Below are 112,410 nucleotides of genomic sequence, written 5' to 3'. Positions count from 1 at the left end.
CGGATGCGCGGCGAGCTTGGTCCAGGTTCCGTCCGGCGCGTGCACCTCCTCCCCCTCGACGGCGAGGTGGCGTGCGACGACGAACCCGGAGTCCTCGGCGTAACGGGCCACTTCCCGTGCGAACTTGCCCGCCCCTATGACGACGACGTCGGTCACGGCCGGCTCCTCTTCTTCTTGAACCGGGCCGATACGGGTATCTCGTCGATCACGGTCACCTTGGCGGGCATCTTGAACGGTTCGACCTTGCCGTCCAGGAACTCGCGGACGTGGCGGCGGACTTCGGCCCTGCTCATCGCGCCGTCGGGTTTGACGTCGACGTGCACGGCCTGGCCCGTGATGGAGTTGGGCTTTCCGTAGACGGCGCAGTAGGCGATGCGGGGGCTGCCCATGAGGATCGATTCGAGTTCGAGCGGGAGGACCTTCTCGCCGCCGACGTTGATGATCTCCTTGGCGCGGCCCTTGACCTTGATGTAGCCGTCCGCGTTCTCCTCCACGAGGTCTCCGGTGCGGAACCAGCCGTCGGCGGTGACGGCCTCGTCGGAGTAGTTGAGGTAGCCCATGAACTGGGTCCTGGTGCGCAGTTGGAGTTCTCCGTCCACCACCCGGTACTCGACTCCCTCGTCCGAGATCCGGAAGTACGTGCTGGAGGACGACTCGCTCTGCGTGGTGGAGATGCCGGTCTCGCTGGTCCCGAACGTCTGCAGCAGCCTGGCCCGCGGAAAGGCGGCGTGGACGCGCCTCAGCAGTTCCTCCGGCATGGGCTCGGTCCCGTAGGTGATCAGCCGCAGGCTGGAGAGGTCGAACTTCTCGTGGAAGTCGCCGATGAGGATGAGGTTGAGAAAGGTCGGGCTGGTCGGCAGGAGGCGGATGCCGTACCGCTCGACCAGCCGGCAGATCTCCTCGGGTGTGCGCTTGGCCGGCACCACGGCGGTCGCCGCGCCGCGTACGACGCCGAGCAGCGAGTTGATCCCCCCGATGTGGTCGGCCAGCAGGAACAGCAGGATGTGCGGGGGCTTCCTGCCCACGCGCTCGCCCGTGCCGATCTTCTCCGCGACCAGGGCGTCGAAGTCGTGCAGGACCGCCTTGGGCGCCCCCGTCGATCCGCTGGAGAGGAGGACGAGCCCGGCCGAGCCGGACGCGATCAGGGCTCCGTAGAGTTCCGATGCCTCGCCCGGGGGCGAGTCGAACGGTGCGACGGTGACGTCTTCCGCCGCGTCCACGACGTACCGGGGGCGGCAGGCGTCGCGGACGGCCTCCAGGGTCGTCTCGGTGAACGTCACGACAGGCACCACCACGGCCTTGCGGCGGTAGAGCGCGAAGAGCGCGGCGATCTGGGAGAAGGAGAAGTCCCCTTTCAGGACGACGGCGTCGTGCGGCTTCACTCCCGCCTCGTCCAGCAGTGTCTCGATCCGCCGGATCTCGCCGGCCAGTTCGGCGTAGGTGTGGCTCGACGGGTGGCGGACGACGGCGGTGCGGTCGCCCCACCGCTCCAGCCTGTCGGTCAGGGTGTCCCTCATTGGACTCCTCCCAGATACAGCGTCTCTCCGGTGACGAAGGCGGAGTGGCCCGTGGTCAGGAAGTCGACGGGGCCGACGATGTCGTCCATCTCGCACAGCCGCCCGATCGTCTGCCGCTCCACGACGGCGTCGAGGGTCTCCGGGGCGAGGGTGCGGGTGAGGACGGTGCGCACCGGCGGCAGACCGATGCCGTTGACCCGTATGCCGAACACGGCGAGTTCCTTGCTCATGACGCGGGTCAGCTGCTCCACGGCGCTCTTGCTCGCCGAGTAGACGAGCTGGCCGTCCAGCGCCCACGGCACGGCGACCGTCGAGACGTTGAGGATCGCCGCCGACCCCTCGGGGCTCTTCTGCAGGAGTTTGGCAGCCTCCCGGCAGCAGTTGAGCACCGCGAAGAAGTTGAGGTCGAAGACGGCACGGGCCGTCTTCTCCGGCGTCATCATGAAGTGGTTCATGACCGAGGTGCCGGCGTTGTTGACCAGCACGTCCAGGTGGCCGAACTCGCGGCGCACGGCGCGGAACATGGACCGTGTCTGTGCGGCGTCGGTCAGGTCGATCTCGTGATGGCGGTAGGCGGGGTGCCGGATGCCCGACGGCCTGCGGCTGCAGCCGATCACCGTGTCCCCGCGGTCGAGGAAGTGCTCGGCCAGGGCCTTTCCCACGCCGGTCCTGGTTCCGGTGACTAGGGCGATCATCAGGCGGCCCGTGCCGGTCACACCGGCTGGGAGACGGCGACACCGGCCTCGGCCAGCTCGGCCTCGACGAACTCGACGAGCCGGCTGACCCTGCCGAACGGGCTCACCCGCTGCGAGACGGCCTTCTCGGAGGTCAGCGAGATCTCCTCGCCGTACGCGTCCTCGACGGCCTCCTCCACCTGCGTCAGGAAGTTGACCAGCTGCATGGAGTCGAAGACTCCGTTGTCCCCGTAGAGGGCGAGGGAGGACAGTTCCGTGACGGGGATCTTCTCGTCCCTGCGTTCGTTGACCTCCTCGATGACGTCCTGGATGAGAGTGAGAATCCGGTCGTTCATGGTCGCCATACCTTCCGAAGTGGGGTGGGCGCGTTTTCCGGGGCGGCGCATTTCCGATGGTGATGGACGCCGCACTCAAAGAGGCAATCAACTCTCGGAGTTGTGCCCCGCGTCTTTTTCTCGGGCCACGCGATTCCGCGTTCCGTGACGCATCGGCATCCGGTCTCGAATGTGCCGGACCGCATTCCGATGTGTCAAACAGGCCCGGGAGGCGCCGGTTCAGGACAGTGTGCTCCACTCCCTTTGCTCGGCCTCCCGGATTTCCTCCTCGGCCGTTCGCTCGACGCGCGACATCGCCATGCGCAGGATCGGCGGGGCCAAGAGAGATGTCACCACGGCGACGAGCACCACGATGGTGTACGCCGCCACGCTGAGAATGCCGAGCCGCAGCCCCACCATTCCCACCACGATCTCGATGACGCCCCGCGCGTTGAGCCCGGCCCCCAGGGCCAGCGCCTCCCACCGGCCGAGGCCGCTCAGGCCCGCGCCGGCCCAGACACCGAGGAACTTGCCGAGGACGGCGACCGCGAGCACGCCGAGGCCGGCCAGGGCGACGCCGGGATCGGCCAGCGCGCCGAGGTCCATGCGCAGTCCCGCGGTGGCGAAGAAGACGGGCGCCAGCACGGACAGGGCGATGGTGCGCAGCGGCGCCAGCCGGGCCGGCTCGACCTTGCCTTCCCGTCCGATGAGGACACCGCCGAGGAACGCGCCGAGTACCGGTTCCAGGTGCAGCGCGTGGGTGGCGGCCGCCGCCAGGAGGATCACCCCGGCCGCCGTGGCGGCCGGCACTCCCGGTTCCCGGCTCGCGCCCGCCAGGCGGAAGGCGTGCCGGACCGCCCACCGCCCGGCGGTCAGTGCCACGACGGCCACGAGCGCCACCGAGGCGAGCGCCGTCACGACCGGTGCGCCGCTGATGCCGGTGACGGCGATCGACGAGACGACGGACAGCGTGAACCAGCCGAAGACATCGTCGATCACTCCCGCGGTCAGGGTGAGCTGGCCGACGGTGCGGTGGAGCAGCCGCATCTCCATCAGCGTCTTGGCGATGACCGGGATCGCGCTCACGCACATCGCAACGCCGAGGAACAGCGCGAAGACGCCCCGTTCGGTGCCGTCCGGGACCAGTGCGGCGGGCACCAGGAACGCCGTACCGACACCGAGGGCGAGCGGTACGACCAGGCCGCCGGCGCTGACCAGTACGGCCGTCCTGCCGCGCCGGCGGACCAGCCCCAGATCCAGGTGCATGCCCGTGACTCCGACGAGCAGCAGCACGCCGAGCTGGGCCACGGCGTCCAGCAGGTGGGCCTGTTCCCGGCCGCCGGGGAAGAGCCAGCCCGACAGGCCGGGCGCCAGGCGCTGGAGCACGGAGGGGCCGAGGACGACGCCCACGAGGAGTTCACCGACGACCGCGGGCAGGCCGGCGCGGGCGGCGATCCTGCCGAGGAACAGCGCCGACAACAACAGCAATGCCACTTGGAGCAGAAAGACCAGCAATTCGTGAGCCGCGAGTGGCGTGGCCGTCGTCGGCGCGAACGAGAAAAGCACATGTCCTCCAAGGAAAAGGGCCCGCCGGCGTCTGAACGCGTCCGGGACACCAGTTTTCAGACCCCACCCGCGGAAAACCAGCGGAGCCCCTCGCTCGCCGGGGTTGAACAACCCGGCGACGAGGGGCTCCGCTTCGCGCTGCCGCGTTGAGCCGACGCCCTGTTCAAGTGTGGATTGTCATCGGTTGAACACCGTGGTGCCCGCTAGTCCGCACGTCCCGCGCGGTCTTCGAGTTCCTCGGCGAGGCTGCGCCACATCTCCGCGCACTGGATGGCCAGTTCGGCGACCGTTGCCGCCAGGTGCGGCGGAATGTTTTCGACGACGTGCGGATATTTCGCCTTGGCCTGGTACTGCAGGAAGAGCCACCGCAGCAGCTCTCTGCCCGATTCCGAGAACCTGAGCGAGGGGTCCCGCCGCAACGACTGCAGCCGGGCCCTCATGTTCCGCGACTTCCGCTCCTGTTCCCCGGCGGTGACTGCGGGGTCCCCGGGCACCGCCTCCGGCTCCTGGTGACCGCCGGGCCGGCGGGGTTTTCCGCGGTCCCTGGGCGCGACGGGGTCCTCGCCGCGCCGCATCCGTTCCCTGACGTCGTGTGCGGTGCCCACGGAGACCCCCGCCGCCTTCGCGATCTGCCGCAGCGGGGCGTGCGGGCGGGCCGTCAGCGCCTCGGCCGCCCGCCGTCTTCCCTCGGCGGCGCTGAGCGGCCGGCGACGGCCGTCCCTGCCCAGCCGCACCTCCTGGCGCGAGGAGTCGCCGTTCAGCCGTCGGCGGATGCCGCCGACCGTCTTGGTGGACAGTCCCGTGCATTCGGCGATCGCCCGGTCGGACATGTCCTGCCGGGTGGTGACGATGCGTTCGGCCGCCGACCGCCGGTCGTCCAGGGACAGGGGGAGGCCGTGCCGGATGTTGGCCCGTACGGCTTCGACGAAGGCCGCCTCGGCGGTGCCGTCGAAGAACTCCGCCCTGATGGAGTGCCACCCTTTCTCCTTGGCCGCGCGGAGTCTGTGCATTCCGTCGATCACATGCATGGTGGTCCGGTGGACCAGGATCGGCGGCCATTCGGTCTCGCTCTCGGCCAGCCTCCGCGCATGCTGCTCGTCCTCTCCCGCGAGGCGGGGGGAATCGGCCGGCTGAAGCTGGTCTACGGGGACTAGATGAGGCACTGGGCCGCCGAGCACCAGGCCTCCCGATCGATCGCTGTGGTCGAGCTGAGCTTCCATATCGGCCCCCAGCCGGTATGTCCGCATCACGGTGCACGCGGATGGTCTCCGACACGCCGTCCGCCTGCTGCGTCCGGACAACTTCTCGTCGTAGCGGTGTCAGCGTGGCATTCCTGGAGGGGGCGCGGGCCCGCCACCGATCGGAACCGGCCGTGCCGCGGACGCCCCCGGTACGCCTGCCTCCGCAGGGGGGCGGCGAGGCGTCACAGGGGTGGAACCGGCAGGGGCGCGTGTGGCGATTCGAAGGTTTTGTGAAGCAGGTGTCCTTCCCCGGCGTGGTGTCGGCGGATAGGGGTACACAGCGGCCCGCCAAGATCAACTCATCTGACACAGGGGCCAGTTGGCCGGAAATGTGCGGCCGGGTGCGGCAACGGCCGTTCGACGGCCCATGGTTGATACCCGGCGCCCCTGTTGGTCTAATGGGCTGACCAGGCGGACGCCGCAATTCCGCGGTGCGCCGGCGACAGGGGTGAGTGGTCCGGCCAGGATCACGCGTGGCCGTATTTCCCTCCTGCGGGCCGCCGAGTTCACGGCCCGCGCCGTACTGTCGGCCCTGCCCGTCCCACCCGGCGCGCATTCGGCCGAGCGTCCGAGGACAGTCGCCCGCGCCGTCGAGCGAGGCCGCTTCGCCCACCCATGACTCAAGGGGGCATGACCCGTCGTGATCGTCCGTTCATTCAGCGACATCGAGGGAACCGACCGGCACGTCAAGTCCAGGTCCGGCACCTGGGAGAGCAAGAGGATCGTCCTCGCCCGGGAGCGGGCCGGCTTCTCCCTGCACGAGACCACCGTCTACGCCGGCACCGAGACGTTCATGTGGTACGCCCACCACATCGAAGCGGTGCTGTGCGTCGAAGGGGAGTCGGAGCTGACCAACGAGGAGACCGGGGAGAAGCACTGGCTCACCCCCGGGACGATGTACCTCCTCGACGGCCACGAACGGCACACCCTGCGCCCCAGGACCGACTCCCGCTACATCTGCGTCTTCAACCCGCCCATGACCGGCCGGGAGGACCACGACGAGAACGGCACGTACCCGCTGCTCACCGAAGCGGAGGGCGCGGATACGGCTTGAGACGGCAGCCCGGCCGCCCAACCGGGCACCCGCACCGCACGAACGGCTCCGAAGGAGAGCGCTGTATGAACACCACTGTGCGTCCCGACCTGTACCCGACCCGGGTCACCGGCGAGGCCGTGCCCCAGCCGCGGGTCGATCCCGTGGTGTGGGGTGACGCGCCGGGCCCGCTCGGCGAGGAGCAGCTGGCCCGTTACGCATCCAGCGGCTACCTGGTCCTCGACAACCTGCTGTCGCCGCGGGAAGTGGAGGCGTTCCGCGCCGAGTTGCGGCGGCTCGGCTCCGACCCGGCGCTGCGCGCGAGTGAACGCGTGATCCTGGAGCCGGGGTCCGACCGGGTGCGCTCGGTGTTCGAGGTCGAGAAGGTCAGCGACCTGTTCGCCGATCTGCTGCACTCGCCCCGGCTCACGGACATCGCCCGGCAGGTCCTCGGCTCGGACGTGTACATCCACCAGAGCCGGGTCAACTACAAGCCGGGGTTCGGCGGCGCTCCGTTCGACTGGCACTCCGACTTCGAGACCTGGCACTCGGAGGACGGCATGCCCCGGCCGCGGGCGTTCAGCGTGTCCATCGCGCTGAGCGAGAACCTGCCGTGCAACGGCCCGCTCATGGTCATGCCGGGCACCCACAGGACGTTCGTTCCCACGGTCGGGGAGACACCGCCCGACTACCACAAGGAGTCGCTGCGCGTGGAGCGCCTGCCCGTCGGCTCCCCCGCTCAGGAGCACCTGTCCCGGATGGCCGAGCAGCACGGGATCGAGCAGGTCACGGGCCCCGCCGGGACCGCGGTGATGTTCGACTCGAACCTGCTGCACGCTTCCAGCGGCAACATCACGCCGTTCCCGCGCTCGAACATCTTCATCGTCTACAACAGCGTGGAGAACACACTGGAGGCCCCGTTCGCGGCGGCCAGGCCGCGTCCGCAGCACCTCGGCAACCGGGAGTTCCCCGGCTGATCCCCGCCCACGGGACGGCCCCCGCCGGTCCGGTCCCACCGGCCCTGCCGACTCGGTTGGTCCCACCGGCCCTGCCGACTCGGTTGGTCCCGCAGGCCGGGCCGGGACCGTGGCGGGGCGCCTCCCGCCGTCCGCACCCGATGTCCGACACGCTGCCGCGCAGGACGAAGGCGACATGACCTCCTCTCCCCGTACCACTCGTTCCGCAGCGATCTGGACCCTCGCCGGCCTGGTCCTGCTGACCCTCAACCTGCGGGCGGCCATCACCGGCGTCCCCCCGCTCCTGGGCGAACTCCAGGACACGTTCGGGCTCACCGGTGTCGAGGTCAGCGTGCTCACCACGCTGCCGGAGCTGTGCCTCGGCCTCTTCTCCGCCCTCGCCCCCCTGCTCGCCCGCCGGATCGGCACCGAGGCGGCGATCACCGCGGCGCTCCTGGTGATCACGGCGGGGCTCCTGCTGCGCGTGGTGCCCGCCCAGACCGCGCTGTTCTCCGGCACGGTGCTGGCCGCGGCCGGGATGGCGACGGGCAACGTGCTGGTGCCGGCGGTCATCAAGCGCGGGTTCCCCGACCGCGTGGGACCGCTCACCGGCCTGTCGATGATGCTGCTGTCGGTCGGCGGCGCCGCCGGGGCGGGCCTGGCCGTCCCCCTGGACCACCTGGGCGGCTGGCGGCCCGCGCTGGCCGCGTGGGCGGTGCCGGCGCTGGTCGCGGCACTGGTGTGGGGCCCGCTGGCGCTCCGCGCGCGCACGCACCGGCCCGAGCGGGCGGCCGCCGAGGCCGCCCCGTCCGCCGGCGCCGGCGCCGGCCCGTCCGCCGCGGCCGGCCGGCCGCGGACCCCGGCGGGCACATCCCCGGACGCGGCGAGCGGGGCCGCCGCGGAACAGGGCTCGCTGCTGCGCTCGCCGCTGGCGTGGGCCGTGATGGTGTTCATGGGCATGACGTCGCTGATGTTCTACACGCTGACGGCGTGGCTGCCCGAGATCATGCACGACCACGGGTTCACGGCCGCCACCGCTGGGATGATGAACTCGGTCATCATCGTCATCGGCATCCCTCTCGGTTTCGTCGTACCGGTGGTCGCGGCCCGCATGCGCGACCAGCGGCCGCTGGTCCTCGGGGCCGTCGCCCTGATGGCGGTCGGGCTCGTCGGCCTCCTCCTTGCTCCGCGGGCCGGCTGGGTCTGGACCGCCGTCTTCGGAGTCGCCACGGGCAGCGCGTTCCCGATCGCCCTCACACTGCTCAGCCTCCGGTCCCCCAACGGCGCTGTCACGGCGCGGCTTTCGGGGATGGCCCAGTCCGGCGGGTATCTCCTCGCCGCCTCCGGTCCGCTCACCTTCGGTGTGCTGCGCAGCGTCACCGGCGGCTGGGAGGCGTCGATCTGGCTGCTGCTCCTGCTGGTGGTGCCCGAACTCGTCTGCGGTCTGCTGGCCGCACGGCCCGGCTTCGTCCGGCCGGGCCCGCCACCGCCGGACGGCCCCGAGGAGAGTCGTCCCGAGCCCGCCCCGGTCTCCGCGCGGTCCACCGACTCGGACCGCGCGCGCTGAGAGACCGGGCGCCCCCTGTCCGCGCCTCGCCCGAGCCGGGCGCAGCGTACCCCCGTACCCCCGCACCCCCGCACCTTCCGCGTCGACCACAGCCGTTTGACGACCCCCGGGAGCACGCATGACCATCATGCCGCCCGACCTGAGCATCTTCGAGAGCCTGGAGTCCGAGGTACGCAGCTACTGCCGAGGCTGGCCGGCGGTCTTCGACCGCGCGCACGGCACCCACCTCGTGGACGAGGACGGCCACCGGTACCTGGACTTCTTCGCCGGTGCCGGTTCCCTCAACTACGGCCACAACAACCCGGTGCTGAAACGGGCGCTGCTCGACTATCTGGAGCGGGACGGCGTCACCCACGGGCTCGACATGGCCACCACCGCCAAGCGCGCGTTCCTGGAGACCTTCCAGCGCCTGGTGCTGCGCCCGCGGGACCTGCCGTACAAGGTGATGTTCCCGGGGCCGACGGGCACCAACGCGGTGGAGTCCGCGCTGAAGCTGGCACGGAAGGTGAAGGGACGCGAGGCGGTCGTGTCGTTCACCAACGCCTTCCACGGCATGTCGCTGGGCTCGCTCGCCGTCACCGGCAACGCCTTCAAGCGGGCCGGCGCCGGCGTTCCGCTGGTGCACGGCACGCCGATGCCGTTCGACAACTACTTCGACGGCACGGTCCCGGACTTCCTGTGGTTCGAGCGGCTGCTCGAGGACCAGGGCTCGGGGCTGGACAAGCCCGCCGCCGTGATCGTGGAGACCGTGCAGGGCGAGGGCGGCATCAACGTCGCCCGGCCCGAGTGGCTGCGCGCGCTGAAGGAACTGTGCGAGCGGCAGGACATGCTGCTCATCGTCGACGACATCCAGATGGGCTGCGGCCGTACCGGCGCCTTCTTCTCCTTCGAGGAGGCCGGCATCACCCCGGACATCGTCACCGTGTCCAAGTCGATCAGCGGCTACGGCCTGCCCATGGCGCTCACCCTGTTCCGGCCCGAGCTGGACGTGTGGGAGCCGGGCGAGCACAACGGCACCTTCCGCGGCAACAACCCCGCCTTCGTCACCGCCACCGCCGCCCTCCACATGTACTGGTCCGACGACCAGTTGGAGAAGCACACGCGTGCCCGCGGCGAGCAGGTCGAGCAGGCCCTGCTGGCCCTCTGTGACGAGGACGGTGCCGGCGGAGCGCGCTGCCGCGGCCGGGGCCTGGTCTGGGGCCTGGAGTTCTCCCGGGCGGAGCGGGCGGCCGAGGTCTGCCGACGGGCCTTCGGCCTGGGCCTCCTGCTGGAGACGTCGGGAACCCGGAGCGAAGTCGTCAAGCTGCTGCCGCCCCTGACCGTCTCCGCCGACGAGACGGACGAGGGACTGCGCACACTCGCCCGCGCCGTCCGCGACACCGGCTGAGGCACAGTCGGGCCGACGGTGCCAGACCGCTGCCCGGTGCCGGGCAGCGGCCACCGTGTGCGTCGTGGACGGGGACCCGACCGGCTGCCGGAGTTCGCCGCCCGGCCGCTGGAACTCCCTTTCCAGCCACCGGAGTTCGCCGCCCGGCCGGTCGCAGCCGTGAATCCCGGCCTGGCAGCGATCCCCGGGCGCGCGGCGATCCGGCGCACGGTGATCCCCCGCAACGGCTGCCGGGCGCCCGCGAGTTGCCGATACTGGCTCGGTGGGAATGCGGATAGCGCTGCTCGGGCCGGTCCAGGCCCTCGACGGGGACGGCAGGCCGGTCGGCGTCGGGGGACCGAGACCACGCATGCTACTGGGCCGGCTCGCGTTGGCGGCGGGTGGGACCTGACGCCCGGCGCCTGCCCTCGGCCACCAGCCGCAGCACCGTGGCCGCCGTAGAGCCGCATCCGAGGGCGTACACGGGTCTGTTCCTGCGGGACGGTGCCGACCCCGCGGACGTGACCAAGGAGAACTGGCAGTCGATGCTGGAGGAGCCGGGCCTTCCTCCTCTCGGGTCTCCACCGAGGGCGGCCACTGGATGCCCCGTTCCGCTTACGGTCTGGGCGTGTTCGAACTGGACCCGGCGGTGACCGGCGGACCGCGGCTGCGCGGCATGGCCGGCAGTATGTACGGGTCCCACCTGGTCGTCGTCGGCACTCCCGACGGTGAGCAGACGATAGCCGTGCACACGAACACCGAGGCCAAGGGCTGGGAGTTGGTGTTCCGGGCCGTCGAGGCGCAGTTCGGCGTCCCGCCCGTCGAGGGGCTGTAGCGGGCTCCCCCGGCCGCGTCGCCGCCGCCATCGCCTGGGCGCCGGTCCGTTTGGAAGCGGTACGGAGAACGCGGCGACGCTGCCGGGATCCGCCGCGTCAACTGCGCGTGGCGTCCTGGCGGGTCTCCTCGTGCCGGGAGAACGCGGCGATCAGGTCGTGGGGTGTGGGGCCGTCGGAGTCGCTCCCGTGGCCGCCGCCTTCCAGGGTGGCGGCCTCGGCGCTGCGGGGGAACATGGCCCGCTCGTACGCGCTCAGCGCGGCCTCGGTGTCGCCGGGGTGCGCGGCGAGGGCTTCACCGAGTTCGGCACCGTCCAGCATGGCCAGGTTGGCGCCTTCGCCGTTCGGGGCGGCCAGGTGGGCGGCGTCGCCGATCAGGGTCACCCCCGGCACCCGGTCCCAGCGGTGCCCGGCCGGCAGGGCGTAGAGGCGGCGCAGGACGGGTGCGGTGTCGCTGTCGGTGATCAGTGCGGTGAGTTCCGGTGCCCAGCCGTCGAATTCCCGGGCGATCCGTGCGGTGGCCGCGGCGGCGTCGGTGAAGTCGATGGCGGCGAACCAGTCCTCCGGCTCGGTCAGCCCCATGTAGGCGTGCAGGGTGTCGTCCTTCTCCCGGTGGGCGAAGATGTCCCGGTCGGGAGTGTGCGCGATCATCGCCCCGCCGCCGACGGCTCGCGCGGCGGCCGGGTGGCGGGCGCCGGCGTCGAAGAGGTAGGTCTCGACGACCGACTTGCCGGTGTACCGGGGTGTGGCGGCGGACAGCAGCGGCCGCACCCGTGACCACGCGCCGTCCGCGCCGACCAGCAGGCTCGTGACGACGGTGCCGCCGTCGGCGAACACCACCTCGTGCCGGCCGCCGCCGAGGGAGCGGACGCGGACGGCCTTGTGCCCCCACCGGACGGTTCCGGGCGGGAGCGAGTCGAGCAGCATCTGCCGCAGTTCGCCGCGCAGTACCTCGGGACGTCCTCCCGTACCGTCGTCGGCCTTGTCGAACAGGACCGTCCCGCCCGGGGCCAGGAACCGCATCGCCTGACGGCCCTCCAGGACGAGTCCGCCGAACTCGTCCATCAGTCCGGCCGACTTCAGGGCGAGTTGCCCGTTGTAGTCGTGGATGTCGAGCATCCCTCCCTGCGAGCGCGCGGCCGGGGAGGGCTCCGCCTCGTAGACCGTGGCCGGTATCCCGTGCACACGCAGGACACGCGCGAGCATGAGACCGCCGAGCCCGGCACCGATGATCGTGACATCGACAGCCATGGGGGTTTCCTTCCGAGTCCGGTACCACCGGGCGGACACCCGGCGGTCACTCCGCGAGCACCGCCGCGGACAGTCCGGAGCGATGCGATACCGGCGGCCGGCCCCCGCCGGGAGCCCTCCGCCGGCCACCAACCTCCCCCCGCCGACCGACAAACCACCGACAAACCGCTCATGGCCACCGACAGACCGCCTCCAGGCCGCCGACGGCACGGACCGGAACAGGAGTCCGCGGACCTCCCCCTGGGTTCGGAAGTGGGTGCGACCGCCCTTTCCCGGTGGTCGTTTTCACCCATGCCGGTTGAGTACCCGTGCTCAGGCCCGCTGCCGTGGTCCGCTCGTAGCGTCCCGTTCATGCACATAGACCACGCTGCTCACGGCCCGGCGCGCCGGGCGGGCATCACCGCGGTGGCTTCCTGCCTGCCGGAGCGGGAAGTGACGTCCCGGCAGCTGCGGGAGCGGATCGCCGCGGCCTCCGGGCTGTCCCTGCCGGCCCGGTTGTTCGAACGGGCCACCGGCATCGTCTCCCGCCGGGCGGTCGCGGAGGGCGAGTACGCCTCGACGCTCGCGGTGCGGGCGGCCCGCGTCGCGCTGAACCGGGCCGGGCTCGCCCCGTACGACGTGGACCTGCTGGTCTTCGCCTCCGCCTCGCGGGACGTGGTCGAACCGGCGACCGCGCACATCGTCCAGGCCGAACTCGGTTCCCGCGCCCACGCGCTGGACGTGACCAACGCGTGCAACAGCTTCGTCAACGGCATCGACACGGCACGCGCGATGATCCTCGCCGGCCGGGCCCGCCGCGCCCTGGTCGTCACCGGGGAGACCCCCAGCCGCGCGGTGCGGCACGCCCCGTCCGGGCTCGGCGAGCTCCGGGACGGATTCGCGGGCTACACCTTCGGCGACGCTGGGGCCGCGGTCGTCCTGGAGGCGGTGGAGCGGGGCGGCATCCTCGACGTGGACACCGAGACGCACTCCGGGCACTGGTCGGTCGGGGGCATCTTCGGCGGCGGTTCGCGCCATCCCCGTGGGGACGAGCACACGTACTTCCACGGTGACGGCGGCGAGTTGCGCGAGGTGTTCGAGAAGGTCGGAACGTCGGTGCTCGACCGGATGCGGCACCGCACCCGGCTGGCGTGGAGCGACTTCCGGCACATCCTGGTGCACCAGGTCACCGTGCCGTACCTGGAGCGGTTCGTGGAGCTCACCGGTGTGCCCCGGGACCGGCTCGTCGTCACGGTCCCCGAGCTGGGGAACATGGCGAGCGCCACCCTGGGTGTGCAACTCGACCGTGTGCACGAGGGGTTGCGGCCCGGCGACCGGGTGCTGTTCGTGGGCCTGGGCGGCGGCGTGAGCATCATGACGATGGTGTGGGAGAAGGCATGAGCGCCCTGTGGGTGGTGGTGCCCGCGCACCAGGAGGCCGCGCGCATCGGCGGCACGCTGGACGCGCTCGCGGCCCAGCGTGACCGTGACTTCACCCTCGTCGTCGTGGACAACGCCTCCACCGACGGCACCGCCGCGATCGCGTACGACTTCGCCCGCTGGGCGCCGTTCCCGGTCCACGTCCTCAGCGAACCGGAGAAAGGGGTGGGCTGCGCGGTGGACACCGGCTTCCGGTACGCGATCGAGCACGGTGCGACGCTGCTGGCCCGCACCGACGCCGACTGCCTGCCGCGCCCCGGCTGGACGGCCGGCGCCCGCGACGCCCTGCGGCACGGCGCGGGCCTGGTGTGCGGACGCGTCGACGCGCGCCGCGACGAACACGGTCCGCTCGGACGGGCCGCCTTCCGCGCCCTGGTCCGCGCGGCCGCGTTCTTCGGGCGGATCCGGCCCGCCCACCACCGCCGCCACGGCTACCTCGTCCCGTACCGGATGCACGCCGGCAACAACATGGCCGTCACCGCCGCGCTCTACGAAGCCGTCGGCGGGATGCCCCGCCGCCCCTCCCCCACCGACCGTCTCTTCCTGAACCGGGTGCGCCGCCACACCACCGCCATCGTCCACGCCCGCGACATGGTCGTGGAGAACTCCACCCGCCGGCTGCGCGCCTACGGCCTCGCCGGCACCGCCCGCTGGTACCTCGACAAGGGCCCGGGCCGCCACGGGGAGGACCCGCGCTGATGCTCGACATCCTCGCCCACACCCTGCGGCGCCACCCGGACCGGCCCGCCGTCCTCGGCACCGCCCGCACGGGGGCCGTACGCGTCAAGGCCACCTACGGCGACCTGGCCGGCCTCGCCGACCGGTACACCGCCGCCCTGCACGCGCGGGGCATCGCACCCGGTGCCACCGTCGGCGTCGCCGTGCGGCCGGGGCCCCGGGCGCTGGCCGTGCTGCTCGCCGTGTACCGGCTCGGCGCGCGGGCGGCGGTGCTCGACCCGGGCGCCGGTCCGGACGTGCTGCGCGCCCGGCTGGCCCTGGCCCGTCCCGACGTCGTCCTCGCCGACGCCACCGCCCAGGCGGTCGCCGGATGGGCCCGCCCGCTCGCCCGCCGGGCCCGGCTGGCCCTGCCGGACCTCTCCGAGCTGGGACCGGTGGCCACGGTGGGGCCCCGGCTGCCCGGTTGCGCCCCGGTCCTGGACGTGGACGTGCGGGCCGTGGCAGTGCCGCCCGCGGTGGACGGCGACGGTGACGCGGTCATCGTGTTCACCTCGGGCACCACCGCCCGGCCCCGCGCGGTGGTGCACACCCGCTCCTCGCTCGCCGCCGGCATGGCCACGGTGGCCGAGCTGGTGCGGCCCGAGGCCGGGCGGCCCGTCCTCGGCGGCACCTTCTTCGTCCTCGTGCCGTCCCTCGCGAGCGGGGCACCGGTCGCGCTGCCCGCCCGCTCCGCGCGCGTGCTGTCCCGTCAGCTGCGCCGGCTGGCTCCCCAGGCCACCTATCTGACACCCCCTCAGCTGAGGCGGCTGCTGGCGGAGGGCGGCCGGTTCGGCGGGCGGGTGTGGACCGGGTCGGCTCCCGCGAGCGCCGAGCTGCTCACCCGCGTCAAGCGGGCGGGCGCCCAGGAGGCGTGGGGCGTCTACGCGCTGACCGAGCTGTTCCCGGCCGCGGCGGTGGAGCAGGCCGACAAGGCCGCTTTCACCGGCGAGGGGGACCTGGTCGGCGTCCCCCTGCCCGGCGTGGCGGCCAGGACCGCCGCCTCCGGGGAACTGCTGCTGTCCGGGCCCGCCGCCCGCGACCGCTACCTGGGCGAGGACCCGGACCCCTGGGTCGCCACCGGGGACCGGGCGCGCCTGGACGGCGGCCGGATCGTGCTGGAGGGCCGCCGCAAGGACATGGTCCTGCGGCGCGCGGAGAACATCTACCCGGGGCTGTACGAGCCGGCGCTGCACGTACCGGGCGTCGAACTGGCCCTGCTCGTGGGCGTACCGGCCGGAGACGGTGACGAACGCCTGGTCGCCGTCGTCCAGCCCGGCCCGGGGGCGGACCGCGCCGCGCTGCGGTCGGCGCTGGCCGGACCGCTGGAGCGCATGGGGGCCGCCCGGCCGGACGCGGTGCTGCTCGCCGGCATCCCGCTGTCCGGCCGCTCCCTGAAGCCCGACCGCGCCGCGACCGCGCGCCTCGCCGCCCGCCACCTCGCCGCCGACCACTCCGGCTCCGGCCACCTCACCGCACAGGGCCCCCTGCTGTGGTGCCGGGACCGCCGCGACCGGCCCGCCGACCCCGAGCAGGTGCACGTCCGTTGACCGACCGACCGTCCCCGTCCCTGGCCCGCGCCCGCCGCCGCGACCGGCGCGTGTACACCCGCTCCCACCCCGTGCTGTTCGCCCTCCTCGCCGCCGCCCGCCGCCACGAGGTCACCCGTGTCGGCACGGCGGTGCTGGTGCACGGCACCGGGCCCTACCGGCAGGCCCTCACCCGTGTCCCGCTGGACCGCACCGCCGCCGGCACCACCGGCGGCGCCGCCCGTGACCTGGCCACGGGCGGCACGCTGTTCGACCAGGAGGGCTCCGGACACCGCGCCACCCGGCGCACGGTCGCCGGCGACCTCGGCGCGGCCGGGGTGGAGCGGCTGCGCCCGGTGTGGCAGGGCGTCCTGCACCGCCGCCTCGCCCCGCTCGGCGCGGGCCGCGACGTCGATCTCGTACCGCTGGCCCGGGAACTGGCCGGCGCCACCGTCCGCGCGCTGCTGGGCGCCACCGGCGACCCGGAGGACATCGCCTCGGCGGCCGCCGAGGCAGCGGCCGCCGCCGTACGCGACCACCTGCCCGGCCCCCGTCCGCCGGGCACCACGCGCGCGGCCAGGGCGGCGACGGCGCGGCTGGAGGCGCTGCTCGCCCCGGCCTCCGGCACGACGGCGGAACCGGCCCTGCGGGCCGTGCTCGCGGTCGCCGCCGTCAACACCACGGTCGCGGCCCTCCCGCGCGCCGCCGCCTGGTGCGCCGACGCGGGGCTGTGGGAGCAGGCGGCCGACGACCGGCTGCGCCCGGCCCTGGTGGGCGAGTTGCTGCGGGTGACCGCCCCGTCCCCGCTGCTGCCCCGCGTGGCGGCGGCCGACGCCGACCTGGGCGGCTGCCCGGTACGGGCCGGGGACCGCCTGATCCTGGTGGCACGGCACGCCGTACGGGCCCACGACCAGCCACCGGACGCCCTGCGCCCGGCTCCGCCCGCCGTGGCGCGGCTCGTCTTCGGGGCCGGCGCCCACGCCTGTCCCGGTGCCCGCCTGGCCCGCGCGCAGCTCGACGACGCCCTCGCCGCGCTCGCCCCGTACCGGCCCACCGTCCGGCGGGCCCGCGTGGACCGGGGCGCGGCCCTGCCGGGCTGGCGTTCCCTCACCGTCCGGGCGTCCGGCGCCCGTCACTCCCTGGAGAACCGGTATTCCCTGGAGAACCGATGACCACGATCGCCGTCACCGGGGCGAGCGGCTTCTGCGGCTCGTACGTCGCCACGACGGCCGCCGCGCGCGGCGCCGACGTCCTGTGTCTCGGGCGGCGCCCCGGCCCGGTCGGCCGGCACATCCCCTGGGACGCCGCGCGTGAGGTCCCGGATCTGTCCGGTGCCGACCTCGTCGTGCACTGCGCGGCGGCCGTCGGCGACCCGGTGCCCGGCTCCCCGGCCGAGGCCGCCATGCACGCCGTGAACGTCGACGGCACGGCGCGGCTGCTCCAGGCCGCCGGAGGCCGGCCGGTGGTGTGGGTGAGCAGCGCCAGCGTCTACGCGCCCGGCCCCGGGCGTTCCCGCGTCGCCGAGGACCATCCGGTGGGCGGCCACCTGAACGCCTACGGGCGCACCAAGGCCGCCGGGGAGGCGCTGGCGCTCGCCGCGGGCGCCGTGGTGCTGCGGCCCCGCGCCGTCTACGGCCCGGGGGACCCGCACCTGGTGCCCCGGCTGCTGTCCCGTGTCCGCCGCGGGCTGCTCCTGCTGCCGGGGCCCAGTGTCCGCCTCAGCCTGACCGCGGTCGAGAACCTCGCCGACGCCTGCCTGACGGCCGCCGGCTGGCCGCCGGGGGCGTACAACATCGCCGACCCGGCGCCGTACGACCGGGACGAGGCGATCCGGACGGTCTTGCGCGCCCACGGCGTACGGGCGCGCATCGGCCACATCCCCCTGGCGGCGGCCCGGACCGCGGCGGGCGCCGTCCAGGCTCTGGCCCGGCTACGGCCGCACGCGGAGCCACCGCTCACCCGGTACGCCGTCGACCAACTCGCGCACTCCGTCGTCCTGGACGTCTCCAAGGCAGAGTCCCAAGGGTGGACAGCCGGTCGCTCGCTCAAGGACTATCCGTCTGCCTTCCGGCGAGCGGTTCCCGGGGTTCCGCCTTCTTCCACGGTCTGACTCCGAGCTTTCCGGTGGTTCCGAGGTCGAGGTGCGGGGTCACCATCACCGGCTCGGCGCCCGCCTGCGCCCGGACCCGCACATGGGGCACGTCCACCGGCGTGCCGAACTCGGTGGTGTTGCGCCAGACCAGGCCGGCGGTCGCCGACTCGCCGGGTTCCAGCCGGACGGGCCGGGGCCGTTCGTCGGGCCCGGCGCCGGTGGTGATCTCACCGCTGCCGTGGAGGATCCGGACGCCGTCGACGGGCCGGAACGCGTCGTCCAGGAGTTCCAGCAGCGGGTAACCCTCCACGGTGTAGGCGCGCTTGCCGCAGTTGTCGAGGTGCAGGCCCACGACGCGCAGCCCCATGGCCGCATCGCCCTGGTCGGCGCTGATCCGGATCCCGGAAGCGGGACACGTGCCCGGTGCGGCCGGCGCCTCGCCCGCGGGGACCTTGGTCACTCGGGACACCTTGGCGCCCGTCACCCGCGGCATGGACGGCGGCAGGTGTCCGGCCCGGACCGTACCGCGTACGGTCTGTCCCGGGCCGACGTCGCGGACGGTCTCGGTCTGGTTGGCCATGGCTCCGCCGTCGGCGCTGACGAAGGTGAAGTCGACCGAGTAGGTCCAGGCCTCGGTGCCGTCGTTGGTGACCTCGTACGTCGCGGAGATCCCCGAGTCCGAGTCCGTGGGGAGCTTGTCGGCGGAGACGAGGTAGCCGCTGCGGGTGGGCGTGGGGGAGGCCGACGACAGGGTCAGCGAGGTGATCCGTACACCGTCCTTGCCCGGATCATCAATCCGCGTGACCTCCCGGGACGCCGACGCGCCGGCGTCGGTGCTCCCGGGCCCCGCGCGCTCCGTCCCGCACGCCGTGAGCAGCACGGCGGTCGCGGCCAGGGCCGACAGCAGGGGAAGGGGCGCGGCGGAAGGGCGGCGGAGGTCAGCGGGTCTGCGCATCCGGCCATCCCATCAGGGTGCGCACCCCGCGTGTGTCGCAGAGGTCACAGTCGCGGTCACAAGGCTGTCACAAGTGCGGCGGGGAGGGGCCAAGAGGCCGTGCGGTACGTGTCGTTGACCGGTCCCGCCGGGGTTCGGCCGATGCCCGTCGGGAGTGAGCGGGTGCTGTGCGCGAAACCGGGTCGCCGTGACTCGGTGCGGTGGCCGATCATACGTTCATGCCCCTGAGTGAGACCCTTGCCCGAGTCGACGCGGACCTGGCCGCCGGCCGGGTTCCCCTCGCGCGCCAGCGTCTGCGCGGTCTCGTGTCGTCCTTCCCGTACGACCTGACGCTCCGCCGGCGTCTGGCCGAGGTGTACCGGCTCTACGGCGACGCGGCCGAGGCCGGACGCTGGATGTACCTGGAGGAGGACCGGGATGCCGAGGAGACCGCCGCCTTCGAGGCGCGGTACGGGTCTCCGGCGTGGCGGATGAAGGCCCTCGCCTGGCGCGGCCCCGAGGCGCTGGCCTCCAGCGTCTTCGCGGAGCGTCAGCTGGTGGCGGTGCGGACCGCGTGCGCCGAGGAGTTGGGGCGTACCGTCGACTGGGACGACCCGGATTCCTACCGGGACGGTCTGGAGGAGGAGTCCGCGGAGCCCCACCAGCCGTGGTCGGTGGGCGATGTGCTGCTGGGCGCCGGCTGCCTGGTGGTGGTCCTCGCGTTCCTCGCGATCTGGGTGATCGGAGTCGTCTCCCTCTTCGACTGACACACGGCCACGGGGCCGGCGCCGACCGGCCTTGCCCGATGGCGGTTCCCGGATGAGCGGCGCCTCAGCAGCAGTGCTGCGTATCGGAGGCCGTCACGGCCTGCCCGCCCGAGCGGGCGTCGGCTCCGGCCGCGCCCACGGTGACGCCACCCATCGCGAGGCCCGCTACGAACACGACTGTGGTGACGATCAGAAGCAGCTTCTCCCTCATGGGCCCTCCCCCGAGTACAACGCCTGCACGGATCCCGGGTACGCCGGAAAGGCGCACGACCGCCGCATGGCCTGATTCCCCCCGAGGAAACCCGCCCCGTCCCGACAAGGCAAGCGCCTGTTCGGACAAGTGGCCGACGGCTTCGGGCAACAGCCGTCCACCGGACGTGTCCGCGCGGGGGCGATCCGGCGGTAGCGTGAGCGTCATGACGGCTGAGGGCGAGGCGCTGGTCGGCGGGATGATGAACGCGGGGGCGGTCTTCCGCCGCGGTGCGCTGGTCGAGCGCCCGGCACCGCGCAACGCGCGCGCCCTGCATGCCCATCTTCTGGCGCTGAAGGAGCACGGCTTCGACGCGGCGCCGAGTCCCGTCGGTCTCACCGCGGACGGCCGCGAGCAGCTGACGTTCGTCCCGGGGGACGTGCCTCTGCCGCCGTTCCCCGGCTGGGCGATGACGGGTTCCGCCCTCGCTTCGGTGGGGAGCCTGCTGCGGCGCCTGCATGACGCCGGCGCGGCCGTCGCGGTCGACACCCGTGCCGAGTGGCCCCGGGACCTGGCCGACCCGGAGGGGGGAACGACGCTGTGCCACAACGATGTGTGCCCGGACAACGTCGTCTTCCGTGACGGCCGTGCCGCCGCCCTGATCGATTTCGACTTCGCTGCCCCCGGCCGTCCCCTGTGGGACATCGCCATGACCGCCCGCTATTGGGTGCCCATGCTCGACCCAGGATCCGCGGCCGCCGCCCTCTACCCCGCCGGGCTGGAGGCGCCCGCACGGCTGCGGATCCTCGCCGACGGCTACGGGCTCCCGGCCGGGGACCGCGCCGAGTTGCCCGGGGTCGTCGAGCAGGCCACGGAGGTCTGCCGGGCCTTCGTCGCCCGCCGTGTGGCCGACGGTGACCCCCTCTATCTCCAGGCGCTGGCCGAGCGTGGCGGATGGGAACGCTGGGACCGCGTGCAGGCATGGCTGGTGGACCACCGCGAGACGTTCACGGCCGCCCTGCTGAACTGACCGGCCAGGTGCCGAAGAAGTTGACACTGCGCCCCGTCCGCGAAGACTGACAGCCTCGCGGACCGGGCCGGGAGCGGACGGGCTCGCCCGCCGGCGGGTTCGAGCGGGTCCCGCGGGAGGCCGGCGCCCTCACGCCGGAACGATCAGTGGATCCCGGTCAGGACCCGCGCCGTCCGGAGGAGAAGGCGAGGGCTCGTGAGAGCGCGCGGGTGCTTGCGCATGTTCACCACGGCCATGAACTCCTCGTTGACGGCTCGGTCGATCACGGATGCCTCCACGACCTTGTCCCCGACCCATCGGAGCAGCCGGTAGCCCGGCGGGTACGGGCCCGTCACGTGCGGCTGGGCGAGGTCGGCGACCGCGGAGACCTTCCATGCGGCGTCCACGACGACGCCGAGCCGCCGGAAATAGTCCCAGGCCGGTGCCTGCGGAGAGGCCCCCGAGCGCAGGTGCGCCGACAGTGACGAGGCGGCGAGCGTGGCGAGGGTGAGCCCTTGGCCGTAGACGGGGTTGACGGAGGCGACGGCGTCGCCGACGGCTACGAGGCCCCCGGGGAAACGCCCGAGGCGGGTGAAGTCGCGCCGTCGGCTCTCGGGGAAGTGGAACGTCTCGATGTCTCCGTCCCACCGGCAGCGGTCGGCCACTTCGCGCAGCGGGGCGACACACCGGCGCATGCGTCGCAGGAATGTCTCCGGGTCCCGTCCGGGCCGGTAGTCGCCGTATCCGACCAGCACCACGGACCACCGGTTTCCCTCGACCGCCACGAGGGCGCCGGGTTCGCTGAGGCGCTGCTCGTAGCCGTTGGCGGGACCCGGCGTCGCGTGGGCGACCACGGTGCCGGGAAGTTCGTCCCCGCGGTCGAACGTGGCGGTGGCGTAGCCGAGATCCACCTTCATCCGCTCCATGGGCGGGCTGTCCCACCCGTGCCCGGCCAGCCAGGTACCCAGTCGGCTGGAGCGGCCCATGGCGTCGACGACCAGGTCACCGCTCAGGTCGGCGAGGTCGCCGGGCCGCGCGCTGTCCCGGTGCAGCACACGGACGCCGCGGACACGTGCGCCGTCGAAGATCAGGTCTCGGACCTGCGCGGTCACCACGGTGACCTGGGGCAGGGCCAGAACGCGCCGGCGCACCTGCTCCTCGAGGAACGGCCTGGTGGCGCCCAGCAGCGTGTTGTCCGGCAGGCAGGCCTTCAGTGCTCCGTCGACGTAGTACTGCACTTGCGGGCCTCTTCCCACCTGGGCGCCGCCGGCCACGAGTTCCTCGGTGATGCCGGGCAGCCAGCGGTCGAGCTGCGCGTGGCCCATCGACAACAGCGCGTGCAACTGCCTTCTGTGCGGCGCCCCTTGCCCGGAGCCGTCCGCGCCGTCGGGGTCGACCACGACCACTTCCTCCGCGTGGTCGGCCAGCACGCGAGCCGCGAGCAGCCCGGCGAAACTCCCGCCCATCACGATGGCTCGTCGCACCTCGACCCCCTGAAGCAGGCTGCGCGGATCCGGCCGCGTCAGCGCGTCAGGCCCCGGCCGGTGTCCCGATCGACAACGCCTCCGGGGAACCCGTCGGCGCGTTCACCCTAGGGGCTCCACGCCGCACGTGTACGCCCGTCCCCTCGCCAAGTCCGAAATCCTCCTCCCCTTCATCCGGGTGAGTGACCGCCGCCCCGTCGGCAAGCCGTCTACTGGCCGTGCCGCTCCAGGTAGATGGAGGTGAACACGGCGACCTTGGCGCGCAGGGCCCACGGGTCGAAGGGCTTGCTGATGTAGTCGACGGCGCCGGCCGCGTATCCACGGGCGGAGTGCTCGGACCCCGTGCCCATCGCCGTCAGGAAGATGATGGGCACGTCTCGTGTCCTCGGGCGGCGTTTGATGTGGGCGCAGGTCTCGTAGCCGTCCATCTCCGGCATCTGCACGTCCATGATGATGACGGCGAAGTCGTCGTGGTCCAGCAGGGCCTTGAGGGCCTCCCGGCCGGAGGAGACGGTGACGAGTTCCTGTTCGAGCGTCGCCAGTACGGCGGTCATCGCCAGCAGGTTGTCCGGCTGATCGTCCACGACGAGGATCTTGGGCATGCCTTGCCGCCCCGTCGGCAGTACGGCCGTCGTGGTCTGCTCCACGGCGTCCAGCTGGCGTTCGAGGAGATCGCAGCGGTCCTCCGCCGCGGCGCGCTGCGCCTGTGCCTCCTTCAGGGCCGCGCCGAGCCGCTCGACTTCCTGCTGGAGCGCGTCGCGTTCCTGGATGAGGCCGTAGACGTCCGGGTGCGCCTTGGCGAACTCGTCCGCTCGTCTCTGCTCGGCGATGCGGTCGACCTCGAGCTGGTTGAGGCGGGTCTCCAGGTCGGCGATGCGCTGTGTCCGGTCCAGCAGCGCGTCGCCGAGGACGTCCCCGCGGACGCTGGACCGCCGGGACACATGGTCGGCGTCGGCCAGTTGCTGTTCCAGGATCTCCACCGCGTGCTTGGGTGACGAGGCGGCGTCCACGGCCGATCCGTACAGCCCCCGCACCAACTCGATGGCCTCGGTGGTGACCGCGGTGCCGCGGTGCTCGGCGACGTCGGTGAAGAGGTCGTTGATCACCTGCCACGGCGGTAACCGGGTGCCGTTGAGGTAGCGCGACACCGTGCCCGGATCGAGCCGGCGCCGGGCCGCGTACCGGCGGACGGACACATCGAGGCTCTCGAACAGCTCGCGCAGCGCCTCGGCCAAGGCCCGGGAGGCCTCGTGCAAGTCCTGCCCGAGGGGTCGCAGTTCACCCATTTCCGTCCCTCTCGGCCGGGCCGGCGCCGGCGGAGGCCGGGGGCTGGGGGGTGCCGTCCTCGGCGGCGATGAGGCGGTTGAAGAACGGCACGGCCAGTCCCGCGGCGGCGAGGCCCGCCAGCAGGCCGCGGGCCGCCCCTTCCCCGGCGACGGCCGTCAACCCGCTCACGGTCGCTCCGGCGAGCAGGGCGAGCAGGGCGAGCAGAAGTACCAGGGCTGATCTCGGTGACAGCAGCGGACGGTCCACCGCGCGCTCCATTCGTGCAACCCGCCGCCGTACGACGGGATATGCCCTCCCCCGTCCGGCCTGTCGCGGACGGTGGGACCAGGATGGACGAAGCCGGGGGTGTTGCGGTCCACGTCCCGGAATCGGGGCGGCGCCAATCGCCTGTTGCACGGACGTTGCCGCCACTCGTGCCGCCGTCCTGGCCGGTCAGGAGCTCGGCGCGTGATCCGTTGCCGAAGTGTTGCTCCGCAACGGTGCGCGACGGGCGGGTGGGACGGAAGTGCCCGCCGGCCGCGGGACCTGCGAGCGCTGCCGCGAGGAACCGGCCGTCCGGGGCACCACCGCCGTCGTGGCGGTCACGTTCCCCTCGTCACCTGGTGAAGACGAGACTGACGTTGTGGCCGCCGAACCCGAACGCGTTGGCGAGCGCGGCGGACCACCGACCGGTACGCGGCTCACCGCGCACCACGTCCAGTTCCACGCGCGGGTCGAGCACGTCGAGGTTGCGGGTGGCCGGCAGCGTGCCGTCCTCGAGCGCGAGCAGAGCGGCCATGGCGCCGATGGTGCCGGACGTGCCCAGCATGTGACCGGTCATCGACTTGGTCGCCGTGACCGCGGCATGGCTGCCGATCACCCGGCCGATCGCCTCGGCCTCCGCCAGGTCACCGGACTCCGTGGAGGTGGCGTGGGCGTGTACGACCCCGATGTCCGCCGGGGTCAGGCCGGCGTCGCGCAGCGCCAGTTCCATGGCGAGGGCCTGGCCTCGCGGGTCGGATGCCGTGATGTGGTCGGCGCTCGAACTCACGGCGCTGCCGGCCAGGGTGCCGTAGGCGCGTGCTCCACGGGCCCGGGCGAAGCCGGCGCATTCGAGCACCATCATGCCCGCGCCCTCGCCCATGACGAACCCGGACCGCCCGGCATCGAACGGGCGGGACACGGCCTCCGGGTCCGCCGACCGCGTCGACAGGTCCTTCATCTGGGCGAACGCCGCGAGCGTGAAGGGGTGCAGGCATGCCTCCACGTCGGCCCGGCCGCCACGGATCAGATCCTGTCCCAGGGCGAGGGCCTCCGCCCCGGACGCGCAGGCGCTCACGGGAGTCCTGGATCCCGGCGCGTTCGAAGACATCGTCCTGTCCGAGGGTGGTGAGGACACCGCCGGTCCCCGTGCCGATGACGACGGCGACCCGTTCCGGCTCTGTCTGCGGGGCACCGGCGTCCTGCCAGGCCTCGCGCGCGCTGAGGAGGGCCATCTGCTCACCGCGGTCCAGCTTCCTGGCCTCGGTCCTCGGCAGCAGGGAGGCGGGGTCCACCGTGAGCCCGGCGGCAACGTGCACGGGCAGGTCCGCGGCCCACTCCTCGTCCAGGGACCGCACCCCCGACTTACCGTCCAGCAGCCCCGACCACGACGACGGCGCGTCGGCTCCCAGCGGCGTCATCGCCCCGACGCCCGTCACCAGCATACGATCGTTCCGGGACACACAAGCCTCCTTGAATTGTGCGGATGTCACACATCGCCTGTCTCGCCCTCACGACGATCATGCCAGCGTTCACAAGGCGGATCAGGGCAGCAGCCGACGGATTCGAAGGCGGGGAATTGTTCTGTCCCGACAAACGGACGCGGAACCGGTGCGGGCGCGTAGGATCGTCGGCATGGCACTGCGGCCGGTTCAGGTGAACATCAAGGCTCTCGACAGCTCGGCGGTCGGCCGGTTCTGGGCGGAGGCGCTCGGCTGGACCGCCTACCACCCCGGCGTGACCACCTATGTGGGACCCGCCGGCGGCCTCGTCTGGCCGCACCCGGTGGCCGTCTGCGTCGATGTCGTTCCCGTCCCGGAACCCAAGACGGCGACGAAGAACCGTGTGCACCTCGACCTCGCCACCACCTCGACGGCCCATCAGACGGAGCTGGTCGCGCGCCTGCGGGCTCTCGGCGCGAAGCCCGCCCGGGTGGGCCAGGGCGCCGTGCCGTGGACCGTCCTCGCCGACCCGGAGGGAAACGAGTTCTGTGTGCTGGAGCCCCGGGAGACGTACCGGGACACCGGGCCGATCGCCAGGGTGGTGGTCGACTGCGCGGATCCGCGGGCGATGGCCCGGTTCTGGGGGCGAGGCGATGGACTGGGTCCCGCACGAAGTGACCGACGAGCAGGCGGTGTTGCGCTCCGCCAAGGGCTCAGCACCCCATCTCGTGTTCGTCCGCACACTCGACGTGAAGACCGTGCCGGACCGCGTCCATCTCGATCTGCTGCCGTACCCCGGTGACGACGAAGCGGCGGAGGTGACCCGGCTGCGGGCTCTCGGCGCCACCGATCTGGACCTCGGTCAGGGCGATGTCCCGTGGACGTGTCTCACCGACCCGGAGGGCCACGAGTTCTGCGTCCTCGCCCTGTCCTGACATCTTCGCGGCCCGGCACGCGACAGGCGTGCCGGGCCGGTGACCGGTCGACGGGTCAGCTGACGACCTTGAGCTGCTTCGGCCAGCCGTACCGGTCGGCCGTCCGGAACAGGTCCCGGATGTGGGCGGGCGTGATCTTGATGCAGGCCAGCGAGTAGTAGTCCCCCGCTCCGTCCCAGCGGTACGGGCTGTCCTGGCCGGGCAGCTTGGGTCCCTGCCGGCCGTCGGGCTTCATCTCGCTGTGGATGAACAGTTCGGTCCGCTTGGTCCGGCCGTTCTTGCAGACCTTGTCCTGGACGTGGATGGCGTAGCCGTTGATGCCGCTCCTGCCGCCGTTCTTGTGCTTCTCGTGCCCGAGCACCTTGTAGGAGCCGTTGGGCAGCCAGCCGCGCATCGAAGCGCACTCGTCCTTGCTGCCGTTGCCGGAGCCGGCCCGGTAGCTCTTGATCACCTTGTCCTTGCCGGGCACGCTCTTCATGAAGTACAGCTTCGACTTGGTCGGGTTGGACTGGTTCTTGTCGAAGAGGAAGTAGTACGTGCCGGTGCTGCCCGCGGCGGCCCCCGAGGCCGCGGCGGTCTGGCGGGCCGGGGCCGCCTGGGTGGGCTGGGCGACGGCCGCCAGGCCTCCCGTGAGCAGAACGCCGGTCAGCGCCGCTGTCGTCAGTCGCTTCACAGTTGAGCTCCTTCCGCGTGGAACCCCCGTTTCGGGGAGCGGTTCCCATCTTGGAAGGCAGGTCGTGTCACGAACCTTGGGCGGACCTTGCCGGGAACCTTCAGCCACTGGTCAGGCGATGCGCGGGGAGTACTGCGGACCCGGTGGCAGGGGTTTGTGGGCGGCGTGTTCAGTGGCGTGCGTCCGGCTTCTTCGCCAGACCGGCCAACTCGTCGACCAGGGGCTGGACCCGGTAAGGGATGACCGCGCTCAGTGCGATGACGGTCGTGCTGCGGCGGACGCCGGGTACCTCGAGGACCTGGTCGATCACCTGTTGCACGTGCTGATTGCTCGTACCCGCGATGCGGCACCAGATGTCGCCGGGGCCCGTCACGATGTGGGCCTCGAGGATCTGCGGCACGGCCCGCAGGCGCGCGGCGATCGCCTCACGGGCCGGCTGGTCCACTTCGAACGTGGTGAACGCCTCGACCGCGTGGCCGAGGGCGGCGACATTCACGTCCGGACCGTAGCCGGTCACCACGCCCGAGCCGGTCAGCCGGTCGAGCCGGGCCTGCAACGTGCCGCGTGCGACGCCGAGTTGGCGGGCGATCTCCAGCAGGCCCGCACGCGGACGTTCCCGGAGCAGGCGCAGCATCCGGCCGTCGAGCCGGTCGAGTCCCTGTCGTGCCACCGCACCTGCCGATCTGCGACCTGAAAGGCACCTTCACGCCCTGTTTTTTGTCAGATTAGCAAGGGAGAGATGGGTCCGTTGCGTATTCGTCTGCCGGTGGCCCACGCTGTGGCTCCCCGTCCACGAGGAGCAGTCGTGAAGCAGCACACCCACCCGTTCGTCCCCTACCGGCCCGACCGGTACGACGAGGCCGAGATGGTCCGGCGGGGGAAGGACTTCGTGTCGTTCCTCGAACGCCGGCGCAGCGTGCGGTTCTTCAGCGACGAGCCGGTGCCCCGTACGTGTGTCGACCTCGCCATCGCCGCGGCGAACACCGCCCCGTCCGGGGCGCACCTCCAGCCCTGGAAGTTCGCCGTGATCGGTGACGCCGGGACCAAGCACCGTATCCGGGTCGCCGCCGAGGAGGAGGAGCGGGTCAATTACGAGGGCGGGCGGATCCCGCCCGAGTGGCGCGCCGCGCTCGCACGCCTGGAGACGGACTCGGACAAGGGCTACCTCGACGTCGTGCCGTGGATCGTCGTCTGCTTCGCCGAGAAGAGCACCGCGCTGCCGGACGGCTCGCTGCGCAAGAACTACTACGTGAACGAGAGTGTCGGCATCGCCTGCGGCCTCTTCATCGCCGCCCTGCACGCGATGGGGCTGAGCACGCTGACGCACACGCCCAACCCGATGGGCTTCCTCACCGAGATCTGCGAGCGGCCCGGCAACGAACGGCCCTACGTCCTCTTCCCCATCGGCTACGCCGCGGCCGACTGCGAGGTCCCGGACCTCACCCGCAAGTCGCTCGCAGAGGCAACCGTCGAGAGCCCGGGCCTGCGCTGACCCGGTCCGCCTCGTCCACCCGGTCCGCCGTCAGCGCGTACGCACGACGAGGATGTCCCGGTGGCCGTTGGCGTCGCCCGGCACCAGGCCGTCGTCGTGGGGGAAGGCGACGGTGCGGCCGGTGGTGTCCGCGGTCACCTCGTACGTCCCGGTACTGCTCTCGGTGCCGTCCGCGGCCACGTCCAGCCGCCGTACCACGCCCGTGCGCAGATCCTTCGCGAACACGTCGGAGGCGCCGTTGGTGTCGCCGGGCACGAGGTTGTCCGCGGCGGAGACGAAGAACGCCCGCCGCCCGCCCGCACTGAGCAGGCCCCGCCCCGAACCGCCCTGCGCCTGCGTGCCGTCGGCGGCGGTGCTGACGCGCCGGGTGGTGCCGGCGGCCAGATCACGGACGAACACATCGGCGGCGTCGTTGGTGTCGCCGTCCACCACGTCGGCCGACGGGGAGGAGAACACCGCGTAGCGCCCGTCCGGGCTGAGGCCCGTCGTGGGCGACGCCGGCATGCCGAGGGTGCCGCCGTCGCGGTCGACGGCGGCGGGCACGGTCTTCCCGGTGCGGGTGTCGTGGACGTAGAACCACCAGGGCCTCGGTGCCCTCGGCTCGTGCGCGGCCGCCCCGCGCGGCGGGTACCACATCCTGCGGAACCCGATCCGGGTGCCGTCCGCGCTGATCGTGGGCGCCAGGGAGGTGCTGGTCCCCTGGAGGTGGTCGGTGAAGACGCTGACCAGTCTCGTGGTGCCCCTCGCCCGGTCGTGCACGAACACGTCGATCCCGCTGTTGGTGTCCTGCGGCACCAGGTCGTCGCGGTAGGAGGCGTACGCCACGTAGCGGCCGTTCGCGCTGATCACCGGATCGTAGCTGTTCCCGGGGGTGCCGCCGGGGTTGGCCACGACGGCCTCGGTGCGCCCGGTGGCGCGGTCGTGCACGAAGACGTCCCAGGCACCGGGCATGTCCCTGGGGGCGAGGTTGCCGGCGTAGGAGTCGAACGCGACGTAGCGTCCGTCCGCGCTCACCGAGACGTGCGAGGCGGCGGCGTCGGCCTGGCTACCGTCGTCGGCGACGTCGACCCGGTCCACGGCACCCGTACGCAGGTCCTTCACGAAGACGTCGGCGAGGCCGTTGGTGTCGCCCGGCACCAGGTTGTCGGCATCCGAGAGGAACGCGACGAAGCGGCCGTTCCCGCTGAGCACGGCGCCTGCCGAGTCCCCGTCGGCCGGGGTGCCGTCCGCCGCCGTACTCACCACCACCGGCCCCGGCCCCCCGCCGCGCGCTTGCGGTACGGCCGCCGCCGGAAGCACGCCCGTCGCGCATGCCAGCACCACCACCGGCAGGACGGCCTGTCCCCGGAACCTCATGTGTCCTCCCCTGCCCCGCCCGAGCCGGCCACCACCGCCGGAACACGGACGGCGCGACCGGACGAGAACCCCCTGCTGCCCTACGGTCCGAGCCGAGCCAACCCCGGTCCGCCCGCCCGGGTCAACAGACGATCCGGCCACCTGGCCCCAGGACGAACAGCTCACCTTGTCCAGCCTCTTGACCGAATCCGGTCGGCGACTATGGTCTAGACCTAACAGGCAATAGGTCCAGACCTTTCGGCCATGCACCTCGACTCATTCCGCACGACCGGCGAACCCGGGCCTCACAGGCCACGGTTCCGGCACATACCGAAGGAAGTGGCACGGCATGAACACAAAGAGACGAGCGGCTCTCGCGATCGGCGCGCTGGTGGCCCCGGTGCTCGCCGTCAGCCTCCCGGCGAGCACGGCCAGCGCCCACGGCTGGGTCACCTTGCCCACGAGCCGGCAGCAGCAGTGTGCCGAAGGCACCGTCGACTGCGGCCAGATCAAGTACGAACCGCAGAGCGTCGAGGGGCCGAAGGGCCTGCAGAGCTGCAGTGGCGGGCACGCGGAGTACGCCGAGCTCGACAACGACAGCAAGGCCTGGAAGGCCACGCCGGTCGGCACCTCGGCGACGTTCACGTGGCACAACACCGCTCGGCACGCCACCGCCAACTGGCAGTACTTCATCGGCGGCCAGAAGATCGCCGAGTTCGACGGCCGCAACCAGCAGCCGGCCGCGGACGTCAGCCAGCAGGTGAACTTCGGCGGCTTCACCGGCCGGCAGAAGGTGCTCGCCGTCTGGAACATCGCGGACACCGCCAACGCCTTCTACTCCTGCGTCGACGTCAACATCGGCGGCGGCAACGACGGTGGCAGCGGCGGCGGTGGGGACACCTGCGCCGTGCCGGCCTGGGACGCCGGGCGCGTCTACAACGGCGGTGACACCGTCTCCTACGGCGGCCACACCTGGCGCGCCAAGTGGTGGGTCACGGGTGACAAGCCCGGCACCACCGGCCAGTGGGGTGTCTGGGAGGACCTCGGGGCCTGCTAGACCACGCTCCTGGGCCCGCCGGCGCGCGCCCGGGGCGCGCGCCGGGCAAGGCGGCGGCCAGGGCGCCGCTCGTCGGCCGGCGGGCAGCGACCGCCTCGCCCGGTGCCCGCTCGTCCTCGCCCGGGAGAAGAGCGAGCGGGGGACGCCGGGCGAGCTGCGCGGCCACCGGCGAGGAGGCCTCGGCCCCGTACGAGACGGCCGCAGTCCTGTGGAGGCGGCCATGGCCGACGGCTTCGCCGCCGACCGCCGGAATCCGGCCGACATCCTGATCGATCTCGCCCCGCCCCCGGTCCGGTTGGGCCGCGCGGCGGACGCACTCGCTCCGGCCCGTCCCGCCCGGGCTCAGTGCCGCGAGCAGGAGGCGGCGGACGGCTCCGTCGACGTACCGGCCGACGCCCCTCTCCCGCTGTTCTCTTGGAGCACCTCGCCGCGGACCGGCCGGCCGAACGCACCGGCATGCTCCGCACGGCGCGATGGTCCGCGGCCGGCCTGCGCCTGCGCCTCGGCCCGGCCACGGCGCGGTCCCGGCCGCCTGTGGCGCGCCGCCCGCCGGACGGGCAGTCGCGACGACGGTGGCGCACACCGGCCTGCGACGGCAGGACCTGGCGAAAGGCACCCTCCACCGGGTCGCCCCCCGGCCGGAAGAGGGTGGACCGCCGGTCACCGGGTATCCGGTCATCCGACCAGTGCCTCGGAAGAAGCGGGGCACGACGACGGGAGGAGCGTCATGGCCGGAGTCGTCGAACGCATCAAGCAGTTCGCGCGGAGTCCGCAGGGCCGGCGAACGATCGAGCAGGTACGCCGGACCGCCGCCGATCCGCGCCGCCGTGCCCAGGCGCGGGAACTGGTGCGGAAGCTGCGCGGTCGCCCCTGAGCCCGGCACCGTACACGGGCGGCGGGCCCGCGTCCGCTGAGCCGACCGCCCCGGCCGCGAACAGGACGTCTGCCTGGCGGTAAGCGCTTCAGGCGGACGTCCTGTTGTGTGATGAACGGCAGTTGGCGTGCAGTCGTCTTGTCCGTGACCGACTGTCCAGCTCATGGTTCCCTGAAGGCAAAGTTCTCCCTCCAAGATCGGCATGTCCGCGACACCGACCAAGGAAGCGCTTGTGAGAACGCATCGCACTCCGCGCAAAGCCGCCGCCCTCGCCCTGGGCGCCACCCTGCTCGCCCTCCTGACCGCCGCCCCCGCCGGTGCCGACGACAAGGGCCTGCCGACGGTCACCCCGACCAGCGAGACCCCCGCCCTCTATGACGACGAGGCGGGCGGCGAGTCGGACGCGGACGACCCCGCGATCTGGCGCAACGCGGCCGACCCGGACCACAGCCTCGTCATAGCGACGGCGAAGAAGGGCGGCCTGCGCGTGTACGGCCTGGACGCCCGGCTGGTGCAGTCGCTGCCCGCGCCGCGTCCGCCGGCCGAGGACGACGCCCCGGGCCGCTTCAACAACGTCGACCTCGTCACCGGTCTGAGCACCCCCGCCGGCCGGACCGACGTGGCCGTGGTCAGCGACCGGGGCAACGACCGGCTGCGGATCTACCGCATCGACCCGGCCAAGCCGAGCGCGCCGCTGACCGACGTCACCGACCCGGCCGCCGCCCCGGTCTTCTCCGCCGACCAGGCCGAGATCAACGACCAGCGCACCGCGTACGGCCTCGCCACCTGGCGGGACAAGGCCACCGGCCGCTCCTACGCCCTGGTCAGCCAGCGGGAGCGGACCCGGCTCGCCCTGCTGGAGCTGACCCCGACCGCACGCGGCACCGTCGGTTACCGCAAGGTCCGCACCCTCGTCCTCCCGGCGTCTTTCCGGCTGCCCGACGGCACCACCTGGTCGCCCTGCGCCGAGCCCGGTGAACTCCCCCAGGTCGAGGGCATGGTGGTGGACCCGGCCACCGGCACCCTGTACGCCGGCCAGGAGGACGTCGGCATCTGGCGGCTGCGCGCCGACCTGACCGGCCGGCCGGTCCTGGTGGACAAGGTCCGCGAGTACGGCGTCCCCGGCGTCTACGACGAGGCCACCGAGGAGTGCGTGGCCGGCGCCGATCCCGGTTTCGGCGGCGAGCACCTGACGGCGGACGTCGAGGGCCTGACCCTGTTCCAGGAATCCGACGGGGACGGCTATCTCTTCGCCTCCAGCCAGGGCGACAACACCTTCGCCCTGTTCGACCGCGAGGTGAGCGAGGACAACGAGTACGAGGGCGGCTTCCGTGTCGGCGCGGCCTCCGCGACGCTCGACGGGTCGGAGGAGTGCGACGGCGCCGCCGTCCTGAACGCCCCGCTGGGCAGCCGGTACCCGAACGGTCTGCTGGTCGTCCAGGACGGCCACGACACCCCCGAGGTCCCCGACGGCCAGGGCGGCACCCGTACGGCGACCGGCTTCAAGTTCGTCGACCTGGGCGACGTGGTGGACGCCGCCGACCTGTGACACGAGGCTGCCCCGCGCCGTGCTCTCGCACGAGCGCGGGGCACCCCCGTCCGTCCCGTGGGGGAGTCAGTCGTCACCCTCGGCTTCGAAGGCGCGCAGCAGATCGGCGGCGACGCTCACGGCGATGACCGCCGGTTCCTTGCCGGTGATGCCGGCCAGCCCGATCGGGGTCTTGATCCGGTCGATGGCGGCCTCCTCGTGACCGCCCTCGGTGGCCAGGCGTTTACGGAACCGCGCCCACTTGGCCGCCGACCCGATCAGCCCGATGGAGCCGAGGTGGGGGGTGCGCAGGGCGGCGTCGCACAGCGCGGCGTCCTCGGCGTGATCATGGGTCATGATCAGGACGTGGGTGCCGCGCGGCAGCTCCTCCAGCACCTCCTCGGGCAGCAGCGGCGTGTGATGCACGTGCACCTGCGCCACCGCGTCCGCGAGCACGCCGAGCCGCTCCTCGGTGAGGGTGTCGGCACGGCTGTCGATCAGATGGAGGTCGAGGTCCTGGCGGGCCAGGATCCGCGCCAGTTCCAGCCCGACGTGCCCGACACCGAAGACGGCCACCGCCCGTACCACCGGCAGGGGTTCGAGCAGCACCGAGACCGTGCCGCCGCAGCACTGCACGCCATGCCGGTTGGTCACCTTGTCGTTCAGGGCGAAATCGATCAGCTCCGGCTTCCGCTCGGACGCGGCGATCATCTCCCGGGCCCGGTCGATCGCGACGGCCTCGACATTGCCGCCGCCGATCGAGCCCCACGTCCCGGTCTGCCCCACGACGAGTTTCGCACCGGCGTCGCGCGGGGCGTGGCCGCGCACGGTCGCGACGGTCACCAGCACGCCGGGCTCCCGGCGTGCTCGCAACCGTGCGACCGCGGCGACCCACGTCATGTCAGGCACCGTGCAGCGCTTCCGCGCCGGTGCGGTCCCGGCCGTCGGCAGCCCGACCGTTCCCGGCCTGCCCGTTCGGGCCCTGCCCGTTCGGGGCCTGCCCGTTCCCGGCGTGGCCGTCGACGGCGAACCCGTCGCGGACCCGGCCGTTCGGGGAGGCACCGCCCTGGCGAGCCGCCTGGATCGCCCAGTACACCGCCTCGGGCGTCGCGGGCGAGGCCAGCTCGACACTCGCCCCGGCCGGGCCGAACGCGGCGGCGGCCTGCCGCAGCGCCTCCCGCACCGAGAACGCCAGCATCAGCGGCGGCTCGCCCACCGCCTTGGAGCCGTAGACCGCGCCCTCCTCGGTGGCGTTCTCCAGCAGCGTGACGTTGAACTCCTCGGGCATCTCCGAGAAGCTCGGCAACTTGTAGGTGCTGGCGGCCTGGGTCAGCAGCCGGCCGCGGTGCGGCCCGTCGCCGGTGTCCCAGCGCAGGTCCTCGAGCGTCAGCCAGCCCGCGCCCTGCACGAACCCGCCCTCGACCTGACCGATGTCGATCAGCGGGGACAGGCTGTCGCCGACGTCGTGCACGATGTCCACCCGGCGGATGCGGTACGCGCCGGTGAAGCCGTCCACCTCCACCTCGGTCGCGGCGGCGCCATGGGCGAAGTATTTGAACGGCGAGCCCCGGAACGTCTTGGCGTCCCAGTGCAGCCCCTCGGTCCGGTAGAAACCGGCCGCCGACAGCTGGACCCGCTGGAAGTACGCCGTGCGCACCAGGTCGTCCCAGGCCAGCTCCTTGTCGCTGCCCAGCAGACGCGCGATGCCCCCGACGATGCGCACGTCCGAGGCGTTGCCGCCCAGCTGGCTAGCGGCCACCCGCAGCAGTCGCTCGCGCAGCTGCTCGCAGGCGTTCTTGATCGCCCCGCCGTTGAGGTCGGCTCCCGAACTGGCGGCGGTGGCCGAGGTGTTGGGCACCTTGTCGGTACGCGTCGGGGCCAGCCGCACCTTGTGCAGCGGGATGCCCAGGGTGGTCGCGGCCACCTGCATCATCTTGGTGTGCAGGCCCTGGCCCATCTCGGTGCCGCCGTGGTTGATCAGGACCGAGCCGTCCTTGTAGATCAGCACCAGCGCGCCGCCCTGGTTGAAGGCGGTGAGGTTGAAGGAGATGCCGAACTTGATGCCGGTGAGCGCGAGCGCCCGCTTGGTGTGCGGGTGCGCGGCGTTGAAGGCGGCGATCTCCCGCCGGCGGTCGGCGATGCCCGCGTCGTCCTTGACCTGCTGCCAGACGGTGGCGATCCGTTCGGCCTGGGTGACCGGCTGTCCGTACGGCGTCGTCTGGCCCTGGCCCGGCCGGTAGAAGTTGCGCTCGCGCAGCTCCATGGGGTCCAGGCCGAGCCGGGGTGCGCAGCGGCCGAGGATGTCCTCGATCACCAGCATGCCCTGCGGTCCGCCGAAGCCGCGGAAGGCGGTGTTGGAGACCGTGTTGGTCTTGGCGATACGGCCGGCGACGCGCGCGTTGGGGATCCAGTAGGTGTTGTCGATGTGGCACAGCGCGCGGGCCAGCACCGGCTCGGACAGGTCCAGGCTCCAGCCGCCGTCCGCCACGAGGGTGGCGTCCAGGGCCTGGATGCGGCCCTCCGTGTCGAAGCCGATCTTCCACTTGGCGTGGAAGCCGTGCCGCTTGCCGGACATGGTCAGGTCCTGCGTCCGGTTGAGCCGGAACCGCACCGGCCGGCCGGTCAGCTTGGCGCCGAGCGCGGCGACGGCCGCGAACCCGTGGGGCTGCATCTCCTTGCCGCCGAAGCCGCCGCCCATCCGCAGGCACTGCACGGTCACCTCGTGGGCGGGCACACCGAGCACGTGCGAGACGATCTCCTGGGTCTCCGAGGGGTGCTGGGTGCTGCTCTGGATGAACACCTGCCCGTTCTCGTCGATCTGGGCCAGCGCCGCGTGCGTCTCGAGGTAGAAGTGTTCCTGGCCGGAGAACTGGAACTCCCCGGTGAACACGTGCGCGGAGTCGGCGAAGCCGGCGTCGATGTCACCGGTCTCCATCAGGGGCCGGGCGCCGTGGTAGCTGCCCGCCGCCATCGCGTCCTGGAGAGTGATCAGGGAGGGCAGCTCCTCCAGCTCCACCTCGACGGCCGCCGCACCGAGCCGGGCCGCCTCCAGGGTCTCGCCGAGCACCCAGGCGACCGCGTGGCCGTGGAACATGACCTCGTCGGGGAACAGCGGTTCGTCGTGCTTCATCCCCGCGTCGTTGACACCGGGCACGTCGGCACCGGTCAGCACGCGCACCACGCCGGGCACGGCGAGCGCGGGCCCGGTGCGCAGTGCGGTGATCCTGCCGTGGGCCTTCATGACCTGGACCGGGTAGGCGTGCAGCACGTCCTTGGTGCGCCAGACCAGGTCGTCGGTGTAGAGCGCGGTGCCGGTGACGTGCAGGGCGGCGCTCTCGTGCGGCATCGGGACGCCGACGACGGGGTTCTCGGGGCGTTCGGACAGATGGCTCATGACGACACCGCCTCGGTGGTTCCAGCGTACAGCTTGAGCAGGCTCTGGCCGAGCATCGCGGAGCGGTAGTCGGCGCTGGCGCGGTGGTCGCTCATCGGGGTGCCCTCGGCCCGCAGCACCCGGGCCGCGGCCTCGGCCGTCTCCGCCGCCCAGGGCTTGCCCTCCAGGGCCTCCTCGGTGGCGAGGGCGCGGATCGGGGTGGCGGCCACGCCGCCCAGCCCGATGCGTGCCTTGCGGACGATCCCGTCCTCGATGTCGAGCGCGAAAGCGACCGCGACGCTGGAGATGTCGTCGAAGCGCCGCTTGGCGATCTTGTGGAAGGCCACCACCGGGGACAGCGGCAGCGGGACGCGCACGGCGCGGATCAGCTCGCCGGGACGGCGCACGCTCTGCCGGTAGCCGGTGAAGTACTCCGCCAGCGGAACCTCGCGCTCGCCGTCGGCGTCGGCGAGCACCAGCGACGCCTCCAGCGCGAGCAGCACCGGCGGGCTGTCGCCGATGGGCGAGCCGGTACCGAGGTTGCCGCCGAGGGTCGCGCCGTTGCGGATGAGCCGGGAGGCGAACTGCGGGAACAGCTCGGCCAGCAGCGGGACCGCGCCGTCGAGGCGGCGTTCGATCTCGGTGAGCGTCAGCGCCGCCCCGATCTCGATGGCGTCGGATTCCACGCGCAGTTCCCGCAGTTCGGGCAGCCGGTCGACGGCGACCACGCAGTCCGCGCGGCGGGAGCGGATGTTCACCTCCACGCCCCAGTCGGTGGAGCCGGCGACCACCACGGCGCCGGGCCGCTCGCGCAGCAGCCGGAGCGTCTCCTCCAGGGTGCTCTTGCGCACGAACGCGCTGTCGTCGCGGGTGTACTCGGTGGCGACCGGCGCGGGCGGATCCTGCTCGCGGCGCCGCGCCAGCGGGTCCTCCTCGGTGGGCGTACCGACGGCGAACGCGGCGTCGCGGATCGGGCGGTAGCCGGTGCAGCGGCACAGGTTTCCGCTCAGCGCGTGCAGGTCGAAGCCGTTCGGGCCGTGCTCGGCGTCGGTGTGGCCGGCCGGGTCCGCGTGCGCGCAGCGATCGGGCCGGTAGTACTCGGCGGCCATGCTGCAGACGAACCCCGGTGTGCAGTAGCCGCACTGGGAGCCGCCGCGGACCGCCATCTCCTCCTGCACGGGGTGCAGGGTGGACGGCTCGCCGGGTTCGCCGGCGGTGGCGAGGCCTTCGGCGGTGACGACCTCCTGGCCGTCGAGCGCCGCGACCGGGACCAGGCAGGCGTTGACCGCCACCCAGTCGGTGGGCTTGTTCACCCCGGGACGGGCCACCAGGACCGAACAGGCGCCGCACTCACCCTCGGCGCAGCCTTCCTTGGTGCCGGTGAGGCCGCGCTCGCGCAGGAAATCCAGCACCGTGGTGTGGGGCGCGGCCGGCGAAATGGGGGTCTCTTTCCCGTTGACCGTGATACGCGCCGCTACCATGACAGGCCTTCATTTCGGTGCGCGATCGATCGATTCATCATGTTCGCCAATTTCAGGCAGCTTTCTGTGCTCAGACGCGCCACGTGAGAGCAGCGGGCGCAAAACGCGACACGCGATAACGACGTGCCGGGATGTCATGAAGGAAAACTCGGGACGTGCCACGAACGGGCACACCGGGACGGCGTGGTCAGCAGCCGTGTGCGATGCGGCCCGGAACCCAGACCGTGCGGCGAGCGAGGCGACCGAGATCAGAGCTGGCGTACATCCGCTGGTCGCCTCCTTTCGGCGGTTTATGGTTCTACGTCTACCGCAAAATAGTGGCTGGGGCCACGGAATTCAAGAGGCCCGCCCCCGGTTATTCCCCCGGCGCGGAGGATCCGTTTCCGTTGGTCAGTAGTCGACGCGGTCGGACTTCGCGATCCAGGCGTCGAACGGCGCGGTGCGCTCGGGCAGGTCCAGATGGGCGACCTGAAGGGGCCACGCCTCGGTGGGCCGCTTCTCGAAGAGGTCGTAGAACTTGCGGTCGTCGAAGCCGGCCACCGCGGCGTCGTTGCGGTCGGCGCAGTACACGAGCCGGTCCAGGCGCGCCCACAGCGCGGTGGACAGGCACATCGGGCACGGCTCGCACGAGGTGATCAGGGTGCAGCCTTCGAGGACGAAGGTGCCCAGTTCCCGGCAGGCGGCGCGGATCGCGTTGACCTCGGCGTGCGCGGACGGGTCGTTCGTCGCGGTGACCTGGTTGTGTGCGGTCGCGACGACCACGCCGTCCTTGACGATCAGGGCGCCGAAGGGGCCGCCGCCGTTGTTCGCGCTGTCGGTGGCGACGGCGATGGCCTGCTGCATCCATTCCTGCTCGTTCTGCACGATGGTCGCGGTGTTCACGGTCACGGTTGCTCCTTGTCGAATGCCGTGGCTTGGAGTGCGGGTACCTGCGGGGAGGCGGCGGCACCCGCACGAACGGGGGTCGGGTCGGACGCGGCGGAGGTGCTCCGTTCGGGCTTGTCAGAGCAGTACACAGCGGGCCGGGGGAATCAGCCAGGCGCCGAAAACATGAAACGTGGGCACAGCGGGACCGATGCCTTGTAGGTTCCTACGAGTGCCGGGTCGGCCAGGTGTGGGCGGTGAAGCCGTCTCGTCCCGAACGTCGCTGTTCGCGGGGGGTGGCACGGTTCGTCGGGAAGCATGGGCCACCGGCCGCCGTGAGCCGGGCGGCCCCCGCACACAGGTGCCGGCCCCCTCGGGGGCGCGGTAGGGCGCCCGGTGCGGGGGTACGCGGGCGGCATGATGAGACGTGCGCTGTGGCAGGGGCTCCTGGCGGGTGCGGCCGGGGTCGTGGTGATGACCCTGGGCGAGAAGGCCGAGCAGCGCCTGACCGGCCGGCCGAGTTCGTACGTTCCGGCGCGCACGCTGGAGCGGCTGACGGGCATGCCCGAGCGGCCGGAGCCGCGGGCGGTGAACCGGGCGATGCACTACGGGCAGGGCGCGCTGCTGGGCGTGGTGCGGTCGGCGATGGCGCATGCCGGGCTGCGCGGGCCACTGGCGTCGACGCAGTTCACCGTGGTGAGGCTGACCAACGACCAGATCCTGGAGAACGCCACCGGGGTCGGTGCCCCGCCGCTGCTCGCGGACCTGGCCGCGCGCGGAGCTGCTGGTGGACCTGTTGCACAAGGCCGTCTACGCCTTCGCGACCGGCGCCGTCGCCGATGCCCTGGCCGCCCGCTCCGGTCCCGGCCCCGGGCAGCGGCACGCGGCCGAGCGGCCGGGCCGGCGGGCTGACGCGGGCCCGCTCCCCCGCCACGAGGCGTACGGACACTGAGCGAGCGGGGCGGCCGGGGCCTGTGCGCCGGCGGCTCGGCCGGAAGGAGCGGGTGACGCCATGACCACCACGGACGGGCTCACCGACGACACGCTCGACCTGCGGTTCGTCGGCAATGCCACGGTGCTGCTGCGGTACGGCCCGGTGACCCTGCTCACCGACCCGAACTTCCTGCACCGCGGCGAGTACGCCCATCTCGGCTACGGCCTGCTGAGCCGGCGCCTGACGGAGCCCGCCCTCGCCCCGGAGGACCTGCCCCGCCTCGACGGGATCGTGCTCTCCCATCTGCACGGCGATCACTGGGACCGCAGGGCCCGGCGCTCCCTGGACCGTACGGTTCCGGTCCTCACCACTCCCCATGCCGCACGCCGCCTGAAGGTGCTGCACGGTTTCCGGCGGACGGCGGGACTGCGGACCTGGCAGGCGCTCACCCTCGAGCGGGCAGGGGTAGGGGCCACGGTCACCGCGCTGCCCGGCCGGCACGCCGGGGACCCGGTGCTGCGCGGGCTGCTGCCGCCCGTGATGGGCAGCATGATCGAATTCGGTGCCGTGGGCGGACCGGTCCGGCTGCGGCTGTACGTCTCCGGCGACACGCTCCTCTACGACGGCCTGGCGGAGATCGGCCGGCGCTTCCCGGCCGCCGACCTGGCCGTCCTCCATCTGGGCGGCACTCGTCTGCCGGGCGGCTTCCTGGTCACCATGGACGGCGCGCAGGGCGCCGAACTGGTCCGGCGTCTTCGCCCCCGCGCCGTCCTGCCGGTGCATTACGAGGACTACACGGTGATGCGCTCACCGCTGTCCGCGTTCCTGGCCGAGGCCGGCCGGCTCGGCCTCGCGGACCGGATCGTGCCCTGCCCGCACGGCGGCCGGGTGTGCCTGCCCGCCGGATCCGGGGCGACACCCATCGTCGGCTGACGGCGAGCTCGCAGCCGGCCGCCGTCGGCGTGGTCACACCCGGCCGGTTCCGTGGACGTCAGGACGACGCGTGCGGAAGCCGCTCCCCGCGGGCGCCCGCGGGAACGGTCGTGTCGAGCAGGAGCAGGGCGTCGTGGTCGGGGGTGCCGGGTTCGGCGGTGTAGACGCAGACGCGCTGCCCGGGGCTGCCTTCCAGGTGCATGGGCTGGCAGGTGAGGGTGACGGTTCCGACGCGGGGGTGGTGGAACGTCTTCTGCGCGGGCTTGCGGCCGGTGACCTCGTAGCGTTCCCAGAGCCGGGCGAAGTCGGCGCTCTTGAGCAGGAGTTCACCGACGAGGTTGGTCAGGTCGGGGGCGTCGGGGGCGGTGCCGGCGACGGCGCGCAGGCGGGCGACGCAGCCGGTGACCTGCCGCTCCCAGTCGGTGAACAGGTCACGGGCCGCGGGGTGGAGGAAGAGGTAGCGAGCGAGGTTGCGGTGCCCGGCCGGCCAGTCCTCCAGGCCCGCGTACAGGGCGAGGCCGCCGGGGTTCCAGGCGAGTACGTCCATGCTGCGGCTGATGACGTAGGCGGGGTAGGGGCGCAGCGTCTCCAGCAGCAGCCTCAGGTGCGGGCGCACGGTCCGGCTCGGGGCGGGCGGCGGTTCGGGCGCGTAACGGGCGGCCCGGGCGGCGAGCTCCCGCAGATGCTGGTGTTCCTGGTCGTCCAGGCGCAGGGCGCGGGCGAGCGCGTCGAGGACGGCGGGGCTGGGGCGGGTCTCCTTGCCGCGCTCCAGCCGTACGTAGTAGTCGACGCTGATCCCTGCGAGGGTGGCCAGTTCCTCGCGCCGCAGCCCCGGGGTCCGGCGCAGGCCGGGACCCACGGTGAGGCCGGCCTGCCGGGGGCTGGTCCGGTTACGGCGGGCGCGCAGGAAGCGGCCCAGTTCCGCGCCCTCGCTGCTGCCGGTGGGGTGTTCGGATGCCATGGCCCCAGTCTCACACCGCTGTGACCCGGGCGGTCGCGAGGTGGGGGGCCCTGTCATTACCCCCGTACGACCCGGTCTGCCTGTCGGCGGGCCGAGGCGCGAGGGTGGACATGTGACGGTCCGGCACCGCGGCGGGCACCGCCACCTGGTCGTCGCCGACGACCGCCCCGCCCGACCGCCGCCCCGTCCGACGAGCACCCTGTCCGTCCGCCGCCGTGCGCGGCACTCGTATCCCGTTGGGAGTTCCCCTCTCTCATGCGTGCAGCAGTGATGTACGGAGCCGGAGACGTCCGCGTCGAGGAGCGGCCCGATCCGAGGATCGTGCAGCCGACCGACGCCGTCGTACGCACGGTGCTCTCCTGTGTGTGCGGCAGCGATCTGTGGCCGTACCGGTCCATGCCCGCCGGTGACACCGGACGTCCCATGGGGCACGAGTTCCTCGGCGTCGTCGAGGAGACCGGCACGGACGTGCCCGGGCTGAAGCCGGGTGACCTGGTCGTCGCCCCCTTCACCTACAGCGACGGCACCTGTGACTACTGCGCCAGGGGCCTGCACTTCTCGTGCCGCGACGGCGGCCGGTACGGGTCCGACGGGGTCGACGGCGGCCAGGGTGAGGCGGTACGCGTCCCGCACGCGGCCGGCACCCTGGTCAAGCTGCCGGTGTCCGCCGACTCGGCTCTCCTGCCGTCGCTTCTGGCGCTGTCGGACGTGATGGCCACCGGTCATCACGGCGCGGTCACCGCCGGCGTCGGCCGCGGCGACACGGTGCTGGTCGTCGGCGACGGGGCGGTGGGCCTGTGCGCGGTGATCGCCGCCCGGCGGCTGGGCGCCGAGCGTGTCGTGCTCGCGGGCCGCCACGAGGCACGCACCGCCCTGGGCCGCGAGTTCGGCGCCAGTGACGTCGTCGCCGAGCGCGGCGAGGAAGGCGTCGCCCGGATACGGGAGTTGACCGGCGGGGTGGACAAGGTGATCGAGGCAGTCGGCACCCGGCCGGCCCTGGACACCGCTCTCGGCGCGGTCCTGGACGGCGGCACCATCAGCCGCCTCGGCGTCCCCCAGTACGAGCAGGCTCCGTTCGGCCGTGCCGAGTTCCTGCGCAACATCACCCTGACCGGCGGCGCCTGCCCCGCCCGCGCCTACATCGGGCAACTGCTGCCCGACGTCCTGGACGGGACGATCGACCCCGGCCGCGTCTTCGACCGCTGCTTCACCCTCGGCCAAGTCCCGGAAGCCTACCGGGCGATGGACGGCCGCCAGGTCATCAAGGCCCTCATCCGGCCTTGAGGAGCCGGCGCGCGGCAGCCGGACGGACGGGCAGGAGCCGCGTGAGTGCCGCCTCTCAGCGCAGGCGGCGCACGAAGACGTCCGTGCGGCCGTTGGTGTCACCGGGCACCAGGTCGGAGGCGGTGGAGGTGAACACCGCGTAACGGTTGCCGGCGCTCGGGTGGGGGCGGCCGGCCCCGGAGTCGTCGTTCGTCTGCGAGCCGTCGTGTGCCAGGGAGAGGCGCCGGGTGACACCGGTGGTCAGGTCCCCGGCGAAGTGGTCCCGGGCGCCGTCGGTGTCGCCCGGCGCCAGGTTCGCCGGCCACGACTCGAAGGCGATGTACCGTCCGTTCGCGCCGAGTTGTGGTCTTGCCGAGTCGGAGTCCCCACCGGTCCCGTCGGCGGCGGCACTCACGGGACCGGTGTGCGGCCGGCGCCCCGTCCGGCGGCCGTGGCCGGCCGTCGGCGGTGTTCCACGGAGTGGATGGCTCTTGGTCGGGGGATGCGCCTGTTGTACAAATAGACCTCATGATCTCCGAGCCCCTGGTGCGACGCCTGGTCATCGACCTGTGCCGGCGTCCGGGCTCGTGTTGTCGCTGATCCGGTCTGTTCCCGCGCCCCTCGTCGTCCGGTGACGTCACCCGGACGGGGGGCTGTGCCGCGCCCTGCCGGGGTGCTCCGTCCGCATCGTTCAGCATCGCTCACGCCGGGGCCGGCCGCCGTTCTCCCCCGTTGAGGCCGTTCCTCCCCGGCGTCCCATGGAGGACGCCCGTGTCCACGACTCCCCCTCTGTCCAAGCCCTCCCCCACCGGGCCACACGCCGACGTACCGCCCGCCCCCTCCTTCCGGGTGCGGCGGCTGTGGGCGCGTACCCGCCCTGTGCTGCTGCCGTCCGCCTCCCTCCTCGTCTTCCTGCTGCTGTGGCAGCTGCTGGCGGCGAGCGGGACCTGGAGCGAGACACTGGTGCCGCCGCCGGCCAAGGTGTGGGACGCGTTCGCCGACGTGTCCACGATGCACGACGGAGTACGGGGGTACAACGGCACCTACCTCGTCGAACACCTGGGCATCAGTCTGCGCCGCATCGGGATCGGCGCCGGTCTGGGCATCGCCGCCGGGGTGGTGTTCGGGCTGCTCATGGGCACCGTCGGCTGGCTGCGCGCGTTGTTCGAGCCCTGGATCACCTTCCTGCGGACGCTGCCGCCGCTGGCGTACTTCTCCCTGCTCGTCATCTGGCTCGGCATCAACGAGGAGCCGAAGATCACGCTGCTGGCGGTGGCCGCCTTTCCGCCCGTGGCGGTGTCGACCACCACCGCCGTCGCGGCCGTGCCGAGGAGTCTGACGGAGGCCGCCCGTGCCCTCGGCGCCTCGCGGTGGAACGTGATCACGGACGTCGTCGTCCCCTCGGCGCTGCCGGAGACGCTCACCGGGGTACGGCTCGCCGTGGGCGTCGCCTATTCCTCGCTGGTGGCCGCCGAGTTGGTCAACGGGCTGCCCGGTATCGGCGGCATGGTCAAGGACGCCGCCAACTACAACAACACCCCCGTGGTGCTGGTCGGCATCATCACCATCGGTGTCTCCGGCCTGATCATCGACGGCCTGCTGCTGCGGCTGGAACGCGCCGTCGTGCCGTGGCGCGGCCGCGCCTAGCACCAGCCCTCCTCCCCCCTGTCCTCGCCTGCTTCCCGCTCCCGGTCGCGACGGCGCCGAACCCGTCGCGGCACCGGCCCGCGGGCCACCGCTCCCCCATCCCCTTCCGACCCCCGGTCCCAGCACAGAAACGGCCCTGTCATGTCCCCTGTGTCCCAAGGCGCTTCCCGCCGGCTCCTGCTGGCCGGTGCCCTCGCCGCCGTCTCCGCGGCCGTCACCGGCTGCTCCTCCGGTGAGGCGGCGACAGCGGGCGGCTCCCGGCGGCTGCGCATCGGTTACTTCGCCTTCCCCAGCGGTGACCTGCTCGTGAAGAACAGGAAGCTGCTGGAGAAGGAGCTGCCCGGCTACCGCGTCACCTGGATCAAGTTCGACTCGGGCGCGGCCGTGAACCAGGCATTCCTCGGCAGGTCGCTCGACATCGCCGCGCTGGGCTCCAGCCCGTTCGCCCGCGGCATCTCGGGCAGTTCACCGATCCCGTACAAGGTCGCGTGGATCCTGGACGTCGCCGGGGAGAACGAGGCCCTCGTCGCGCGCAAGGACAGCGGCATCGCCGATGTCGCCGGTCTCAAGGGCAGGACCGTCGCCACGCCGTTCGCCTCCACCTCGCACTACAGCCTGCTGGCGGCCCTGCGGACGGCCGGGCTGAAGTCCTCCGACGTCAAGCTCGTCGATCTGCAGCCGCAGGCCATCCTCGCCGCCTGGCAGCGGGGTGACATCGACGCCGCCTATGTGTGGCTGCCCACCCTGGACGAGCTGCGTACGACCGGCACCCAGCTCACCAGCAGCAAGGAGATCGGTGCGGCGGGCAAGCCGACGCTGGACCTCGCCGTGGTGTCGGACGACCTCATCGCCAGGGACCCGCGGGCGATCGACGGCTGGCGCAAGGCGCAGGCCCGGGCGCTGCGCCTGCTCAGGGCCGACCCCGACGGGTCGGTGAAGGCCGTCGCGGCCGAGCTGGGCATCAGCGCCTCGGACGCGAAGGCCCAGCTCAGGCAGGGAGTCTTCCTCACCCCGGAGCAGGTGACGTCCCCCGACTGGCTGGGCACCGACCACACACCCGGCAAGCTGCTCACGTACGTCGGCGACACCGCGCGTTTCCTCGCCGAGCAGCGGCAGATCGACGCCGCGCCGGCCGGGGACGCCGTCCGCAAGGCGTTCTACCTCAAGGGGCTGCCCGATGTCCTCAAGTGACGTCACCACATCCCCGCAGGAGACCGGCGCCGGGCACACGGACGCCGTCCGTCTCGACAGCGTCGTCCACCGGTACGGCCGGGGCGGCGAGACCTTCACCGCCGTGGGACCCGTCGATCTGACCGTTCCCGCCGGGGAGTTCCTGGTGCTGGTGGGCGCCTCCGGGTGCGGCAAGAGCACGCTGCTGCGGCTCGTCGCCGGGTTCGAACGGCCCGCACACGGCTCGGTGCGTGTCCACGGTGCCGAACCCCGGCCCGGGGCGACCGCCGGCGTGGTCTTCCAGACACCGCGGCTGTTCCCCTGGCGGACCGTGCGCGGCAACATCGACCTGGCGCTGCGCTACGCGGGCGTCGAGCGCGCCCGACGACCGGAAAAACGGCGCGAGTTGCTGGACCGGGTGGGCCTGGCGGGAGTCGAGGGGCGCCGGGTCTGGGAGATCTCCGGCGGCCAGCAGCAACGCGTCGCCATCGCCCGGGCCCTGGCCGCCGAGAACCCGCTGCTGCTGCTGGACGAACCCTTCGCGGCGCTCGACGCACTGACCCGGGAACGGCTCCAGGAGGACGTCCGCCAAGTGACCGCGCGCACGGGCCGGACCACGGTGTTCGTGACGCACTCGGCGGACGAGGCGGTGTTCCTCGGCTCGCGCATCATCGTGCTGACCAGGAGCCCGGGCACCGTGGCCCTGGACCTCCCGATACCGCTGCCGCGCGACGGCGTCGACGCCGAAGAGCTCAGGAACTCGGCGGAGTTCGCCGAGCTGCGCGCGCGGGTGTCCCACGCCGTCAAGACCGCCGCGGCCTGACCCCCGTACCCCCGATCCGGAAAGGACACACAGATGAGCCTTCTCAGCGAGCGGCCCGCCCCGGCGCGGCTGCCGGTCACCGCGCTCGGCCCGCACTTCGGCGCCGAGATCCACGGCATCGACCTCGCCCGCCTGGACGACGACGAAGTCCTGGCGCTGCGCGAGGCGTTGGTGGCGTACAAGGTGCTGTTCGTGCGCGGCCAGCACGGGCTGGACGACGCCGCGCAGATCGAGTTCGGTCGCAGGCTGGGCGAGGTCACCGTCGGGCACCCGGTCCACGACTCCGGTGACGTGGCCCCCGAGGTGTACTCGCTGGACAGCCAGGACAACGGGTTCGCCGACGTCTGGCACACGGACGTGACGTTCGTACGGCGTCCGCCGGCGATCTCGGTCCTGCGGGCCGTGGTGCTGCCGCCGGGCGGCGGCGACACCAGCTGGGCCGACAGCCAGTTGGCCTACGAGTCGCTCTCGCCGGGCCTGCGGGACTACGTCGACACGCTGACGGCCGTCCACGACGGCACGCGCGAGTTCGGGTACTACCTCGCCCAGCGCCGGGGCGGACGCGGCAACGTGTGGGAGGGCGAGGTGGTCACCGAGCTGACGCCGGTGGAGCACCCGGTGGTGCGGGTCCATCCGGAGAGCGGGCGCAAGGGACTGTTCGTGAACCCCGGCTTCACCTCGCACATCGTGGGTGTCTCGGAGCACGAGAGCCGGGGCATCCTCGACATCCTCTACGCCCACCTCACCAAGCCCGAGCACGTCGTACGGCACCGCTGGCAGCCGGGGGACGTCGCCCTGTGGGACAACCGCAGCACGGCCCACTACGCCAACCGGGACTACGGCGACCGGCACCGCGTCATGCACCGCATCACGCTGCGCGGTGACACACCGGCCGGACCGGCGGCCGTCCGCCGCTGACGGGGTGTGCGGGAGGCCCGGCACCGCGGCCTCCCGCACACACGTCCGGGCGCCGTGCGCGGACGATCGTTGCGCACGGATGTCGTTTGTGAAGTCCTCGTTGCACGGTGCGTATCGCCCTGTCCCCGGGTGCCGGGCCGTGCTTACCTCGTCGCAACTCAGCGCCGCTCTCCCGCACGAGGAGCACCATGAGCAGCCAGCCCGTCGACTCCGTCACCGCCGGCCACACCGCCGAGGAGCCGCCCACCGGTCCCGACACCTCGGCCTGGTCCTTCGAGACCAAGCAGGTCCACGCCGGTGCCGTACCCGACCCGGCCACCGGTGCCCGGGCCACGCCGATCTACCAGACCACGTCGTTCGTGTTCCGGGACACCCAACACGCCGCCGACCTGTTCTCGCTCGCCGAGCCCGGCAACATCTACTCCCGGATCCACAACCCCACCCAGGACGTCTTCGAGCAGCGGATCGCCGCCCTGGAGGGCGGTGTGGCGGCCGTGGCACTGTCCTCCGGGCAGGCGGCGGAGACCCTGGCCCTCCTCACCCTGGCGGGCGCCGGCGACCACATCGTCTCCAGCACCTCCCTGTACGGCGGCACCTACAACCTGTTCCGCCACACGCTGCCCCGGTTCGGCATCGAGGTGTCCTTCGTGGACGACCCGGACGACCCGGAGGCCTGGCGGGCGGCGATCCGGCCGAACACCAAGGCGCTGTTCGCGGAGTCGCTGGGCAACCCGCGCGGCAATGTGCTCGACGTGCGGGCGGTGGCCGACGTGGCGCACGCGGCGGGCGTCCCGCTCATCGTGGACAACACGGTGCCCACCCCGTACCTGCTGCGGCCGCTCGAGCACGGGGCGGACATCGTCGTGCACTCGGCCACGAAGTTCCTCGGCGGCCACGGCACGGCCATCGCGGGCGTGGTCGTGGACGGCGGTACGTTCGACTTCGGCGCGCACGCCGACAGGTTCCCGGACTTCACCGAGCCGGACCCCAGCTACCACGGTCTGCGCTACTGGCCCGCGCTCGGCCCCGGCGCCTACGCGGTCAAGCTGCGGGTGCAGTTGCTGCGCGACCTCGGCCCGGCGCTGTCCCCGCACTCGGCGTTCCTGCTGTTGCAGGGCGTGGAGACGCTGAGCCTGCGGATCGAACGGCACACGGCCAACGCCCAGGAGCTCGCGGAATGGCTGGAGCGGCGCGACGAGGTCGCCGCCGTGCACTACCCGGGCCTGCCGTCCAGCAGGTGGTACGAGGCCGGGCGGACGTACCTGCCGCGCGGTGCCGGCGCCATCGTCTCCTTCGAGTTGCGCGGCGGTGTCGAGGCGGGCAGGCGGTTCGTGGACGGCGTGGAGCTGTTCAGCCACCTCGCCAACATCGGTGACGTGCGCAGCCTGATCATCCATCCGGCGTCCACCACGCACAGCCAGCTGGACGAGGCCCAGCTGGCGGCGACCGGCACCGCGCCGGGGCTGGTCCGCCTGTCGGTGGGCATCGAGTCCCTCGCCGACCTCAAGGCGGACCTGGAGGCCGGTTTCCGCGCGGCGAAGGGCGCGTAGGTGCACGCCGTCGCCGCTGCCGAGGCGCCCCTGCCGCCGGCCACCGGGGCCTGGCGGGAGGGGGATCCGCCCGGCCGGCGCCGGTGGTACGACGCGGAGAAGCCGCTGCCGTTGGAGGCGGGCGGTGAACTCCCGGGCGTGCGGCTCGCGTTCGAGACCTGGGGGACGCTCGCGCCGGACCGTGCCAACGCCGTCCTGGTGCTGCACGCGCTCACCGGGGACAGCCACGCCGCCGGCCCGGCCGGCCCCGGGCACCCGACGCCCGGCTGGTGGGACGCCCTGATCGGTCCGGGGCGGGCGCTGGACACCGACCGCTGGTTCGTCGTCGCGCCGAACGTGCTCGGCGGCTGCCAGGGCAGCACGGGGCCGGCCTCCCGGCGCCCCGGCGGCGGAAGACCGTGGGGCGGTGCGTTCCCGTTCCTGACCCAGCGCGACCAGGTGGCCGCGGAGGCACGACTCGCGGACGCGCTGGGTATCGACCGGTGGGCGCTGGTCGTCGGCGGTTCGATGGGCGGCATGCGGGCCGTGGAGTGGGCGGTGTCGTACCCGGCGCGGACGGGCCGGCTGCTGCTCCTCGCGACGACGGCGGCGGCGAGCGCGGAACAGGTGGCGTGGGCGGACATCCAGGTGCGCGCCATCCGCACGGACCCGCACTGGCAGGCCGGCGACTACCACGACACCGGCCGCGGGCCGCACGAGGGGCTGGGGCTGGCCCGCCGGCTGGCCCATGTCACCTATCGCAGCGAGCCCGAACTCCAGGTCCGCTTCGGCCGTCTGCCGCAGGACGGGGAGGACCCGTGGCGCGGCGGGCGCTATCAGGTGCAGTCCTATCTCGACCATCACGCGGCCAAGCTGGTACGCCGTTTCGACGCGGCGAGCTATGTGGTGCTGGCCGAGGCGATGAACGCCCATGACGTGGGCCGGGGCCGGGGCGGTGTGCGGGCCGCCCTGCGCCGGGTGACCGCGCCCACCCTGGTCGCCGGGGTGGACTCCGACCGGCTCTACCCGCCGGTCCAGCAGGCGGAGCTGGCCGCGCTGATCCCGGGCGCCGACCGGCTCAGGGTGGTCGAGTCACCGTACGGGCACGACGGGTTCCTGCTCGAGACCGGGCAAGTGGCGGCGCTCGTCCGCGAGTTGCTGGACTGAGACCGGCGCACTCGCGGCGGCCCGCTCAGTCGGGCGCACCGCCGGGGACGGCGAGTTCGCGGCCCCGGTAGAAGCCCTCCCGCTCCTCCACGACGTAGGGAGCCATGGCGGCGCGCCGCTGTCCCTCGGGCTCGGATGTCCGCCAGGAGTCGCAGGCCTCCTCGGAGTCCCAGAACGACACCCCGGTGATCTCCTGTCCGTCCGCGGACCAGTACGCGAAGGCGCGGCGCATTCCCCGCGGCTCGGCCGCGGGCCGCCACGCCCGTTCGAAGTCGTCCAGGCTGCCCGGCTGGATGCGGCGGGTCGTCACCCACACGAAGTGCTCCTCCATCGCGTTCTCCTCCGCTACGGCCGTCCGGGGCGTCGATGCCACTGCGACCACGGTAGGTCCCCGGCGCGGAACGCGCCTGGTGTGACCCTGCTCTCCCCCTGGCGGGCGATTCGCGGCAAATGGGGGTGTTTCCATGGCGGCAACGTGAACACGGAAACATTCTTGCAATCTAACGTCATAGATCTCTGCCACCTTGCAATCCCAGGCATTGCAGTCGATTTGATCTTCCGATCTAATGTCCGGTGTCCGGAGCGGAGACCCCGCCTCCGGTGTGATCCAGGGCGCTCCTCCACGACCGGAGCAGCCGAGGCGAGTCGGGAGTACGACAGCATGGCAGCGGTATCGATGACACATGTGTTCCGGCGCGACCGAGTCGGGATCGTCTCGCTCGCCGTCGTCGGGTTCTTCGTGCTCCTCGCCGTCACCGCGCCGCTGATCACCGCCCTCTACGGCAAGAACCCCACCGAGCACTACGGGCAGAACGAGACCGGCCTGCTCAGTCCGGAGGGCCTGCCCGTGCTGCCCAACGGCGGGATCTCCGCCGAGCACTGGTTCGGCATCGAGCCCGGCCTCGGCCGTGACGTCCTCGCCCAGCTCCTCCACGGCATCCGCACCTCGCTGCTGATCGCGTTCGCCTCGGCCGCCGTCGTCGCCGTCATCGGTGTGGTGGTGGGCGTGACCGCGGGCTACCTCAGCGGCCTCGTCGACCGGGCGTTCACCTTCGTCTGCAACGTCCTGCTCGCCTTCCCGGCCCTGCTGTTCCTGCTCACCCTGGGCCCGGTCGTCCAGACCCGCTTCGTGGGACACGACGAGAGCGAACCCGCCTGGATGCAGTTCACCGTCCTCATCCTGGTCTTCTCCGCCTTCGGCTGGGTGCCGCTCGCGATGGTGCTGCGCACGGTCGTGCGGTCCCTGCGCGAGCGGGAGTTCGTCGAAGCGGCGCGGGCGCTCGGCGCGAGCCGGCGGCACATCGTCTTCCGGGAGCTGCTGCCGAACGTCTGGGCGCCGGTGCTGGTGCACATCACCCTCGCCGTGCCCGCGATCGTCACCACCGAGGCCGCGCTGTCCTTCCTGGGCGTCGGCATCAACGAGCCCATCCCCGACTGGGGCCGCATGATCTCCCGGGGCTCGGAGGTCTTCTACGACGACCCCACCTACATGGTGTTCCCCGGTGTCTCGCTCCTCGTCTTCGTCCTCGCCTTCAACCTCCTCGGCGACGCCGTGCGGGACGCGCTCGACCCGCACACCGTCCGCTGAGCCCCCGGCACCTTCTCTCACCTAATCATCAGCAACACCCGCACCACGCAACGGAGTTCGTCATGCCCACCATCACCCCGCGCGCCGCAGCCGTCCCGGCTCTCGCCACCGCCGCCGCCCTGCTGCTGTGCTCCTGCTCCGCGGGGGCGGGCACGGACACACACAAGAACAGCACCGCCGCGAAGAGCGGCCGGCGGCTGACCGCCACCCTCGGCACCGCCGAGGACAGCAAGGGCCCCGCCCCGAAGGTCCCCGGCGCCCGCGAGGGCGGCACCCTCACCATCGCCAACCCGGTCGACTACACCCACCTGGACCCGCAGAAGATCTACGCCGGCGAGACCTACAGCACCTCGCTGCTGTGGGGCCGGCAGCTGACGCAGTATCAGGTGATCGACGGCAGGCCCAGGCTGGTCGGTGACCTCGCCACCGACACCGGCACCTCCTCCGACGGCGGCCGGACCTGGACGTACCACCTGAAGGACGGCATCGCCTGGGAGGACGGCAAACCCGTCACCGCGCGGCAGGTCAAGTACGGCATCGAGCGCACCTTCGCCCCCGGCTTCGAGGCCGGCCCCACCTATTGGCCCGAATGGCTCACCGGCTCCAAGGACCGCACCGAGGCGGTGAAGAAGTACGGCGGGCCCAAGAAGGACGGCGACCTCCGGGCCATCGAGACGCCCGACGACAAGACCATCGTCTTCCACTTCCCCGAGCCGCAGTCCGACGTGCCGTACATGGCCGCCCAGTCCTCCTCCTCGCCGGTCCGGGCCGACAAGGACACGGGCACCGGCTACGACGTGAAGCCCTTCGCCACCGGGCCGTACCGGATCGTCGAGCACAAGCAGAACAAGAGCCTCACGCTGGAACGCAATCCGTACTGGAAGCCGGCCACCGACCCGATCCGGCACGCCTACCCGGACCGCTTCGAGTTCACCTTCGGCAAGGCCGTCCTCAACACCGCCCAGGAGGTCTTCAACGGCCAGGGCACGGGCCCGACCACCCTGACCACCAAGGGCACGCTGCCGCCGGAACTGATCTCGACGGTCGAACGCGATGCCGCCAAGCGGACGCTGGTCGTCTCCGGCAGCCAGGGCGCCTACACCTCGGACCTGTACATCAAGAACGACCGGGTCACCGACCCCGAGGTCCGCAAGGCCATCCACTATGTCTTCCCCCGCCGGCAGGCCCGTCAGGTCCTCGGCGGCCAGTACGCCGGCGACTTCGCGACCACCCTGTCGTCACCGGCCGTCGTGGGCTGGAAGAAGTACGACCTCTACCCCGTCGCGCCCACCGGGGACATCGCCAAGGCCAAAGAACACCTGGCCAAGGCGAAGACGAAGGTCACCAAGCTGACGTACGCGTACCCCGTCTACAGCCCGCAGGACGACCAGGTCGCGCAGGTCCTCGCCGACGCCTTCGCCAAGATCGGCGTCGAGCTGGTGGTCAAGGGCCTTCAGCCGGCCGCGTTCAACGCCCAGGTGTTCCGCAACGACGCCCCGTACGACCTGTGGCTGTCCACCAACTCCGTGGACTGGCCCACCCCGTCGACCCTGCTCCCCGACAGCTTCGAGAGCCACCTCGATCCGCTGTCCAACTCCATCCGCTACGCCAACCCGCGGGTGGACGCGGAACTGGCCCGCATCGCGAAGATCGGTGACGCGCGGAAGAAGGCCGCGGCACTCATCGACCTGGAGGAGACGGTCATGAAGGACGTCCCCGTGGTGCCGTTCCTCTACACCAGCGTCTCCCAGTTCCGCGGCAAGGACGTCGGCGGTGCCGCCATCCACCCGATCTACGGCGCCACGGCCGCGGTCGACCTGTACCTCAAGAACGCCTGACCCCCGCCACCATGACCCGATACCTCCTCAGGAGGGCCGCGCAGGCCGTGGCGGTGCTCCTCGCGATCACCGCCCTGGCCTTCGCGCTCTTCTACGCCGCCCCCTCCGACCCGGCGCTGATCGCCTGCGGCCCCAAGTGCGACACCGCCCAGGTCGAGGCGGTCCGCGCGAGCATGGGACTCGACCAGCCGCTCCTCGCCCAGTTCCTCGACTACGTCGGCGGCATCGTGACCGGCCGCACCATCGCGGACGTCGACGGCACCCCGATCCCCTGCCCCGCCCCCTGCCTCGGCTACTCCTACACCCTCCACCAGCCCGTGCTCGCCGCCATCGCCGACCGCCTGCCGGTGACCGTCTCCCTCGCGGCCGGCGCCCTGACGGTGATCCTCGTCCTCGGCATCGGCTCGGGCCTGGCGGCGGCACTGCGCCGGGGCCGGGCGACGGACCGCCTGCTGTCCGGCTTCAGCCTGCTGGGCGCGAGCGTCCAGATCTACTTCCTCGGCTACGTCCTCCAGTTCCTGCTCGTCTACTCCACGGGCCTGTTCCCGCTCCCCCACTACGTCCCCTTCGCCGCCCACCCCGCCCAGTGGGCCCTGGGGCTGCTCCTGCCGTGGCTGGTCCTCGGCTTCGTCAACGCGGCCGTCTTCGCCCGTCTCACCCGCTCACAGCTGCTGGAGACCATGCACCACGGATATGTGCGCACGGCCCGCGCGAAGGGCCTCGGCACCCTGCGCACCCATCTGAGGTACACCGCGCGCGGAGCGGCCGGCCCGCTGGTGCAGTTGCTCGGCCTGGAGGTCGGGGCGCTGTTCGGCGGCGCGTTCATCACGGAGACCGTGTTCGGTCTCGGCGGCGTCGGCAAGCTGGCCGTCGACGCGGTGAACGGCAACGACCTGCCCACGGTCGTCGGCACCGTACTCCTGGCCGCGTTCTTCGTCGTCGTCTTCGTGGCCGTCGCCGATGTGGTGGTGGCCTGGCTCGATCCCCGAGTGAGGCTCGCATGAGCAGACAACCCGCTTTGCGCGTACGTGACCTGACGGTCACCTTCGGCACGGCACGCGGCCCGGTGCCGGCGGTCCGGGACATCTCCTTCGACGTGGCGCCGGGCGAGGTGCTGGGACTCGTCGGCGAGTCCGGCTCGGGCAAGTCGACGATCGGCCTGGCGGCCCTGGGGCTGCACGACCCCGCGCGCACCCGTGTCGAGGGCAGCATCCGGCTGGGCGGCGACGGACCGGAGCTGGTGGGTGCGCCGGAAGCGGTCCTGAAGCGGGTCCGGGGCGCCAAGGCCGCGATGGTCTTCCAGGACGCCCTGGACGCGCTGTCGCCGTACCACACCATCGGCGCGCAGATCGCCGAGGCCTACCGCGTCCACCACCCGCAGGCGAGCCGCAAGGAGGCACTGCGACGGGCGGCCGCGATGCTGGAGCGGGTGGGCATCCCGGCCGCCCGGGCCTCGGACCACCCCCACCACCTCTCGGGCGGCATGCGCCAACGCGTGGTCATCGCCATGGCGCTGGTCAACGACCCGGACGTGCTGATCGCCGACGAACCGACCACGGCGCTCGACGCCCGGGTCCAGCGCCAGATCCTCGACCTGATCCGCGAACTCCAGGCGGAGACCGGTACGGCCATGGTCCTCATCACCCACGACGTGGGCGTGGTGGCGGCGACGTGCCACCGCATGCTGGTGCTGCGCGCCGGCGAGGCCCTGGAGGAGGGTCCCACGGCGCGCCTGCTGACCTCCGCCGCGCACCCCTACACCCGGGCCCTGGTCCAGGCGGCCCCCACCCTGCGCACCCCGCCCGGCAGCCGGCTGCCCACGGTCGAGGATCCGGAGCCGAAGCCCCGCGCGAAGGCCCGGCCGCGTACGGCCCCCGCCCCCGCCGGTGTGCTGGCCGAGGTACGCGACCTGCGCGTGGACTACCCGGGCCGTCGCCGCTCCCGCCCGCACACCGCGGTGGACGGCGTGAGCCTGCGCGTGCGCCACGGTGAGACCCTGGGCCTGGTCGGCGAGTCCGGCTCGGGCAAGTCCACGATCGCGAGGGTCCTGGCCGGCCTGCGCCGCCCCACCGGCGGCGAGGTCCGCTTCGACGGCCGGGACATCTCCGGCGCGGCGACGAACGCGCGGCTGCGCCGCGAGCTGAGCCGGGACGTCCAGCTGGTGTTCCAGGACCCGTACGCGTCGCTGAACCCGCGCCGGACGGTGGAGCAGATCGTCACGACACCGCTGCGCGTCCACACGGACCTGGACGCGGCACGGCGCAGGGACAGGGCGGTGGAACTGCTGGAGCAGGTGGGCCTGTCCGCGGCGCACCTGTCCCGCCACCCGCACGAGTTCTCCGGCGGCCAGCGCCAGCGCATCGGCATCGCCCGCGCGCTGGCCGTCCGGCCGCGCCTGGTCATCGCCGACGAACCGGTCTCCGCGCTGGACGTCTCCGTCCAGGCGCAGGTCCTCAACCTCCTCATGGACCTGCGCGAGGAACTGGGCCTGTCCCTGCTCTTCATCTCCCACGACCTCGCGGTGGTACGGCACTTCTGCGACCGGATCGCGGTGCTGAAGGACGGCGGGCTGGTGGAAACGGGGCCTCGGGACACGGTCTTCGACACACCGAGTGCGGCCTATACGAAGGAACTCCTGGCCGCCGTGCTGTGACCGGGCGCCTCCCGCGGCGATCGCCTCGCCCCTGGGCCCCGCGACCGGCGCACCGGGCACCGGCACGCTCCCCTGGCTCCGCCGGAGGATCCCGCTCGCCCCGCCCGGCGGGCGACCGCCCACGGCGCCTCACGCGCCCTCGCGCACGCTCTGTCGCCTGTCATGTGCGGGCCGTGACACTGACAGCCGTCGTCCGGTGACACCGGCGGCTGAACCCGCGGAAAGGAATCAACTCCCCATGTACCGTGTCACTTCGCTCACCATCGCCTCCCTCGCCGTCGTCGCGGCCCTCGGCACGGCTCCGGCCGCGTCCGCCGACGCCCCGGCCCCGGCCGGCAAGAGCTCCGCCGCGGCTTTCAGCTGCGACCCGGGACGCTTCTGCATCTACAGCGGCTGGGACGGCGGCGGCACCCGCTGCCAGTGGTCGCAGGAGAAGGTCGCCAACACCGCCGACCTGTGTTCCTTCATCCGTAACGGCAAGAACGTGCTGTCCGTGTGGAACGGGACCGGCCACCGCGTGCAGTACTACACGCAGACCAACTTCAACAACCGTGTCGGATCGACCGCCGCCGGCCACGGCGGAAACCTCATGGGCAACTACCAGATCCGCTCCTTCCAGAAGCAGTAGGTGCCCGCGCAGGTGTGGGGCCCGGGCGGGCGGTCCGCCGACCGCCCGCCCGGGAGCCGTACGCGGCGCCGGGCGCCGTGGTCCGGCTACCTCAGTCCGTCGTCCAGCGCGGTCATCAGCTGACCGTTCGGTGTGTCGCCGGACATCTCCCAGACGAAGGCGCCGAGCAGACCCTTGGACTTGAGCCAGGCCGTCTTCTTCCCGATCGACCAGGCGTCGTCGAACGACCACCACTGGCCGCCCGGACCGGTGTAGCCGTACGTCGAGACGGACTGCTCGTCGTGGCGTACGGTCATGGCGGGGAAGCTGGTGATCAGGTTGTGGTAGCCGCGCACCCCGGCCTCGGTGTCGAACTGGCCGGGCGCGGCACCGCCCGCGTCCTGCCACTCACCGGCGGCCCCGCCGTCGGTCACGGCCTGCCAGCCGCGCCCGTAGAACGGGAAGCCCACCGTCAGCTTGCGGGGACTGACCCCGGCGTCGAGATAGACCTTCACCGCGTCCTCGACGCTGAAGTGGAAGGGGTAGGGGTCCTGGGCGTCGGCGTACAGGTTGGAGGCGTGGCCGGTGCGCTTCGGCTCCCAGGAGTTGTCGCTGCCGGCGCCGTGGAAGTCGTATCCCTGGACGTTGGCGTAGTCGAGCGAGTCGAAGATCCGGGTCAGGTCCCAGCCGGCGGCGATCTTCGCGGGGTCGGCCGGGGTGAATGCGGTCAGCAGCCGGTGTTCGCCGCCGAGCGCGTCGAGCTGCTTGCGGAACTCGGCGAGCAGCGCGGTCAGGTTGGCCTTGTCCTGGGTACCGTAGTGGTTGCCCGGATGCCCTTCGGAGCCGGGCCACTCCCAGTCGATGTCGATGCCGTCGAAGATCCCGGCGGCCGTGCCCGGGCCGCCCGCGCCGTTGTAGACGGGCAGATCGCCCTTGATCCACACGTCGACGCAGGACTTGACGAACTTCTCCCTGGAGGCCTGGGTGGCGGCCGCGTCCGAGAAGAACTTCGAGTACGTCCAGCCGCCGAGCGACACCACGACCTTCAGCTTGGGGTACTTGGCCTTGAGCTTCTTCAACTGGTTGAGATTGCCCCGGAGTTTGCCCCAGCCGTCGTCGGCGACCCCGTCCACCGACTGGGCGGCCGACATGGGGCGCGCGTAGTCGGCGTCCGCGTCGCCCGCGCCGGTGCCCTCGTCGGGGTCCTGGGGGTTGGCGGAGACGCCCTTGGTGACCCCCGCCTGGCAGGTGAGGTTCACCGGGTCCAGGTTCTCGAAGGCGTAGTTGACGACGTCGAGCTTGGCCGCGGCGCCCGAGGTGTCCAGGTTCTTCACGAAGTACTGGCGGCCGTAGATGCCCCACTGCGCGAAGTAGCCCACCTTGAGCTGCTTGCCCGGCCCGGCCACGTCGTCGGTGGTGACGGTCAGGGCGTTCGACGCCGGTGAGGTGTTGTCGGCGGTGTCGCGGGCCTTGACGGTGAAGGTGTAGGCGGTGGCCGGGGAGAGCCCGTCGACCGTGGCCGTCGTGGTGTCCGCGCCGACGGACTTCGCCAGCGTGCCGCCGCGGTACACGTCGTAGGCGGCCACCTCCACGTTGTCGGTGGACTTGTCCCAGGCCAGGCCGACGCTGGAGGAGGTCTTGCCGGTGGCGCGCAGCCGGCCGGGCGCGGTCGGCGGTACCGGGTCGGTCGCCGGATCGACGGTCTTGACGGTCACCGGGGCGCTCGCCGGTCCGGCGTTCCCGCGCGTGTCCTTGGCGCGCACGGTGAACGTGTAACTCGTCGCCGGGGTGAGTCCGGTGACGGTGGCCGAGGTGCCGGTCGTGGTGGCCACGGTGTCCGGGCCGCCGAGCACCTCGTAGGAGGCCACGGGGTGGTCGCCGCCCTGCGCGGCGGTCCAGCTCAGCGCGACCGAGTGTGCCGTGACCGCGGTCGTCTTCGGTGTGCCGGGCGCGGTCGGCGGGACGTCGGGGGTGCCGTCGCACTTGTCGCCGTTGACGGTGCAGCCCGTCGGGGCGGCGATCGGCCCGTTGGCGATGAACCAGTAGCTGTACGGTTCGGTGCTGCCGCCGGCCGGGACGCCGGCGTTGTAGAAGGCGTTCTTCACCGTCACGTGCCGGCCGGAGACGGTCGCGTCGCCGTTGTAGTGACCGGTGACCGAGACCCCGGCGGGCAGGTCGAATTCCAGGGTCCAGCCGTTGACGGCGGCCGCGCCGCTGTTGCGGACTACGTAACTTCCCTTCCACCAGGAGCCGTTGTCCTGGCTGGTGAACGTCGCCGTCAGCGTCCCGGCCGCATGGGCGGGGGCGGCGAGCGCGGCGAGCAGCGCGAGCGGCAGGAGCAGCATGGCGCCCAGGGCGGCGGTCCACCGCCGGAACCGGGCACCGTGCCGTGGGGCGCCGGCTCCGGGGCTGCCGGAGAGCGCTCCGGACGGGTTGCCGCGTAAGGGTACGAGCGATGGTCTGCGCCGGTGGAACATGGCTCTCCCTGTGGTCATGGGGTGGTACAGGGGTGAGGTGAACCGTGCGTGCGCGTCGCGCGACCGAGCGCTCTCAACGTAGAAGGTCTGGACCAATGCGTCAACGGCCCGCGTGGGGACGGCCGTTGACGCACGGGCACGTCGCGTACATCAGTGCGGGCGCCGGGCCGCCGGCTGGTCCGCCAGCAGGAATCCGAGCGTGGACAGTTCGTTCACGGTCTCCTGCAGCCGGCTGATGCGCTCCCGGCCCATCCGGACGAGTTCCTCCCCCGCGGCGGCCCATCGGCCGGGGTCGGGACACAGGGGCGGGATGCCGGAGAGGATGGCGGCGCTCTCCTTGAGGGTGATGCCCGCGCGTTGCGCGGCGCGGGCGAGTCTGATCCGGCAGATCGCGTCGACGGTGAAGCGGCGGGCGTTGCCACTGTTCCGGTGGGCGCTGACCACACCGTAACGCTCGTAGAAGCGGACGGCGTTGGCGGTCACCCCCGCGGCGTCGGCCACCTGTCCGACCGTCAGTGAGGCAGGGCACGCTCCGCGGCCGGAGGGCAGGGTGTCGGTCATGAGGCACGTCCCGGGTTCGCTGGTGATTCCGGCCGGTCCAGTATCGCGGGGGTGCGACGCGGGGAGCGCAGCCGCACGGCCAAGGCGAGCGACATCACGACGAGGGCCGCGGCTTGGGTCAGCCGCTGGGCATCGACGATGGTGGCCGCGTACGCGGCTCTGGCCGCCGCTCCCCCGTCGGTCACCGCCGACAGCGAGGCGCCGCCGGTCATCGTGGCCGTCAGCGCCGTGAAGAGCGCGCTGACCGCCGCTGTGCCCAGCCCGTTCGCGACGGTGCTCACCAGCGACAGCAGCGCGGAGGCCGAGGCCAGGTCGGGGCCGTGGAGATCACGGCTGGAACTGGAGATCGTCGGCATCATGACCGCGCCGGTCCCCGCCCCCTGGAAGAACCCGAGCAGCCCGAGCAGCGCGTAGGGGGTGTCCGGCCGGACAACGATCACCTGGACCAGGCCCGATCCGATCGCCAGGCCCAGACCGGTGCCGACGACCAGCCGGGGGCCGTATCGTTCGAGGCAGCGGGCGGCGAACTGCACGCTGATTCCCATGCCGACCGTTCCGGGGACCATCAACGCCGCCGTGACCGACACGCCGTCCGCCCGCAGGATCTGCACGTAGGCGGGCATCAGCACGACCGTGCCGAAGTAGGGGGCCGCGTACAGGGCGAGGACCGCGGCGCCCCGGCCGAACGCCGGGTTCCGCAGCAGGCCGATCCGCAACAGCGGTTCCGGGTGGCTCAGCGCCCGCACCGCGAACACCGTGACCGATCCCGTACCGAGGGCGGCCGTGGTGATCCGCGCCCAGGCCGGGCCGTCCTGCGCGCTGATGCCGTAGGCCACCGCGACAAGGCCCGGAACGAGCAGCGCCGCTCCCAGCAGGTCGGGCCTGCTCCGCCGCCCGTGCGCCGCGTCGGCCGGCAGCCAGGCGAGCGTGCCGAGGGCGCCCAGCAGCGCCGACGGCACGGTGATGAGGAACAGCGGCCGCCATGACCCGGTGCCGAGGAGCAACGCGCCGAGTACCGGGCCCAGGATCGGTCCGATCAGCATCGGCAGGCCGGTGATCGCCATCATCCGGCCGCGGCGCGCGGGCGCGACCGCGCCGAACCCGATCGTCATCCCGAGGGGCGCCATCAGACCACCGGCGAGACCCTGTGCCGCCCGGGCGGCGATCAATTGGTCCAGGCTGCCGAACGCTCCGGCGGCGACGGAGGCGACCGCGAAGCCGAGCAGCGCCGCCAGGTACACCCGACGGGCGCCCCAGCGTGCGGCAAGACCGGCGGCCAGCGGCATCGTCGCCACCATGGCGAGCGTGTACGCGGTGATGATCCACTGGGCGGCGGCCAACGACGCGCCGAACGTCGCCATCAGCCGGGGCAGCGCGACCGCGACGATCGTCGCGTCCAGCACCGCCATCAATCCGCCGGACGCCAGGACGATCGCCGCGCGCACTTCCGCTCTCGTCAACTTGTTCGCCGCGCGCGCTGCCGGCATGGTCAGCTCTCTCATGGCGCCGACGCTAGGCATTCGCCCATAGGCGAACTCAACACGCGTCCATCCGGTGACGGCGGTATCGGTCTACACGGGATTCCCGTTGGCGGCGAGGCGGGCGCTCATGTCCGCGTGGGCGCGCCGGGAGTGGGCGTTGGCCGGGTCGTGGAGGAGGCGGAGGTAGTCGTAGAGGACCTGTACACACTCGTCCCGGGTGGAGTAGGAGGCGTCCGGGGCCAGTTCGAGGTTCTTGGCGACCTCCATCAGCTGTCCGTCGGACGCGGCGTACACCGGGTGCCAGACGAGCTTCACCTGCGGGTGGAGGGCCATGATCACGCGCAGTTGCGGCACTTCCTGCGCGATGAGGACACTGTCGGGGTCGTACGCGCGCAGAAAGATGTGGACGGGGCCGCGGGCGCGGCTCACGAAGGCTTTGGACAGGACGTTCCACATCGGTGTCTTGAGCATCCAGTCGGAGATCAGGGTCAGTTTGTCGACCACACCGCCGAACGGGGTCGCCTCCAAGGGGGTGTGGCCCTTGGCGCGGGCGTAGTCGCTGACCTCCCTGCCGCCCGACCAGAGGGCCATCGTCGGCGTGTCGATCCCCAGGTAGTCGCCGACGACCTTCACCAGCTCCTGGTACCAGCTGTTCGACGCGCGGTGGTCGCGCTGCTCCTGGCGGACGGTGAACTTCGCCATGGCCTCGTCGTTGAGCCGGCCCTGTTCGGCGATGCCCCCGAGGACGAGTTGCCAGGCCACGTCCGTGACATCGGCGGGGAAGCCGGCCTGAGCCATCATGTCGCGGAACGTGCTCCACTCGCCGTGCGCGGTGGGGTCGGCGGCGTTCCGCCGCGCCTCCTCCGTGACATCGGGGTCCGTCTGGCGCTGCACTCTGCGCGTCACGGCCGCGTTGCCCACCGTCCGCTGGAGCACGGCGAGTTCGGCGGGACCCGGGGCCCGGCCGGCACCGGGGTCCCGGGCCGTGTCCTGGGCGCGCCTCCTCGGTGCCGTCCCGGGTACCGGCACCGAGTGTGTCACTGTCTTCCGCACGCCCCAGTCCCCCCACATCGCCGTTCCACCCCGAGACTAGGGCTTCGGCACCGGAAGCTGAAAGGGAATCAGCCGAGCCGGCGCCGGGTCCGGGTGTGCGTGGTCGTGTCACGCAGGTCGCTCAGCATGGGTTCCGCGTCGCGGACGGTACGCAGGGCCTGCGGGTCGAGGTCGGCGGTGACCAGCTCGGGCCGGTCCTCGGTCGCCTCGGCGAGCGGCCGTCCGTCCGGGCCCCAAATGGCGCTTGATCCGCAGGCGTTCCAGCCTCCCGTAGTGCCGATGTGATTGGCGAGCACGGCGTAGCAGGTGTTGTCCAGGGCCCGTGCCGGGAACCATGTGCGTGACTCGTGGTACCCGTTGCCGACACTGAACAGGGCGCCGACGACGTAGGCGTGGCAGCCGTCCAGCGCCGCCGCACGCGCGTGCTCGGGGAAGCCGGAGTCGTAGCAGATGCCCAGTCCCAGGCGCCAGCCCTCCAGTTCGAGGGTGCATCCGGCCGCACCCGCGCGATAGATCTCGCGTTCCGACTTGAACAGGTGCTGCTTGTCGTAGCGGGCGGCGAGTTCCCCGTTCACGTCGATGACCAGTGCCGACACATACAGTTCACCCTGGTCGTGGAACGCGGCGCCGACCACGGCGACCGTGCCGGTCCCCCGGCAGGCGTCGGCGATGGGCTCCAGTCGCGGATCGCCGGGCCGCACGGCGCATCGCTGCGGGTCGGCCCGGATGAGGTCGGGCTCGTAACCGCTGAGGAACTTCTCCGGGAAGACCACGAGCCGGGCCCCGGCCCGGGCGGCGTCCTGGACCATGGCCGCCACGGTGGCCACGTTGGCCTCGACATCGCCGGCCTCGGCCTGCGCCTGCGCGGCGGCTATGCGGAGCGGACGCGAGGGGAGCGGATGGAGGCGGTTCCGGTCTGCGTGTTCTGTCACGGAACTTCACCCTACCGCCGCGCCTCGCTCACCCGCAGCAGCCGCGCCATCTCGACGCCCTCGGTGCTCGGCTCCCGGAGGGCCGGACGGGTACCGGAACGTTGACCGGGACATGCCCCGACTCCGCCCACCGGCCCGGGGAAAGCTGCGGGCCGGGTTCCTTCTGGCCGCCGGGGGCCGTGGCCGCGTAGGGTGCGCGGGTCGTGGTGGAGGAGAGGCGGTCGGTCACGTGGCGTCGACGGTGGTCACGCGGGAGCGGTTGGCAAAGGCGGCGCGGGCCGCGCTGGGCGGCGGGCGGCGGCTGGCGGGGGTCGAACGGGTCACGGGCGGCAGCAAGAAGGGCGTGTACCGCCTGGTGATGGACGACGCGACGACGGCGATCGCCTACCTGTGGGACGACGCCGAGAACTACTGGCCGGCGGCCGAGGGCGACGACGACCCCACCGACCCGTTCTCGCCGGGGCTCGGGCTCGACCTGTTCGAGGCCGCGCACGCGCGGCTGACCGCGCTCGGCGTCCGCGTCCCGGCGATCCGCCTGATCGACCGCGTCGCCGGCGACGGTTCGGCCGGCCTGGCCGTCGTCGAGGACCTGCCGGGCGAGACGCTGGAGCAGCTGCTCGCCCGGGATCCCCGCGCGGCGGCACCGGTCATGGCCCGGCTCGCCGGGGCGCTGGAGGCGATGCGCCGGCACCGCGCACCGGCGTACGGCAAGGTGGCCGTGGTCGACCAGGGCGGCACGGCGCGCGGGTCGTCGTGCGAGGAGGTCGTCCTGGCCCGCGCGCTGCGGGACCTCGCCGAGGCGGCGTCGCGCGACCCCCGGATCGCGGCGGCCCGCGACCTGCTGACCGAACGGCTGCTGCGTCTGGCGGGCGCGGTGCGGCCCCGCGCGGAGTACGCCGTCGTACACGGCGAACTGGGCCCCGACCACGTCCTGGTGGACGCCGACGGAAACCCCGTGCTGATCGATGTCGAGGGCACGATGTACTTCGACGTCGAGTGGGAGCACGTCTTCCTGCGCATCCGCCTGCGCGAGGCGTACGGACCGCTGGCGGTGGCCGGGCTGGACGAGGACCGGCTCGCGCTGTACCTGCTGGCCCAGCGGCTCTCGCTGACGGCGGGACCGCTGCGCCTGCTCGACGGGGACTTCCCCGACCGGGCGGCGATGGCGGGCATCGCCGAGCACAACCTGAACGAGGCCCTGGAACTGCTCCGCGACTGAACGCGCCCGCGCCGGGCCGGCCACCGTCCCGGCGTTCAGTCCGTACGGCGGTCACTCGGTGCCCGGGGCGGGACATGGGTACGCAGACGGCGGCGGGCCCTGGCCATGAGCAGCAGGGTCCGCACATGGGCCGGGGGCGGTCCGGTCAGGGCCTCGGTCACGGCTATCTCGACGCCGCCGCTGTACTGCGCCGACAGGTTGTAGAGGAAGGCGCCCAGCGTCACCAGGCCGGTGCCGAGGACGACTTCCACGGTGACGACTCCGACCGCGACGGCCAGGAAGGTGCTGAACGCGGGCAGGACGTCCGGTGCCATGGCGTTCAGCATGATCCAGGAAACGCCCGCCGTGGCGACCACGAGCACACCGAGCCCGGCCAGCAGGAGGAAGCTCGTCACCATCACGGACCAGGGATCGGCCTCCGACAGCCGCAGCCGTATCGGCCGCCGGCCCGACCCGGGCGCCCCACCGCCGGGCACCCGCCGGCTCCAGGGACCGGAGACCGGCCCGGACCGCCCGGCAGCGGCGGCGACTCCGGGGGAACGAGGCGGATTCGGCGGACCCGGCGGCCCGGGCGTCTGCGGGGACCCGGAGGGACCGGCGGAACCGGCAGATTCGGTAGAACCGGCAGGACCGGCAGGACCGGCAGGACCGGCAGGGACAAGGTGCTCCGGTGCGGTGCTCGTGTCCTCGGGGAGGCCGGGCCGCTTCGGCGGTACGGACTCCCCGTCGGGTATCGGCCTCCCGTCGGTCCCGTCGGGCGGCACCGCGCGCCGGCGTCCCGTCGGTCCGGTCTTCGCGGAGGGGCCGGAGCCGCCGTCCTGCCCGGGTGTCGTCCGTCCGTGGAAGGTGCTGCTGGGCCTGCGCTTGGCTCGGCTCATGCCTGTCTCCCTGACTGGCCCGGCAGCCGGGCCGGGCCGTCCACGCGTCGAACGGGCCATGGCCGACCGCCAGGCGGCCTCTGGGGCCTGCTGGTCCGTGAATCCGACGGTATCGACACTTTTGCCCGTATGCACCCGCGAGTGGTACGCCGGAGGCACCCCAGGACGGAGCCGGACCTCGGTGCGTCAGCCGGTGTGGGGGACGCCGAGGTAGGGGAAAGCGGGGAGCAGATCGGTGTGGGGACCGATGTGGTCGGTGGTGACCTTGCCCGCCGTGAGCATGGCCAGCCGGGCGGAGGTGACGTCGTCGGTGAGGGTACGGCCGTTGGGGTAGGCGGTGGGCTTGCCGCGGTCCAGACGCAGGATGTCCGGCAGTACCGTGCGCAGGGCCTGCTCGGCCGACTGCTCGTCGTAGCCGCCGAAGTGCTGGAGCACCGCCACCCAGGGTGCGCGGTAGGTGTCCCAGTCGTCGGCGGGCTCGCCCGCGTTGTAGGCGTCCTTGACGTCGTCGGCGTTGAAGTAGGCGGTCAGGGAGGGGTGGGCGCCGCGGTCGACGGACTTCAGCCGTCCGTCCCGGCGCACGCTCACCCGCGCCCACACCCCGATCACGGGGTCCGTGCCCAGTTCCGCGTGCGGCATCTCCAGCACGATGCCGAAGACGTTCTTGTCGGCGCCCCAGTCCACGCCGGTCCATTGGAACTTCTTGACGATGCCGTCCAGGTCGGCGAAGAACGGGTCGCTGCGGAACCCGGCGAAGAAGGTGTACGGCCCGGACTCGGCCACCTGGGCCTCGGTACCGAGGCTCACGGGCACGTCGGTGAAGAGCGTCCGCCCGGCGGCCTCGTGCTCGCGCGCCTGGTCGCCCTCCGCCCGGTGGACGGTGACGGTCTGCCGTCCGTCCTCCGACGGGGAGAACACGAAGCTGAACGCCACGTCGGCCCGGTGATCTCCGTCGGTGTCCACATCGATGCGGTAGACCGCGTCCGGGTGGAAGGCCTGGCCACCGGTCGGTGCGACCGGGTTCACGTTCATGATCAGCACGGTCCGGTCACCGGGCGCGGTGAAGGCGAACAGGTCGGTCAGGTCGAGCCGGGCGTCGTCCATGGGTGAGCGGAGGTCGGGGCCGCTGAGGTGATGAGACATACGCCGAGCATCCACACGGGAGTGTGCCGGAGGCCGGTGGCGCAGCTGCGCCCTGCCGGAAATCACACTGTCGGCGTGTTGCGGCGGGCGCTGCGCTGTCCGGGTGATGCGGCGGGCGGCGCCCGGGTGGGCTCCGCCGGGGCCGGTACTCGTAGGGTGCGGGTCAGCGTACGACGTCGAAGACGTTCTTCTGGATGCCGTTGGCGTAGGTCTCGTGCTCGACCAGCTTCAGCTTCTGGGCGTCCTTGTCCGTGGCGCTGAACAGCCGCTTGCCGGCGCCGAGCAGGAGCGGGAAGACGAGCAGGTGGTAGCGGTCGATGAGGCCGGCGTCGGAGAGGCTCCGGTTCAGGGCGGCACTGCCGTGGACGATGATCGGGCCGCCCTCGGTGGCCTTGAGCGCGGCGACCTCGTCGAGGGAGCGCAGGATCGTCGTGTCGCCCCAGTCCGACACCAGGTCGGCCTCGGTGAGGGTGGTGGACACGACGTGCTTCGGCATCTCCTTGTACTCGGCGAACTCCGCCATGGCGGGCCACACCGGGCTGAACGCCTGGTAGCTGACCCGGCCCAGCAGCATCGCGCCGGCCTCCTGCTGCTCCCGGCCCTTGATCTCGAATGCCTCGGGCAGGAACTCGACGTCCTTGAAGGTCCATCCGGAGTTCCGGTAACCGGGCTCGCCGCCCGGGGCCTCCACCACACCGTCGAGCGAAACGAAGGCCGTGCTGATCAGGGTGCGCATCTGGGGTTCCTCGGTATCTCGTCATCGGTTGTCGCGGATGATCATGATGACAGCCGCGCCGAACAGTTCGTGATCTTTGACTGTGGAGCACGCGAAAACTCATCGGCCGGTGTACGGCACGAGTCGCGGACCCCGTCAACAACCGCCCGCCGGACGCGCTGTCGGGGGAATTCACGCCACCGTGCGGCCCGGTGGCGGCGTCGTGTGCCAGGCTGCCACCGACCGTGCCGCTTCCCCGTCCGGGCCCGTTCCAGTGCAGGAGGCACCGCCCTTGACCGCAGACGAAGAGCCGCTTGGCTGGGACACCACCACGGTTGCCGAGGCCTACCGGGACCGCGACATGCGGCTCGCCGAACGGCTGATCTTCCCCGCCGTGCTGCGCCGGCTCGCGGGGCGGGCCGGGCCCGGCCGGCTGGCCCTGGACATCGGATGCGGCACCGGCGCGGTCGCGGCGCGGCTCGCGAGCGCCGGGGAGTGGGAGGTCCAGGGTGTCGATCCCTCGGCCGGCATGCTCGGCATCGCCCGCGCGGACCGCCCCCACCCCCGTGTCTCCTACCGGTTGTTCGACGGCCGCGCCCTGGACTGGCTCGCCGACGACAGCGTCGACGCCGCCGTGTGCTGCCTGGTGTACTGCACCGACCCGGACGACGAACGGCTGGCTGCCCTCACCGCCGAGATCCGCCGGGTGCTGCGCCCCGGTGCGCCGTATCTGCTGGCCGACCTCAACCCGGCGGCGACCGGCGTGGCCTTCTCCACGCTGCGCCACGGGGAGCCGGGGGCGGTCTACGGCGACGGCGACACCGTGCCCACGCTGCTGAGGCTGCGCGACGGCACGATGATGACGAGCACCACGTACTACCGCTCCCTCGACCGGTACCGGCGCTTCCTGGCCGAGGCCGGCTTCCCCTCCCCCGCCGTCGAGCTGCCCACGCTCCCCGCCGCCGGCCCGGGTGCGTCGGCGGTCCCGGCGGAGATCCGGACCGCGCCGTACATGGTCCTGGCGACCCACGCGTGACCCGGCCGGCTCCCGGTGCGGGGCCGCGCGCCGGCGGGTGGTGTCAGGCGGATTCCCGTACGACCAGCTCCGGGTCGAACAGGACCGACGTGGGCTCGGTGCGGGTGCCGTGGATGTGTTCGTCCAGCAGGCGGGCCATCTCGGCGGCCATGTCCTCCACTGGCTGGCGCACGGTGGTCAGACGGGGGTGCCGGTCGACGGCGGCCGTGGAGTCGTCGAAGCCGACGACCGCGACGTCCTCCGGCACCCGCCGGCCGTGTTCCCGCAGCGCCTGGCAGGCGCCGCGGGCCATGAGGTCGTTGGCCGCGAACACCCCGTCCACGTCCGGGTGTTCGGCGAGGAGACCGGCCATGGCCGCGAGCCCGCTGTCGTAGGTGAAGCCGCCCTCGGCGACGGGGACGCGGGTGTGGCCCCGCCGGGCGAGGGCGTCCCGGAAGCCGGCCAGCCGCTCCTGCCCGGCGGGGACCGTGAGGGGACCGGAGATGGTGGCCGGCCGGCGGCAGCCCCGGGCGAGCAGGTGTTCGGCGGCGAGCCGGCCGCCGTCCCGGTGGGCCAGATCGACATGGCTGAGCGGGACGGGACGGGCGGGACGGGCGAACAGGACGGCGGGCAGCGCCGCGTCGGCGAGGAGCGCGGGCAGCGGGTCGTCGGCGTGGCTGGAGACCACCAGAGCGCCGTCGGCCCGGCCCTGTCTGAGGTAGGTGAGCACTTCCTCGCGGGCGGCGGCGGACTCGGCGAACATCAGGACCGGGTGGACCGAGCGGGGGCGGAGGTAGCCGACGATGCCCGCGACCACCCGTCCGAAGAACGGGTCGGCGAACACGCGGGCGGCGAAGGCGGCTTGGGCCTCCTCGGAGGTGTCCCCGGCGCCGGAGACCACCAGCGCGACGGCCTCGGCCCGCCGGGTGACCAGGGAGCGGGCGGCCCGGTTGGGTGCGTACCCGGTGCGCCGGATGGCCTGTCGGACCAGCTCCTGGATCGCCGGGTCCACGTTGCGTACGCCGTTGACGACCCGGGAGACGGTGGCCCGGGAGACGCCGGCCTCCCGGGCGACGTCCTCCAGGGTCGGGGCCTGTCTGCTCATGTCCCGCACCCTAACGGCCTGTCGGGCGGTGCCGGTAGAGCGCTCTCCCGGGTCCCGGTCGGCCGACGCGCGCCGGGTGGCGGTCAGCCGTAGACGCCGAACTCGTACAGCGAGTAGCCCCAGCCCGTGCCGCGGGTGGTGCCGCTGACGCGGACGTACCGGCCGGTGCCGCTCACGTCGAGGTCGTCGACGCCGCCGTTCCCGTCCGTCACGGTCCGCACGGTCCGCCAGGTCTGGCCGTCGTCCGAGGTCTGCACGGTGTACGCCTTGGCGTAGGAGGCCTCCCACAGCAGCTGGACATGGCGGAAGGCGGTGCGGGTGCCGAGGTCGACCCGGATCCACTGGGGGTCGCTCCAGTCGCTCGCCCAGCGGGTGCCCGGGTCGCCGTCCACGGCGTTGGCGGCGGGGCAGGGGCAGTCGCCGTAGCCCGGCTGGAAGGAGGAGGCCGTGGCGGGCTTGCCGAGGGCGAGGTCGGTGCCGTTCACCGGGGGCGGGACGACCCGGACGGACCGGGTCTCGACGCCGACGTTGCCGTGGCCGTCCTTGGCCTTCACATAGACCTTCCACACGCCGGGCCGGTCGGGCGCGGTCACCTTCAGCCGGCCGCCGCCGAGGTCGGTGAAGGGCAGCGAGGTGAGGTTCCGGTTCTGGTCGATGTACGCGCTGCTGTCCAGGACCTCGTAGCCGACCGGGTCGCCGTCGGGATCGGCGGCGCGGACGGACAGGGTGAGGTCGCGGCCGGCCGGGACCGCGCCCGCGTCGCCCTCGACGGTCAGGTCCGTGATCACGGGCGGGGTGTTGTCGTGTGTGGTGTCCCCGCCGTAGGCGCGTTTGACCGCGTAGTACGAGAGCCGTTTTTCGCCCGCGGGCAGCAGGTTGAACCAGATGCCGCCGAAGTCGTACTCGGTGCCGTAGTGGAACATCGTGGCGCCGAGCGCGACGCCCTGGTGCCCGGTGACGCAGCCCCAGGCGCGGGTGTATCCGTCGGCCTTGGCCCGGTCCGAGGGTTCGAGCGGCACTCCGTTGGCGTCGTCGGGCACCTCCCACTCGCCGGCCGGGCCGGTCTCGGTGACGATGTAGGGCTTGGTGTAACCGCCCTGCTCCCAGGCGGACTTCAGACCGCAGACGGCGTTGTAGGCATTGACGGCGTACAGGTCGAGGTCGGGGGCGTTCTTCTTGAGGTAGGGCCAGGCGCCGGCCCAGGCGTCGGTGGAGGTGACCGGGTGGTCCGGGTCGATGGCGTGGATCTTCTTGGTGACGTCGTTGACGAAGGTGGTGTAGGCGTCGCGCTGGCGTTCCAGTTCGGTTCCGCTGTAGCAGTTCTGCAGACCGAGGACCGATTCGTTGCCGACGTCCCACATCAGTACGCCGGGGTTGTCCTTGTAGGTGCGTACCCACGTGGGGAACTCGTCGAGCATGCGGTTCTTGTAGGCGGTGTCGGCCACGTAGTCGACGCAGCCGCCGCTGCCGGGTCCGCCGCCGGGCTGGAGCCAGAAGCCGGCGATGACCTTGATGCCGTGCGCGGCGGCGGAGTCGAACAGCGGCTCGCTCGTGGCGTCGGTGCCCCAGGTGCGGACGGTGTTGACGCCCATGGACCTCAGGTCGGCCAGGTACCGGTCGGCGTCGGCCGGGGACGGGCCCCAGGTGAGGCCCTTGATCCGGTACGGCTGTCCGTCCACGGTGAGCTGCCAGGCGCCCTGGCCGCCGGTGACCTTGACGACGCTGCCGGCCGCGTGTGCCTGGGCGGCCGGCAGGGCGGTGAGGGCGCAGACGGCCAGCGCTCCCGCGGTGAGGGGCGCGACGAGGCGGCGGGTGCAGGGTGGTGGTCTCATGGCGGGGTCGCGTCTCCGGGGGTGTCGGCGGGCGTGGTGGTGGTGTGCGGTGGGGGTGCGCGCTGGTTTTGGAGTGCGTCAGGGCAGGCGGTAGTCGGCGTTCAGGGCGGCGCCGACCTCGGGGTGGGTCTGGTCGTAACCACGGGCGTCGCACTGGAGTCCGCCGACCACGCAGTGGTCCACCAGCGCCTTCAGCGTGCGCTCGTCCCAGGCGTTGAAGAAGTCGTAGTGGAAGCTGTGGCCGGTGCCGCTGGACAGCCGTACCCGGGACAGGTCGCCGTTGACGGGGAACGCCATCTTGAACTCGATCATCGGCAGGGCCACCGGGTGATCGGCGGGGCAGACGTTGTCGTTGGTGCCGGGTCTGACCACGGGGTAGGCCATGTGGCCGCGGTGGTCGGGGGTGTCCAGGTATCTGCCGTCCCAGCAACTGGGCGCCTGGAAGCGGATGTTGAGCTGGACGTCGGCGCGGTTCGGGCAGGTGGCCGGGAACTCGGTGTTGAAGTAGCTGTCGCCGCACTCCCAGCCCTCGACGAATCCGGGGTGGTGACGGAAGGCGTCGGCGCTCTGCGTCGGGTCGCCGACGACGAACCTGAGGCCCTTGGGGAAGGGCCGCACGCTCGTGTAGTCGGTGACGCCCGCCTTGTAGTAGATGGTCTGCGGGCCGACGGGCAGGACGGGCCGGTCCCCGTCGTACAGGGTGGGCATCCAGTAGCCGGACAGGTCCCCGGGGGCCTTGCAGGTGGTGGTGCCCGCGCTCAGCGAGGCGGTCGTACTGTACGCGTCGGTGGTGGTGTTGCCCATGAACGTGTGGTCGTGGGACGCGCCCGGCCGCTGCGGGTAGGCGATCGGATCGTCCGACTTGGTGTGACTGACCGCGCAGTTGGCCTGGAACTCGTGGAAGTAGCGGTGCGGCGGGTTCTGGGTGGACGGGGTGACGCCGGTGACCGGCGGGACGGCGGGGATGTAGCCGTCGCCGTCGGGGTCCTCGGGGGAGGCGGCCGTCGATACGGCCGTGGTGTGGCCGCCGTGACCGGTTCCGCCGGCGGTGTGCGGGGCGGGCGACGCGGCGACCGTGGTGACGCCGAGCGAGGCCAGCGCCACGGCGGCGGTGACCAGCGCACCCGGGAGGAACTGCGATCTCCGTGACATGGGGGACTCCTTGAAGCGGGGAAGGAGAGGTCGTACGGAGGCGATGGGAGAGCGCTCTCCCACCGCTGGAGTGTTGGGGCGGCGACGGGAGGGTGTCAAGGGAGACGACCGAACACGTCGACGACCGCACCCTCCCCCGGACGCACGATGTGGGGCGGTGGCCGGTTTCGGTAACGTTGGCCCTCCGTGGAAGGAGGCACGTCAATGTCACGGAGTTCGGCCCGTCTTGCCGAGGCCATGCAGGTCGAGGCCTGCCCGGTCACCGAGGTGCTCGACCACGTCGCCGGCAAGTGGAGCATCGGCATCCTGATCGCCGCCGCCCACGGCCCCATCCGCTTCACCGAGATCGAGCGCGCCGTCAACGGCATCAGCCGGCGCATGCTCACCCTCAACCTGCGCCGGCTGGAACGGGACGGACTCCTCGTCCGCACCGTGTACCCGACCGTCCCGCCCAAGGTGGAGTACGACCTCACGCCCATGGCCCGCGAGTTGTACGCCTCGCTGACCGGACTGGTGGACTGGGCCGAGCGCCACCGTTCCGCCATCGCCCAGGCCCGCGCCGCCTACGACGCGGCGGAGGAGCGGACGGCGGACGCCGTCTGAACGTGCGGGCGCCGGCCTGACCGGTGGGCGCCGTCTCAACCGGCGGGCCGGGGCCGAAGGGGCACTCCCCCGGCGGTCGGGCCGGTGTCGACGGCGACTTCGCGACCCGGCCGGTGCTCACGGCAGGCCCCCGGCGGTCGGGCCGGCGCAGTCGCCCGCGCCGTACTCGACGCCGGTCGGGGCGTCATGCCACGCCTGCCAGGAGGGGCTCCGGTCCGACGGCGGCCCGGCCGTAGGTCCGGTCGATGCGGGCGGCCAGGTTTCCCGGTACGAGCTTGTACTCCTGCGCGCCGACCGATTCGAGGACGACGGCGGCGAAGGCACAGCCGAGTTCGGCCGCGCGCCGGTGGGGCAGTCCCCAGGCGAGGCCGGCCAGGAAGCCGGCGCGGACGGGGCCGGACGGCGGGCGGGGAGCCGAGCGGGGGTCTTCCGGTCCCCCGGTGCCCGCCGTCCGGGGGTTCAGCGGGCCGCGAGGGCACCTTCCTCTTCGCTGCCGGGCGCGGGCACGGCGGCGGGTGCCGGCTGCCGCCTCAGGCCGAGCGTGACGAGCAGACCGACGACCATGCCGGCCGCGGTGAGCATCACGACCAGGAACTCGCCGTCCGCCCGCGCCGCCTTCAGCGCCTGGCCCGCCTTGCCGTCCGTGCCGATCTCGGCGATGACGGTGAAGACCGCCAGGCCGATGGCGTTGCCGATGTTCAGCGCGGTCGAGGCGATGCCGTTCGCCACGCCCTGCTCCTGCGGGGCGGTGCCGGTGGCGGCGGCGATCCACATCGCGGTCCAGACGATGCCCTGGCCGACGCCGGACACGATCAGGCCGGGCACCAGCACGGCGTAGCTCGCGTCGGCGTCGAAGCCGAGGGCGAGGCCGGCCGTGCCGACGACACCGACGACGAAGCCGATGATCAGCGTGGTGCGAGTGCCGATCCTGCTGGCGAACCGCTCGCCGAGCTGGGTGCCCGTGGCGATCGCGAGCGACGGGATCAGGAAGCCGAGGCCGGTCTGCAGGGCGCTGTAACCGTGCACGCTCTGCATCAGGACGGTGAGGAAGTACGGCAGGACACCGAAGGTCGCCATGTAGAGGAAGGTGACCAGCATGCCCACGGTGAGGTTGCGGTTGTTGAACAGCCGGAACGGCATCAGGGGGTCGGAGCTGCGCGACTCGACCACGGCGAACAGCGCGAGCAGCACGACGGCGAGGACGAACGCACCGACCACCAGGCCGTCGCCCCAGCCCCGCTCGGGACCCTCGACGAGGGCGAACACCAGCAGCGTGGCACCGCCGGTGACGGTGAGGGAGCCGGGGAAGTCGAACTTGCGGCGCTCGGTGCGGGCCGGGTCACGCGGGATGACGAACAGGGCGCACAGGGCGATCAGGCCGCCGAAGGGGACGTTGACGAAGAAGACCGACGGCCAGCCGAAGTTCTCCGTCAGCACACCGCCGAGGAGGGCACCGATGGTCAGGCCGCTGGCCCCGGCGCCGCCCCAGACCGCGAGGGCCCGGTTCCGCCTGGGGCCCTCCTCGAAGAGGGTGTTGATCAGCGACAGGGTGGACGGCAGCAGCAGGGCACCGGCGATGCCCTGGACGGCACGGGCCACGACGATGACCTCGGGGCCGGTCGCGAGACCGCCGGCCAGCGACGACACGGCGTACATCGTGAGGGCGAGGACGAACATCCGGCGCCGGCCGAGCAGGTCCGCCGCGCGCCCGCCGAACAGCAGGAAGCCGCCCGCGAAGACGACGTAGGCGCTGATCACCAGCTGCTGGGTCTGGCCGGGGAAGCCCAGCTCCTGGCCGATCTCGGGCAGCGCCACGAACACGATGTTCAGGTCGAGGCCGTAGAGCAGCTGCGCGAGGGCCAGCAGCGTCAGGATCCAGCCCAAGTGACGTGGGGCGCCGCCCGGGCTTCCTTGGTTCAGCGCTGATGCAGAGGACATGGCAGAAGGGCCCTTCCGGATCTGGTGGTGTGGTTCGTGGAGCTGGGGAGCGTGCGCTCTCTCATGGCTTGGAAGCCCGGGCGGCGCGCCCGGCGGCCCGGACGGCACCACATCACTACGACTGTTCGCATTCTTACGTACGTTGCTTTGTTCGGCAACCTTAGTACAGTCGAACCATTGCGGCCCGCCGAACGGTCCGGCCGGGCGGGCGCGCCGAGAGGAGAACCATGCGGACGATGAGCTTCCGAGGGGAGCCGGGAGGGGTGTCGGGACGGCGGCCCGACACCCGGGAAAGGCGCCAACGATCCGTAAGCGCCCAGGTGATGGAAAGTTTGAATATCGCGGTACTGTGGGAATATGAGCCGCCATCCAGACCGCGACCAGATCCGGATCGAAAGCGTCCTGTCCGCGCTGGGCAGCCCTGTACGACTCGCCGTCGTCCGTGTACTCGACGCGGGCGGGGAACACAACTGCGGCAGCGTCCTCGGGCTGCTGGGGATCACCGCCAAGTCCACGATGACGCATCACTGGCGCGTCCTGCGCGAGAGCGGTGTCATCTGGCAGCACCCCTCCGGCAGGGAGAACCTGTTGTCCCTGCGCCGCGACGACCTCGACGCGCGCTACCCGGGCCTCCTGGACGCCATCCTGGCGGGGGCCGACGGCGACGAGGCGCTGGAGAAGGCCCGGCGCCTGATGTCCGTCGGCGGACGGGACCGCTCCGAGACCTGACCCTCGCATCCGGGACCGGCCCGGCCCACGCCTCCCCCACAGCGGGTGCGCAGCACCGCGACCTGTCGTCACCGCGACCCCTGTGAGGAGCCGCCCCGTGCGATTCGGCATCTACAGCGTCGGAGACGTCACTCCGGATCCGGCCACGGGCCATGTCCTGAGCGAGCACGAGCGGATCAAGTCGATGGTCCGGATCGCGTCTCCGGACCGGACGAGCGGTGATGGACTGCCGGTATGCGCGTCCGCACACGGCGCTCCCTGTCCGCGCACCAGGAATCCACCAGCGGCAGACTCCAGTTCACGGGTACGCAGCCGGCCTCGGTGGCCAGGAAAAGCCCGATCGCCGGAAGGCAGTTGTCCGGCCGACCCAGACCGGTGTCGAAGCGCCGGTGCACGCCCGCGGAGTGCACACCGCGTTGGGAAAAATACCTTCTCAAACGTCAATTCCGAGGAGCGGTCGACGCCTTTCCAACCCCTCCCCGCCACCCGCGGGAAAACATCGGTGGCCGCCGACACCGCATCGTCCGGCCGGGCCGGGCAACGCACACCACCGGGCCGGTCGGGCGCACCGTGCCCGTTGAGCCGTGGGGGACGGAAGTGATCCGGCCAGCCGGCCGCGCCTTGCCGTATGACCGGCGCACCTTCCTTATAGGGGAGGTGGTGAGCGGTGTCGGTTTCGGACAGCTCATCTCACTCCGCTTGTGGGCCCCGCAGCGTTAAGAAAGGATTTCTCAGGGGTGATTCGTCGAACCATTCCGGAGCACGAAGGGGCACCGTGATCAAGCAAGACAGAGCACGCAGGACTCATGAGTCACTGCTCGACGCGGCAGCGGGAGAGTTCGCCCGGCATGGGTACACGGGTGCGAATCTGCAACGTGTGGCTCAGGAAGCCCATATGACAAAGGGCGCCTTGTACGCGCACTTCGCGTCGAAGCGGCTCCTGGCCAAGGCACTGACCGGACCCTTCGAGCAGGCATGGCGGGAACTGCTGACGCAGGTCGAGCAAGGTCCCGCCGCACCGACGGAGAAACTGCGCCTCCTCGCCGTCAGGCTGGCCGAACGGCTGCAGACGGATCTGCGTTTCCGCGCCGGGTTCCACCTGTCCAGCGAGGCCGCCCGCGCCCAGGGCCGGCTGCCGCGGGTGGCCCAGGACCTGTGCGGCACGGTCGCGACCCTCATGGCACAGGCCCGTGGGCAAGGACAGCTGACGGCGGCCCAGGATCCGGAACGCATGGGGAAGTTGCTGCTGGCCCTGATGTTCGGCGTCTACTACTCGACGCCCGAATGCCGGATGGATCGCTTCGGCGAACTCCTGTGCACGGCATGGTGGCAAGCGCTGAGCGCCGCACAGCCGGCCCCGCCCGCCCGGCAGCAGGACACACCCGCGCCCTGCCATCAGGCCTAGCGGGGACACGGGCCGCGTGAGCCGAGGGTCGCCGGGGGCCACGCGGCACGGTCACGACGACCACCCGCCCGACGGCCGCCCGCGCGGCGGTACTTGGGAGGCGGCCGTTCGCGGGCGGTCCCCGGGGAGGTGACCGGCTCCCTGTGCCGGAACCGACCGGGCCCGCCCGGAGGTTCGCCTACCCCGCGTGCGCGTCGGCCGCCAGGGGCCGCGGCCTGTGGGCCGGTGGTGTGGCCGGGGCCGGGTGGTGCGTGGGCGGGCGGTCCGGCACACCGGGGGTCCCCGGTGTGGCGACCGCCGCGTGCGCGCGCCCGAGCCATTCGCGGTACGCCGGCGCCTCCCACGCCACCGTCCAGTAGGCCTCCTCCAACTCCGGGTAGACGCCGTCCAGTTCCCGCTCCGTACGGGCCGCCAGCAGCAGCCGTACCCCGATCGGATCGCCCTCCAGGGGACGGATCGCGAGATCGGGACGCACCGGGGCGGTCGGCTGGCTGACCGTGACCACCTCGCCGCTGGCTGCCAGCGAGTACGCGGTGAGGTAGTCGCCGTGCAGCATCTCGGAGTCGAGGCCCGCCGCGCGCAGCACCCGGCACAGGGCGTCCCACTCGCCGTCGACCGTGGAGTCGACCATCCAGCGGTCGCCGGCCAGGTCGGCGAGGCGCACCCGGGGCCGCGAGGCCGCCGGATGGTCCGCGGCGAGCGTGACGAACTGCGGTTCGCGCTCGACCAGCACCCGCAGGCACAGCCCCGGCGGCACCCGCAGGGGACTGCCCTCGACCTCGTGCACGAAGGCCATGTCGAGCCGGCCGGCCGCGACCATGCCCAGCAGCGCGTTGGCGGACACGCTCATCTGCAGCGTCGGCTCGATCCCCGGGCGGCGGGCCCGCAGCAGTCGCAGCCAGCCCGGGATGGCCCTGCTGGCCGTGGCCCCGAGGCGCAGTTGGAACCCGCCGGCGGCGCGGGCCGCCGCCGCCCTGGTCTCGGTGACGATCGCCGCGAACTCCGCCACCAGCGGCCTGGCCCGGCTGAGCACCGCCAGCCCCAGCGGGGTGGGCCGGCAGCCGGTGCGGGCGCGTACGAAGAGCTGAGCGCCGAGCGCGCGCTCGATCCGCCGTAGCTGGGTGCTCAACGAGGGCTGTGCCAGGCCGAGTTCCCGGGCCGCTTTGTGCAGGCTGCCGGTGTCGGCGATGGCGCAGAGCACACGCAGATGTCGCACCTCCAACTCCATGGGGGGAGCGTAGGGCGGCACGGAACACGACACCAGATGTTCAAGTGACAAGGAAAGCGGACGAGTCGGTCGGCGATAGCCCGGGGCTATCCCCAAGTGCCATCATTCCCCGCCGCGTTGGGCTGCCCGAGACTCACTGGCAACCGATCGTTCAACCCCACAGGACGAGAAGGAGCCCTCCCCATGGCGTCGTTCCGAAACAGCACCGGGTCGAAGAGCACCAGGAGACTTCTGGGCCTGGCCCTCGGCCTCGGGCTGGCCTCCGCCGCGCTCGGCACCGCGAGCCCGGTCAGCGCGCAGGACACCGCCGCGGCACCCGCCCGTACCGTGGCCGCCGGCTACGTGGGCAGCGCCGAGGACGCCGGCACCAAGGCGTTCTTCGACGCCGTGATGAAGTCGGTCGCCAAGCGGCAGGCCGAGCAGCCCTCGCTGAAGGTGGTGACCGTCTACTACAACGCCTCCCAGGCCCCGAGCTTCCGCAGCCAGATATCGAGCTCCGCCTCGATCTGGAACAGCTCCGTGTCGAACGTCAAGCTCCAGGCGACCTCCAGCGGCGGCGACTTCGCCTACTACGAGGGCAGCGACTCGCGCGGGTCCTACGCCTCCACCGACGGTCACGGCCGCGGCTACATCTTCCTGGACTACGCGCAGAACCAGCAGTACGACTCCATCCGTGTCACCGCCCACGAGACCGGCCATGTGCTGGGCCTGCCCGACCACTACAGCGGGCCGTGCAGCGAGCTGATGTCGGGCGGCGGCCCCGGCCCCTCCTGCACCAACCGCTACCCGAACACCACCGAGCGCTCCCGGGTCAACCAGCTGTGGGCCTACGGTCTCACCAAGGCTCTCGCGCAGGTGAACAAGGCGGGCTGAGCACGAGGAGACACACGGGCCGGCTCCCCCGCGGCCGGCCCGCCACGGACCGCGGCACACAACCCGCGGTCCGTGGCACCTTTCGCCGCGGCCCGCGGAGCTCCGGAGTGAACGGGCGGGGCCCGCGTACCGGAAGGCCGTGGATAGCATCGGCCTCCATGACACCGACAAAGCGGCGAACGTCCCGTGTTCTCCTCGTCGATGACCGCGATCGCCTCCTTCTGCTGTGCGGACGCGATCCGCGCCGGCCGGGAGCGCGCTGGTGGTTCACCGTCGGCGGCGCCGTGGAGGACGGGGAGGACTATGTGCGGGCGGCCGTGCGCGAGGTCCGGGAAGAGACGGCACTGGTTCTCGCCGCCCACCGGCTGAGCCCGGTGGTGTGGACCCGGCAGGCGGTCTTCAGCGTGGACGGCCACCGCTTCGACCAGTACGAGGAGTACCGTCTGGCCCGCGTCACGGCCGGCGAGGCGCGCGGGGTCGAGGTCACCACCGAGGAGGCCCGCTACGGACACCACTGGTGGTCGCTGGACGAACTCGCCACCACCGGGCAGACCGTCCGTCCGAAGCGGCTGGCGTCGCACCTGAGCGGCGTACTCGCGGCCGGTGAGTCCCTTCCCGCGCCGGTGCACCTGGGCGATGTCGACGAGGACGCCGACCCCGGCTGACACACCCGCGACAGCACACCCGAACCGTCGCGGCTAGGGAGCCGACCGCTCCGGGCACGGGCCGAGCAGGCGGTCGAGCGCCCGCCGGGCGCGGTCGGTGGCGTCCGGTGCCGCGAAGAGCTGGATCTCCTGGTTCAGCGCCATGAAGAGGCCGATCAGCTCGAACACGACCTGGTCCGGATCGGTGTCCGCCGGCAGATCGCCCGCCGCCACCGCCGTACGCGCCTCCGCGGCCAGCCGGCGCCGCCACACCCGGGACATCCGGGCCACGGCCTCCCGGACGGGCCCGCCGCGGGCGTCGAACTCGACGGAAGCCGTGGTGAAGAAGCATCCGCCGGGGAAGACGGCACGCCCGGCGTCCAGGTCCAGGTAGGCGATCCACGCCTCGCAGACGGCCCGCAGCCGGGGCAGGCCCGGCTGCACGTCCGCCGCGGGCTCCCATACCAGGCGGGAGAACGCCGCCGCCGCTCCCTCCAGAGTGGCCAGCTGAAGGGTCTCCTTGGTGCCGAAGTGCCCGAGCACCCCGGCCTTGCTCATCTTCAGATCGGCGGCCAGCCGCCCGATCGTGAGCCCTTCGAGGCCGTCCCGCGAGGCCAGGGCGATACCGCGCTCGACGATGCGCTGCCGCGTCCTGCGGGCTTCGGCTACGGAACTGCGAGGGCTCATACCCACCATCGTAGGCGAGGAGGGACCGCTTCAGCTTCCGACCGATCGGTTGCTATATTCCGGGGCACCTGATGCCGAGCCGAGGAGATCACGCCGTGCCGGGAAGCCGTATCGCCGCACTGGGCCACTACCAGCCGACGCGCGTCCTGACCAACGACGACCTGGCCACCATGGTCGACACCAGCGACGAGTGGATCCGGCGCCGCACCGGCATCGCCACCCGCCGCATCGCCGCCCCGGAGGAGTCGGTCACCGACATGGCGGCGGCCGCCGCGAGCAAGGCGCTGGCCGCGTCGGGGCTGGAGCCCGCCGACATCGGTCTCATCACCGTGGCGACCTGCTCGGCCATCGACCGCTGCCCCTCCATCGCCGCCCAGGTCGCCGGGCGCCTCGGCCTGCCCGCCCCGGTGGCCTTCGACCTCAACAACGGCTGCGCCGGCTTCTGCACCGCGCTGGCCTGCGCGGACCACTCACTGCGCGCGGGCGCCGCCCGGCACGCCCTGGTCATCGGCGCGGAGAAGATGTCCGACGTCACCGACTGGACCGACCGCCGTACCTGCGTCCTGCTCGGCGACGGGGCGGGCGCCGCCGTGCTGAGCGCCTCCGCCGAGGAGGGGATCGGCCCGGTGTGCTGGGGTTCGGACCCCACCCGCGGTGACGCGGTCCGGCTCGTCGACGACTGGCACCCGCGCTTCGCCCAGGAGGGGCAGACCGTGTTCCGGTGGGCCACCGGCGAGTTGCCCGCCATCGTCCGCGAGGCCTGCGCGCGGGCCGGTCTGACGCCGGCCGAGCTGGCGGGTGTGGTCACCCACCAGGCCAATCTGCGGATCATCGACGCCGTCGTACGGCAACTCGACCTGCCCGAGTCCACGGTGATCGCCCACGATGTCGTGGAGTCCGGCAACACCTCCGCCGCGTCCGTCCCGCTCGCCCTGTCCAAGCTGACCGAGCGCGGTGAACTCCCCAGCGGTGCCCCGGTCCTGCTGCTCGCCTTCGGCGGGGGCCTGTCCTGGGCCGGCCAGGTGGTCACCTGCCCCTGAACACCGCACCCCGGCCGCGTCCGCGCCGACGACGCGGCCGGTTTCCGGCCGGCCGGCCCGTCACATCGCTGTGCCGGTGGGACAGCGATGTGACGGCGAGACAAAAAAGTGCCTTCTTCCCCGCTCGGGGGCGGTTACCCAGGATGGAGCCCGTAACAAAACAGCTCCCATGAAAGGCACACGCATGTCCGCTCGGACCGTGCCCGCACCGGCGGTGCGGACGTCCCGCTGGTTCGCGCTGGCGATCCTCTGCGCCGGCCAGTTGATGGTGATCCTCGACGGCACCATCGTGAACGTGGCGCTGCCGGCCATCCAGGAGAGCCTGGGCTTCTCCCCCTCGTCCCTGGGCTGGGTCGTGAACGCCTATCTGATCCCGTTCGGCGGCCTGTTGCTGCTCGCGGGCCGGTTCGGCGACCTCTTCGGCCGCAAGCGGGTCTTCGTCACCGGTCTGGTCGTCTTCACCGTGGCGTCCTTGCTGTGCGGGCTGGCGCAGAACGCGACCGCGCTGCTCGTCGCCCGGTTCGTCCAGGGCGTCGGCGGCGCGGTCACGTCCTCCGTCACCCTCGCCATGGTCGTCACCATGTTCACGAAGCCGGGCGAACGCGCCAGGGCGATCGGTGTCTACAGCTTCGTCCAGTCCGCGGGCGGCACCCTCGGCCTGCTGCTGGGCGGCGTACTGACCCAGGCCGCCGGCTGGCACTGGATCTTCTTCGTGAACGTGCCCATCGGGGTCGCCGCCGTCGTCCTGGCCCAGCGGGTGCTGGTGGCCGAGCGGGGCACGGGCCGGGGCAGGGGCACCGACGCGCTCGGCGCCGTACTGATCACGACCGCGCTCATGACGGCCGTCTACGCCATCGTCGCCGCGGCCGACCACGGTTTCGGCTCCGCCCGCACGCTCGGCTTCGGCCTGGTCGCCCTGGCCCTGCTGGCCGCGTTCGCCGTACGGCAGGCCAGGGCCGAGGACCCGCTGCTGCCGCCCCGGATGTTCCGGTACCGCGCCGTGTCCGGCGCGCTGGGCACACACGCCCTCATGATCTCGGGCATGTTCGGCTTCCAGTTCCTGGCCGTGCTGTACATGCAGAAGGTGCTGGGTTTCGACGAGGTGGAGACCGGTGCCGGTGTCGTTCCGGTCTCGCTGCTGATCGGCGTCATGTCGCTGTTCCTGGCGCCCCGTCTCATCGGCAGGTTCGGCGCCCGGGCGGTCCTGCCGGCCGCGCTCGTGCTGATCTGCGCCGGTCTGGGCATCCTGGGGCGGATCCCGGCGGACGGCGCCTATCTCACCGATGTGTTCCCCGCGACCGTACCGCTCGGGATCGGGTTCGGCCTGGCGATGCCGGCGCTGGCCGGACTGGCCATGTCGGGTGCGACCCCGCAGGACTCGGGCCTGGCCTCCGGGATGTTCAACACCGTGCAGCAGGTGGGCGCCTCCCTCGGCCTCGCCGTGCTGAGCGCCCTCGCCGCCTCGCACACCGCCGCCCTGCCGCACGACGGCGCCTGGCGCGACAAGGCGCTGACCGACGGCTACCAACTCGCCTTCCGGGTCGGCGCGGTCTTCGTCCTGGGCGCGCTGGTGATCGCCGTGACCGTCCTGCGTACGCCGCGCGGGGCCATGGGCGATGCCTCCGCCGCCGGTCCCGCGTCCTCCCGGGCGCCGGAAGCCGGCACCCCGTCGGCCAAACCCTGACCGGCGAGAACGTCGCTGCCTGGAACTTCACCCACGAGATGAAGTCCGCGATGTCGTAAGGCGGTTGTCCCCCGGAGCTCCTGCGGACGCCCGCCCCGGCCCCACCCGGGGCGGGCGTCCTCACCCTGGAGGCCCGGCCCCGGTGAGGCTCTGCCGCACGGCACCGGCCATGGCCGGAAGGCCGGTGCCCGCGGCGTCAGGGCCGTCGCGCGCCGCGCTCTCAGACCGCGCGCCACAGAGCCGGTACGGCCGGAGGTTCCCAGCCCGGCTGGGCGGTGTGCGGCTGGAGGCAGACATAGCCGCGGCCCCCGTAGGTGACCTGGTCCCCCGTCCGGTACGCGGTGCCGACGGCCCAGGTGCCGCCGGGCGGTGTGGGGCCGGGACCGGGGTCCTGCGCCACGTCGAGGACGAAGTCGAACGCCGCCTCCCGGCCGCCGCTGCCGTCGCGCACGGTCATCAGCAGCCGCGGGTCGAAGATCGTGTCCGTGTTGTTGCGCGGCTCGTTCGGGAAGTACAACTGCGTGGTGAGCACAGGCCGGTTGGGAGCCTGCACCTTGACGTGGATGTGCCGGGTGCGCCCCGGGTACAGGCCCGGCACGATCGTGGTGAGCGCGAAGGCTCCGCGCGAGTCGGTGTACTGGTGGCCCCGGAACCGGAACCCGGTGTTGTCGTAGGCGCCGTTGTTGTCGGCCTGCCAGAAGTCCAGCAGGACTCCGGACAGGGGGCGGCAGGCCCGGCCGAAGACATAACCGCTCACGGTGAGCCGGGTGCCGGGCAGGCCGGGCTCCAGCAGGCTCGTGCGTTGCGGTGAGTTGGGCTTGAAGTACGGGCCCTCTATCTGTTCCGGGGTGGGGTCGTCGCCGTCGTCGCACGGCGGCGTGAGCTGGGGCTCCGTGCCGCTCGCGGCCAGGGTGCGGGCGAGGGCGGGGCCACCGGCGAGGGCCAGGGGGATCGCGGCGGTGGCCGCGAGTGCCGCGCGCAGCACGGTCTTGCGGCCGACGAGCCGCGCACCCTCCTGCGCGTCCGGCGCCTCCGCGCCGTTGCCACCGGTGCCGTTCCGGTCGGTGTCGTGCGTACCTGCTCCGTCCATGTCTCCTCCTCCTGGGGGGGCGGACCTGTGCCTCCGTCTGCGGGGGCGGACCCGCATGGCCCTCCTGCGGGGCCGGTCCTGTGGGGCTGGCTGGACCTGTGGGGTCGGATCTGTGGGACCGGTCCTGTGGCGCTGGGCCTGTGGGGCCGGTCCGGTGGGGGTTGAGCCTGTGGGGGTTGAGCCTGTGGGGCTGGACCTGTGGGGTCCTTCCGCGGGGGCGGGCACCCTGGGGCCGGTCGGCAACGAACCTAGGCGTGCGCCGGCGGGGCTTCGAGGGACTGATGAGGGCGGCTGTGGTGTTTTCGGAAGTCGCCGGGGCTGCTGCCGGTCTCCCGCCGGAAGAACCGGCTGAAGTAGGCGGGGTCGGCGAATCCGGTGCGGGCGGCGACCTGCCGCACCGACAGCTGGGTGTGGGCCAGCAGCCGTTGCGCCTGACAGGCCCGGGCCTCGATGAGCAGCCGCCCGGGTGGCCGGCCGGTGGCGGCCCGGACCGCCTGGGTGAGGTAGTGCGGGGTCACCCCGAGCCGGTCGGCGCACTCCCGGACCGACCAGGTCGCCGCCTCCGGGCGGGTGATCAGCCGGGCGAACGCCTCGGCGACGGCGGCCGGCCGGCCCTGGGCACGCGGGTCCCGGCCGGCGCCGGCGGAACCCGGCAGCCGGGAGGCGCGCACGACGAGCACGTGCAGCAGGGAACGCAGGACGCTCTCGTGCCCGGGGGCCCGCTCCCGGTGCTCCGCGACGAGTTCCGCCATCAGGCTCCGCACGGACCGGTCCTGTTCGGGGTCCAGGGCGAACCAGCACCGCTCGCCGAGTTCCCGCAGCAGCTCACGGTCGTGGGGGTGGTCCACCAGGAAGTCGTCGGTGAACAGCGCGAGCGTCCCCTCCGGCCCCCGGCCGCCCTCCCAGTGGTGCACCTGGCCGGGCAGGATCACCGCCAGGTGCGGGGGCCGCAGCGGCCAGCGCGCGAGATCGACGACATGGGTGCCGGAACCGGCGCTGACGTGGACGATCTCGTAGAAGGTGTGCCGGTGCGGCCGGTCCCACCGGGACAGCGGCCCCACGGCCTCGAAGGAACCGGCGGCGAAGGGCGGGGCGCCGGGTCCGGCCACCTCCAGCCGGTGCAGGGGCACGTCCCCGGCCGCGGGCGGCGAGCCGGGGGTGCCCGGTAACACGGTGGTGCTGCGCATCGGCCATGCTCCCCTTTCTCCAGGACCTGCCGGCACCGTCCGGACACCAAGCAGGTACAGACCAATCGCGTCGCTGTGACCATGCCACGGACCTGGACACCGGGAAACAGCGAATCCCGCCCCTCTGGTCTGTACCAGCCTCTTGCCCCCGGCCCTCCCACCCCGCAAGCTCCCCTCATGGAGCTGGAGTTGCGGCATCTGAAGACCATCCGGGCCATCGCGGAAGCGGGCAGTCTGACCAAGGCGGCGACGGCCCTCGGACTCGCCCAGCCGGCGCTCAGCGCGCAGCTCAGGCGCATCGAGCGGGCCTTGGGCGGCACACTCTTCGAGCGCGGACGGTACGGCGTTCGGGCCACCGCCCTCGGCGAGCTGGTCCTGGAGCGCACCCGGATCGTGCTGCCCGCGGTCAGCGAACTCCAGCGGGAGGCGGCCCGGTTCGCCCGCACCCGGCGCGACGGGGAGCGGCTGCGGCTCGGCGGCACCCACGGTCCGCTGCTGGGCGCGCTGGTGGACCGGCTCGCCGACGCCGTCCCGGGCACCACCGTGACCACCTGCGCCTCCTGGTCGGAGCGGCAACTGGCGGAGCTGCTGGCCGAGGGACGCCTGGACTTCGCGCTGACCGGCGCCTGCGGCTCGGCTCCCCCGCCGGACGCGCCGCACCTGACCTGGGAGGAGGTCGCCGTCGACCCGGTGTTCGTGATGCTCCCCGACGGCCATCCGCTCGCCCGCGGCCGGGAGGCCGACCTGGCGGCGCTCGCCGGCGAGGAGTGGGCGTGCGTCCCGGGCGACGGCTGTTTCGGTGACTGTTTCACCGCGGTCTGCGCGCGGGCCGGTTTCACGCCCCGTCGCATGTACGAGACGGACACCGCGTCCTGTGTCCATCTGGTGCAGGTGGGCCGGGCGGTGGGCCTGTGCCGGGCCACGTTCCCGCCGACGCCCGGGATCACCACCCGTCCGCTGGCCGGGACCCCGCTGGTGTGGCGGCATCTGCTGGGCTGGCACCGGGCCGGGCAGCGGCCGGACACGGTGGCGACGGTGCTGGCGCAGGCCCGCGCGGCGCACGCCGGCGTGGCGGCCCGCAGCGACAGCTACGCGCACTGGCTCGCGCGGCGCGAGGACCGGGACGCCGCGGCCCGGCAGCACCGCACCGGCCTGGCCTCCTGAGCCCACCTCACCTCCCGAGCCGGCCGCCCCCGCTCACGTCCCCATGCATAACGCGGGGGCAGGGGGTCGGCTGATGTCTTATGGGGCGGGGCGCGATCTCCCTACGGTTTCGGCACTCCCACCGAATCCGAGGAGACCTCCCCATGCTCCAACGACACCTCAGAGCCGCGTGCGCCGCCGCCGCGGCAGCGGGTGCCCTGCTCGTGGCCGGGCTCAGCGGCTCCGCGAGCGCCCAGCCGTCCGTCTCTCCCGCCCCGCCCACGGCGGCCGAGACGCTCCGCACCGACGCGGCGCCGCCCGCCCTCCTCGGCGCACTCCAGCGGGATCTGGGACTGGACCGCCGGCAGGCGGAGCGCCGGCTGGCCAACGAGGCCGAGGCGGGCGCCACCGCCGGCCGGCTCGGGGTCGCGCTCGGCACGGACTTCGCCGGCGCGTGGGTGCGCGGCGCGGAGTCGGACACCCTGACCGTGGCCACGACCGACCCGGCCGACGTGCCGGCGATCCGGGCGCACGGCGCCCGCGCGGTCGTCGTGGACTACTCCCTGGCCGCGCTGGACGCCGCCAAGGCCCGGGTGGACCGCGCCGCGGCCCACCGCGCCACCACCGACACCCCGGTCTGGTACGTCGACGTGCCCACCAACACGCTGGTGGTGGAGGCGATACGGCCGGAAGCGGCGCGCTCCCTGCTGGCCGCCGCGCACGTCGACGCCGCCCTCACCCGGATCGTGAAGTCGGCCGGACACCCCCGCCCGCTGTACGACCTGCGCGGCGGCGACGCGTACTACATCGGCAGCGGCAGCCGCTGCTCGATCGGGTTCCCGGTGACCCGGGGCACCCAGCAGGGCTTCGCCACGGCCGGGCACTGCGGCCGGGCCGGCAGCACCACCACCGGCTCCAACCGGGTCGCGCAGGGCACCTTCCAGGCGTCGGTCTTCCCGGGCAACGACATGGCGTGGGTGGCGACGAACTCCAACTGGACGGCGACGCCGTACGTGACCGGTTCCAGCGTCCAGGTCGCCGGGTCCACGCAGGCCCCGGTGGGCTCCTCGGTGTGCCGTTCCGGTTCCACCACGGGCTGGCACTGCGGCACGGTGCAGCAGCTCAACACCAGTGTGACGTACCAGGAGGGCACCGTCAGCGGAATCACCCGTACGTCGGTGTGCGCCGAACCGGGCGACTCGGGCGGCTCGTTCATCTCCGGCAGCCAGGCGCAGGGGGTCACCTCGGGCGGCTCGGGCAACTGCACCAGCGGCGGTACGACGTACTTCCAGCCGGTCAACCCGATCCTGCAGTCCTACGGCCTCACCCTCAAGACGACCGGGACCGGCCCCGAGGACCCGGAAGACCCCGGTGACCCGGGCGAGCCGGGCGGCACCTGGGCGGCCGGCAGCGTCTACCAGGCGGGCGACACGGTGACGTACGGCGGGGCCTCCTACCGCTGTCTGCAGGGCCACCAGGCGCAGGCGGGGTGGGAGCCGCCGAACGCCCCGGCGTTGTGGCAGCGACTGTGAGCGGCTGATCCGCAGGGGGGACCGAGGGCCCGGGCGCCGGCGACGGGGCGCCCGGGCCCCGATGCGCGTCCGGGCTCGTCGGCTCACGTCCCGGTCACCGCCATGGCGACGAGGACGGTCAGCAGCAGGACGACGTAGGCGACGGAGTGGACGCGGTCCGGGACCCGGCCGGTGATCCGCCGCAGCAGGGTGATGGTGGGCAGCGAGCCGAGCAGCAGGGCGGCGCCCGCCGCGAGGTCGACGTAGCCGAGCCGGCCGGACGCCGTGGGCGCGGTGGGGGCGAGGGCGTAGACGAGGGTGCCGGCCACCGCGACGGGGACGCTGAGCGGGTTGGCCATGGCGGTGGCCTCGGCCATGGGCAGGCCCCTGCGCCGCAGCAGCGGGACCGTCATGACGCTGCCGCCCACGCCGAGCGCGGCGGCGACCAGGCCGATGCCCGTGCCGCCGAGGGTGGTGGCGGCCCGGCCCAGGGGCCGCGGAGGCGACTGGTGCGCCATCGAGAGGAAGCCCTCGCGCAGCAGGCTGTCGCAGATCGTCACCAGCAGGTAGCCGGCGAAGAGCAGGCGCAGCGCCGTGCCGCCGAGGAAGGTGGCCGCGAAGGACCCGGCGGCGGCGCCGGCCGTGATGAACCCGGCCAGCGGCCAGACGTAGGCACGGCGCAGCCGGCCCTGGCGCCACTGTGCCAGGGCCGCGGCCGCCGCGTTGACGACCATGACCGCGGTCGAGGTCGCGACCGCGACATGCATGGCGTCGGCGCCCGGTCGCGCCGTGGCGGTCAGGACGCCGTAGACGACGGGGACCGTGATGAAGCCGCCGCCGAAGCCGAAGAGCACGGTCGTCACGCCGGTCAGGCAGCCGAAGAACAGGAGGGTGGGGAGCGAGGTCAGCACGGCAAGGACGCTACGGAGCACGCGCGATGGCGGGCAATCGACAAGTCGCCGACTTCTTACGCGCAGCGGACAGGCCGGGCGGTACGGTCGCGGCATGCGCAACATCCCGGTCGCGGAGGTGGACGACCTCGACCGCGCCGTGCTCGCCATCGGCACGGACTACCCCCACGACCACCTCCTGGCCTGGCACGAACACCGCCGCGCCCAGGTGCTGTACGCGGCCACCGGTGTGATGCAGGTCGAGACGGCGGACGGCAGCTGGACGGTCCCCACCGCCCGCGCGGTGCTGATCCCGCCCGGGACCCGGCACCAGGTCACGATGACGGGGGTGAGCACCCGCAGCCTCTACATCGAGCCGGCCGCCGTGCCGTGGTTCCCCGCCCGCTGCCGCGCCGTCGACGTCTCGCCCCTGCTGCGGGCCCTGATCCTGGCGGCCGTCGAGATGGAGCCGCGCTACGCCGAGCACGGCCGCGACGCCGCGGTGGCCGCCCTGCTCCTGCACGAGCTGCGGAACCTCGCCCCGCTGCCCCTCGATGTGCCGCTGCCGGCCGAGCCACGGCTGCGGGCCCTGTGCGAGGCGTTCCTGGGCGCGCCGGACATCCACGACCCGCCCGCGCGCTGGTGCGCCTCCCTCGGTGTCAGCGAACGCACCCTCGCCCGCCTGTTCCGGCGGCACACCGGCCTGAACTTCGCGCAGTGGCGGCAGCGCGCCTGCGTCCTGCGTTCCCTGCGCTACCTCGCCACGGGCATGCCGGTCACCCGCGTCGCGGTCACGCTCGGCTACGACAACCCCGCCGCGTACACGGCCGCGTTCCGCTCGCTGCTCGGCCGTCCCCCGTCGGCGTACCGGAGCACCGGCGCGGCCCCCGGCCCGCCGTAGGGCCGACGCGCGGGTCACCGTCCCCGAGATGATCACGCGGGTAGTCTCGGGGCATGGTTGAGCATCGCATGGTCGACGTGAACGGAATCCGGCTGCACATCGCCGAGGAGGGCGAGGGCCCCCTGGTCGTGCTGCTGCACGGCTTCCCTGAGTCCTGGCACTCCTGGCACCGCCAGTTCGGCCCGCTGGCCGCCGCGGGCTTCCGGGTGGTCGCCCCCGACCAGCGCGGATACGGGCGCAGCGACCATCCCGAGGCCGTCGACGCGTACACCATCCTGCATCTGGTCGGCGATGTCGTCGGGCTGATCCGGGAGCTGGGCGAGGAGAAGGCGTACGTGGTCGGGCACGACTGGGGCGCGCCGGTCGCCTGGCACACCGCGCTGCTGCGGCCGGACCTGGTGCGCGGGGTGGCCGGTCTGAGCGTGCCGCCGCCGTTCAGGGGCTCGCGGCCGCCGCTGCCCGCCATGGACCGGATGTTCGGCGGCCGCTTCTACTGGAACTACTTCAACCGTCCCGGGGTCGCGGACGCCGAGTTCGCCGAGGACACCCGGACCGCGCTGCGCAAGTTCTTCTACTGGGCTTCCGGGGACGCCCCCGGCGCCGGGCGGAAGCAGCCGCTGGTCGACCCCGAGCGCGGCTGGCTCGCGGACATGGCCGACCCGGAGGTGCTGCCGGAGTGGTTCACCGAGGAGGATCTCGACGCGCTCACGGAGAGCTTCTCCCAGGGCTTCACCGGGGCCCTGAACTGGTACCGCAACCTCGACCGGAACTGGGAGCTGACCGCCCCCTGGCACGGCGCCGTCGTCACCCCGCCGGCCCTGTACGTCTACGGCGACCGTGACGTGGTCCCCGCCTTCCCCGGCACGCCGGAGCTCATCGAGCGGCTGCCCTCGCTGATGCCCAACCTGTGGCGGGAGCCGCTGAAGCTGGCCGGCTGCGGCCACTGGACCCAGCAGGAACGGCCGGACGAGGTGAACGCGGCGCTGATCGAGTTCCTGACCTCGTGCCCGTGATCTGAGCACTCGGCGTACCGGCCCGGCATCCGGCCCCGGGCCGGGTACGCCGTCCGAGGGCATCGGCCCCACCGGTGTCACATCCCCGGCCCGCGAGTGGGTACCCCGTGCACAGGAGGTACCGATGTTCGAGGCATCCGATATCCGCGAGTGGCGGGGTCACGACGTGGTCGACACCGACGGTCACAAGATCGGCGTTCTGGAGTCGGTCTACGTGGACACCGCCACCGATCAGCCCTACTTCGCCACGGTCACCGTGGGTCTGCTCGGCCGTCGCCGGCTGGTGTTCGTCCCCCTCACGGGCGCGACGGTCGGTCCGGGCTACCTGAAGGTCGCCCAAAGCAAAAAGGTGGTCACCAAGGCCCCGTCCATCGAGACCGACGGCGAACTGACCGCCGCCGACGAACCGGGGGTCTTCGCCCACTACGAGCTGCCCTACGCACCGGGCGCCGGCGGCGAGCGACGTCTGGCCCGCCGCTGATCCACCGAACCCGCCGGGATATCCGGGAGATCCGATGAGCCTGTTCCTGTTCCTGATCCTCGTGGCCGTCGTCCTGGGGATCATCGGATTCGTCGTCAAAGGTCTGTTCTATCTCCTGGTCATCGGCGCCGTGGTCCTCGTCCTGGCCCTGGTCTACGCCGCCGTGCGCTTCCGCCGGGGCGGACGCAAGCACCGCGTCGCCCGCTGACCCGACCGGGCCCGGCGCGGCCCCGGTCGCGCGTTCCCACCGGAAGGCGGCAAGCTGGTACAGCTTCTGCTGTGAGCCGTGAGGGAGCGGTCATGGATGGCGCGGACGGCGTGACCGTAGGCGTACTGGGCTCCTACGGGGGCCGCAACGTCGGCGACGAGGCGATTCTCACCGCCCTGCTGGACCAGGTCCGGGCCGGCCGCCCGGACACCCGGTTCGTGGTCTTCTCCCGCAATCCGGCGCACACCCGCTCGGTCCATCCGGACGTCGAGGTCGTCGGCTGGGAGGGGGTCTGCCGGGAGGGCATCTCGGAGCCGCTGCGCCGGCTGAACGTCCTCGTGCTCGGCGGGGGCGGGATCCTCTACGACACCGAGGCGCGCCGGTATCTGCGGCTGGCCGGCACCGCGCAGAGCCTCGGCGTCCCCGTCTTCACCTACGCGGTGGGGGCCGGACCGCTCACCGACGAGACGGACTGCGGGTATGTGCGCGCGGTGCTGTCGGACGCGGTGGAGGTGACGGTCCGCGACGAGGAGTCCAAGCTCGTCCTCGAAGAGGCCGGCGTCACCCGGCCCGTCTGCGTCACCGCCGACCCGGCGCTGCTGCTGGAGCCCGGCGACCGCGGCCGGGCCCTGCTGCGGGCGGAGGCGGTGCCCCGCCGGGTACGGCTGGTGGGGATGAGCGTCCGGGAACCCGGACACGCCGCCGAACACCTGGACGAGGAGGGGTACCACCAACTGCTCGCCAGCATGGGCGACTTCCTGGTGCAGCGGCTGGACGCGCACATCGTCTTCATCTCCATGGAGCGCGGCGACATCCGGCACGCCCACGCCGTGGCGTCCCGGATGGCGGCGGCCGACCACTGCACCGTGCTGCACCGCGACCACGGGCCCCAGGAGGTCCTGGACATCGTCGCCCAGCTGGACCTGGCCGTCGGCATGCGGCTGCACTTCCTGGTCTTCGCCGCGCTCGCCGGGATCCCCCTGCTGCCGCTGCCGTACGCCGGGAAGGTCTTCGACTTCGCCCAGCGGATCGGCGCGCCCGCGCTGCGCGGTGTGGTCCGGGAGACGGCCGGGCTGCTGCTGGCGGAGGTGGACCGGCTGTGGGACGAGCGGCACGCCCGCGCGGCGGACGCGGCGGTGCGCACGGCCGCGATGCGGCTGCGGGCGGCCCGGACCGGGGAGCGGCTCCTCGCCTATCTGGACGGTGCCGCCGCGCCCGGCGTCATCCACGCCGACGCGCCGGTGCCCGCCTCCACCGCCCGCTGACACCGAAGGCCGCCGTCCCCCGAGGGAGTGACCGTGTCCCATCTGATGCCGCCCCGGGTCCCCACCACGGTGGAGCTGCCGCCGCGCCGGGCCCTGCACGCGGGGTCCACCCAGGTGCTGGTGGTCGGCGGCGGGCCGGCGGGTCTCGGCGCGGCCGTCGGGGCGGCCAACGCGGGCGCCGAGGTGGTCCTCGTGGAGCGCTACGGCTTCCTCGGCGGCAACGCCACCGCGGCCCTGGTCATGCCGCTGATGAGCTTCCACAACGAGGTCAAGCAGGCCGTGCCCGGCGACACCACGCGGCTGCTGCCGCCCGACCACGGCGAGGGCGAGCCGGTCGTCGGCGGGGTGCTGTGGGTGCTGCTGGAGCAGCTGGTGCGCACCGGAGCGGCGATCCGGCCCTCGCTGGAGACCGGCTACACCGTGCCGTTCGACGCGGAGCTGTTCAAGCTGGCGGCCTACGAGCTGCTGGAGAGCCACGAGGTCCGGATGCTGCTGCACGCCTTCGCCTCCGGCGTCGTCAGCCTGCCCGACCGGGCCCGGGCGGTGTTCGAGACCAAGTCGGGGCCGCTCGTGCTGGACGCGGACGTGATCGTGGACTGCACCGGGGACGGCGACATCGCCGCGGCGGCGGGGGCCGGGTACGAGACCGGACGGCCGGAGGACGGCTGGACCCAGCCGATGACGCTGATGTTCCGCATGGTCCGCTTCGACCACGAGGAGTTCGCCGCCTACACCCGCGCCCGGCCGGACCAGTGGAAGGGCGTGCACGGGCTGTGGGACCTGGTCCGCGCGGCCACGGACGCCGGTGAGCTGGACCTGCCGCGCGAGGACATCCTCTTCTTCGCCACCCCGAACGCGGGCGAGGTGGCGGTCAACTCCACGCGGGTCACCGAGGTGCTCGGCACCAGCGTCTGGGACCTGACCCGCGCGGAACTCGCCGCGCACCGGCAGATGGCGCAGATCGCCCGGTTCCTGCGCGGCCGTGTGCCGGGCTTCGCCGATTCCTACGTGGTGCAGAGCGGTGTCCAGGTGGGTGTCCGGGAGACCCGGCGGATCACCGGCGAGTACCTGCTGACCGGCGAGGACGTGCTGTCGGCCCGTAAGTTCGACGACGCCGTGGCGCGCGGCGCCTACCCGGTCGACATCCACAACCCGAGCGGTCGCGGCACCCGGCTCGAACGCCTGCCGCGCGGCGAGTCCTACGACATCCCGCTGCGCTGTCTGCTGCCCCGGGGTCTGGAGCGGGTGCTGGTCGCGGGCCGCTGCATCTCCGGGGACCACGTGGCCCACTCCTCCTACCGCGTGATGCCGATCTCCATGGCCACCGGGCAGGCGGCGGGCGTGTGCGCGGCCCTCGCGGCGACCCGGGGGCGGCGGCCGCGGGAGGTGCCGGTGAGCGCCGTGCAGCGGGAACTCCGGGCCCAGGGCGCCAGCCTGCCTTGACGCCACCGCCGTGTCTGTTTCACCCACACGAAGGAAATACGCCGCGCCGGTCGGTCCCCGCGCATGTCCGGGCCGCCGCCGGTGAGACATCGGACATGAGCGAACCGACGACGGGCGCCTCGCCGCCGGCCTCCCGGGGGCCACGCCGGTCCGACGCGGTGTTCACGGCGGACTTCACGTCCACGGCGCAGTGGACGGCGGGCCGTTCCTCGGCCTATCCGGGCGGCGGCCCGGTCAATCCGGACGACGACAAGCTGGACCATCTGGTGGACGACGCCGGCCACAGCCGCTCGGGCGTGTTCCGGGCCACCCGGCGGCCGGACGGCGGGTGGGACACCGGCCTGCTGACCACCGAGGACAGCGAGGAGGAGTTCGTCCTCGTGACGGGGGACGTACTGGAGGCCCGGGTCCGGCTGCCCGCGGAGACCGGCGCCTGGCCGGCCATCTGGACCTGGCGGGACGGCGGCCAGGAGGTCGATGTCTTCGAGTACCACCCCGACCACCCGGACCTGCTGGAGCTGACCAACCATGTGCGCCGGTCCCAGCGCTATGTGCGTCACGACGCGGTCCGGCCGGGCGCCTGGGTCGACCTGCGTACCGAGTTCGGGCGTCACTCGGTGGACTGGTGGCTGAACGGCGAGCGGGTGTTCGCGGACGGGCGCGGGGTGGGCCGCCGCTGGCACGCCTTCCTCATCGTCAATCTGTCGGTCTGCGCCGGGCGCTACCACCCGCCGCCCGACCCGGAGACGACCGAGATGTCCTTCGAGGTGAGCAGCCTGGTGGTACGGCGCCCGGCCGACGACGCGTAGTCCCGGGCGGCCGTCAGCCGTCGGAGGTGTCCTCCTCGCCGCCCCGCGGCCGGTCGTCCCGCCGCCGGTCCCCGGCCTCCACGCCGCGCAGCGGTTCGCCGGCCGTGGTGCCGCTGTCGGGCTGGTAGCCCTCCTTGGCACCGGCCGTGCCCGGGACGGTGCGTTCACGGGCCTGGCTCTCGGCGCCCGAGTGCGCTCCGGGCTCCTTCTCGTCGCGGGCCCGCCCGTACCGGTCGGCGGGCTCGCCGGTGTGTCCGCTCATGGCGTCCTCCGCTCCACTCGTCGGCATGCCCGGGTTCCCCCGTGCCGGGCGGGAAAACGCCGGGCCGCCTCTCAGCGGCCGGCGGGTATCCGCTCCAGGACGCCGCCCGCGAAGACGTCGTACAGCGGGAGCGTCTCGAGGTGGACGTAGCCGATGTGGCAGTCGCACACGGCCAGCGGGCAGGGGCGCGGGGCGAGCGCCGCCCGGTAGGAGCCGTCGTAGAGGTTGCCCAGCTCGGTGCGGACGAAGTGGCAGCGGCGGACGGTGCCCTCGCCGTCGACCGAGACGACCGACTCGCCGGTGCGGCAGGGCAGCCCGGCGCTGGCGTGCGGATGGCGGCTGTAGGGGAACAGCGGATCCAGGTCCGTCCAGGCGGCGGCGTCCGCGTCGGTGTAGGTGTGGCCCTCGGCGGCGTTCACCCAGAGGTAGACGTGGTCCGGCAGGTCGGCGCGCAGCCGGCGGGCGTGGTCCAGGTGCCCGGGCAGGCCCACGATGCCGACGCTGTACCGGATGCCACGCTCGGCGAGGTCGCGGCACTTGGCCAGGAAGCGGTCGTACGGGGTCTGCCCGGGGTGGTAGGTGCACCACAGGGCCACGGCGGCGGGGTCGGCGTCGGCCAGCCAGTCGGTGCGGCAGCTGAGGTTGGTCTGGATGGCGACGCGGCGGACGTGCGGCAGCCGGGACAGGTCCACCAGGGCCCGCCGGTACCAGGACCGGACCAGGCCCTCGCCCCACGGGGTGAACAGCACCGACAGGCGGTCACCGGTCTGTGCGGCGGCCCAGGCGGTGAAGCGGTCCAGGGCGGCGCGGTCGGCGCGCAGCTGCTCGGGGGTGTCGCGCCGCTTGGCGAACGGGCAGTAGGGGCAGTCGTAGTCGCAGGAGGCGAGCGGGCCGCGGTAGAGGATCGTCAGGTCCACGCGGGCCGCCTACTTGCTTTCGTAGGCGGCCATCGCCGCCCGTACGGCCGGGGAGAACAGCTGGGGGCCGATCGCGTCGGAGTGTGCCAGCCCTTCCGCGGTCAGGCGCAGCCGGCGGGTGCTGTCCGGCTCCAGCCAGCCGCGTTCGGCGAAGCGGTCCAGCTCGGCGCCGAAGTCGTCGGTGGGGTCGGTGCCGAAGCGCGCCCGGTAGTCGGCGACGGCCAGGCCCTCGGCCTGGAGCAGGGACTGCAGCAGGTGGCGGCGGCGGGCCTCGTCCGGTGTCATGCGGCGGCCGTACTCGGCGTGCGCGAAGCCGGCGGCGGGCCGGGCCACGTAGTCGTCGATGATGGCGCGGATCTCGTGCATGCCGACGGCGTAGTCGAAGGAGTAGTGCAGTCCGGCCGTGTACGAGCGGGCGCCGCAGCCGAGGCCGATCATGCCGTCGGTCTGGCAGGCGTGGTCGTCCGGGCCCTCGGGCGGGGCGTCGGCGCGGCGGAACATGCGCATGGAGTGCTGGACGTAGCCGTGTGCGAGGAGGTGGTCGCGGCCCAGCCGGTACAGGCGCAGCCGTTGCTCGTCCCAGGCCGGGTCGGGGCCGGGGCGGCGGCGGCCGAGGCCGGTGAGGGGGCGGACGTAGAGGGGGTAGAGGTACAGCTCCTCGGGGTGCCAGGCGAGGGCGGCGTCCAGGGAGTGCAGCCAGGTGGCGTCGGTCTGGCCGTCGATGCCGTAGATGAGGTCGATGTTCAGCACCGGGAAGGCCGCGTCCCGGATCCGGGCGAGGGCCGCCTCCACGTCCGCGCGGCGCTGGGGGCGTACGGCGGCGCGGGCCTCGGTGTCGACGAAGGTCTGCACGCCGAGGCTGAGCCGGGTGGCGCCCCGGTCGGCGAGGACGGCGAGGCGGTCGGCGGTCGCGGTGGCGGGTGACGCCTCGACGGAGAGCGGTACGGCCCGCAGGTCGGCGCCCATCCGGTGCTCGGCTATGTCGCACAGGCGCGTCAGTTCGGCGGCGGTGAGGAAGGTGGGCGTGCCGCCGCCGAACGCGGCCGTCGCGAAGCGGACGCCGGCGCTGTCGCCGAGGGCGGCGCGGACCGTCGTCGCCTGGCGTTCCAGGGCGTCGAGGTAGGCGGTGGTGAGGCCGTCGGGGGCGCCGATCCGGGTGAACAGGTTGCAGAAGCCGCAGCGGACCTCGCAGAACGGCACGTGCAGATAGAGGGAGAGCGCGTCCTTGGGTTCCGCCGCCCACAGGGTGGTGAGCGCGGGGCGGTCGGGCAGGGGACCGTAGGCGGTCTTGTGGGGGTAGGCGTAGACGTAGCTCTGGTACGGGCTTGCGTCGGTGGGCTGGGGGGCGAGCGTCATCGGGCGGCCTCGGCGGGCGTGGGTTCCTGGGGGCGGGCGGGGTTCAGGACGAAGTGGGCGTAGGGCACGGTCCACACGGACGGGTGGCCGAGGCGGTGCCCGGTGTAGCCGTCGTCGCCGTAGGCGGTGCCGTGGTCGGAGCAGACGATGGCGAAGCAGGGGCGCCTGCTGCTCGCGGCGGCGAACAGGCGGCCGATGTGCCGGTCGACGTATTCGAGTGCGGCGGCGTGGGTGGCGCGGGTGTCGCCGGCCTCGCGGGTGGCGCCGGGCAGGTGGAACCAGTTGGGCTGGTGCAGGGCCGACACATTGACGAAGAGGAACAGCCGCCGGTCGGCGGGGAGCCGGCGCACGACCTGTTCGGCGCGGGTCACCTGGGCCTCGAAGGAGGTGGGTGAGGCGACGCCGAACTCCGGTTCCCAGTGGGACTCGTGGAACAGTCCGGGCAGGACCGAGCCGAGCGGGCCCTGCTTGTTGAAGAAGCCCACTCCCCCGATGCACACCGTGTGGTAGCCGTCCTTCGCGAGGGCGGAGACCAGGTCGGGGGTGTCGTAGACATAGGTGCCGTCGGCGGTGGTCTCGCTGCCCGCGAAGCGCGCGGCGAACAGCCGGGGGTGCGGGCCGGGGGCCGCCGGTGTCGGCAGGAAGCCGGCGAAGATGGCCTGGTGGGAGGCGTAGGTGAAGCTGCCCGGGGCGTGCCGTTCCTCCCACCGGCCGCCGGGCAGGTGGCGGGCCAGGTGGGGGATGCGGCCGGCCGCCGCCAGTTCGGCCGCCACGTCGTGGCGCAGGGTGTCGAGGGTGACCAGCAGCAGGTCATGGCTGCCGATGATCCGGTTCATGTCGGGTTGCCCGGCGCGGCCCGGGGGCTGGTGCGAAGGCGTCGGGTCAGGCGAGGGCATGGGGTGTTCCCGTTCCGTTCTCGTGCGGGTGGGGTGCCGGTGTGTGCCGGGTGAGGGCGGCGGCGACCTGTGTCGCGTAGGTGTCGAGGCCCTCGGCGCCGCTGCCGGGCAGGCCGGTGAGCCCGGGCAGCAGGTCGCCGAAGGCGTTGACCTCGCCGACGGCGGCCCGGCGCCAGCCGGTGGCCGGCAGCAGGTCGACGCCGACGCACAGGGTGCGCGGGAAGCAGGCGGCGGCCTGTTCGCACACTCCGAGGACGTCGGACCAGCGGGCGCCCGACGCCTCGACGGCGGCGCGGGCCGCGTCGAGGTCGCCGCGCCGGCCGCCCAGGTGGAGGTTGGTCAGCGGGGAGGCGCCGGTGCGTACGACGGCGTGGGTGGCCTTGCCGGCGACCACGACGACCCGCAGGTCGGCGGCGCGTCCCCGCTGGGACGCCTTGGGCAGCCAGCGTTCCAGGTGCAGGCCGTCGGGGGCCAGGGTGTCGACGATGGCGGCGATCCGCCGCTCGTCGGTGTAGCGGTGGATCCGCAGCGAGTTGAACAGGCTTCCGTCCGGGGCGAGTTCGACCGAGGTGGTGGCGCGGATCCGGCCGCCGCCCGCGGCCTCGACCGCGAGCACGCCGGACGCGGACGATCCGTGCGCGAGCTTCACGAACAGCCGTGGCATCCGGTGCTCGCGCATCAGGGCGCGCACGTCGTCCCAGCCGCGGACGGCCGGTGCGTGAGTGCCGGAGGTGGGTGAGTACGGCACGGGCACGCCCGCGGCGGCCAGGACGGCGTGGCAGCGGCGCTTGTCGAACAGCACGGCGAGGTCGTCCGGGTGGTCCAGGCGGGTGCCGCCGCGCAGGCCGCGCAGCGCGGAGGTCAGCGTGGCGTACCAGCGGGCCGAGCCCTCCACTCGGGTGGGGTCCCCGGCGCCGCGCAGCAGCCGGTCGGCCTCGGCGTTCTCGCCCGGGGAGTCTAGCCGGACCAGTTCGCCGGCGTCGAAGTCGGCGCCGCCGGCGCGCAGGACGTCGGCCCAGGCGACGACGCGCGGGGCGGGCAGGCCGGCCGCGCGCACGGCTCGGGCGAAGAGCGTGACGCGGCGGTTCTCGGGGTTGCCGACCACCGCGAAGCGCGCGTCGCCCGCCCCGCGCGCGCGGAGGTCCTGGTGGTGCGCGGCCACTTACTCGCCCACGGACACGTAGCGCCACACCGTGCCGTCGCTCTCCACGTCCTCGTCGGCGTCGTCCCGGTCGAGGTCCAGCTCGACGCCGGCGGGCTCCAGGGTCTCCCGGAGCCGGTCCAGCAGGGGCTCGGTGATGTAGTGGTGGTGCAGGTCGAGCTTCTTCAGGTGGGTGAGGGGCTGGCCCGCGAGGAGGGCGGAGGCGCCCTCGTCGGTCAGGATGCCCAGGGAGAGGTCCAGTGTCTCCAGGCGGGCCACCACCGGGGCGGAGGCGACGGCCGCGGCGACGGCGTCCTGTATCTCGCTGTCGCGCAGCGCGAGGTGACGCAGGCTGGGCAGGCGCGCCCCGGACAGGATGGGTTCCAGGTCGGCGGGCTCGCTGTCGCCGCCGTAGTCGGGCGTGCCGAGCCACAGGTCGAGGTGTTCCAGGGCGGGCAGGTCGCTCGCGCCGACTGCGCGCACGACCTCGGCGGGCAGGCCGCCGGTCTCCATCGCGAGGGTGCGCAGCCGGGTGTGGCGCAGGGCCGTGAACCCCAGCCCCGATCCGCCGCGCACACCGAACTCCTCCAGGTCGGGGAAGCCGGTGAGCAGCGGGGTGACGTCCGTCTGGTTGATCCAGGAGATCTCGCACTCCTCGGACTCCATGTCGCCCAGGAAGAGCGCGCGCAGGGCGGGGAGGTGGTCCCGGGCGGCGAGCAGTGCCTCGATGACGGCCGAGGAGTCGGTGTCGTACGCCTCCTGCCACGCACCGACGATCAGAGCGCGTACGCGGGTGGTGTCGACCTTGTCCAGGAAGCGGGCGAAGACCTCCTCCCACCCCTCCCCGGCGTCGTAGACGGTGGTGCCGACGCGCCAGGCGACGCCGTCCGGTTCGGGCAGGTCCTTGTTCCAGTCCGGCTCGGGGAACGTGTACACGGGCAGGCCGTGGAAGACGTGCGGGTGGTCGCCAAGGGTCATGCTGCTGCTCCCGGAGCTGGGTCGGACGCGGGGTGATGTGGGCAGTTCTACCAACCGGCACTGACAACGGCGGAGGGCGGGGGGCGTTCGCGGGGGCGTTGTCAGTGGCGGGTCCTACTGTCGGTGGCACGCGGGCGGCGTGCGCCGCCGGGGAGGGAGTGTTCATGTACCGGCAGGGAGACGTGCTGCTCGTGCCCGTGGCCGAGGAGGCGGTTCCGGCTCATGTGGCGGGTGCGCCACGGGAGCGCAGGGACGGGCGGGGCCGGCTGGTGCTGGCCCTGGGCGAGGTCACCGGGCACGCGCACGCGGTGGTGGGTCCGGGTGAACTGGTGCGGGAGCCGGGGCCGTTCGGGCCGATGCTGCTGCGGCTGCCCAGGGGCGGGCGGGTGGTGCACGAGGAGCACGCGCCGATAGCGCTGCCCGCGGGGTGGTACAGGGTGGTGCGGCAGCGGGAGTACGTGCCCGGTTCCGTGCGGATCGTGGCGGACTGAGGGACGGGGCGGACGGTGACACGGCGGGAGGGATCGTCGGTGGTACGTGAGGACACGGGGCGGGATGTGGCCGGGCAGTGGCGCGCGTGGGCGGCGTCGACGGAGCCGGCCGACCGGACGAGGGCGGAAGCGGGTGTCCGCGCGGCCTATCGCGCGGTGGGGCTGCCCGGGCCGGAGCGTGTGGTGTGGGCGGGTTCGCCGTGCGAGGGCGTCGCGCTGGTGCGGTCCTTGCCGGACACGGGGCCGAGTGTCCGCGAGGCGGTGCGCAGCGCGCCGTGGGCGGCCCGGCGGCGGCTGCTGCACGAGGAGTTGGGCGCGGCCGGCTGGGCGGCGCACTGGGCGGCCACCGGTGGGCGGTTGTGGAGCGGGAACCAGGCGCTGGTGGACCGGATCCGGGCGGGTGTGCTGGAGGAGCTGGGCGAGGGCCCGGAGATACGGCTGGCGCTGCTGGACACGGTGCTCGGGCAGCACGACGCGCCCTGGCTCGCGGCGTTCGCCGGGCGGGAGGGTCCCCTGGAGGGGCTTGCCGAGGTGTGCCGCAGCGCGGGGTGGTGGTGGCCGTTCGCGAAGGTGGCGGTGGTCTGCGAGCGTCCTTCGGCGCTGTACCGGGACGAGGCGGGCCGGCTCGACCGCGGTGACGGCCCGGCGCTCGCGTTCCCGGACGGCTTCGCGCTGTACGCGTGGCGGGGCATGCCGGTCCAGGCGTCCTTCGTGGCGGAGCTGCGCACGCTCACCCCGGAGCGCATCCGGTCGGAGGAGAACGCCGAACTGCGCCGGGTGATGCTGGAGTTCTACGGCTACGACCGCTATCTGGCGGACTCGGCGGCCCGTCCGCTGCACCGGGACGAGACCGGCACACTGTGGCGGATCGACCTCGACGGGGACGAGCCGGTGGTGATGGTCGAGGTGCTCAACTCCACTGCGGAGCCGGACGGTTCGCACCGCACCTACTGGCTGCGGGTGCCGCCGGCGACCCGGACGGCACGGCAGGGGGTCGCCTGGACGTTCGGCCTGGCGGAGGCGGCGTACGCGCCGCTGCGGGAGACCTGACTTCCGGTCCCTTGGCCGCAGGCGGCACAGACAGACCGCTCCGCACCGCGTCGGAGGCGGTGCGGAGCCGCGGCGGTTCGCTTTCCGGGTCCGCGGGCGGGCCGTCAGTCGCGGTCGACGTGCTCCCGGAGGATCTTGCGGTTGGTCGCGTCGATGTCGAAGGTCGTCTTGTTCCAGTCGTCGGTCGTCACGACGTCGACGGACCACTTCGGGGCGCCGCCGTCGGTGTCGTCGAGTTCGACGGCGGTGACGGTGCCCTTGGTCTTGCCCGTGGCGGTCTGCGCGGCCTGCTGCGGGGTGACGGTGGCCTTCTTCAGCAGGTCCGCCAGTTCGCGCTTGTCGTCGCCGTCCTCGTCCTTGGCCTGTGCCTTGCCGGCCTTCCCGTCGGCCGCGTCGACGGAGACGGTGTGGGCGGTGCCGTCGTCCGTGGCGACCTCGGCCTCCCACCGGGGGCTGTCGGGCGGGCCCTTGAGTTCGACGGAGACCGGTTTGGAGTGCGGTACCGCCCCCACCGCCGCGCCGAGCGCCTGCTCGTAGCCGGTCTTGGCCTTGGGGACGAGCGCCTTGCGCTCCCGCTGGTCCTCGGTGAGGTTGCCGTCCGCCGACGGCGTGGGCGAGGTCGCGGCGGCCTGGGCGGCCTCGGCGGCGCCGCTCCGCGCGGCCTCGCCGCCGCTGTCGGTGCCGCACCCGGCGAGCAGCGCTCCGGCTGCGGCTGCCACGCAGATCAGGGTGGTGCCGCGAGAGAGCGGCGAACGGTCACGGTGAGAAAATATTTCGTCACTCTTTGTGTCCATGCGGCCAGTTTAGGTGAGATGTCCGTGCAGTGCCTGGCCGGCGGCCGGACGCGGTGGCGGGCCGGGGGTACCGGCCGGGTATGTGTGCCAGGTAGGGGCGGGGGAACTTGGTCCGACCGGTGGCCCCGGTGGATCCGCCCGGTGGCCTCGGTGGAGAGGAGTCCACGTGACAGCGTCGACGTCGGCCGCGGGCGGCGGGGAACCGGACACCCGCAGGGACGGGTACGAGCCGGATCCGCAGCGGTGGCGCGCCCTGTGGGTCACGTTGGTGGCCGGGTTCATGAGCCTGCTCGACGTCACGATCGTGGCGGTGGCCCTGCCCACCGTCCAGCAGGACCTGCACGCCTCCCCGGCGCAGGTGCAGTGGGTGGTGTCGGGGTACGCCCTGACCTTCGCGCTCGCCCTGGTCACCGCCGGGCGGCTCGGTGACGCCCTGGACCGGCGCCGCATCTTCCTGCTGGCCCTCGGCGGCTTCGTGGTCTTCAGCGCGGCCTGCGGCGCGGCCCCCGACATCACGCTGCTGGTGGCGGCCCGTCTCGCCCAGGGGCTGGCGGCCGGCTTCATGGCTCCGCAGAACTCCGCGCTCATCCAGCAGATGTTCCGTGGCGCCGAGCGCGGCCGGGCCTTCGGCTTCTTCGGCGCCACCGTGGGCATATCCTCCGCCGCCGGTCCGGTCACCGGCGGTGCCATCCTCGCCCTGGCCTCCGGGGACCAGGGGTGGCGGTGGATCTTCTATGTCAACGTTCCCATCGGCATCCTGGCCGTCCTGCTCGGCCGCCGTCTGCTGCCGCGCACCCGGCGCTCCGGGCGGGGCCGGGTGGACCTGCCCGGCGTGCTGCTCCTCGGGCTCGGCGTGCTCGCCCTGATGTGTCCGCTGGTGCTGGCGGAGTCCGGTGGCATCGAGCGGCTGTGGTGGCTGTTCCTCGCCGGTGCCGCGCTCCTCACCGTCTTCACCTGGTGGCAGCGCCGCCTCGTCGCCCGGGGCGCACAGCCGCTGCTGGACCCGCGCCTGTTCACCACCGTGCGCGGCTACGCCGTCGGCGCCGGCATCGGCACGCTGTACTTCGTCGGTTTCAGCGGTGTGTGGCTGGTGTTCGCCCTCTTCTACCAGCGGGGGCTGGACTTCTCCCCGCTCCGGTCCGGTCTCGCCGTCACCCCCTTCGCGCTCGGCTCGGCGAGCGCGGCCGTGGTGTCCGGCCGGCTGGTGGAGCGGTACGGCCGTCTGCTCACCGTCTGCGGCCTCGCGGGGGTGATCGCCGGTCTGGGCGGCACCGCGCTGCTGCTGCGGCTCGCGCCCCTGGATCTGGCGCCCTGGGTCGCCGCGCCGGTGCTCTTCCTCGGCGGCGTCGGCGGCGGCTTCGTGGTCTCCCCCAACATCACCATGACCCTGCGGGACGTGCCCGTGCGCATGGCGGGCGCGGCGGGCGGCGCGCTGCAGACCGGGCAGCGGCTGGGCGCGGCGCTGGGCACCGCCGCGCTGCCCGGCCTGTTCTACCTGGTGCTGGGCCGCGGCGGCGACTACCGCGGCGCTCTCGTCACCGCGCTGGGCGCCGCGCTGGCCGGCATGGCGGCCTCCCTGGCCCTCGCGGTGTTCGACTGGCGGCGCGACCGGCGGCGGAACCCGCACCGGAAGTGCCCGGACGAGGTCGCCAACGCACCCGTGCACGCCCGGCAGACCTGACGCGCGCCGTGGGGAGCCGGGAGGCGGCGGCAGGGCCATCAGGGTGGTCCGGGCCCGTGTCGGGCGGCGGGCGCGCGCCCGGTTGGCCATGCTGGCCGGGAGCGGCACCCCTCGCGGCGACAAGGAGCACGGCATGCCGACGGACCCGGTCGAACGATTCCTGGCGGCACTGGATCCCGACCACCGGAAGGCCGTCGGCGCGCGGCCGCGCGAGGAGCAGGAGCAACTCGCGGCGGCCTGGGAGCGGGAGCTGGAAGCGGACGACGAGCTGGACACCCTGGACGAGCTGTCGCCGCCCGCGGCGGAGGCCGAGGCGGCCCGCCGGGTCCTGGAGCGCGGCACCGGCTGACGCGCCCCGCCCGGACCGCGCCGGTCCGTTGTTCCCGCCACGACGGCGGCGTTAGGGTCGGCCGATGGCACTCTCGAAGCGTGAACGCGAGCTGTTTCTGGCGGAGCCGCACATCGGCGCGCTGTCGGTCGTCGAGCACCCGGACCGCGCCCCGCTGACGGTTCCCATCTGGTACCAGTACACGCCGGGCGGCGACCTGTGGGTGCGCACCGGGCCCGACTCCCGCAAAGGGCGGGCGATCCGCGCGGCGGGGCGCTTCAGCCTGATGGTGCAGCGCACCGAACCGACCGTGCGCTATGTGTCCGTGGAGGGCCCGGTCGTCGCGACGGCCCCGGACAGTCCCGAGCTGTCCTGGGAGATGGCCGCGCGGTACCTCCCCGAGGACAAGGTCGCCGCCTTCGTGGAGTACGACCGGACCCACCTCGGCGAGCACTTCATCGTCACCATGCGTCCCGAGCACTGGGTGGCCGCCGACCTCGGAGCCTTCTGAACCCACGCGGCCGCCGGGCCGGGGCGCCCGGGAGCGCCGCCGGGCGACCTCTCGCGGTCAGGGGGTGAGCAGCCGCTCCTGCTCCACCGGGGGCGTGCCGTCGTACCAGGACAGGGCCTTGCCGAAGCGGACCAGCTCGCCGTAGTGGGCCGGGTCGACGCGCTCGGCGAGGACCAGGTCGAGCACGGCCCTGGCGGCCTGGGCCGGTGACTGGGCCTGGCTGTAGTCCGTGAACCAGGGGCGCGAGGTGGCGGTGTCGACCATGCCGGGGCACACGGCCGCGACGAGTGTGCCGGTGGCGAGGTCGCGTTCGCGGCGCTCGGCGGCGACCGCGCGGACGGCGGCGACCTGGGCCACCTTCGAGGGCACGTTCAGCCAGACCGGCCAGCCGGCCTCCCGGGCGGTGCCGTCGTGGATCGCCCGGCGCCAGGACTCGACGGCGTGCTCGACCTGGTCGAGGGTCACGCCGTCGAACAGGTGGTGCAGCCGGGGGTCGAGGTGGCCGAGGGTCCCCAGGCTGCTGGCCACGACGAGCAGCCGGCCGCCGGGGCGCAGGACGGGACCGAAGTGGCGCAGGATCGCGTGGGTGGCGGTGTTGGAGACGGCGATGACCTCGTCGGCCCGTGCGGCCTGCGACTCCTCGGGCAGCACCCGGGTGACGGCGTTGGAGAGGAGGACGTCCACGCCGCCGTGCCGGTCCCGCAGCTCTTCGGCGAGGCGGGCGATGGCGTCGGTCCGGGTGACGTCCAGCACCCGGCCCTCGACCCGGGCCCGGGTGCCGGGCAGCCCGGCGACCTCGTGGGCGGCGTCCGTCACCCGCCGCCGGTCGCGGCCGGTGAGCAGGACCAGGTCGTGCGGTGCCATGCGGGCCGCGAGTCCCTCGGCGAGGGCACGGCCGAGTCCTTGGTTGGCGCCCGTGACGAGGGCGATGCGTGCGGTGGTCATGACAGCCACGCTAGAAGGCCCGCGACCATGAGTCCAACGAAAGTCATGCACCGCTAGTATGCGTGATCGTCATGGACTTCACGGATGTGTCGCTGACCGCGCTGCGGGTCTTCCGCGCGGTGGCCGAACAGGGAACCTTCACCGCTGCCGCCGCGTCGCTGGGCTACACCCAGTCGGCGGTGTCCCGGCAGATCGCCGCCATCGAACGGGCCGCGGGCGCGGAGCTGCTGGAGCGGCGGCGCGACGGAGTGCGGCTCACCGCAGCCGGCCGGGTGGTGATGCGCCGCGCGACGGTGGTGCTGGACGAGATCGAGGCGACCGCGAGAGAGCTGTCCGGGCTGCCGGGAGAGGGCGGCACGGTCCGCCTGGGCTGGTTTCCCAGCGCCGGTGCCGCGCTGGTGCCGCGGGCGCTGGCGGCGCTGCGCCGGACCCATCCCGGGCTGCGGGTGGTCGGCCGCGAGGGCACCACCCCGGCGCTGGTACGCGCGCTGCGGGCCGGCAGCCTCGATCTCGCCGTACTGGCGTCGGCGCCGCCGTTCCGCCCGCCGGACGCGGAGTCGCCGCCGCTGGTGCTGCGGACGCTCACGGAGCGTGCCCTGTGCCTGGCGGTGCCCGCCGCCCATCCGCTGGCCCGCGGTGACTTCGTGGACGTCGCCGACCTGCGCGGGCAGCGCTGGATCGCCGGCGGCGCGACGGGCGAGGACCGGCTGCTGGGCGTGTGGCCGGGCCTGGACGAGCGGCCCGAGATCGTCCACACCGCCCGCGACTGGCTGGCCAAGCTGCACCTCGTGGCCGCCGGCTGCGGGCTGACCACGGTGCCCGCGGCTCTCGCCGCCGCCGCGCCGCCGGGGGTCCGCGTGCTCCCCGTCCGCGGCGGACCGCAGGAGCAGCGGCGGGTGCTCCTGGCGCGCCTCCCCCATCCGCCGTCCGAACCGGCCGGCCTCGTGGCCGCCGCCCTGCGCGCGGCGGCCCTCGATCTGGACTCCCCCGCTCCGCCGTCGCCGTGACGGCGGAGCCGGAGCGCCCACCCGGTGACGGTGGATCGCGAGCGTCCGCTTGGCCGTACGGCGGGAGCGCGGGGGCCGCGCACTGTGTGCCGTGCCGCCGGCGCCCCGCGCGGGCGGGTTACAGCGCGCGTTCCAGGCGGTCCGCCATCAGCTTGACGAAGCGGGCCGGTTCCTTGGGCTGGCCTCCCTCGGCGAGCACCGCCAGGCTGTAGAGCAGCTCGGCGGTCTCGGCCAGCTCCGTGCGGTCCTCGCGCTCCTTGTACGCCTGGTTGAGGCCCTTCACCAGCTGGTGGTCGGGGTTCAGCTCCAGGATCCGCTTGGCCCGGGGCACTTCCTGGCCCATCGCGCGGTACATGTTCTCCAGCGCCGGGGTGAGGTCGTGCGCGTCGGAGACGACACAGGCCGGGGAGACGGTGAGGCGGGAGGACAGCCGTACGTCCTTGATGTCCTCGTCCAGCCGCTCCTTCATCCAGCCGAGCAGCCCGGCGTACTCCTGGGTCTGCTTCTCCCGGTCGTCGTCGGAGCCGTCCTCGTCCTTGGCGTCGAGGTCGATCTGTCCCTTGGCGACGGAGCGCAGCTTCTTGCCCTCGTACTCGCCGACGGCGTCGGCCCACACCTCGTCGACCGGGTCGGTGAGCAGCAGCACCTCGATGCCCCGCTCCCGGAAGGCCTCCATGTGCGGGGAGTTCTCGATGCTCTGCCGGGACTCGCCGGTCAGGTAGTAGATGTCCTCCTGGCCGTCCTTCATCCGCTCCACGTACTGCTTCAGCGTGGTCGGCTCGGTGTCGTGGTGGGTGCTGGCGAAGGAGGCGACGGCGAGGATGGCGTCGCGGTTCTCCGCGTCGGTGACCAGTCCCTCCTTCAGGACCGTGCCGAACTCCCGCCAGAAGGTGCCGTAGCGCTCCTGGTCCTTGGTCATCATCTCCTTGACCGTGGACAGGACCTTCTTGGTCAGCCGGCGCCGCATCATCTCGATGTGGCGGTCCTGCTGGAGGATCTCGCGGGACACGTTGAGCGACAGGTCCGCGGCGTCCACGACGCCCTTGACGAAGCGGAGGTACGGCGGCAGCAGCGCCTCGCAGTCGTCCATGATGAACACGCGCTTGACGTACAGCTGCACGCCCCGCTTGAAGTCGCGGGTGAACAGGTCGTGGGGCGCGTGCGCCGGGAGGAAGAGCAGGGCCTGGTACTCGAAGGTGCCCTCCGCCTGGAGCCGGATCGTCTCCAGCGGGTCTCGCCAGTCGTGGCCGATGTGCTTGTACAGCTCGTGGTACTCGTCGTCGGACACCTCGTCGCGGGGCCGCGCCCACAGGGCCTTCATGGAGTTGAGGGTCTCGGGCTCGGGCGTCCCGGCGTCGTCACCGGACTTCTCGGGCACCATCCGGATCGGCCACGTGATGAAGTCCGAGTACCGCTTGATGATCTCCCGGATCTTCCACGGGGAGGTGTAGTCGTGGAGCTGGTTCTCCGGGTCGGCGGGCTTGAGGTGCAGCGTGACGGAGGTGCCCTGCGGCGCGTCGTCGACCTTCTCCAGCGTGTACGTGCCCTCGCCGCGCGAGGACCACCGGGTGCCCTGGCTCTCGCCGGCCCGCCGGGTCAGCAGGGTGACCTCGTCCGCCACCATGAAGCCGGAGTAGAACCCGACGCCGAACTGGCCGATCAGCCCGTCCTCGCCGGCCTTGTCCTTGGCCTCGCGCAGTTCCTGGAGGAACTGCGCGGTGCCCGAGTTGGCGATCGTGCCGATGAGCTGCCCGACCTCGTCGTACGACATTCCGATGCCGTTGTCGCGCACGGTGAGGGTACGGGCGTCCTTGTCGATGTCGATCTCGATGTGCGGATCGGACAGGTCGGCGTCGAGCGAGTCGTCCCAGAGCTTCTCCAGGCGCAGCTTGTCCAGCGCGTCGGAGGCGTTGGAGACGAGTTCCCGCAGGAAGACATCCTTGTTCGAGTAAACCGAGTGGATCATCAGCTGGAGCAGCTGACGGGCCTCTACCTGGAACTCAAACGTCTCGGTCGGCATGTTCGCGAATACCTCACAGGTCCTGTTGCCCTGAACTGGTGGCAAACACTGTAAAACACCACGTCAGGGGGTGGCCCGAAGACGGTGGCGGTGGCCGGATCCGCACCCCCGCCGACCCGGCGCGTGCGACGGGGGGCGGGGTCGGCCCCGGGGACGCCGGCGAGTCGGCGGCAATGATCGAGATCGGTGGCCATGACCGTCGGCTCCCCGGGTACCCGGCACTCCCGGCCCGGGCGCGCCGCACGCAACGGCCCGTCCGGGACACCCCACCAGTGAGAACGGAGAGTGCAGATGAGCACGGTCAAGGAAACGGTGGAAGTCGGCGTACCGGTGCACACCGCCTACAACCAGTGGACGCAGTTCGAGAGCTTCCCGAAGTTCATGGAGGGGGTCGAGGAGATCACCCAGCTGGACGACCGGCACAATCACTGGACCACGAAGATCGGCGGGGTACGGCGGGAGTTCGACACCGAGATCGTCGACCAGCTGCCGGACGAGCGGATCACGTGGCGCACGGTCGGTGGCGACACCAGCCAGAGGGGCAGCGTCCGCTTCGAGCGGGTGGACGACACCCACACCAGGGTGGAGCTGGTGATGGACGTCGAGACCAGCGGTCCGGTGGAGAAGGTCGGGGACCTGATCGGCACCATCGACCGCCGGGTCAAGGGCGACATGAAGCGGTTCAAGGAGTACATCGAGGAACGCGGTGCGGAGTCCGGCGCCTGGCGCGGCCGGATCAAGCCGGGCGACACGAGCGGCCCGGCTCTGTGAGAGCGGGCACTCCTGCGCGGGGCCGCCGGTGAGCCCCGGCGGGGCACCGCCGGTCACCAGGGGTCGCCCCCACAGAGCGGCAGGTCACCGCGTGACGGACCGTGCCGGGCCGCGGGTACGTCACCGCGGCCCGGCACCGTGTTCCTCCGGTCTCCCGGGCGGCCTCCGAAGAGGTCGGGGACCGTCGGCCGGCCATCATCCGGACGTCAGTTCGGGTTGTCCCCGTGGGTCAGGGTCTCCCAGGCGACGAAGAGGTTGTTGCTGCCCGCCGGGCGGTTCTGCGCGGTCAGGGTCCCGGTGTTGGTCATGGCGATGCCCAGGCGGTTGTGCAGGGCGTTGTAGCCGACCTCGGTGACCGGGCCGAGTCCGCGGTTGACGCTGCCGCCGCACAGCCAGCTCGGGACGGCGGCGCCCAGTTCGTACTTCGACTGGAAGCCCAGCGCCTGTCGCAGCCGTTCGCCGACATCGGTGCCGTACAGGTCTTGGCCCTGGATCCGGCTGGTCTCGGCCACGTGCGAGATGGCGGAGATGCCGTACCCGGTGTGGGTGAAGTCGCGGCAGGTCTCCTGGGTGAGTCCGGTGACGAAGGTCGACTGGCCCTGCCAGTAGGAGACGATCTTGTCGCGGGTGTTCAGGTTCTGGCTCGGGACGGTCTTCGGCAGGTCGCCGTCGGAGGCGAGGTACACATAGGCGGCGGTGCGGGTGCGGAACCTGGCCATGGCGGTGTCGTACGTCGTCTTGTCCTCCAGGAAGACGGAGATGCCCACGGCCGTCTCCATCATCGACAGTTCCCAGTTGCCGTTGGAGTTCGAGCCGTTGATGACCTCGGGCAGATAGACGTCGCGCAACATGGTCGCGAACCGGCCCGAGTTGGCCCACGTACCGGTGTACGTGTACTTGATGATCTCGGCGGCCTTCGGCCAGGAGGAGCCCGCCCAGCCCGTCTGGAGGGGCGCGTTGCTGTTGGTGTGGTCCTGGAGCACGGCGGACCAGGCGTCCATCAGCTCGATGGCCTTCTTCGCGTAGCGCTCGTCGCGGGTGATGTACCAGGCGAGCGCGTCGGTGTATGCCGCGATCGCGTCCTCGCGCTCGTCCGTGCAGCCGTAGTTGGGGTTGGAGTACGAACCGCACTCGACGACGGCACGGGGCTTCGGGGTGCGGCTGAGGCTCGCGTACTTGCTCGCCGTCATCTGGTCGTAGGCGCTCTTCCAGGGCTGGACGCCGGCCAGCACCTGGCCGCGGGCGAAGTCGAGTTGGGCCCGGGAGACGGTGACGCCGGGATGCGTGAAGGAGGTGGGTGCGGCCTGCGCCCGCTGGGCGCCGGGCCAGGAGAGCAGCCCGGTGGCGAGCAGGGTCGCGGCCGCGGTGAGCGCGAGAGCGGAACGCGGGGACTTACGGCGACGGCGGCGGGCGGGTATGTCCTTGTCCTGCATCTGATCCGTCCTCGTATGTGAACGTCATACGGCTTCCTGAACGGCCGAGTTGACGAGACGATAGGTACGGACCAGCCACCCGTCAAGAGACCGCACCGGCCGACGCCCGCCCCCGCCTTCCGGCCTCGGGCCGCCGACCGGTGCGTGGACAACGGAGTCTGTCGGCGGTTTCGTTCACCTGCCGGTGTCCGCGGCGACGGCCGCGAGAACCCGCTCCAGCGGGGCGCGTTCGTCGTGGAACAGTTCTTTCCCCCGGGCGATCCTCAGGTCCCGCTCCGTTCCGGGGCGGGTGAGCCGGCGGAGGCTGTCGAGCAGGCCGAGATCGTCGGTGGCCAGGTCGGACACGCCGAGTTCGGCCATGCGCCGGGCACCCTGGGCGAAGTGGCCCGGCAGCGGCCGGTAGCCG

The 112,410-nt window shown here is 72.7% G+C and carries 106 protein-coding genes and 2 pseudogenes (2 of these 108 only partly in view); 56 read left to right on the top strand and 52 right to left on the bottom strand.

Translation table 11 applies throughout. The features are described from left to right. The 6 genes from IE251_RS18095 to IE251_RS18070 form a co-directional block, all read right to left on the bottom strand. A protein-coding gene (locus IE251_RS18095) for an LbetaH domain-containing protein (RefSeq protein WP_189753999.1) crosses the window boundary here: on the bottom strand, positions 1–156 show its 5' portion. 471 nt of this gene lie to the left of the window's left edge; only the first 156 of its 627 coding nucleotides appear in the window; it begins with the start codon at positions 154–156; its stop codon lies off the left edge, out of view. Further along, positions 153–1,517, bottom strand: a complete 1,365-nt coding sequence (locus tag IE251_RS18090) for a class I adenylate-forming enzyme family protein (RefSeq protein ID WP_189753998.1) — start codon at positions 1,515–1,517, stop codon at positions 153–155. The genes IE251_RS18095 and IE251_RS18090 overlap by 4 nt, the downstream gene beginning before the upstream one ends. After that, entirely contained in the window at positions 1,514–2,212 is a 699-nt protein-coding gene (locus tag IE251_RS18085) for an SDR family NAD(P)-dependent oxidoreductase (RefSeq protein WP_189753997.1), read from the bottom strand. The genes IE251_RS18090 and IE251_RS18085 overlap by 4 nt, the downstream gene beginning before the upstream one ends. Positions 2,213–2,229: 17 nt before the next feature. Further along, positions 2,230–2,547 (bottom strand): hypothetical protein, encoded by a 318-nt coding sequence (locus IE251_RS18080; RefSeq protein ID WP_030794245.1) that lies wholly within the window; start codon positions 2,545–2,547, stop codon positions 2,230–2,232. Positions 2,548–2,766: 219 nt separating this feature from the next. Further along, positions 2,767–4,020 (bottom strand): cation:proton antiporter, encoded by a 1,254-nt coding sequence (locus IE251_RS18075; protein WP_229896821.1) that lies wholly within the window; start codon positions 4,018–4,020, stop codon positions 2,767–2,769. 275 nt (positions 4,021–4,295) lie between these two features. Continuing rightward, on the bottom strand, positions 4,296–5,102 hold the full coding sequence (locus IE251_RS18070) for a streptomycin biosynthesis protein (RefSeq protein WP_444545174.1): 807 nt from the start codon (positions 5,100–5,102) through the stop codon (positions 4,296–4,298). 871 nt (positions 5,103–5,973) lie between these two features. Here IE251_RS18070 and IE251_RS18065 point away from each other — a divergent pair. The 5 genes from IE251_RS18065 (at position 5,974) to IE251_RS18045 (ending at position 11,090) form a co-directional block, all read left to right on the top strand. Then, on the top strand, positions 5,974–6,387 hold the full coding sequence (locus IE251_RS18065) for an ectoine synthase (protein WP_030794257.1): 414 nt from the start codon (positions 5,974–5,976) through the stop codon (positions 6,385–6,387). A 65-nt stretch (positions 6,388–6,452) separates the two neighbouring features. Further along, positions 6,453–7,343 (top strand): ectoine hydroxylase, encoded by an 891-nt coding sequence (gene thpD, locus IE251_RS18060; RefSeq protein WP_189753994.1) that lies wholly within the window; start codon positions 6,453–6,455, stop codon positions 7,341–7,343. Positions 7,344–7,518: 175 nt separating this feature from the next. Then, positions 7,519–8,889: a CynX/NimT family MFS transporter gene (locus IE251_RS18055; protein ID WP_189753993.1), complete on the top strand. Its 1,371-nt coding sequence runs from the start codon at positions 7,519–7,521 to the stop codon at positions 8,887–8,889. A gap of 118 nt (positions 8,890–9,007) precedes the next feature. Further along, positions 9,008–10,276 (top strand): diaminobutyrate--2-oxoglutarate transaminase, encoded by a 1,269-nt coding sequence (ectB, locus tag IE251_RS18050; RefSeq protein ID WP_189753992.1) that lies wholly within the window; start codon positions 9,008–9,010, stop codon positions 10,274–10,276. A 607-nt stretch (positions 10,277–10,883) separates the two neighbouring features. Beyond that, complete coding sequence (locus IE251_RS18045; protein ID WP_189753991.1) at positions 10,884–11,090, top strand: hypothetical protein; 207 nt, start codon at positions 10,884–10,886, stop codon at positions 11,088–11,090. Positions 11,091–11,187: 97 nt separating this feature from the next. On the opposite strand, the gene IE251_RS18040 is transcribed toward IE251_RS18045, so the two are convergent. Next, positions 11,188–12,339, bottom strand: coding sequence for an FAD-dependent oxidoreductase (locus IE251_RS18040; RefSeq protein ID WP_189753990.1), 1,152 nt, complete (start codon positions 12,337–12,339; stop codon positions 11,188–11,190). Between the two features lie 351 nt (positions 12,340–12,690). On the opposite strand from IE251_RS18040, the gene IE251_RS18035 reads away from it, so the two are divergent. Genes IE251_RS18035 through IE251_RS18015 form a run of 5 tightly spaced genes read left to right on the top strand, consistent with a single transcriptional unit; the run spans position 12,691 to position 18,110 of the window. Continuing rightward, on the top strand, positions 12,691–13,719 hold the full coding sequence (locus tag IE251_RS18035) for a 3-oxoacyl-ACP synthase III family protein (RefSeq protein ID WP_189753989.1): 1,029 nt from the start codon (positions 12,691–12,693) through the stop codon (positions 13,717–13,719). Beyond that, positions 13,716–14,456 carry a glycosyltransferase family A protein gene (locus IE251_RS18030; RefSeq protein ID WP_189753988.1) on the top strand — a complete coding sequence of 247 codons (741 nt, stop codon included), beginning with the start codon at positions 13,716–13,718 and terminating at the stop codon, positions 14,454–14,456. The genes IE251_RS18035 and IE251_RS18030 overlap by 4 nt, the downstream gene beginning before the upstream one ends. Then, complete coding sequence (locus tag IE251_RS18025) at positions 14,456–16,021, top strand: class I adenylate-forming enzyme family protein (RefSeq protein WP_189753987.1); 1,566 nt, start codon at positions 14,456–14,458, stop codon at positions 16,019–16,021. The genes IE251_RS18030 and IE251_RS18025 overlap by 1 nt, the downstream gene beginning before the upstream one ends. Next, a complete protein-coding gene (locus IE251_RS18020; protein WP_229896820.1) occupies positions 16,018–17,172 on the top strand; it encodes a cytochrome P450 in 1,155 nt (384 codons plus the stop codon). The genes IE251_RS18025 and IE251_RS18020 overlap by 4 nt, the downstream gene beginning before the upstream one ends. Further along, on the top strand, positions 17,169–18,110 hold the full coding sequence (locus IE251_RS18015; RefSeq protein WP_189753986.1) for an NAD-dependent epimerase/dehydratase family protein: 942 nt from the start codon (positions 17,169–17,171) through the stop codon (positions 18,108–18,110). Before IE251_RS18020 ends, IE251_RS18015 begins: the two co-directional genes overlap by 4 nt. Here IE251_RS18015 and IE251_RS18010 read toward each other — a convergent pair. Then, positions 18,046–19,047 carry a DUF4232 domain-containing protein gene (locus IE251_RS18010; RefSeq protein ID WP_189753985.1) on the bottom strand — a complete coding sequence of 334 codons (1,002 nt, stop codon included), beginning with the start codon at positions 19,045–19,047 and terminating at the stop codon, positions 18,046–18,048. The genes IE251_RS18015 and IE251_RS18010 overlap by 65 nt on opposite strands. 218 nt (positions 19,048–19,265) lie before the next feature. Here IE251_RS18010 and IE251_RS18005 point away from each other — a divergent pair, with 218 nt between their 5' ends. Then, positions 19,266–19,793, top strand: coding sequence for a DUF6584 family protein (locus IE251_RS18005; protein ID WP_189753984.1), 528 nt, complete (start codon positions 19,266–19,268; stop codon positions 19,791–19,793). A 64-nt stretch (positions 19,794–19,857) separates the two neighbouring features. Here the strand turns inward: IE251_RS18005 and IE251_RS18000 are convergent, their stop codons facing one another. After that, a complete protein-coding gene (locus IE251_RS18000; RefSeq protein WP_189753983.1) occupies positions 19,858–20,004 on the bottom strand; it encodes a hypothetical protein in 147 nt (48 codons plus the stop codon). A 205-nt stretch (positions 20,005–20,209) separates the two neighbouring features. On the opposite strand from IE251_RS18000, the gene IE251_RS17995 reads away from it, so the two are divergent. Then, positions 20,210–21,013, top strand: coding sequence for a phosphotransferase (locus tag IE251_RS17995; protein ID WP_189753982.1), 804 nt, complete (start codon positions 20,210–20,212; stop codon positions 21,011–21,013). Between the two features lie 143 nt (positions 21,014–21,156). Here IE251_RS17995 and IE251_RS17990 read toward each other — a convergent pair whose 3' ends face one another. The 4 genes and pseudogenes from IE251_RS17990 to IE251_RS17975 all read right to left on the bottom strand — a co-directional run bounded on the left by IE251_RS17990 (position 21,157) and on the right by IE251_RS17975 (position 25,448). Beyond that, positions 21,157–22,476, bottom strand: a complete 1,320-nt coding sequence (locus IE251_RS17990) for an NAD(P)/FAD-dependent oxidoreductase (RefSeq protein ID WP_229896819.1) — start codon at positions 22,474–22,476, stop codon at positions 21,157–21,159. 209 nt (positions 22,477–22,685) lie between these two features. Beyond that, a complete protein-coding gene (locus IE251_RS17985; protein WP_189753981.1) occupies positions 22,686–23,762 on the bottom strand; it encodes a response regulator in 1,077 nt (358 codons plus the stop codon). After that, entirely contained in the window at positions 23,755–24,009 is a 255-nt protein-coding gene (locus tag IE251_RS17980) for a hypothetical protein (RefSeq protein WP_189753980.1), read from the bottom strand. The genes IE251_RS17985 and IE251_RS17980 overlap by 8 nt, the downstream gene beginning before the upstream one ends. Positions 24,010–24,358: 349 nt before the next feature. Continuing rightward, positions 24,359–25,448 (bottom strand): annotated as a pseudogene (locus tag IE251_RS17975) (beta-ketoacyl-[acyl-carrier-protein] synthase family protein). 190 nt (positions 25,449–25,638) lie between these two features. On the opposite strand from IE251_RS17975, the pseudogene IE251_RS17970 reads away from it, so the two are divergent. Then, positions 25,639–26,380: pseudogene (locus IE251_RS17970) on the top strand (VOC family protein). Between the two features lie 55 nt (positions 26,381–26,435). Here the strand turns inward: IE251_RS17970 and IE251_RS17965 are convergent. Both IE251_RS17965 and IE251_RS17960 read right to left on the bottom strand, forming a co-directional pair. Then, positions 26,436–27,053 carry a L,D-transpeptidase gene (locus tag IE251_RS17965; protein ID WP_189753979.1) on the bottom strand — a complete coding sequence of 206 codons (618 nt, stop codon included), beginning with the start codon at positions 27,051–27,053 and terminating at the stop codon, positions 26,436–26,438. A 169-nt stretch (positions 27,054–27,222) separates the two neighbouring features. Beyond that, positions 27,223–27,723 carry an Lrp/AsnC family transcriptional regulator gene (locus IE251_RS17960; RefSeq protein WP_189753978.1) on the bottom strand — a complete coding sequence of 167 codons (501 nt, stop codon included), beginning with the start codon at positions 27,721–27,723 and terminating at the stop codon, positions 27,223–27,225. A 135-nt stretch (positions 27,724–27,858) separates the two neighbouring features. Between IE251_RS17960 and IE251_RS17955 the strand changes: the two genes are divergently transcribed. Then, positions 27,859–28,545 carry a nitroreductase family protein gene (locus IE251_RS17955; RefSeq protein ID WP_189753977.1) on the top strand — a complete coding sequence of 229 codons (687 nt, stop codon included), beginning with the start codon at positions 27,859–27,861 and terminating at the stop codon, positions 28,543–28,545. Between the two features lie 30 nt (positions 28,546–28,575). Here IE251_RS17955 and IE251_RS17950 read toward each other — a convergent pair whose 3' ends face one another. Then, positions 28,576–29,901, bottom strand: a complete 1,326-nt coding sequence (locus IE251_RS17950) for a TolB-like translocation protein (RefSeq protein WP_189753976.1) — start codon at positions 29,899–29,901, stop codon at positions 28,576–28,578. A 328-nt stretch (positions 29,902–30,229) separates the two neighbouring features. Between IE251_RS17950 and IE251_RS17945 the strand changes: the two genes are divergently transcribed. The 3 genes from IE251_RS17945 to IE251_RS17935 all read left to right on the top strand — a co-directional run bounded on the left by IE251_RS17945 (position 30,230) and on the right by IE251_RS17935 (position 33,360). Beyond that, positions 30,230–30,937: a lytic polysaccharide monooxygenase gene (locus tag IE251_RS17945; protein ID WP_189753975.1), complete on the top strand. Its 708-nt coding sequence runs from the start codon at positions 30,230–30,232 to the stop codon at positions 30,935–30,937. A gap of 727 nt (positions 30,938–31,664) precedes the next feature. Beyond that, positions 31,665–31,811 (top strand): hypothetical protein, encoded by a 147-nt coding sequence (locus IE251_RS17940; protein WP_189753974.1) that lies wholly within the window; start codon positions 31,665–31,667, stop codon positions 31,809–31,811. 232 nt (positions 31,812–32,043) lie between these two features. Continuing rightward, the gene (locus tag IE251_RS17935) at positions 32,044–33,360 is read left to right on the top strand and encodes a phytase (RefSeq protein WP_229896818.1); all 1,317 of its coding nucleotides are present in this window, start codon (positions 32,044–32,046) and stop codon (positions 33,358–33,360) included. A 66-nt stretch (positions 33,361–33,426) separates the two neighbouring features. Here IE251_RS17935 and xdhC read toward each other — a convergent pair whose 3' ends face one another. The 4 genes from xdhC to IE251_RS17915 form a co-directional block, all read right to left on the bottom strand. Further along, positions 33,427–34,239: a xanthine dehydrogenase accessory protein XdhC gene (xdhC, locus tag IE251_RS17930; protein ID WP_189753972.1), complete on the bottom strand. Its 813-nt coding sequence runs from the start codon at positions 34,237–34,239 to the stop codon at positions 33,427–33,429. Position 34,240: 1 nt separating this feature from the next. After that, positions 34,241–36,733, bottom strand: coding sequence for a xanthine dehydrogenase molybdopterin binding subunit (gene xdhB, locus IE251_RS17925; RefSeq protein ID WP_189753971.1), 2,493 nt, complete (start codon positions 36,731–36,733; stop codon positions 34,241–34,243). Beyond that, positions 36,730–38,193 carry a xanthine dehydrogenase small subunit gene (locus tag IE251_RS17920; protein ID WP_189753970.1) on the bottom strand — a complete coding sequence of 488 codons (1,464 nt, stop codon included), beginning with the start codon at positions 38,191–38,193 and terminating at the stop codon, positions 36,730–36,732. The genes xdhB and IE251_RS17920 overlap by 4 nt, the downstream gene beginning before the upstream one ends. A gap of 390 nt (positions 38,194–38,583) precedes the next feature. Then, positions 38,584–39,081 carry a nucleoside deaminase gene (locus tag IE251_RS17915; RefSeq protein WP_268253336.1) on the bottom strand — a complete coding sequence of 166 codons (498 nt, stop codon included), beginning with the start codon at positions 39,079–39,081 and terminating at the stop codon, positions 38,584–38,586. A 393-nt stretch (positions 39,082–39,474) separates the two neighbouring features. On the opposite strand from IE251_RS17915, the gene IE251_RS17910 reads away from it, so the two are divergent. Together IE251_RS17910 and IE251_RS17905 are read left to right on the top strand one after the other, a co-directional pair. Then, the gene (locus IE251_RS17910) at positions 39,475–39,969 is read left to right on the top strand and encodes a hypothetical protein (RefSeq protein ID WP_229896817.1); all 495 of its coding nucleotides are present in this window, start codon (positions 39,475–39,477) and stop codon (positions 39,967–39,969) included. Positions 39,970–40,069: 100 nt separating this feature from the next. Then, on the top strand, positions 40,070–40,924 hold the full coding sequence (locus IE251_RS17905) for an MBL fold metallo-hydrolase (RefSeq protein ID WP_189753969.1): 855 nt from the start codon (positions 40,070–40,072) through the stop codon (positions 40,922–40,924). Between the two features lie 58 nt (positions 40,925–40,982). On the opposite strand, the gene IE251_RS17900 is transcribed toward IE251_RS17905, so the two are convergent. After that, positions 40,983–41,885, bottom strand: a complete 903-nt coding sequence (locus IE251_RS17900) for a helix-turn-helix transcriptional regulator (protein WP_189753968.1) — start codon at positions 41,883–41,885, stop codon at positions 40,983–40,985. Positions 41,886–42,140: 255 nt separating this feature from the next. Here IE251_RS17900 and IE251_RS17895 point away from each other — a divergent pair, with 255 nt between their 5' ends. Next, positions 42,141–43,169 (top strand): zinc-binding dehydrogenase, encoded by a 1,029-nt coding sequence (locus tag IE251_RS17895; RefSeq protein ID WP_189753967.1) that lies wholly within the window; start codon positions 42,141–42,143, stop codon positions 43,167–43,169. Between the two features lie 55 nt (positions 43,170–43,224). Here IE251_RS17895 and IE251_RS17890 read toward each other — a convergent pair whose 3' ends face one another. Next, the gene (locus tag IE251_RS17890) at positions 43,225–43,563 is read right to left on the bottom strand and encodes a TolB-like translocation protein (protein WP_189753966.1); all 339 of its coding nucleotides are present in this window, start codon (positions 43,561–43,563) and stop codon (positions 43,225–43,227) included. A 464-nt stretch (positions 43,564–44,027) separates the two neighbouring features. Between IE251_RS17890 and IE251_RS17885 the strand changes: the two genes are divergently transcribed. The 6 genes from IE251_RS17885 to metX all read left to right on the top strand — a co-directional run bounded on the left by IE251_RS17885 (position 44,028) and on the right by metX (position 50,402). Beyond that, on the top strand, positions 44,028–44,795 hold the full coding sequence (locus IE251_RS17885) for an ABC transporter permease (RefSeq protein ID WP_229896830.1): 768 nt from the start codon (positions 44,028–44,030) through the stop codon (positions 44,793–44,795). 141 nt (positions 44,796–44,936) lie between these two features. Further along, positions 44,937–45,986: a taurine ABC transporter substrate-binding protein gene (locus tag IE251_RS17880; RefSeq protein ID WP_189753965.1), complete on the top strand. Its 1,050-nt coding sequence runs from the start codon at positions 44,937–44,939 to the stop codon at positions 45,984–45,986. Beyond that, positions 45,973–46,788, top strand: a complete 816-nt coding sequence (locus IE251_RS17875) for an ABC transporter ATP-binding protein (RefSeq protein WP_189753964.1) — start codon at positions 45,973–45,975, stop codon at positions 46,786–46,788. The genes IE251_RS17880 and IE251_RS17875 overlap by 14 nt, the downstream gene beginning before the upstream one ends. 33 nt (positions 46,789–46,821) lie before the next feature. Next, positions 46,822–47,706, top strand: a complete 885-nt coding sequence (locus tag IE251_RS17870; protein ID WP_189753963.1) for a TauD/TfdA dioxygenase family protein — start codon at positions 46,822–46,824, stop codon at positions 47,704–47,706. A gap of 188 nt (positions 47,707–47,894) precedes the next feature. After that, positions 47,895–49,256: a bifunctional o-acetylhomoserine/o-acetylserine sulfhydrylase gene (locus IE251_RS17865; protein WP_189753962.1), complete on the top strand. Its 1,362-nt coding sequence runs from the start codon at positions 47,895–47,897 to the stop codon at positions 49,254–49,256. After that, a complete protein-coding gene (metX, locus tag IE251_RS17860; RefSeq protein WP_189753961.1) occupies positions 49,257–50,402 on the top strand; it encodes a homoserine O-acetyltransferase MetX in 1,146 nt (381 codons plus the stop codon). It begins immediately after the preceding gene. A gap of 25 nt (positions 50,403–50,427) precedes the next feature. On the opposite strand, the gene IE251_RS17855 is transcribed toward metX, so the two are convergent. Further along, positions 50,428–50,775, bottom strand: coding sequence for an antibiotic biosynthesis monooxygenase (locus IE251_RS17855; protein WP_229896816.1), 348 nt, complete (start codon positions 50,773–50,775; stop codon positions 50,428–50,430). Between the two features lie 303 nt (positions 50,776–51,078). On the opposite strand from IE251_RS17855, the gene IE251_RS17850 reads away from it, so the two are divergent. The 5 genes from IE251_RS17850 (at position 51,079) to IE251_RS17830 (ending at position 57,109) form a co-directional block, all read left to right on the top strand. Next, on the top strand, positions 51,079–51,990 hold the full coding sequence (locus IE251_RS17850; RefSeq protein WP_229896815.1) for an ABC transporter permease: 912 nt from the start codon (positions 51,079–51,081) through the stop codon (positions 51,988–51,990). Positions 51,991–52,052: 62 nt separating this feature from the next. Beyond that, positions 52,053–53,828 (top strand): ABC transporter substrate-binding protein, encoded by a 1,776-nt coding sequence (locus IE251_RS17845; protein WP_189753959.1) that lies wholly within the window; start codon positions 52,053–52,055, stop codon positions 53,826–53,828. Between the two features lie 11 nt (positions 53,829–53,839). Next, positions 53,840–54,832 carry an ABC transporter permease gene (locus tag IE251_RS17840; RefSeq protein WP_189753958.1) on the top strand — a complete coding sequence of 331 codons (993 nt, stop codon included), beginning with the start codon at positions 53,840–53,842 and terminating at the stop codon, positions 54,830–54,832. Further along, positions 54,829–56,481, top strand: a complete 1,653-nt coding sequence (locus IE251_RS17835) for a dipeptide ABC transporter ATP-binding protein (RefSeq protein ID WP_189753957.1) — start codon at positions 54,829–54,831, stop codon at positions 56,479–56,481. Before IE251_RS17840 ends, IE251_RS17835 begins: the two co-directional genes overlap by 4 nt. A gap of 238 nt (positions 56,482–56,719) precedes the next feature. Further along, positions 56,720–57,109, top strand: a complete 390-nt coding sequence (locus IE251_RS17830; RefSeq protein WP_189753956.1) for a peptidase inhibitor family I36 protein — start codon at positions 56,720–56,722, stop codon at positions 57,107–57,109. A gap of 86 nt (positions 57,110–57,195) precedes the next feature. Here the strand turns inward: IE251_RS17830 and IE251_RS17825 are convergent, their stop codons facing one another. The 5 genes from IE251_RS17825 to IE251_RS17805 form a co-directional block, all read right to left on the bottom strand. Beyond that, positions 57,196–59,433 (bottom strand): glycosyl hydrolase family 18 protein, encoded by a 2,238-nt coding sequence (locus IE251_RS17825; RefSeq protein WP_189753955.1) that lies wholly within the window; start codon positions 59,431–59,433, stop codon positions 57,196–57,198. A gap of 282 nt (positions 59,434–59,715) precedes the next feature. Next, positions 59,716–60,066: a MerR family transcriptional regulator gene (locus IE251_RS17820; RefSeq protein ID WP_200692358.1), complete on the bottom strand. Its 351-nt coding sequence runs from the start codon at positions 60,064–60,066 to the stop codon at positions 59,716–59,718. 56 nt (positions 60,067–60,122) lie between these two features. Next, a complete protein-coding gene (locus IE251_RS17815) occupies positions 60,123–61,628 on the bottom strand; it encodes an MFS transporter (protein WP_200692357.1) in 1,506 nt (501 codons plus the stop codon). 69 nt (positions 61,629–61,697) lie between these two features. Further along, positions 61,698–62,660, bottom strand: coding sequence for a hypothetical protein (locus IE251_RS17810; RefSeq protein ID WP_189753953.1), 963 nt, complete (start codon positions 62,658–62,660; stop codon positions 61,698–61,700). Positions 62,661–62,728: 68 nt separating this feature from the next. Then, positions 62,729–63,592, bottom strand: a complete 864-nt coding sequence (locus IE251_RS17805) for a carbon-nitrogen hydrolase family protein (protein ID WP_189753952.1) — start codon at positions 63,590–63,592, stop codon at positions 62,729–62,731. 343 nt (positions 63,593–63,935) lie between these two features. On the opposite strand from IE251_RS17805, the gene IE251_RS17800 reads away from it, so the two are divergent. Then, positions 63,936–64,811, top strand: a complete 876-nt coding sequence (locus IE251_RS17800) for a phosphotransferase (RefSeq protein ID WP_373302019.1) — start codon at positions 63,936–63,938, stop codon at positions 64,809–64,811. Between the two features lie 35 nt (positions 64,812–64,846). Here the strand turns inward: IE251_RS17800 and IE251_RS17795 are convergent, their stop codons facing one another. The 3 genes from IE251_RS17795 to IE251_RS17785 all read right to left on the bottom strand — a co-directional run bounded on the left by IE251_RS17795 (position 64,847) and on the right by IE251_RS17785 (position 67,568). Beyond that, positions 64,847–65,209 (bottom strand): DUF3566 domain-containing protein, encoded by a 363-nt coding sequence (locus tag IE251_RS17795; protein WP_189754029.1) that lies wholly within the window; start codon positions 65,207–65,209, stop codon positions 64,847–64,849. A 666-nt stretch (positions 65,210–65,875) separates the two neighbouring features. Next, complete coding sequence (locus tag IE251_RS17790) at positions 65,876–66,832, bottom strand: DUF4331 family protein (protein ID WP_189753950.1); 957 nt, start codon at positions 66,830–66,832, stop codon at positions 65,876–65,878. A gap of 163 nt (positions 66,833–66,995) precedes the next feature. Beyond that, entirely contained in the window at positions 66,996–67,568 is a 573-nt protein-coding gene (locus tag IE251_RS17785; RefSeq protein ID WP_189753949.1) for a dihydrofolate reductase family protein, read from the bottom strand. Between the two features lie 271 nt (positions 67,569–67,839). On the opposite strand from IE251_RS17785, the gene IE251_RS17780 reads away from it, so the two are divergent. Further along, on the top strand, positions 67,840–68,583 hold the full coding sequence (locus IE251_RS17780; RefSeq protein ID WP_189753948.1) for a class I SAM-dependent methyltransferase: 744 nt from the start codon (positions 67,840–67,842) through the stop codon (positions 68,581–68,583). Between the two features lie 43 nt (positions 68,584–68,626). Here the strand turns inward: IE251_RS17780 and IE251_RS17775 are convergent, their stop codons facing one another. The 3 genes from IE251_RS17775 to IE251_RS17765 all read right to left on the bottom strand — a co-directional run bounded on the left by IE251_RS17775 (position 68,627) and on the right by IE251_RS17765 (position 72,651). After that, positions 68,627–69,667 carry a LacI family DNA-binding transcriptional regulator gene (locus IE251_RS17775; protein ID WP_189753947.1) on the bottom strand — a complete coding sequence of 347 codons (1,041 nt, stop codon included), beginning with the start codon at positions 69,665–69,667 and terminating at the stop codon, positions 68,627–68,629. A gap of 83 nt (positions 69,668–69,750) precedes the next feature. Beyond that, positions 69,751–71,499 (bottom strand): discoidin domain-containing protein, encoded by a 1,749-nt coding sequence (locus IE251_RS17770; protein WP_189753946.1) that lies wholly within the window; start codon positions 71,497–71,499, stop codon positions 69,751–69,753. Between the two features lie 78 nt (positions 71,500–71,577). Next, positions 71,578–72,651 (bottom strand): DUF1996 domain-containing protein, encoded by a 1,074-nt coding sequence (locus IE251_RS17765; RefSeq protein WP_189753945.1) that lies wholly within the window; start codon positions 72,649–72,651, stop codon positions 71,578–71,580. A gap of 204 nt (positions 72,652–72,855) precedes the next feature. Here IE251_RS17765 and IE251_RS17760 point away from each other — a divergent pair, with 204 nt between their 5' ends. Beyond that, entirely contained in the window at positions 72,856–73,254 is a 399-nt protein-coding gene (locus tag IE251_RS17760; protein WP_189753944.1) for a winged helix-turn-helix transcriptional regulator, read from the top strand. A 459-nt stretch (positions 73,255–73,713) separates the two neighbouring features. On the opposite strand, the gene IE251_RS17755 is transcribed toward IE251_RS17760, so the two are convergent. Further along, positions 73,714–75,192 (bottom strand): MFS transporter, encoded by a 1,479-nt coding sequence (locus IE251_RS17755; protein WP_189753943.1) that lies wholly within the window; start codon positions 75,190–75,192, stop codon positions 73,714–73,716. 357 nt (positions 75,193–75,549) lie between these two features. Here IE251_RS17755 and IE251_RS17750 point away from each other — a divergent pair, with 357 nt between their 5' ends. Continuing rightward, a complete protein-coding gene (locus IE251_RS17750) occupies positions 75,550–75,921 on the top strand; it encodes an ArsR/SmtB family transcription factor (protein WP_189753942.1) in 372 nt (123 codons plus the stop codon). Positions 75,922–76,097: 176 nt separating this feature from the next. On the opposite strand, the gene IE251_RS42105 is transcribed toward IE251_RS17750, so the two are convergent. Then, on the bottom strand, positions 76,098–76,316 hold the full coding sequence (locus IE251_RS42105) for a transposase (RefSeq protein WP_189753941.1): 219 nt from the start codon (positions 76,314–76,316) through the stop codon (positions 76,098–76,100). A gap of 380 nt (positions 76,317–76,696) precedes the next feature. Between IE251_RS42105 and IE251_RS17740 the strand changes: the two genes are divergently transcribed. After that, on the top strand, positions 76,697–77,326 hold the full coding sequence (locus tag IE251_RS17740; protein WP_189753940.1) for a TetR family transcriptional regulator: 630 nt from the start codon (positions 76,697–76,699) through the stop codon (positions 77,324–77,326). A gap of 178 nt (positions 77,327–77,504) precedes the next feature. On the opposite strand, the gene IE251_RS17735 is transcribed toward IE251_RS17740, so the two are convergent. Then, on the bottom strand, positions 77,505–78,554 hold the full coding sequence (locus IE251_RS17735) for a LysR family transcriptional regulator (RefSeq protein ID WP_189753939.1): 1,050 nt from the start codon (positions 78,552–78,554) through the stop codon (positions 77,505–77,507). 183 nt (positions 78,555–78,737) lie between these two features. On the opposite strand from IE251_RS17735, the gene snpA reads away from it, so the two are divergent. Together snpA and IE251_RS17725 are read left to right on the top strand one after the other, a co-directional pair. Then, complete coding sequence (gene snpA, locus IE251_RS17730) at positions 78,738–79,427, top strand: snapalysin (RefSeq protein ID WP_189753938.1); 690 nt, start codon at positions 78,738–78,740, stop codon at positions 79,425–79,427. A gap of 158 nt (positions 79,428–79,585) precedes the next feature. After that, a complete protein-coding gene (locus tag IE251_RS17725; protein WP_189753937.1) occupies positions 79,586–80,092 on the top strand; it encodes an NUDIX hydrolase in 507 nt (168 codons plus the stop codon). 33 nt (positions 80,093–80,125) lie between these two features. Here the strand turns inward: IE251_RS17725 and IE251_RS17720 are convergent, their stop codons facing one another. Then, a complete protein-coding gene (locus tag IE251_RS17720; protein WP_189753936.1) occupies positions 80,126–80,758 on the bottom strand; it encodes a TetR/AcrR family transcriptional regulator in 633 nt (210 codons plus the stop codon). Between the two features lie 95 nt (positions 80,759–80,853). Between IE251_RS17720 and IE251_RS17715 the strand changes: the two genes are divergently transcribed. Further along, positions 80,854–81,798: a beta-ketoacyl-ACP synthase III gene (locus IE251_RS17715; protein WP_189753935.1), complete on the top strand. Its 945-nt coding sequence runs from the start codon at positions 80,854–80,856 to the stop codon at positions 81,796–81,798. 184 nt (positions 81,799–81,982) lie between these two features. Continuing rightward, a complete protein-coding gene (locus tag IE251_RS17710; RefSeq protein WP_189753934.1) occupies positions 81,983–83,482 on the top strand; it encodes an MFS transporter in 1,500 nt (499 codons plus the stop codon). Positions 83,483–83,702: 220 nt separating this feature from the next. Here IE251_RS17710 and IE251_RS17705 read toward each other — a convergent pair whose 3' ends face one another. Beyond that, positions 83,703–84,572: a dioxygenase family protein gene (locus tag IE251_RS17705; protein ID WP_189753933.1), complete on the bottom strand. Its 870-nt coding sequence runs from the start codon at positions 84,570–84,572 to the stop codon at positions 83,703–83,705. Between the two features lie 248 nt (positions 84,573–84,820). Then, positions 84,821–85,759 (bottom strand): helix-turn-helix domain-containing protein, encoded by a 939-nt coding sequence (locus tag IE251_RS17700; protein ID WP_189753932.1) that lies wholly within the window; start codon positions 85,757–85,759, stop codon positions 84,821–84,823. A gap of 177 nt (positions 85,760–85,936) precedes the next feature. On the opposite strand from IE251_RS17700, the gene IE251_RS17695 reads away from it, so the two are divergent. Both IE251_RS17695 and IE251_RS17690 read left to right on the top strand, forming a co-directional pair. Continuing rightward, positions 85,937–86,923 carry a LysR family transcriptional regulator gene (locus IE251_RS17695; protein WP_189753931.1) on the top strand — a complete coding sequence of 329 codons (987 nt, stop codon included), beginning with the start codon at positions 85,937–85,939 and terminating at the stop codon, positions 86,921–86,923. Between the two features lie 143 nt (positions 86,924–87,066). Next, positions 87,067–88,434 carry a trypsin-like serine protease gene (locus IE251_RS17690; RefSeq protein WP_189753930.1) on the top strand — a complete coding sequence of 456 codons (1,368 nt, stop codon included), beginning with the start codon at positions 87,067–87,069 and terminating at the stop codon, positions 88,432–88,434. Positions 88,435–88,517: 83 nt separating this feature from the next. Here the strand turns inward: IE251_RS17690 and IE251_RS17685 are convergent, their stop codons facing one another. Beyond that, a complete protein-coding gene (locus IE251_RS17685) occupies positions 88,518–89,324 on the bottom strand; it encodes a sulfite exporter TauE/SafE family protein (protein ID WP_200692354.1) in 807 nt (268 codons plus the stop codon). A 94-nt stretch (positions 89,325–89,418) separates the two neighbouring features. Between IE251_RS17685 and IE251_RS17680 the strand changes: the two genes are divergently transcribed. From IE251_RS17680 to IE251_RS17650, 7 genes are all read left to right on the top strand, one after another. Continuing rightward, on the top strand, positions 89,419–90,204 hold the full coding sequence (locus IE251_RS17680; RefSeq protein WP_189753928.1) for an AraC family transcriptional regulator: 786 nt from the start codon (positions 89,419–89,421) through the stop codon (positions 90,202–90,204). Between the two features lie 53 nt (positions 90,205–90,257). Next, the gene (locus IE251_RS17675) at positions 90,258–91,217 is read left to right on the top strand and encodes an alpha/beta fold hydrolase (RefSeq protein WP_229896813.1); all 960 of its coding nucleotides are present in this window, start codon (positions 90,258–90,260) and stop codon (positions 91,215–91,217) included. A 124-nt stretch (positions 91,218–91,341) separates the two neighbouring features. Further along, positions 91,342–91,698 (top strand): PRC-barrel domain-containing protein, encoded by a 357-nt coding sequence (locus IE251_RS17670; protein ID WP_189753927.1) that lies wholly within the window; start codon positions 91,342–91,344, stop codon positions 91,696–91,698. A 34-nt stretch (positions 91,699–91,732) separates the two neighbouring features. Beyond that, entirely contained in the window at positions 91,733–91,906 is a 174-nt protein-coding gene (locus IE251_RS17665) for a hypothetical protein (protein ID WP_189753926.1), read from the top strand. A 92-nt stretch (positions 91,907–91,998) separates the two neighbouring features. Continuing rightward, positions 91,999–93,171, top strand: coding sequence for a polysaccharide pyruvyl transferase family protein (locus IE251_RS17660; RefSeq protein WP_189753925.1), 1,173 nt, complete (start codon positions 91,999–92,001; stop codon positions 93,169–93,171). Positions 93,172–93,204: 33 nt separating this feature from the next. Further along, positions 93,205–94,614, top strand: a complete 1,410-nt coding sequence (locus IE251_RS17655; protein WP_229896812.1) for an FAD-dependent oxidoreductase — start codon at positions 93,205–93,207, stop codon at positions 94,612–94,614. 95 nt (positions 94,615–94,709) lie between these two features. Beyond that, entirely contained in the window at positions 94,710–95,423 is a 714-nt protein-coding gene (locus tag IE251_RS17650) for a LamG domain-containing protein (protein ID WP_189753924.1), read from the top strand. Between the two features lie 13 nt (positions 95,424–95,436). On the opposite strand, the gene IE251_RS17645 is transcribed toward IE251_RS17650, so the two are convergent. The 6 genes from IE251_RS17645 to IE251_RS17620 are packed head-to-tail and all read right to left on the bottom strand — an operon-like array spanning position 95,437 to position 100,973. Beyond that, complete coding sequence (locus IE251_RS17645) at positions 95,437–95,712, bottom strand: hypothetical protein (protein WP_229896811.1); 276 nt, start codon at positions 95,710–95,712, stop codon at positions 95,437–95,439. Between the two features lie 44 nt (positions 95,713–95,756). Then, the gene (locus IE251_RS17640) at positions 95,757–96,602 is read right to left on the bottom strand and encodes an STM4011 family radical SAM protein (protein WP_189753923.1); all 846 of its coding nucleotides are present in this window, start codon (positions 96,600–96,602) and stop codon (positions 95,757–95,759) included. Between the two features lie 9 nt (positions 96,603–96,611). Then, on the bottom strand, positions 96,612–97,958 hold the full coding sequence (locus IE251_RS17635) for an STM4012 family radical SAM protein (RefSeq protein WP_189753922.1): 1,347 nt from the start codon (positions 97,956–97,958) through the stop codon (positions 96,612–96,614). Next, entirely contained in the window at positions 97,955–98,794 is an 840-nt protein-coding gene (locus tag IE251_RS17630) for an STM4013/SEN3800 family hydrolase (RefSeq protein ID WP_189753921.1), read from the bottom strand. The genes IE251_RS17635 and IE251_RS17630 overlap by 4 nt, the downstream gene beginning before the upstream one ends. 46 nt (positions 98,795–98,840) lie before the next feature. Then, complete coding sequence (locus IE251_RS17625) at positions 98,841–100,016, bottom strand: STM4014 family protein (protein WP_189753920.1); 1,176 nt, start codon at positions 100,014–100,016, stop codon at positions 98,841–98,843. Then, positions 100,017–100,973, bottom strand: a complete 957-nt coding sequence (locus tag IE251_RS17620; protein ID WP_189753919.1) for an STM4015 family protein — start codon at positions 100,971–100,973, stop codon at positions 100,017–100,019. It lies immediately after the preceding gene. 164 nt (positions 100,974–101,137) lie between these two features. Between IE251_RS17620 and IE251_RS17615 the strand changes: the two genes are divergently transcribed. Both IE251_RS17615 and IE251_RS17610 read left to right on the top strand, forming a co-directional pair. Beyond that, positions 101,138–101,464 carry a DUF8820 family protein gene (locus tag IE251_RS17615; protein ID WP_189753918.1) on the top strand — a complete coding sequence of 109 codons (327 nt, stop codon included), beginning with the start codon at positions 101,138–101,140 and terminating at the stop codon, positions 101,462–101,464. A gap of 39 nt (positions 101,465–101,503) precedes the next feature. Further along, entirely contained in the window at positions 101,504–102,514 is a 1,011-nt protein-coding gene (locus IE251_RS17610; protein WP_189753917.1) for a DUF6745 domain-containing protein, read from the top strand. A gap of 104 nt (positions 102,515–102,618) precedes the next feature. On the opposite strand, the gene IE251_RS17605 is transcribed toward IE251_RS17610, so the two are convergent. Beyond that, positions 102,619–103,233 (bottom strand): PepSY domain-containing protein, encoded by a 615-nt coding sequence (locus IE251_RS17605; protein WP_307784863.1) that lies wholly within the window; start codon positions 103,231–103,233, stop codon positions 102,619–102,621. A 241-nt stretch (positions 103,234–103,474) separates the two neighbouring features. Here IE251_RS17605 and IE251_RS17600 point away from each other — a divergent pair, with 241 nt between their 5' ends. From IE251_RS17600 to IE251_RS17590, 3 genes are all read left to right on the top strand, one after another. Next, complete coding sequence (locus tag IE251_RS17600; RefSeq protein WP_189753915.1) at positions 103,475–104,989, top strand: MFS transporter; 1,515 nt, start codon at positions 103,475–103,477, stop codon at positions 104,987–104,989. A 133-nt stretch (positions 104,990–105,122) separates the two neighbouring features. Beyond that, entirely contained in the window at positions 105,123–105,338 is a 216-nt protein-coding gene (locus IE251_RS17595) for a hypothetical protein (protein WP_189753914.1), read from the top strand. A 64-nt stretch (positions 105,339–105,402) separates the two neighbouring features. Next, positions 105,403–105,828: a pyridoxamine 5'-phosphate oxidase family protein gene (locus IE251_RS17590; protein WP_189753913.1), complete on the top strand. Its 426-nt coding sequence runs from the start codon at positions 105,403–105,405 to the stop codon at positions 105,826–105,828. Between the two features lie 57 nt (positions 105,829–105,885). On the opposite strand, the gene IE251_RS17585 is transcribed toward IE251_RS17590, so the two are convergent. Further along, the gene (locus IE251_RS17585) at positions 105,886–106,773 is read right to left on the bottom strand and encodes an SDR family NAD(P)-dependent oxidoreductase (protein ID WP_189753912.1); all 888 of its coding nucleotides are present in this window, start codon (positions 106,771–106,773) and stop codon (positions 105,886–105,888) included. Between the two features lie 71 nt (positions 106,774–106,844). Here IE251_RS17585 and IE251_RS17580 point away from each other — a divergent pair, with 71 nt between their 5' ends. Next, on the top strand, positions 106,845–107,780 hold the full coding sequence (locus tag IE251_RS17580; protein ID WP_189753911.1) for a LysR family transcriptional regulator: 936 nt from the start codon (positions 106,845–106,847) through the stop codon (positions 107,778–107,780). A 118-nt stretch (positions 107,781–107,898) separates the two neighbouring features. On the opposite strand, the gene htpG is transcribed toward IE251_RS17580, so the two are convergent. Next, positions 107,899–109,800 (bottom strand): molecular chaperone HtpG, encoded by a 1,902-nt coding sequence (htpG, locus tag IE251_RS17575; RefSeq protein WP_189753910.1) that lies wholly within the window; start codon positions 109,798–109,800, stop codon positions 107,899–107,901. Positions 109,801–110,091: 291 nt separating this feature from the next. Here htpG and IE251_RS17570 point away from each other — a divergent pair, with 291 nt between their 5' ends. Then, on the top strand, positions 110,092–110,571 hold the full coding sequence (locus IE251_RS17570; protein ID WP_189753909.1) for an SRPBCC family protein: 480 nt from the start codon (positions 110,092–110,094) through the stop codon (positions 110,569–110,571). Positions 110,572–110,777: 206 nt separating this feature from the next. On the opposite strand, the gene IE251_RS17565 is transcribed toward IE251_RS17570, so the two are convergent. Then, positions 110,778–112,004, bottom strand: a complete 1,227-nt coding sequence (locus tag IE251_RS17565; RefSeq protein WP_189753908.1) for an alginate lyase family protein — start codon at positions 112,002–112,004, stop codon at positions 110,778–110,780. A gap of 174 nt (positions 112,005–112,178) precedes the next feature. Continuing rightward, positions 112,179–112,410 carry the 3' portion of an MGDG synthase family glycosyltransferase gene (locus IE251_RS17560; RefSeq protein ID WP_234470985.1) on the bottom strand. The gene runs 914 nt beyond the window's last position, so the window shows 232 of its 1,146 coding nt (coding positions 915–1,146); the start codon falls outside the window, past its right edge — the gene reads right to left on this strand; the stop codon is at positions 112,179–112,181.

This window comes from Streptomyces eurythermus (assembly GCF_014649115.1).
In the GTDB taxonomy this organism is placed as follows: domain Bacteria; phylum Actinomycetota; class Actinomycetes; order Streptomycetales; family Streptomycetaceae; genus Streptomyces; species Streptomyces eurythermus.
This window is presented reverse-complemented; position numbering and strand designations above follow the sequence as displayed.

Bases quoted from the DNA above. Each gene is read 5' to 3' on its own strand.
- IE251_RS18090 (WP_189753998.1), bottom strand. From the start codon at position 1,517: ATGAGGGACACCCTGACCGACAGGCTGGAGCGGTGGGGCGACCGCACC.
- IE251_RS18085 (WP_189753997.1), bottom strand. From the start codon at position 2,212: ATGATCGCCCTAGTCACCGGAACCAGGACCGGCGTGGGAAAGGCCCTG.
- IE251_RS18080 (WP_030794245.1), bottom strand. From the start codon at position 2,547: ATGAACGACCGGATTCTCACTCTCATCCAGGACGTCATCGAGGAGGTC.
- IE251_RS18070 (WP_444545174.1), bottom strand. From the start codon at position 5,102: ATGCACAGACTCCGCGCGGCCAAGGAGAAAGGGTGGCACTCCATCAGG.
- thpD (WP_189753994.1), top strand. From the start codon at position 6,453: ATGAACACCACTGTGCGTCCCGACCTGTACCCGACCCGGGTCACCGGC.
- IE251_RS18055 (WP_189753993.1), top strand. From the start codon at position 7,519: ATGACCTCCTCTCCCCGTACCACTCGTTCCGCAGCGATCTGGACCCTC.
- ectB (WP_189753992.1), top strand. From the start codon at position 9,008: ATGACCATCATGCCGCCCGACCTGAGCATCTTCGAGAGCCTGGAGTCC.
- IE251_RS18040 (WP_189753990.1), bottom strand. From the start codon at position 12,339: ATGGCTGTCGATGTCACGATCATCGGTGCCGGGCTCGGCGGTCTCATG.
- IE251_RS18035 (WP_189753989.1), top strand. From the start codon at position 12,691: ATGCACATAGACCACGCTGCTCACGGCCCGGCGCGCCGGGCGGGCATC.
- IE251_RS18030 (WP_189753988.1), top strand. From the start codon at position 13,716: ATGAGCGCCCTGTGGGTGGTGGTGCCCGCGCACCAGGAGGCCGCGCGC.
- IE251_RS18025 (WP_189753987.1), top strand. From the start codon at position 14,456: ATGCTCGACATCCTCGCCCACACCCTGCGGCGCCACCCGGACCGGCCC.
- IE251_RS18015 (WP_189753986.1), top strand. From the start codon at position 17,169: ATGACCACGATCGCCGTCACCGGGGCGAGCGGCTTCTGCGGCTCGTAC.
- IE251_RS18010 (WP_189753985.1), bottom strand. From the start codon at position 19,047: ATGCGCAGACCCGCTGACCTCCGCCGCCCTTCCGCCGCGCCCCTTCCC.
- IE251_RS18005 (WP_189753984.1), top strand. From the start codon at position 19,266: ATGCCCCTGAGTGAGACCCTTGCCCGAGTCGACGCGGACCTGGCCGCC.
- IE251_RS18000 (WP_189753983.1), bottom strand. From the start codon at position 20,004: ATGAGGGAGAAGCTGCTTCTGATCGTCACCACAGTCGTGTTCGTAGCG.
- IE251_RS17995 (WP_189753982.1), top strand. From the start codon at position 20,210: ATGACGGCTGAGGGCGAGGCGCTGGTCGGCGGGATGATGAACGCGGGG.
- IE251_RS17985 (WP_189753981.1), bottom strand. From the start codon at position 23,762: ATGGGTGAACTGCGACCCCTCGGGCAGGACTTGCACGAGGCCTCCCGG.
- IE251_RS17950 (WP_189753976.1), bottom strand. From the start codon at position 29,901: ATGAGGTTCCGGGGACAGGCCGTCCTGCCGGTGGTGGTGCTGGCATGC.
- IE251_RS17945 (WP_189753975.1), top strand. From the start codon at position 30,230: ATGAACACAAAGAGACGAGCGGCTCTCGCGATCGGCGCGCTGGTGGCC.
- IE251_RS17940 (WP_189753974.1), top strand. From the start codon at position 31,665: ATGGCCGGAGTCGTCGAACGCATCAAGCAGTTCGCGCGGAGTCCGCAG.
- xdhC (WP_189753972.1), bottom strand. From the start codon at position 34,239: ATGACGTGGGTCGCCGCGGTCGCACGGTTGCGAGCACGCCGGGAGCCC.
- xdhB (WP_189753971.1), bottom strand. From the start codon at position 36,733: ATGAGCCATCTGTCCGAACGCCCCGAGAACCCCGTCGTCGGCGTCCCG.
- IE251_RS17920 (WP_189753970.1), bottom strand. From the start codon at position 38,193: ATGGTAGCGGCGCGTATCACGGTCAACGGGAAAGAGACCCCCATTTCG.
- IE251_RS17910 (WP_229896817.1), top strand. From the start codon at position 39,475: ATGATGAGACGTGCGCTGTGGCAGGGGCTCCTGGCGGGTGCGGCCGGG.
- IE251_RS17905 (WP_189753969.1), top strand. From the start codon at position 40,070: ATGACCACCACGGACGGGCTCACCGACGACACGCTCGACCTGCGGTTC.
- IE251_RS17900 (WP_189753968.1), bottom strand. From the start codon at position 41,885: ATGGCATCCGAACACCCCACCGGCAGCAGCGAGGGCGCGGAACTGGGC.
- IE251_RS17895 (WP_189753967.1), top strand. From the start codon at position 42,141: ATGCGTGCAGCAGTGATGTACGGAGCCGGAGACGTCCGCGTCGAGGAG.
- IE251_RS17880 (WP_189753965.1), top strand. From the start codon at position 44,937: ATGTCCCCTGTGTCCCAAGGCGCTTCCCGCCGGCTCCTGCTGGCCGGT.
- IE251_RS17875 (WP_189753964.1), top strand. From the start codon at position 45,973: ATGTCCTCAAGTGACGTCACCACATCCCCGCAGGAGACCGGCGCCGGG.
- IE251_RS17870 (WP_189753963.1), top strand. From the start codon at position 46,822: ATGAGCCTTCTCAGCGAGCGGCCCGCCCCGGCGCGGCTGCCGGTCACC.
- IE251_RS17865 (WP_189753962.1), top strand. From the start codon at position 47,895: ATGAGCAGCCAGCCCGTCGACTCCGTCACCGCCGGCCACACCGCCGAG.
- IE251_RS17850 (WP_229896815.1), top strand. From the start codon at position 51,079: ATGACACATGTGTTCCGGCGCGACCGAGTCGGGATCGTCTCGCTCGCC.
- IE251_RS17845 (WP_189753959.1), top strand. From the start codon at position 52,053: ATGCCCACCATCACCCCGCGCGCCGCAGCCGTCCCGGCTCTCGCCACC.
- IE251_RS17840 (WP_189753958.1), top strand. From the start codon at position 53,840: ATGACCCGATACCTCCTCAGGAGGGCCGCGCAGGCCGTGGCGGTGCTC.
- IE251_RS17835 (WP_189753957.1), top strand. From the start codon at position 54,829: ATGAGCAGACAACCCGCTTTGCGCGTACGTGACCTGACGGTCACCTTC.
- IE251_RS17830 (WP_189753956.1), top strand. From the start codon at position 56,720: ATGTACCGTGTCACTTCGCTCACCATCGCCTCCCTCGCCGTCGTCGCG.
- IE251_RS17825 (WP_189753955.1), bottom strand. From the start codon at position 59,433: ATGCTGCTCCTGCCGCTCGCGCTGCTCGCCGCGCTCGCCGCCCCCGCC.
- IE251_RS17815 (WP_200692357.1), bottom strand. From the start codon at position 61,628: ATGAGAGAGCTGACCATGCCGGCAGCGCGCGCGGCGAACAAGTTGACG.
- IE251_RS17795 (WP_189754029.1), bottom strand. From the start codon at position 65,209: ATGGTGACGAGCTTCCTCCTGCTGGCCGGGCTCGGTGTGCTCGTGGTC.
- IE251_RS17790 (WP_189753950.1), bottom strand. From the start codon at position 66,832: ATGTCTCATCACCTCAGCGGCCCCGACCTCCGCTCACCCATGGACGAC.
- IE251_RS17785 (WP_189753949.1), bottom strand. From the start codon at position 67,568: ATGCGCACCCTGATCAGCACGGCCTTCGTTTCGCTCGACGGTGTGGTG.
- IE251_RS17775 (WP_189753947.1), bottom strand. From the start codon at position 69,667: ATGAGCAGACAGGCCCCGACCCTGGAGGACGTCGCCCGGGAGGCCGGC.
- IE251_RS17770 (WP_189753946.1), bottom strand. From the start codon at position 71,499: ATGAGACCACCACCCTGCACCCGCCGCCTCGTCGCGCCCCTCACCGCG.
- IE251_RS17765 (WP_189753945.1), bottom strand. From the start codon at position 72,651: ATGTCACGGAGATCGCAGTTCCTCCCGGGTGCGCTGGTCACCGCCGCC.
- IE251_RS17760 (WP_189753944.1), top strand. From the start codon at position 72,856: ATGTCACGGAGTTCGGCCCGTCTTGCCGAGGCCATGCAGGTCGAGGCC.
- IE251_RS17755 (WP_189753943.1), bottom strand. From the start codon at position 75,192: ATGTCCTCTGCATCAGCGCTGAACCAAGGAAGCCCGGGCGGCGCCCCA.
- IE251_RS17750 (WP_189753942.1), top strand. From the start codon at position 75,550: ATGAGCCGCCATCCAGACCGCGACCAGATCCGGATCGAAAGCGTCCTG.
- IE251_RS17735 (WP_189753939.1), bottom strand. From the start codon at position 78,554: ATGGAGTTGGAGGTGCGACATCTGCGTGTGCTCTGCGCCATCGCCGAC.
- snpA (WP_189753938.1), top strand. From the start codon at position 78,738: ATGGCGTCGTTCCGAAACAGCACCGGGTCGAAGAGCACCAGGAGACTT.
- IE251_RS17725 (WP_189753937.1), top strand. From the start codon at position 79,586: ATGACACCGACAAAGCGGCGAACGTCCCGTGTTCTCCTCGTCGATGAC.
- IE251_RS17720 (WP_189753936.1), bottom strand. From the start codon at position 80,758: ATGAGCCCTCGCAGTTCCGTAGCCGAAGCCCGCAGGACGCGGCAGCGC.
- IE251_RS17710 (WP_189753934.1), top strand. From the start codon at position 81,983: ATGTCCGCTCGGACCGTGCCCGCACCGGCGGTGCGGACGTCCCGCTGG.
- IE251_RS17705 (WP_189753933.1), bottom strand. From the start codon at position 84,572: ATGGACGGAGCAGGTACGCACGACACCGACCGGAACGGCACCGGTGGC.
- IE251_RS17700 (WP_189753932.1), bottom strand. From the start codon at position 85,759: ATGCGCAGCACCACCGTGTTACCGGGCACCCCCGGCTCGCCGCCCGCG.
- IE251_RS17695 (WP_189753931.1), top strand. From the start codon at position 85,937: ATGGAGCTGGAGTTGCGGCATCTGAAGACCATCCGGGCCATCGCGGAA.
- IE251_RS17690 (WP_189753930.1), top strand. From the start codon at position 87,067: ATGCTCCAACGACACCTCAGAGCCGCGTGCGCCGCCGCCGCGGCAGCG.
- IE251_RS17680 (WP_189753928.1), top strand. From the start codon at position 89,419: ATGCGCAACATCCCGGTCGCGGAGGTGGACGACCTCGACCGCGCCGTG.
- IE251_RS17675 (WP_229896813.1), top strand. From the start codon at position 90,258: ATGGTTGAGCATCGCATGGTCGACGTGAACGGAATCCGGCTGCACATC.
- IE251_RS17670 (WP_189753927.1), top strand. From the start codon at position 91,342: ATGTTCGAGGCATCCGATATCCGCGAGTGGCGGGGTCACGACGTGGTC.
- IE251_RS17665 (WP_189753926.1), top strand. From the start codon at position 91,733: ATGAGCCTGTTCCTGTTCCTGATCCTCGTGGCCGTCGTCCTGGGGATC.
- IE251_RS17660 (WP_189753925.1), top strand. From the start codon at position 91,999: ATGGATGGCGCGGACGGCGTGACCGTAGGCGTACTGGGCTCCTACGGG.
- IE251_RS17650 (WP_189753924.1), top strand. From the start codon at position 94,710: ATGAGCGAACCGACGACGGGCGCCTCGCCGCCGGCCTCCCGGGGGCCA.
- IE251_RS17645 (WP_229896811.1), bottom strand. From the start codon at position 95,712: ATGCCGACGAGTGGAGCGGAGGACGCCATGAGCGGACACACCGGCGAG.
- IE251_RS17635 (WP_189753922.1), bottom strand. From the start codon at position 97,958: ATGACGCTCGCCCCCCAGCCCACCGACGCAAGCCCGTACCAGAGCTAC.
- IE251_RS17630 (WP_189753921.1), bottom strand. From the start codon at position 98,794: ATGAACCGGATCATCGGCAGCCATGACCTGCTGCTGGTCACCCTCGAC.
- IE251_RS17620 (WP_189753919.1), bottom strand. From the start codon at position 100,973: ATGACCCTTGGCGACCACCCGCACGTCTTCCACGGCCTGCCCGTGTAC.
- IE251_RS17615 (WP_189753918.1), top strand. From the start codon at position 101,138: ATGTACCGGCAGGGAGACGTGCTGCTCGTGCCCGTGGCCGAGGAGGCG.
- IE251_RS17595 (WP_189753914.1), top strand. From the start codon at position 105,123: ATGCCGACGGACCCGGTCGAACGATTCCTGGCGGCACTGGATCCCGAC.
- IE251_RS17590 (WP_189753913.1), top strand. From the start codon at position 105,403: ATGGCACTCTCGAAGCGTGAACGCGAGCTGTTTCTGGCGGAGCCGCAC.
- IE251_RS17585 (WP_189753912.1), bottom strand. From the start codon at position 106,773: ATGACCACCGCACGCATCGCCCTCGTCACGGGCGCCAACCAAGGACTC.
- IE251_RS17580 (WP_189753911.1), top strand. From the start codon at position 106,845: ATGGACTTCACGGATGTGTCGCTGACCGCGCTGCGGGTCTTCCGCGCG.
- htpG (WP_189753910.1), bottom strand. From the start codon at position 109,800: ATGCCGACCGAGACGTTTGAGTTCCAGGTAGAGGCCCGTCAGCTGCTC.
- IE251_RS17570 (WP_189753909.1), top strand. From the start codon at position 110,092: ATGAGCACGGTCAAGGAAACGGTGGAAGTCGGCGTACCGGTGCACACC.
- IE251_RS17565 (WP_189753908.1), bottom strand. From the start codon at position 112,004: ATGCAGGACAAGGACATACCCGCCCGCCGCCGTCGCCGTAAGTCCCCG.